This window comes from Franconibacter helveticus LMG 23732 (assembly GCF_000463115.2).
Classification (GTDB): domain Bacteria; phylum Pseudomonadota; class Gammaproteobacteria; order Enterobacterales; family Enterobacteriaceae; genus Franconibacter; species Franconibacter helveticus.
Map to the genome: position 1 here is coordinate 1 of NZ_AWFX01000009.1, position 112,610 is coordinate 112,610.

General features: G+C 55.7%; 114 protein-coding genes (1 of these 114 running past the window's edge). 50 read left to right on the top strand and 64 right to left on the bottom strand.

Features of this window, described 5'->3' with window-relative positions:
- On the top strand, positions 1-1,213 hold a 1,213-nt coding region (locus DW56_RS22285), incomplete at its 5' end, for a hypothetical protein (RefSeq protein WP_235803278.1).
- A gap of 32 nt (positions 1,214-1,245) precedes the next feature.
- On the opposite strand, the gene DW56_RS03075 is transcribed toward DW56_RS22285, so the two are convergent.
- Genes DW56_RS03075 through DW56_RS03090 form a run of 4 tightly spaced genes read right to left on the bottom strand, consistent with a single transcriptional unit; the run spans position 1,246 to position 4,151 of the window.
- The gene (locus DW56_RS03075; protein WP_024552018.1) at positions 1,246-2,451 is read right to left on the bottom strand and encodes a DUF6056 family protein; all 1,206 of its coding nucleotides are present in this window, start codon (positions 2,449-2,451) and stop codon (positions 1,246-1,248) included.
- Positions 2,429-2,872 (bottom strand): hypothetical protein, encoded by a 444-nt coding sequence (locus tag DW56_RS03080; RefSeq protein WP_024552017.1) that lies wholly within the window; start codon positions 2,870-2,872, stop codon positions 2,429-2,431. The genes DW56_RS03075 and DW56_RS03080 overlap by 23 nt, the downstream gene beginning before the upstream one ends.
- Positions 2,872-3,792: a glycosyltransferase family 2 protein gene (locus DW56_RS03085; RefSeq protein WP_024552016.1), complete on the bottom strand. Its 921-nt coding sequence runs from the start codon at positions 3,790-3,792 to the stop codon at positions 2,872-2,874. Before DW56_RS03085 ends, DW56_RS03080 begins: the two co-directional genes overlap by 1 nt.
- Positions 3,789-4,151, bottom strand: coding sequence for a GtrA family protein (locus DW56_RS03090; RefSeq protein WP_024552015.1), 363 nt, complete (start codon positions 4,149-4,151; stop codon positions 3,789-3,791). Before DW56_RS03090 ends, DW56_RS03085 begins: the two co-directional genes overlap by 4 nt.
- A gap of 113 nt (positions 4,152-4,264) precedes the next feature.
- On the opposite strand from DW56_RS03090, the gene DW56_RS22600 reads away from it, so the two are divergent.
- Entirely contained in the window at positions 4,265-4,645 is a 381-nt protein-coding gene (locus DW56_RS22600) for a HumD family translesion DNA polymerase (RefSeq protein ID WP_024552014.1), read from the top strand.
- Positions 4,646-5,031: 386 nt separating this feature from the next.
- A complete protein-coding gene (locus DW56_RS03100; protein ID WP_024552013.1) occupies positions 5,032-5,559 on the top strand; it encodes a tyrosine-type recombinase/integrase in 528 nt (175 codons plus the stop codon).
- 33 nt (positions 5,560-5,592) lie between these two features.
- Here the strand turns inward: DW56_RS03100 and DW56_RS22815 are convergent, their stop codons facing one another.
- From DW56_RS22815 to nhaB, 9 genes are all read right to left on the bottom strand, one after another.
- Positions 5,593-5,682, bottom strand: coding sequence for a hypothetical protein (locus DW56_RS22815; RefSeq protein WP_234409189.1), 90 nt, complete (start codon positions 5,680-5,682; stop codon positions 5,593-5,595).
- 84 nt (positions 5,683-5,766) lie between these two features.
- Entirely contained in the window at positions 5,767-6,378 is a 612-nt protein-coding gene (locus DW56_RS03105) for a KpsF/GutQ family sugar-phosphate isomerase (RefSeq protein ID WP_024552012.1), read from the bottom strand.
- Positions 6,375-8,012 carry an FGGY-family carbohydrate kinase gene (locus tag DW56_RS03110; protein ID WP_029589726.1) on the bottom strand — a complete coding sequence of 546 codons (1,638 nt, stop codon included), beginning with the start codon at positions 8,010-8,012 and terminating at the stop codon, positions 6,375-6,377. Before DW56_RS03110 ends, DW56_RS03105 begins: the two co-directional genes overlap by 4 nt.
- A 16-nt stretch (positions 8,013-8,028) precedes the next feature.
- A complete protein-coding gene (locus DW56_RS03115; RefSeq protein WP_024552010.1) occupies positions 8,029-8,982 on the bottom strand; it encodes an ABC transporter permease in 954 nt (317 codons plus the stop codon).
- A gap of 2 nt (positions 8,983-8,984) precedes the next feature.
- Entirely contained in the window at positions 8,985-9,974 is a 990-nt protein-coding gene (locus tag DW56_RS03120; RefSeq protein WP_024552009.1) for an ABC transporter permease, read from the bottom strand.
- Positions 9,967-11,466, bottom strand: a complete 1,500-nt coding sequence (locus tag DW56_RS03125) for a sugar ABC transporter ATP-binding protein (protein ID WP_024552008.1) — start codon at positions 11,464-11,466, stop codon at positions 9,967-9,969. Before DW56_RS03125 ends, DW56_RS03120 begins: the two co-directional genes overlap by 8 nt.
- Before the next feature lie 106 nt (positions 11,467-11,572).
- Positions 11,573-12,556 (bottom strand): autoinducer 2 ABC transporter substrate-binding protein, encoded by a 984-nt coding sequence (locus DW56_RS03130; protein ID WP_024552007.1) that lies wholly within the window; start codon positions 12,554-12,556, stop codon positions 11,573-11,575.
- 386 nt (positions 12,557-12,942) lie between these two features.
- Positions 12,943-13,476 (bottom strand): disulfide bond formation protein DsbB, encoded by a 534-nt coding sequence (dsbB, locus tag DW56_RS03135; RefSeq protein WP_024552006.1) that lies wholly within the window; start codon positions 13,474-13,476, stop codon positions 12,943-12,945.
- Between the two features lie 131 nt (positions 13,477-13,607).
- Positions 13,608-15,155, bottom strand: coding sequence for a sodium/proton antiporter NhaB (gene nhaB / locus DW56_RS03140; RefSeq protein WP_024552005.1), 1,548 nt, complete (start codon positions 15,153-15,155; stop codon positions 13,608-13,610).
- A gap of 203 nt (positions 15,156-15,358) precedes the next feature.
- Between nhaB and fadR the strand changes: the two genes are divergently transcribed.
- Positions 15,359-16,078 carry a fatty acid metabolism transcriptional regulator FadR gene (gene fadR, locus DW56_RS03145; RefSeq protein ID WP_024552004.1) on the top strand — a complete coding sequence of 240 codons (720 nt, stop codon included), beginning with the start codon at positions 15,359-15,361 and terminating at the stop codon, positions 16,076-16,078.
- Between the two features lie 48 nt (positions 16,079-16,126).
- On the opposite strand, the gene DW56_RS03150 is transcribed toward fadR, so the two are convergent.
- The gene (locus DW56_RS03150; protein ID WP_024552003.1) at positions 16,127-17,662 is read right to left on the bottom strand and encodes a SpoVR family protein; all 1,536 of its coding nucleotides are present in this window, start codon (positions 17,660-17,662) and stop codon (positions 16,127-16,129) included.
- 320 nt (positions 17,663-17,982) lie between these two features.
- Between DW56_RS03150 and DW56_RS03155 the strand changes: the two genes are divergently transcribed.
- Together DW56_RS03155 and dadX are read left to right on the top strand one after the other, a co-directional pair.
- Positions 17,983-19,281 carry a D-amino acid dehydrogenase gene (locus DW56_RS03155; RefSeq protein ID WP_024552002.1) on the top strand — a complete coding sequence of 433 codons (1,299 nt, stop codon included), beginning with the start codon at positions 17,983-17,985 and terminating at the stop codon, positions 19,279-19,281.
- Positions 19,282-19,295: 14 nt separating this feature from the next.
- A complete protein-coding gene (gene dadX, locus DW56_RS03160) occupies positions 19,296-20,366 on the top strand; it encodes a catabolic alanine racemase DadX (RefSeq protein ID WP_024552001.1) in 1,071 nt (356 codons plus the stop codon).
- Positions 20,367-20,427: 61 nt separating this feature from the next.
- Here dadX and DW56_RS03165 read toward each other — a convergent pair whose 3' ends face one another.
- From DW56_RS03165 to ldcA, 3 genes are all read right to left on the bottom strand, one after another.
- Positions 20,428-20,781, bottom strand: coding sequence for a hypothetical protein (locus DW56_RS03165; RefSeq protein ID WP_024552000.1), 354 nt, complete (start codon positions 20,779-20,781; stop codon positions 20,428-20,430).
- Between the two features lie 339 nt (positions 20,782-21,120).
- Positions 21,121-22,854 carry a potassium/proton antiporter gene (locus DW56_RS03170; RefSeq protein WP_024551999.1) on the bottom strand — a complete coding sequence of 578 codons (1,734 nt, stop codon included), beginning with the start codon at positions 22,852-22,854 and terminating at the stop codon, positions 21,121-21,123.
- Positions 22,855-22,927: 73 nt separating this feature from the next.
- Complete coding sequence (gene ldcA, locus DW56_RS03175; RefSeq protein ID WP_024551998.1) at positions 22,928-23,866, bottom strand: muramoyltetrapeptide carboxypeptidase; 939 nt, start codon at positions 23,864-23,866, stop codon at positions 22,928-22,930.
- 117 nt (positions 23,867-23,983) lie between these two features.
- On the opposite strand from ldcA, the gene emtA reads away from it, so the two are divergent.
- Positions 23,984-24,595 carry a membrane-bound lytic murein transglycosylase EmtA gene (emtA, locus tag DW56_RS03180; protein WP_024551997.1) on the top strand — a complete coding sequence of 204 codons (612 nt, stop codon included), beginning with the start codon at positions 23,984-23,986 and terminating at the stop codon, positions 24,593-24,595.
- On the opposite strand, the gene ycgR is transcribed toward emtA, so the two are convergent.
- A complete protein-coding gene (gene ycgR / locus DW56_RS03185; protein WP_024551996.1) occupies positions 24,596-25,327 on the bottom strand; it encodes a flagellar brake protein YcgR in 732 nt (243 codons plus the stop codon).
- A gap of 218 nt (positions 25,328-25,545) precedes the next feature.
- Here ycgR and DW56_RS03190 point away from each other — a divergent pair, with 218 nt between their 5' ends.
- Complete coding sequence (locus tag DW56_RS03190; RefSeq protein ID WP_024551995.1) at positions 25,546-25,800, top strand: GlsB/YeaQ/YmgE family stress response membrane protein; 255 nt, start codon at positions 25,546-25,548, stop codon at positions 25,798-25,800.
- A gap of 58 nt (positions 25,801-25,858) precedes the next feature.
- Here the strand turns inward: DW56_RS03190 and DW56_RS03195 are convergent, their stop codons facing one another.
- The 6 genes from DW56_RS03195 to DW56_RS03220 form a co-directional block, all read right to left on the bottom strand.
- Complete coding sequence (locus DW56_RS03195; protein ID WP_024551994.1) at positions 25,859-27,976, bottom strand: TonB-dependent siderophore receptor; 2,118 nt, start codon at positions 27,974-27,976, stop codon at positions 25,859-25,861.
- 188 nt (positions 27,977-28,164) lie between these two features.
- Positions 28,165-30,090: an alpha,alpha-trehalase TreA gene (gene treA / locus DW56_RS03200; protein ID WP_024562079.1), complete on the bottom strand. Its 1,926-nt coding sequence runs from the start codon at positions 30,088-30,090 to the stop codon at positions 28,165-28,167.
- Between the two features lie 352 nt (positions 30,091-30,442).
- Positions 30,443-31,654, bottom strand: a complete 1,212-nt coding sequence (locus DW56_RS03205) for a diguanylate phosphodiesterase (protein ID WP_024555231.1) — start codon at positions 31,652-31,654, stop codon at positions 30,443-30,445.
- Positions 31,655-32,144: 490 nt separating this feature from the next.
- Positions 32,145-32,822: a hypothetical protein gene (locus DW56_RS03210; protein WP_139152863.1), complete on the bottom strand. Its 678-nt coding sequence runs from the start codon at positions 32,820-32,822 to the stop codon at positions 32,145-32,147.
- Positions 32,719-34,035 (bottom strand): autotransporter outer membrane beta-barrel domain-containing protein, encoded by a 1,317-nt coding sequence (locus tag DW56_RS03215; RefSeq protein ID WP_024555282.1) that lies wholly within the window; start codon positions 34,033-34,035, stop codon positions 32,719-32,721. The genes DW56_RS03210 and DW56_RS03215 overlap by 104 nt, the downstream gene beginning before the upstream one ends.
- A gap of 483 nt (positions 34,036-34,518) precedes the next feature.
- Positions 34,519-35,394, bottom strand: coding sequence for an aldo/keto reductase family oxidoreductase (locus DW56_RS03220; RefSeq protein WP_024562078.1), 876 nt, complete (start codon positions 35,392-35,394; stop codon positions 34,519-34,521).
- Positions 35,395-35,466: 72 nt separating this feature from the next.
- On the opposite strand from DW56_RS03220, the gene DW56_RS03225 reads away from it, so the two are divergent.
- The gene (locus tag DW56_RS03225; RefSeq protein WP_024555111.1) at positions 35,467-36,090 is read left to right on the top strand and encodes a TetR/AcrR family transcriptional regulator; all 624 of its coding nucleotides are present in this window, start codon (positions 35,467-35,469) and stop codon (positions 36,088-36,090) included.
- Between the two features lie 192 nt (positions 36,091-36,282).
- On the opposite strand, the gene DW56_RS03230 is transcribed toward DW56_RS03225, so the two are convergent.
- On the bottom strand, positions 36,283-37,503 hold the full coding sequence (locus DW56_RS03230) for an amino acid deaminase (RefSeq protein ID WP_024562077.1): 1,221 nt from the start codon (positions 37,501-37,503) through the stop codon (positions 36,283-36,285).
- 201 nt (positions 37,504-37,704) lie between these two features.
- Here DW56_RS03230 and DW56_RS03235 point away from each other — a divergent pair, with 201 nt between their 5' ends.
- The 3 genes from DW56_RS03235 (at position 37,705) to DW56_RS03245 (ending at position 41,180) form a co-directional block, all read left to right on the top strand.
- Positions 37,705-39,156 (top strand): N-acyl-D-amino-acid deacylase family protein, encoded by a 1,452-nt coding sequence (locus tag DW56_RS03235; RefSeq protein WP_024562076.1) that lies wholly within the window; start codon positions 37,705-37,707, stop codon positions 39,154-39,156.
- Positions 39,153-39,548 (top strand): RidA family protein, encoded by a 396-nt coding sequence (locus DW56_RS03240; RefSeq protein WP_024555288.1) that lies wholly within the window; start codon positions 39,153-39,155, stop codon positions 39,546-39,548. The genes DW56_RS03235 and DW56_RS03240 overlap by 4 nt, the downstream gene beginning before the upstream one ends.
- Before the next feature lie 144 nt (positions 39,549-39,692).
- Positions 39,693-41,180, top strand: coding sequence for a sodium:solute symporter family protein (locus tag DW56_RS03245; protein ID WP_024555289.1), 1,488 nt, complete (start codon positions 39,693-39,695; stop codon positions 41,178-41,180).
- A gap of 36 nt (positions 41,181-41,216) precedes the next feature.
- On the opposite strand, the gene DW56_RS03250 is transcribed toward DW56_RS03245, so the two are convergent.
- Together DW56_RS03250 and DW56_RS03255 are read right to left on the bottom strand one after the other, a co-directional pair.
- The gene (locus tag DW56_RS03250) at positions 41,217-42,080 is read right to left on the bottom strand and encodes a MurR/RpiR family transcriptional regulator (protein ID WP_024555290.1); all 864 of its coding nucleotides are present in this window, start codon (positions 42,078-42,080) and stop codon (positions 41,217-41,219) included.
- A gap of 139 nt (positions 42,081-42,219) precedes the next feature.
- Entirely contained in the window at positions 42,220-43,422 is a 1,203-nt protein-coding gene (locus tag DW56_RS03255; protein WP_029589727.1) for an MFS transporter, read from the bottom strand.
- Positions 43,423-43,540: 118 nt separating this feature from the next.
- Between DW56_RS03255 and DW56_RS03260 the strand changes: the two genes are divergently transcribed.
- From DW56_RS03260 to DW56_RS03275, 4 genes are all read left to right on the top strand, one after another.
- Entirely contained in the window at positions 43,541-44,419 is an 879-nt protein-coding gene (locus DW56_RS03260; protein ID WP_024553464.1) for a LysR family transcriptional regulator, read from the top strand.
- A gap of 241 nt (positions 44,420-44,660) precedes the next feature.
- Positions 44,661-45,791, top strand: coding sequence for an alpha/beta hydrolase (locus tag DW56_RS03265; protein WP_029697185.1), 1,131 nt, complete (start codon positions 44,661-44,663; stop codon positions 45,789-45,791).
- Between the two features lie 187 nt (positions 45,792-45,978).
- A complete protein-coding gene (mqo, locus tag DW56_RS03270) occupies positions 45,979-47,631 on the top strand; it encodes a malate dehydrogenase (quinone) (protein ID WP_049293216.1) in 1,653 nt (550 codons plus the stop codon).
- A 161-nt stretch (positions 47,632-47,792) separates the two neighbouring features.
- On the top strand, positions 47,793-48,542 hold the full coding sequence (locus DW56_RS03275) for a TraX family protein (RefSeq protein ID WP_024553467.1): 750 nt from the start codon (positions 47,793-47,795) through the stop codon (positions 48,540-48,542).
- A gap of 53 nt (positions 48,543-48,595) precedes the next feature.
- Here DW56_RS03275 and DW56_RS03280 read toward each other — a convergent pair whose 3' ends face one another.
- On the bottom strand, positions 48,596-49,312 hold the full coding sequence (locus DW56_RS03280; protein WP_024553468.1) for an SDR family oxidoreductase: 717 nt from the start codon (positions 49,310-49,312) through the stop codon (positions 48,596-48,598).
- Between the two features lie 191 nt (positions 49,313-49,503).
- Here DW56_RS03280 and DW56_RS03285 point away from each other — a divergent pair, with 191 nt between their 5' ends.
- Positions 49,504-50,394: an AraC family transcriptional regulator gene (locus tag DW56_RS03285; protein WP_024553469.1), complete on the top strand. Its 891-nt coding sequence runs from the start codon at positions 49,504-49,506 to the stop codon at positions 50,392-50,394.
- On the opposite strand, the gene DW56_RS03290 is transcribed toward DW56_RS03285, so the two are convergent.
- The 4 genes from DW56_RS03290 to DW56_RS03305 form a co-directional block, all read right to left on the bottom strand.
- Positions 50,395-50,730, bottom strand: coding sequence for a hypothetical protein (locus tag DW56_RS03290; protein WP_024553470.1), 336 nt, complete (start codon positions 50,728-50,730; stop codon positions 50,395-50,397). It lies immediately after the preceding gene.
- 42 nt (positions 50,731-50,772) lie between these two features.
- Positions 50,773-51,939, bottom strand: coding sequence for an MFS transporter (locus DW56_RS03295; RefSeq protein WP_024553471.1), 1,167 nt, complete (start codon positions 51,937-51,939; stop codon positions 50,773-50,775).
- Between the two features lie 162 nt (positions 51,940-52,101).
- A complete protein-coding gene (locus DW56_RS03300; protein WP_029589729.1) occupies positions 52,102-53,007 on the bottom strand; it encodes a hypothetical protein in 906 nt (301 codons plus the stop codon).
- Positions 53,008-53,025: 18 nt separating this feature from the next.
- On the bottom strand, positions 53,026-53,511 hold the full coding sequence (locus tag DW56_RS03305) for an Hcp family type VI secretion system effector (protein ID WP_024553473.1): 486 nt from the start codon (positions 53,509-53,511) through the stop codon (positions 53,026-53,028).
- A gap of 749 nt (positions 53,512-54,260) precedes the next feature.
- On the opposite strand from DW56_RS03305, the gene DW56_RS03310 reads away from it, so the two are divergent.
- On the top strand, positions 54,261-55,979 hold the full coding sequence (locus DW56_RS03310) for an ABC-F family ATP-binding cassette domain-containing protein (protein WP_024553474.1): 1,719 nt from the start codon (positions 54,261-54,263) through the stop codon (positions 55,977-55,979).
- A 44-nt stretch (positions 55,980-56,023) separates the two neighbouring features.
- Here DW56_RS03310 and DW56_RS03315 read toward each other — a convergent pair whose 3' ends face one another.
- Genes DW56_RS03315 through DW56_RS22605 form a run of 3 tightly spaced genes read right to left on the bottom strand, consistent with a single transcriptional unit; the run spans position 56,024 to position 58,449 of the window.
- Complete coding sequence (locus tag DW56_RS03315) at positions 56,024-57,220, bottom strand: L-dopachrome tautomerase-related protein (protein ID WP_024553475.1); 1,197 nt, start codon at positions 57,218-57,220, stop codon at positions 56,024-56,026.
- A 52-nt stretch (positions 57,221-57,272) separates the two neighbouring features.
- Positions 57,273-58,274 carry a zinc-binding alcohol dehydrogenase family protein gene (locus tag DW56_RS03320; RefSeq protein ID WP_024553476.1) on the bottom strand — a complete coding sequence of 334 codons (1,002 nt, stop codon included), beginning with the start codon at positions 58,272-58,274 and terminating at the stop codon, positions 57,273-57,275.
- Positions 58,275-58,287: 13 nt separating this feature from the next.
- Positions 58,288-58,449, bottom strand: coding sequence for a hypothetical protein (locus tag DW56_RS22605; RefSeq protein ID WP_159102100.1), 162 nt, complete (start codon positions 58,447-58,449; stop codon positions 58,288-58,290).
- Positions 58,450-58,558: 109 nt separating this feature from the next.
- Here DW56_RS22605 and DW56_RS03325 point away from each other — a divergent pair, with 109 nt between their 5' ends.
- Positions 58,559-59,500, top strand: a complete 942-nt coding sequence (locus tag DW56_RS03325; protein WP_024553477.1) for a LysR family transcriptional regulator — start codon at positions 58,559-58,561, stop codon at positions 59,498-59,500.
- A gap of 47 nt (positions 59,501-59,547) precedes the next feature.
- Here DW56_RS03325 and DW56_RS03330 read toward each other — a convergent pair whose 3' ends face one another.
- Positions 59,548-60,555, bottom strand: a complete 1,008-nt coding sequence (locus DW56_RS03330) for an alpha/beta hydrolase (RefSeq protein ID WP_024561918.1) — start codon at positions 60,553-60,555, stop codon at positions 59,548-59,550.
- A 265-nt stretch (positions 60,556-60,820) separates the two neighbouring features.
- Positions 60,821-61,111: a putative quinol monooxygenase gene (locus DW56_RS03335; protein ID WP_024553234.1), complete on the bottom strand. Its 291-nt coding sequence runs from the start codon at positions 61,109-61,111 to the stop codon at positions 60,821-60,823.
- A gap of 556 nt (positions 61,112-61,667) precedes the next feature.
- On the opposite strand from DW56_RS03335, the gene DW56_RS03340 reads away from it, so the two are divergent.
- The gene (locus DW56_RS03340) at positions 61,668-62,021 is read left to right on the top strand and encodes a hypothetical protein (protein WP_024553235.1); all 354 of its coding nucleotides are present in this window, start codon (positions 61,668-61,670) and stop codon (positions 62,019-62,021) included.
- Positions 62,022-62,085: 64 nt separating this feature from the next.
- On the opposite strand, the gene lysC is transcribed toward DW56_RS03340, so the two are convergent.
- Positions 62,086-63,447, bottom strand: coding sequence for a lysine-sensitive aspartokinase 3 (gene lysC / locus DW56_RS03345; protein WP_024553236.1), 1,362 nt, complete (start codon positions 63,445-63,447; stop codon positions 62,086-62,088).
- Between the two features lie 630 nt (positions 63,448-64,077).
- Between lysC and DW56_RS03355 the strand changes: the two genes are divergently transcribed.
- Together DW56_RS03355 and DW56_RS03360 are read left to right on the top strand one after the other, a co-directional pair.
- Entirely contained in the window at positions 64,078-65,463 is a 1,386-nt protein-coding gene (locus tag DW56_RS03355) for a diaminobutyrate--2-oxoglutarate transaminase (RefSeq protein WP_024553238.1), read from the top strand.
- A 17-nt stretch (positions 65,464-65,480) separates the two neighbouring features.
- Entirely contained in the window at positions 65,481-66,944 is a 1,464-nt protein-coding gene (locus tag DW56_RS03360) for a pyridoxal phosphate-dependent decarboxylase family protein (RefSeq protein WP_024553239.1), read from the top strand.
- Between the two features lie 133 nt (positions 66,945-67,077).
- Here the strand turns inward: DW56_RS03360 and DW56_RS03365 are convergent, their stop codons facing one another.
- Positions 67,078-67,545 carry a DUF3237 domain-containing protein gene (locus tag DW56_RS03365; RefSeq protein WP_024553240.1) on the bottom strand — a complete coding sequence of 156 codons (468 nt, stop codon included), beginning with the start codon at positions 67,543-67,545 and terminating at the stop codon, positions 67,078-67,080.
- Between the two features lie 473 nt (positions 67,546-68,018).
- On the opposite strand from DW56_RS03365, the gene DW56_RS03370 reads away from it, so the two are divergent.
- The gene (locus DW56_RS03370) at positions 68,019-68,756 is read left to right on the top strand and encodes a YoaK family protein (protein WP_024553241.1); all 738 of its coding nucleotides are present in this window, start codon (positions 68,019-68,021) and stop codon (positions 68,754-68,756) included.
- 27 nt (positions 68,757-68,783) lie between these two features.
- Here the strand turns inward: DW56_RS03370 and DW56_RS03375 are convergent, their stop codons facing one another.
- Positions 68,784-69,176 carry a winged helix-turn-helix transcriptional regulator gene (locus tag DW56_RS03375; protein WP_024553242.1) on the bottom strand — a complete coding sequence of 131 codons (393 nt, stop codon included), beginning with the start codon at positions 69,174-69,176 and terminating at the stop codon, positions 68,784-68,786.
- Between the two features lie 109 nt (positions 69,177-69,285).
- Between DW56_RS03375 and DW56_RS03380 the strand changes: the two genes are divergently transcribed.
- Positions 69,286-70,335: an NAD(P)-dependent alcohol dehydrogenase gene (locus tag DW56_RS03380; protein WP_024553243.1), complete on the top strand. Its 1,050-nt coding sequence runs from the start codon at positions 69,286-69,288 to the stop codon at positions 70,333-70,335.
- A 52-nt stretch (positions 70,336-70,387) separates the two neighbouring features.
- On the opposite strand, the gene DW56_RS03385 is transcribed toward DW56_RS03380, so the two are convergent.
- Entirely contained in the window at positions 70,388-71,359 is a 972-nt protein-coding gene (locus tag DW56_RS03385; RefSeq protein WP_024553244.1) for a GGDEF domain-containing protein, read from the bottom strand.
- 277 nt (positions 71,360-71,636) lie between these two features.
- Positions 71,637-72,086 carry a winged helix-turn-helix transcriptional regulator gene (locus tag DW56_RS03390; protein ID WP_024553245.1) on the bottom strand — a complete coding sequence of 150 codons (450 nt, stop codon included), beginning with the start codon at positions 72,084-72,086 and terminating at the stop codon, positions 71,637-71,639.
- 140 nt (positions 72,087-72,226) lie between these two features.
- Here DW56_RS03390 and DW56_RS03395 point away from each other — a divergent pair, with 140 nt between their 5' ends.
- On the top strand, positions 72,227-73,426 hold the full coding sequence (locus tag DW56_RS03395; protein ID WP_024553246.1) for an MFS transporter: 1,200 nt from the start codon (positions 72,227-72,229) through the stop codon (positions 73,424-73,426).
- 37 nt (positions 73,427-73,463) lie between these two features.
- Positions 73,464-74,027, top strand: a complete 564-nt coding sequence (locus tag DW56_RS03400) for a hypothetical protein (protein WP_024553247.1) — start codon at positions 73,464-73,466, stop codon at positions 74,025-74,027.
- A gap of 117 nt (positions 74,028-74,144) precedes the next feature.
- On the opposite strand, the gene DW56_RS03405 is transcribed toward DW56_RS03400, so the two are convergent.
- The 3 genes from DW56_RS03405 to ycgZ all read right to left on the bottom strand — a co-directional run bounded on the left by DW56_RS03405 (position 74,145) and on the right by ycgZ (position 75,171).
- The gene (locus DW56_RS03405; RefSeq protein ID WP_024553248.1) at positions 74,145-74,423 is read right to left on the bottom strand and encodes a biofilm development regulator YmgB/AriR family protein; all 279 of its coding nucleotides are present in this window, start codon (positions 74,421-74,423) and stop codon (positions 74,145-74,147) included.
- Between the two features lie 40 nt (positions 74,424-74,463).
- A complete protein-coding gene (locus tag DW56_RS03410; protein ID WP_024553249.1) occupies positions 74,464-74,763 on the bottom strand; it encodes a hypothetical protein in 300 nt (99 codons plus the stop codon).
- Positions 74,764-74,931: 168 nt separating this feature from the next.
- Positions 74,932-75,171 (bottom strand): regulatory protein YcgZ, encoded by a 240-nt coding sequence (gene ycgZ, locus DW56_RS03415; protein ID WP_024553250.1) that lies wholly within the window; start codon positions 75,169-75,171, stop codon positions 74,932-74,934.
- Positions 75,172-75,554: 383 nt separating this feature from the next.
- Here ycgZ and DW56_RS03420 point away from each other — a divergent pair, with 383 nt between their 5' ends.
- The gene (locus DW56_RS03420) at positions 75,555-76,775 is read left to right on the top strand and encodes a diguanylate phosphodiesterase (RefSeq protein ID WP_024553251.1); all 1,221 of its coding nucleotides are present in this window, start codon (positions 75,555-75,557) and stop codon (positions 76,773-76,775) included.
- A gap of 277 nt (positions 76,776-77,052) precedes the next feature.
- On the top strand, positions 77,053-77,784 hold the full coding sequence (locus DW56_RS03425; protein ID WP_024553252.1) for a MerR family transcriptional regulator: 732 nt from the start codon (positions 77,053-77,055) through the stop codon (positions 77,782-77,784).
- Between the two features lie 111 nt (positions 77,785-77,895).
- On the opposite strand, the gene DW56_RS03430 is transcribed toward DW56_RS03425, so the two are convergent.
- From DW56_RS03430 to DW56_RS03445, 4 genes are all read right to left on the bottom strand, one after another.
- Positions 77,896-78,633: an SDR family NAD(P)-dependent oxidoreductase gene (locus tag DW56_RS03430; protein WP_024552252.1), complete on the bottom strand. Its 738-nt coding sequence runs from the start codon at positions 78,631-78,633 to the stop codon at positions 77,896-77,898.
- Between the two features lie 165 nt (positions 78,634-78,798).
- Positions 78,799-79,809, bottom strand: a complete 1,011-nt coding sequence (gene gap / locus DW56_RS03435) for a type I glyceraldehyde-3-phosphate dehydrogenase (RefSeq protein ID WP_024552253.1) — start codon at positions 79,807-79,809, stop codon at positions 78,799-78,801.
- A 78-nt stretch (positions 79,810-79,887) separates the two neighbouring features.
- Positions 79,888-80,868 (bottom strand): GlxA family transcriptional regulator, encoded by a 981-nt coding sequence (locus DW56_RS03440; RefSeq protein WP_024552254.1) that lies wholly within the window; start codon positions 80,866-80,868, stop codon positions 79,888-79,890.
- A 52-nt stretch (positions 80,869-80,920) separates the two neighbouring features.
- Positions 80,921-81,310, bottom strand: coding sequence for a RidA family protein (locus DW56_RS03445; protein WP_029697181.1), 390 nt, complete (start codon positions 81,308-81,310; stop codon positions 80,921-80,923).
- 139 nt (positions 81,311-81,449) lie between these two features.
- Here DW56_RS03445 and DW56_RS03450 point away from each other — a divergent pair, with 139 nt between their 5' ends.
- The 8 genes from DW56_RS03450 (at position 81,450) to DW56_RS23110 (ending at position 86,759) form a co-directional block, all read left to right on the top strand.
- Positions 81,450-82,046 (top strand): TetR/AcrR family transcriptional regulator, encoded by a 597-nt coding sequence (locus tag DW56_RS03450; RefSeq protein ID WP_024552255.1) that lies wholly within the window; start codon positions 81,450-81,452, stop codon positions 82,044-82,046.
- 701 nt (positions 82,047-82,747) lie between these two features.
- Positions 82,748-83,155, top strand: a complete 408-nt coding sequence (locus DW56_RS03455) for a hypothetical protein (RefSeq protein ID WP_024552256.1) — start codon at positions 82,748-82,750, stop codon at positions 83,153-83,155.
- Positions 83,156-83,232: 77 nt separating this feature from the next.
- Entirely contained in the window at positions 83,233-83,514 is a 282-nt protein-coding gene (locus DW56_RS03460) for a hypothetical protein (protein WP_024552257.1), read from the top strand.
- Positions 83,515-83,760: a hypothetical protein gene (locus DW56_RS03465; RefSeq protein ID WP_024552258.1), complete on the top strand. Its 246-nt coding sequence runs from the start codon at positions 83,515-83,517 to the stop codon at positions 83,758-83,760. It begins immediately after the preceding gene.
- 450 nt (positions 83,761-84,210) lie between these two features.
- Entirely contained in the window at positions 84,211-84,570 is a 360-nt protein-coding gene (locus DW56_RS03470; RefSeq protein WP_024552259.1) for a hypothetical protein, read from the top strand.
- Entirely contained in the window at positions 84,571-84,897 is a 327-nt protein-coding gene (locus DW56_RS03475; RefSeq protein ID WP_024552260.1) for a hypothetical protein, read from the top strand. It abuts the gene before it with no gap.
- A 14-nt stretch (positions 84,898-84,911) separates the two neighbouring features.
- Entirely contained in the window at positions 84,912-85,262 is a 351-nt protein-coding gene (locus DW56_RS03480) for a hypothetical protein (RefSeq protein WP_024552261.1), read from the top strand.
- Positions 85,263-85,508: 246 nt separating this feature from the next.
- Positions 85,509-86,759 (top strand): RHS domain-containing protein, encoded by a 1,251-nt coding sequence (locus DW56_RS23110; RefSeq protein ID WP_411431228.1) that lies wholly within the window; start codon positions 85,509-85,511, stop codon positions 86,757-86,759.
- 49 nt (positions 86,760-86,808) lie between these two features.
- Here DW56_RS23110 and DW56_RS03490 read toward each other — a convergent pair whose 3' ends face one another.
- The gene (locus DW56_RS03490; protein WP_024552262.1) at positions 86,809-87,459 is read right to left on the bottom strand and encodes a TetR/AcrR family transcriptional regulator; all 651 of its coding nucleotides are present in this window, start codon (positions 87,457-87,459) and stop codon (positions 86,809-86,811) included.
- A gap of 298 nt (positions 87,460-87,757) precedes the next feature.
- Here DW56_RS03490 and DW56_RS03495 point away from each other — a divergent pair, with 298 nt between their 5' ends.
- Positions 87,758-88,504, top strand: coding sequence for a 3-oxoacyl-ACP reductase family protein (locus DW56_RS03495; protein WP_199899850.1), 747 nt, complete (start codon positions 87,758-87,760; stop codon positions 88,502-88,504).
- Between the two features lie 67 nt (positions 88,505-88,571).
- Here the strand turns inward: DW56_RS03495 and proP are convergent, their stop codons facing one another.
- A complete protein-coding gene (gene proP, locus DW56_RS03500; RefSeq protein WP_024552264.1) occupies positions 88,572-90,056 on the bottom strand; it encodes a glycine betaine/L-proline transporter ProP in 1,485 nt (494 codons plus the stop codon).
- 96 nt (positions 90,057-90,152) lie between these two features.
- On the opposite strand from proP, the gene DW56_RS22295 reads away from it, so the two are divergent.
- The 3 genes from DW56_RS22295 (at position 90,153) to DW56_RS03510 (ending at position 92,401) form a co-directional block, all read left to right on the top strand.
- Entirely contained in the window at positions 90,153-90,494 is a 342-nt protein-coding gene (locus DW56_RS22295) for a hypothetical protein (RefSeq protein ID WP_152976856.1), read from the top strand.
- A 279-nt stretch (positions 90,495-90,773) separates the two neighbouring features.
- Entirely contained in the window at positions 90,774-91,520 is a 747-nt protein-coding gene (locus DW56_RS03505; protein WP_024552265.1) for a phage antirepressor KilAC domain-containing protein, read from the top strand.
- Positions 91,521-91,603: 83 nt separating this feature from the next.
- Positions 91,604-92,401 carry a DUF3750 domain-containing protein gene (locus tag DW56_RS03510; protein WP_029589730.1) on the top strand — a complete coding sequence of 266 codons (798 nt, stop codon included), beginning with the start codon at positions 91,604-91,606 and terminating at the stop codon, positions 92,399-92,401.
- 196 nt (positions 92,402-92,597) lie between these two features.
- On the opposite strand, the gene DW56_RS03515 is transcribed toward DW56_RS03510, so the two are convergent.
- The 8 genes from DW56_RS03515 to pth all read right to left on the bottom strand — a co-directional run bounded on the left by DW56_RS03515 (position 92,598) and on the right by pth (position 98,684).
- The gene (locus tag DW56_RS03515) at positions 92,598-93,644 is read right to left on the bottom strand and encodes a bifunctional transcriptional activator/DNA repair enzyme AdaA (protein ID WP_024553854.1); all 1,047 of its coding nucleotides are present in this window, start codon (positions 93,642-93,644) and stop codon (positions 92,598-92,600) included.
- A complete protein-coding gene (locus tag DW56_RS03520) occupies positions 93,628-94,404 on the bottom strand; it encodes an isocitrate lyase/PEP mutase family protein (RefSeq protein WP_024553855.1) in 777 nt (258 codons plus the stop codon). Before DW56_RS03520 ends, DW56_RS03515 begins: the two co-directional genes overlap by 17 nt.
- A 140-nt stretch (positions 94,405-94,544) precedes the next feature.
- Positions 94,545-94,904, bottom strand: coding sequence for an anti-adapter protein IraM (iraM, locus tag DW56_RS03525; RefSeq protein WP_024553856.1), 360 nt, complete (start codon positions 94,902-94,904; stop codon positions 94,545-94,547).
- A 239-nt stretch (positions 94,905-95,143) separates the two neighbouring features.
- Positions 95,144-95,572 (bottom strand): GNAT family N-acetyltransferase, encoded by a 429-nt coding sequence (locus DW56_RS03530; protein ID WP_024553857.1) that lies wholly within the window; start codon positions 95,570-95,572, stop codon positions 95,144-95,146.
- Positions 95,573-95,575: 3 nt separating this feature from the next.
- Positions 95,576-96,010: a GNAT family N-acetyltransferase gene (locus tag DW56_RS21245; protein ID WP_071789795.1), complete on the bottom strand. Its 435-nt coding sequence runs from the start codon at positions 96,008-96,010 to the stop codon at positions 95,576-95,578.
- A 295-nt stretch (positions 96,011-96,305) separates the two neighbouring features.
- Positions 96,306-96,518, bottom strand: a complete 213-nt coding sequence (locus DW56_RS03535; RefSeq protein WP_024553858.1) for a hypothetical protein — start codon at positions 96,516-96,518, stop codon at positions 96,306-96,308.
- 350 nt (positions 96,519-96,868) lie between these two features.
- Complete coding sequence (gene ychF / locus DW56_RS03540; RefSeq protein WP_024553859.1) at positions 96,869-97,960, bottom strand: redox-regulated ATPase YchF; 1,092 nt, start codon at positions 97,958-97,960, stop codon at positions 96,869-96,871.
- A 139-nt stretch (positions 97,961-98,099) separates the two neighbouring features.
- Positions 98,100-98,684 carry an aminoacyl-tRNA hydrolase gene (pth, locus tag DW56_RS03545; RefSeq protein WP_024553860.1) on the bottom strand — a complete coding sequence of 195 codons (585 nt, stop codon included), beginning with the start codon at positions 98,682-98,684 and terminating at the stop codon, positions 98,100-98,102.
- A gap of 273 nt (positions 98,685-98,957) precedes the next feature.
- Between pth and ychH the strand changes: the two genes are divergently transcribed.
- Together ychH and DW56_RS03555 are read left to right on the top strand one after the other, a co-directional pair.
- Positions 98,958-99,233, top strand: coding sequence for a stress-induced protein YchH (gene ychH, locus DW56_RS03550; RefSeq protein WP_024553861.1), 276 nt, complete (start codon positions 98,958-98,960; stop codon positions 99,231-99,233).
- A gap of 125 nt (positions 99,234-99,358) precedes the next feature.
- Entirely contained in the window at positions 99,359-100,399 is a 1,041-nt protein-coding gene (locus DW56_RS03555) for a MerR family transcriptional regulator (RefSeq protein WP_024553862.1), read from the top strand.
- A gap of 10 nt (positions 100,400-100,409) precedes the next feature.
- Here DW56_RS03555 and dauA read toward each other — a convergent pair whose 3' ends face one another.
- From dauA to lolB, 4 genes are all read right to left on the bottom strand, one after another.
- Positions 100,410-102,089 (bottom strand): C4-dicarboxylic acid transporter DauA, encoded by a 1,680-nt coding sequence (gene dauA, locus DW56_RS03560; RefSeq protein ID WP_024553863.1) that lies wholly within the window; start codon positions 102,087-102,089, stop codon positions 100,410-100,412.
- Between the two features lie 120 nt (positions 102,090-102,209).
- On the bottom strand, positions 102,210-103,157 hold the full coding sequence (gene prs, locus DW56_RS03565) for a ribose-phosphate diphosphokinase (protein WP_024553864.1): 948 nt from the start codon (positions 103,155-103,157) through the stop codon (positions 102,210-102,212).
- A gap of 114 nt (positions 103,158-103,271) precedes the next feature.
- Positions 103,272-104,138, bottom strand: coding sequence for a 4-(cytidine 5'-diphospho)-2-C-methyl-D-erythritol kinase (gene ispE, locus DW56_RS03570; protein ID WP_024553865.1), 867 nt, complete (start codon positions 104,136-104,138; stop codon positions 103,272-103,274).
- Entirely contained in the window at positions 104,138-104,761 is a 624-nt protein-coding gene (gene lolB / locus DW56_RS03575) for a lipoprotein insertase outer membrane protein LolB (RefSeq protein ID WP_024553866.1), read from the bottom strand. Before lolB ends, ispE begins: the two co-directional genes overlap by 1 nt.
- 201 nt (positions 104,762-104,962) lie before the next feature.
- On the opposite strand from lolB, the gene hemA reads away from it, so the two are divergent.
- From hemA to kdsA, 6 genes are read left to right on the top strand one after another with little or no spacing between them, the layout of a single operon-like run.
- Positions 104,963-106,219, top strand: a complete 1,257-nt coding sequence (gene hemA / locus DW56_RS03580; protein ID WP_024562131.1) for a glutamyl-tRNA reductase — start codon at positions 104,963-104,965, stop codon at positions 106,217-106,219.
- Between the two features lie 38 nt (positions 106,220-106,257).
- Complete coding sequence (gene prfA / locus DW56_RS03585) at positions 106,258-107,340, top strand: peptide chain release factor 1 (protein WP_024562132.1); 1,083 nt, start codon at positions 106,258-106,260, stop codon at positions 107,338-107,340.
- On the top strand, positions 107,340-108,170 hold the full coding sequence (gene prmC, locus DW56_RS03590; protein WP_029697434.1) for a peptide chain release factor N(5)-glutamine methyltransferase: 831 nt from the start codon (positions 107,340-107,342) through the stop codon (positions 108,168-108,170). Before prfA ends, prmC begins: the two co-directional genes overlap by 1 nt.
- A gap of 19 nt (positions 108,171-108,189) precedes the next feature.
- Positions 108,190-108,585: a SirB2 family protein gene (locus DW56_RS03595; protein ID WP_024552832.1), complete on the top strand. Its 396-nt coding sequence runs from the start codon at positions 108,190-108,192 to the stop codon at positions 108,583-108,585.
- Positions 108,582-109,391, top strand: a complete 810-nt coding sequence (sirB1, locus tag DW56_RS03600) for an invasion regulator SirB1 (RefSeq protein ID WP_024552831.1) — start codon at positions 108,582-108,584, stop codon at positions 109,389-109,391. The genes DW56_RS03595 and sirB1 overlap by 4 nt, the downstream gene beginning before the upstream one ends.
- 43 nt (positions 109,392-109,434) lie before the next feature.
- Positions 109,435-110,289 (top strand): 3-deoxy-8-phosphooctulonate synthase, encoded by an 855-nt coding sequence (gene kdsA, locus DW56_RS03605; protein WP_024552830.1) that lies wholly within the window; start codon positions 109,435-109,437, stop codon positions 110,287-110,289.
- A gap of 175 nt (positions 110,290-110,464) precedes the next feature.
- Here kdsA and chaA read toward each other — a convergent pair whose 3' ends face one another.
- Positions 110,465-111,568 (bottom strand): sodium-potassium/proton antiporter ChaA, encoded by a 1,104-nt coding sequence (gene chaA, locus DW56_RS03610; RefSeq protein ID WP_024554082.1) that lies wholly within the window; start codon positions 111,566-111,568, stop codon positions 110,465-110,467.
- 273 nt (positions 111,569-111,841) lie between these two features.
- On the opposite strand from chaA, the gene chaB reads away from it, so the two are divergent.
- Positions 111,842-112,072 carry a putative cation transport regulator ChaB gene (gene chaB, locus DW56_RS03615; RefSeq protein WP_024554083.1) on the top strand — a complete coding sequence of 77 codons (231 nt, stop codon included), beginning with the start codon at positions 111,842-111,844 and terminating at the stop codon, positions 112,070-112,072.
- 222 nt (positions 112,073-112,294) lie between these two features.
- On the top strand, positions 112,295-112,610 hold the 5' portion of the coding sequence (locus DW56_RS03620; RefSeq protein WP_024562133.1) for a gamma-glutamylcyclotransferase. It continues 380 nt past the right edge of the window; only the first 316 of its 696 coding nucleotides appear in the window; its start codon is at positions 112,295-112,297; the stop codon falls past the right edge of the window.

A 112,610-nucleotide genomic window follows, 5' to 3' on the forward strand; every position in this document is an offset into this window, starting at 1 on the left:
ATGTCACCGACAGAATATGAAAACCAGTATTATCAACGGCTCGGAAGTGTCTAGATTATCCGTGGCGATTCAAGGAGATGGGATTGCTGTAGATGCATCTTGGAGCCTAATGACCAGTAATAGCCCACAGTTTATTACAGAACGTTTCCGTATATACTCCTCATCCAATGCTAATTTCTGCTGGGAAGGCGCTGTACGTCTTGTAAACTGTAATGGTGTGAGGATGAGTAAAACCCAGTTACACGGGAATCCTCTTGAATCATCACTTGCTGCAGCTGACCCTTATACAATGAAATACGGTTTGCAGTTTGTGAATCAGACAGATGCTCTCGGTCTAATTAGTTTCTTCATTGATAGTTTAACTGTAATGTGTGCTTCACGCGGAATACAGGTATATGGTTGGCACGAGGGCTTTGAGATAGTTAATAGTGAGCTTGTTCAAGTGAATACTGGTATCGAAGTGTATGGTAATGCCACTCACGCAAATCCAGATTTCTTCTATCTTAACTCACATATTGAAGCGCGAGAACGCGCTGTTAACCTGTCTAATGTATTTAAACCTAAGTTTATTGGATGTGACTTATTTAAATCTACATTTGGCACCCCAGTATCTGGTGTTGTTGTCGGCCTTAATCAGTGTAATTTCGCTTCGTTCATAGGTACTACATTTAGTTCTAATGATGCTTCAGTTTCAGAGCAAGGTATTATTACCGATGCTAACAGTTACCATGGAAATGTTACAGGGTGCTCTTTTATCGGATTTGACAATACCTCTGACTCAAGTGGTATCAATTTAGCTGGCGGTGAATGGATCATCAGTAGTAATAACTTCTATCTTTGCAATGCTGGAATTAGAATCTATGGCAGCAATAATGAGATTGGAATAAATCATTATAAAGATTGTACTTCATGGTTATCAGATGCTGGCTTATCTTCTTTAGCACACCTAAGAGAGTATATAAACGATTACACATGGACAGTGACGACCTCCGGTCCTGACCAAGCAATTTTAGTGCCTATTCCTTCAGGGATTTTTAAAGGTGTGCCAGAATATGGAGATATTACACCGGTTACCGCGGGGGGGCCGATGATGTGGGTTTCATATGATAGGGCAGGAAGCACGACCTCCCAGGCAAGATTCCTTGTGAAATCATCAACCAGCATTGCTGCTGGCAACTACATTTTAGGTGTCATATTGAAATCTAAGAACTGATGCGAAAAAGGCGGGCTATGCCCGCCTAATGTCTATTTACTAGAGCGATATTTAAAAGCAAACATGTACAGAACAGAAGTAGTTGTAGCTAAATCGAAAACAAACATAGTCCTTGTTCCCGAGCTAAACACAGTTGGAGAAAGACCCATAGCTACCACCGAAAGCGCACCAATAACTAATGCGGTGGCTGTTAAATAATTATTATCAAAACATTTTGCGGAAATGTATAGAGCCGAAAAGAAAGAAACCAAATCAATAAGAACAAACATGTATGTTTTTACTGAAGTGAATCTCTCTGGAGAGAAACTTAGCATGTTATTTTCAGCGTATTTGTACAGATAGAGCATGACAGCCACTTGCAATGCTACAAGTCCACAGGCAATTAAAGTTAAAGCATCCTTTCTGAAGGATATCAATCCAGTTACCAAGCAAGTAACTAAGAAAATTAAATAAGGAGTATTGGTTACATCAGAAAGATGCGTATGCAGCAGATAAACTCCCAGTGTAGCTTTCTGGAATATATTCAGCGTAAGATAATCTGGGAACGCAAACCAAGCTTCTGTTTGTGCTCTTTCTGTACTTCCAGGCGATAAGTAACAAACCATGAAGTTTACGATAGTTACAATCAGGCTCATTAAGCAAAGGCTTTTATGGCATTCTTTACTGAAAACAAAGATAACTAAAAGTGCCAGTATCGTAGCCAGTGCTATCTGTTCACTGTATGCATATATAAATGGAGCTATCAAAGGTACGATCTTGGCGATGCCAATATATCGACCAGACTTTAAACATATGGCCAATGTAAGCGTGGCGATAGCGGCAGGTAGCAAGTAGTTGTAGAAACCAGTTACCCAAAGCACAGCATCATCGATCACTGATGATTTCATCAATGTAAAAAGAAGCACAGCAAGTATAAGGGCAAAGCCAACATTTACCTTTTCACATGTAATAACAACCATCGAATAGCAAGTAACAAATACACATGCAGGAATAGCAATAATCCAAAAGTAACTGAGTTTTATAGTATGCAGCAGTGCGAACTCAACGCCTAAGCGCCCCGACCAAGTCAAGTATCTAGCCTTTAAAATCCCCCAAACATCATTTGAAGATAATAAATTGATAAAATACTGATCATCACCGTCAGGCCTAATAGTTACATTTCTGGTGAAATGCATGATGGCGAGCGCTGCCACGATGAACAGTATATAATTTATTTTATTTACATTCGTATGTTGCATAGCTCTCATTACCCTGTAAGTCGATAGCTTCGATCATGAATTTCCCTGAGAAGTTGTCATTGCCAATGATTCTCTTGGCAGCAAAGAATCCAGGCAACTCATACTGTGATAAGCCAAGAGATTCATTAACTCCGGGGACATGGAATGACGTTTTATTTAACTTCCGAAAACCACCATCATTATCTTCAGCATAAATATTTATTTTAACCCTACCTAAATTTGGAAGGTATGCCCACCCTTTAAGTGATACATAATCTTTTGATACGTCACACCCTTCTACCGCCCAGCGTAAAGAAGTAGCATGTTTTCCTTGTGTATCAATCACTCTTGATTTGCTCATATTCCATGAAGCAAACATTACCGCAGCAATTAATATGCTCGCAATTAGCGAGAGCACATAAATTATTCTATCCTTGCTCATTATTTTTTATCTCTCTTAATTATGTATTTAGGTCGTTTTTTAGTCTCGATATAGATGCGTCCTATATACTCCCCAAGAACACCAATTCCAATTAGCTGAATGCCACCAAGGAAAAGCACTGAAACAATAAGGGAGGGGTAACCACGAACAGGGTTTCCAAACGCCAAAGTATCAACGATCATCCACGCGCCATACAGAAATGCCATGCTGGCCACAAACAGGCCGATATATGTCCATATTCTAAGTGGGAATGTTGAAAAACTTGTTATGCCCTCAAGAGCAAGGTTCCATAATTTCCAGCCATTAAACTTTGTCGTCCCTGCAACCCTTTCAGCCCTGATATACTCTACGACCTCAACGCTTCCGCCAACCCAACTAAGAACGCCCTTCATAAAGAGATTTCTCTCAGGCATAAGCTTGATGTTTTCAACAACATCGCGCGACATTAGACGAAAATCACCAACGTTTTCTTCGATCTTTGGATTGCTTATCTTATTGTGGAGCTTATAAAACCACTCAGCGGTTTTGCGTTTGAGGCGGCCATCTGTAGTACGGTCAGAGCGCTTTGCCAGAACCATATCTGCACCTGCCTGCCATTTCTCAATAAGATGAGGAATAACCTCTATTGGGTCTTGCAGGTCGACATCAATGGGTATAACTGCTTCACCAGTAGCGTGGTCAAGACCTGCAAACAAGGCAGGCTCTTTTCCAAAATTGCGCGTGAATGACAGTGGCACCACAAGCGGATCGGCAACAGCCAGCGTATTTATGATTGATTCTGTCGCATCTTTACTGCCGTCATTAATGAAGACTATCTCCACTTCATGTTGCTTTATCCCTTCAAATTCGCGCACGGTTTTATAGAAGATAGGAATGGCATCCTCTTCATTAAATACCGGAACCACCAAAGAAATTTTCATTTCGCATCCCTAAAGACAATGAACTTTGAATAAATGAAACCGCAAACCAGACTGATTGCGGAAAATGCGATTAACGTGACGAACGGAGCCATACCAGATTTATCGGCAGCCCAACCAACAGCCGCACTAAGCGTTCCCATGAATCCGACATACAGCATGTAACGCATGGTTGTCGTTGATGATTTGAATGTAAATCTGGCATTAGCAAAGAAGCTAAATGACACAGCTATGACGAACCCTGCGAAGTTCCCAAGGGCTTGCCCTGTGTGGAAAGCATAGATGCATACAGCGAATGCAACCCAGTGAATGAGTGTATTGATCACACCTATCGATGTGTACTTTGCGAATAACTTTAACATTATATAAATCAGTGAATTCTGAAAGGTATGAAGTGTAACACTGCAAAGACTATTGATCGATAGCACCGATCAATACTACTGTGTATATATACAGAAACTATCGGAAGTGCATCATGGGATTCCCGAGCCCTGCTGCTGATTACGTTGAATCGCGCCTGTCACTTGATGAGGCGCTTATCCAGAAACCAGCCGCTACGTACTACATGCGGGCGGGTGAGACTATCTACCGCTGCGGCATCATAAAGGATGCGCTGCTGGTCATCGATATGAGCGTTACCCCATGTGATGGCGCAATCGTTGTATGCGCTTATGAAGGTGAGTTAGTGCTTCGTCGGCTTAAGTTAATATCACGTCGCTGCTTGCAGGATATCGACCACCCAAACTTAACATGGCCGCTGCCCGATGCAGAGGATGAGGTGAGGGTTGTTTATGGCGTGGTGACGTATGTCATTAACGATGCCCGGGGAGGGGAATTTGATGACACTCCGTTTTGATGGGGCATGTATGGGGCAAAAAATTAGCGCAAAACAACTCAAACCCTCTAAAGGTGTTGATTCGTCTTGCGCTAATGCATTGCTTTATGACTGCTTTCTTATCACATCAACTCACATTGAAAATAAACTCCCGCCTGTTTTGAATAAACCCGACTGGGCGAAATAAGCTGTTTGCGCCTGCGCTTTCACGCCTGAGAGCGCGGGAAGTACCATTCCTCTGATAAGCCCTCATCCAAACGCCCGATATCCCCGTTTTCACAGTTTCGCTATTAAAAGAGACAGGCCAGACGGCCTTTTTTTACGCCATCGCTACCTGCCTGGTAGTGGTTTTGTCTCGTCTGAAATGACGCCAGGGCGTCGTTCGGACCAACGCGAGTGATATCAAAATGGCTAAAGCCGAAGCGCTGACTCCGCTTGAGTTCTGGAAGATCCACGAAGCGCTGCTCAGTCACAACACTACCTATTCCGACCTCTGGTATTTTCTCTACCATGCGCCGCTTAAGATTGGCGATGTGCTGACGCTCACCTATGCCGACATTGAAAATGGCCGCATTCGGGCCGATGCGAAACGCGGCACCCGTGCGCTGGCCTTAAATGAAGCGGCGTTAAGCGTTATCACCAAGCGGCGAAAACGCTATCCGCAAGATGTTTATCTCTTCCAGAGCCACTCTAACCGGGTGAAAGCGCAGCCGAAGGCGATAACCATCATCGCGTTCAACGCCGCCTTGCGCCAGGCGGCAGCGAAAGTGACGACGAAAAACGTCAGCAGCCAGAGCGCGCGTAAAACGCGGGCCATGCAGTTGCTGAATCAGGGGGCGGATCTGGAGTTTATTAGCGTGATGCTTAACCATCATGATGCCGCTTATACCCGGGCGTGGCTGGGGGGCGACGAGGAAAAGATTAAGGCGGCGTGAGGTGAAAAAAAGGCCGCCGGAGCGACCTTTCTCTTATTTTTTGGTGGGGGTAGGTTGTTTATCCCCGGATTCCGGTGCGTCGTTTGGGTTATCTTTTTCGACTTTAAGTTCGTAAGCTTGCATCTGTCCTCCTGTCATTATCAAGGTTCACTAAAGTGTAGGACGGCTTAGCCGCTGTAAGCCAGGCGGCAACGGGCACTCCAGGAATCATCCGGCTTTATCATGCCCCGAACGCAGGCTTAACCCCACGTCGCCGCCAGGGTGTACCGCCAGTAGCGTCGCCTTGTCATAGCCGCTCTGCGCCATCAAACAGGCGCAGGCGGCGTCAAAGATCGCCAGCACCAGTACAATCGAGGTGGTGGCCAGCATGTTCAACGGGTCGATTTCACGCTGAATGCCGGTGGTGATGACCAGCTCCGACGCCCTTGCGATGGCGGAATCGGGGTTTTCCGTCACGCTGATAAGGGCGACCCGTTTTGCCGCAAGCGTTGGCAGCAGGCGGGTCAGCTCGTCGGAATTGCCGCCGCGGGAGATAAGAATAAGTAAATCGTCCTCGCGCAAAAACCCCAGGTCGCCATGCGCCGCATCAGTGGGGTTAAGATAGATAGCCGGTCGCTCCACGCAGGCGAGCATATGGGCGATTTTGCGCGCGGCGATGCCGGAGGTGCCAACGCCGGTTACCACGATTTTTCCCCGGCAGCCGGCGAGCTTTGCCAGCAGCGCCGTCCAGCGCGCCTCATCGAGACGAGAGGAAAGCTGCGCCAGCTCTTCGCTGTAAGTCCGCCAGGCGGCGCGCGCCTGGTCCCAGCTTTCGCTCATGCTTCCTCCTGCATTAGCTGGCGGTATTTCATGTGGTCCAGATACATTTCGTGGAACACCTGATATTTGCGGTCGTAATACTGCTTAATGCGGTTGGTCTGCGGCGTGACGGTTTTACCGATGCGACTCATGGCAGCCATCGCTTCCGGAAGGGTTTCAAACACGCCCGCCGCCACGGTGCCCATCATCGCGCTGCCAAGCAGCATCGCTTCGCTCTCTTCCGGCAGCAGCATGGCGCATCCCGTGGCGTTCGCATGCTCCTGAACGAATATCGGGTTTTTGGTGCCGCCGCCGCTCGCCATGATGGTGTCGATGCAATAACCGCTCTGGTTCATGGTTTCGATGATGTGACGGGTGCCAAGGGCGATAGCCTGGATCGTGGCGAGATAGTAAAGCGCCATATCTTCCGGCGTGCGCGATAACTTCAGGCCGGTCATCGCCCCGGTCAGCGTCGGGTTGGCGCGTGGCGAACGGTTGCCGTGGAAGTAGGGGAGAATATGAATGTCCCGCGTGAGGAAGGCGATATTCTCCGGCTCCCCCGCCATACGGCGCAGCAGGCCGTTCAGCACTTCGTAAATCGTCTGTCCCTGACGCTGCCCCTGCGCCCGCAGTTCCGCATAACAAGGGTGAGACTGAATCACATGATCGATAAGCGCGCCGGTGGCGGACTGGCCGCCTTCATTAAGCCAGCTATTGGGCAGAATGGCGGAGTAATAGGGCCCCCAGATGCCGCTGATAAAGCGCGGCGTGGCGGACATCGCCATATGGCCGGTCGAGGTGCCGCCAATCAGCGCGATACGGCGGTCGAAATCCGCCACTTCGCCGGAAACGCCGCAGGCGCCAAGCGTGCCGAGCGTGCCGGCGTGGGCATCGATAATCGAGACGCTGACCGCCGTGCCGGGAATCAACCCCATTTCGCTTGCAGCGCGCTGCGTCAGGCCGTAGCCCAGCGCTTCGCCCATGGTTTTCACCTCGCGACCGATTTTCTGCGCGTCATGCTCCAGTAAATCCTCAAGGCCAATCTCGCGAAAATAGCTGCTGTCCCAGCGGTCTTCATGGCCCATATAGGTCCATTTACAGACGGTGGAGCACAGCGAGCGCGTATCGTCTTTGGTCGCCCGCCAGGTGAGAAAATCGGGCAGATCAAAAAAGTAACCGGCGTTAGCCCAGGTGGTGGGCATGTGCTGCTTGAGCCAGAGCAGCTTCGGTGTCTGCATTTCCGGCGAGATAACGCCGCCCACGTAGTCCAGCACCCGGTGGCGGGTCGCGTTGATCCGCTCCGCCTGCGAAATCGCCCGGTGATCCATCCACACGATGATATTCTGCTCGGTGCGCCCGGAAGGGCTGATGGTCAGCGGGTTGCCTTCTTTATCAAGCACCACCAGCGAGCAGGTGGCGTCAAAGCCTAACCCTTTTACCTGGATCGGGTTGATGTCCGCCTGGTTTACCGCATCGCGCACGGCATTGCACACCGCCTGCCAGATATTGTCGGAAGACTGTTCGACAAAATCCGCTTTCGGCCGGTAAATTTCAATCTCCCGCGAGGCCTGACCCACCATCCTGCCCGTCAGGTCAAACACCCCGGCGCGAGCGCTGCCGGTGCCTACATCCACGCCAATAAAATAACTCGCCATCATGATTCTCCCGAAATCAGGCTTTTCGATTCTGTAATGCGATAAAGAGGATCAGCACGCCGCCCCACAGGGCCATGGTCAGATAACTGCTGACGCCGAGTAAGTTGAGCCCGCTCTCCAGCATTTGCAGCACAATCAGCGCCAGCACCAGGCCCAGGATGCGGCCAAAACCGCCGTCCGGGTTAATGCCGCCAAGCACCGAGGCGAGAATGGTCACCAGCAGATAAGATTCGCCGTAGCCCGCCTTGGCGGAGTTGAACTTCGCCATCATCAGCAGCGCCGCGGCCCAGCCGAGCAGGGCCGACAGCACATAGACTGAAATTTGCACGCGGGCGGTATTCACGCCGCTAAAGCGCGTCGCCTGTTCGTTTGAACCCACCAGATAAAGGCTGCGCCCGAGGGTGGTGTGCTCAAGCAGCACCCACAGCCCGACGGCGACGGCCAGGAACAGCAGCAGCGCCACAGGAATACCGAACACCGAGGCGTTGCCAAGGAACTGAATGGCTGGCGGAAAGCCGGAAATCACGGTGCCGTTAGAGAGCAGAATATTCAGGCCGGTGATAAGCGTCATGGTGCCGAGCGTGGCAAGGATCGGCGAGACGCCCACCCAGGCGATGAGCGCGCCGTTCACCACGCCAATCGCGACGGCTACCAGCAGCCCGGCCAGCAGCGCCAGCACCAGGAAAAGCGGCTCTCCCGGATGGCTGACAATGACCGCCGCCATCACCAGCGAGCAGGCGTTCGCCCCGGCGATAATAGACAAATTAATGCCGCCGGTGAGCATGGTAAGCCCCATGCCGAGCGCCAGCATGCCAAGCACCGGCAACTGCGAAGCGATGGACTGAAAGTTGCCGATGCTGAAAAAGCGCGAGCCGAGCAGCCCGGCGAACAGCAGCGCCACGGCGAGAATAATCAGGCATTGCAGGCGAATAATGGCATCGCCAGGTAACACGCGAGTCAGGGTTTTCATGGTTAAAGCTCCCGGGCCAGCTTACGTTTTTCGTTCCACGCGGTGGCGCTGATGCTGACAAGAATAATTGCGCCGCTAAACACGGTGTGCCAGTAAGAAGAGACGCCAAGCAGGGTGAGACCGTTTTGCAGGAAAGCCAGCAGCACCACGCCGAGCAGCGTACCGGTCAGGCTACCGCGCCCGCCGGTCATGCTGGTGCCGCCAAGCACCACCGCCGCCAGCACCGTCAGTTCAAAGCCCAGCAGCGAGTTCGGCGCCACCGACTGGGTAATTTGCGCCTGCACCACGGCGGCAATGCCCGCCAGCGCGCCCATATAGCCATAGACGTAAAAATGCAGACGCCGCAGGTTCAGGCCGAGGCGAGAGGCGGCGTCGCGGTTGCCGCCCATAGCGTAAATCTGGCGGCCCAGACGGGTGCGGTTCATCAGCACGGCAGTAAAAAGAATGACGCCCGCAAGGCTTAACAGCGGCAGCGTCAGCCCGTAGTCGTAGCCGTCGGCCGCGGTGAAGGTGAACCAGTTAACGCCGTCCATAAACCAGTCCGGAAAGCCATAAAGCCAGGTGCCGTTAGTGGCGTAAACCAGCAGGCCGTAATAGAGATTCAGGGTGGCGATGGTGATGATAATGGCGGGCACGCGCAGCCAGTAAACCAGAAAGCCGTTCACCAGGCCGAGCAGCAGCCCTACCAGCATGGCGAGGGCGAAGGCCAGCGCGAAATTACCGCCGTGGCCGATAACCCAGCTTGCCATGACGTACTGGGCGATAGCGGTCATCGCCGGAAACGAAATATCAATGCCGCCAGCAATCAGCACCACAAACAGCCCGCAGGCCAGGATGCCAAGAATGGCGTAGCTGGTGGCGACATCCGTGAGATTGCCAAGCGACATAAACTCGTCGGTGCTAAGCGTCAGGCCGATCGCCAGCAGCAACACCAGAATGCCCAGATAAAATTCGTGGCGGCCCGTCAGCCGGGCCAGAAGCGCGTTATTCATTCACCACCTCGGCAATATCCTCTTCGGTGCAACGGTGCGGAGAAAATTCCGCCACCAGCTCGCCGCGGCGCATCACCAGCACGCGGTGGCTGTTGTAGTAGGCTTCAGGGATCTCATCGCAGATCATTAATACCGCCATGCCCTGTTCCGCCAGATCGCGGGCAATCTGGTAGATCCCCTCTTTGTTAGCGATATCCACGCCCACGGTAGGAGAGTCGAGGATCAAAATGCGCGGCTGAGTAGCCACCCATTTGGCGATGGCGATACGCTGGGCGTTGCCGCCGGACAGCGTTTTGACCGGCAGCGCGCTGTCGGAAACTTTAATATTCAGGTCGCGGATAAGCTTCTGCACCAGCCCCTGCGCCTTTTGGTGATCGAGCAGGCCGCTGCGGCTGTGCAGCTTGTCAAATACCGTGACGATGGTGTTGTCATAGATGGATTGCTCCATGATAAGCCCCTGCGTCAGGCGGTCTTCCGAGACGTAGCCGATGCCGTGACGGATGGCGTCATGGTTATTGCGAAGGCGAACCGGCGCGCCGTTGAGCACTATCTCGCCGCGCTCCGGCTGGGTCATGCCAAACAGGGTCAGGCAAAGCTCGGTGCGCCCGGAACCGAGCAGCCCCACCACAGAAACGATTTCGCCGCCGCGCAGCGCAAGGTTGATATTTTCATATTTGCCGCGACGGCTCAGACCGCGCAGCTCCAGCAGCGGCGCCTGCTCAACCGGCGGTTTCTCCGGCAGAGGCGCGTAATGGAAGCGCTGGCCGGTCATCAGAAACGCCAGCTCATGGCTGTCGAGTTCCCGGGCAGGCCAGGTGCCGACCAGCTTGCCGTCGCGCATCACGCTAATACGGTCCGCCACTTCCATCACTTCATCCAGGCGATGGCTGACGAACACGACGCAGATGCCAGCGGCTTTAAGTTCGTTCACTACGCGCAGAAGGCCGTTGACCTCCTGGCGGGTAAGCGACGCGGTAGGTTCATCCATTATCACCAGTCGGGCGTCAGCGGCCAGCGCCCGGCAAATCGCCACCAGCTGGCGGTCGGCAATCGACAGCTTCTCGACTTTTTTATCCGGATCGAGCGCCACGCCGATGCGTTTCATCGCCGCCAGCGCCTGCTCGCGCATCGCTTTGCCTTTTACCCAGACGTCGCCGCCAGGCAAATAGCGGTGAAAGGCGATGTTTTCCGCCACGGTAAAGTTGGGGAAAAGCGACAAATCCTGGTAAATAACCTGAATGCCGTAATGCGCGGAAAGCTGCGGCGTGAGGTGATGGAACAGCTTGCCGTCAAGGGCGATGCTGGCGCCTTTTTCCGGCTGGTAAACGCCCGATATCACTTTGATGATGGTGCTTTTGCCGCAGCCGTTCTGGCCTGCGAGACAGTGCACTTCCCCTTTGTTCAGCGTCAGGCTGACCTTATCCAGCGCCCGCACGCCGGGGAACTGCTTGCTGATGTTTTCAAGCGTGATAAATGCGGCGGTGTCTGACATAGACAATACCCCTGCGAACGCCCCGTGGGGCGCTTAATAAATGGCTGAGTGAAAAGGCTGGCCAGGCGACTGGCCAGCGGGTTCCCGGTGTGGCGTTAAAAGGCGATTAAAAGCCGAGCGTTTTGGCGTTGTCTTTGGTGACTTCAAGAATTTTGTTAAAGCGAATCACTTTTTTCTCCATGTCCACATCCGCTTTGCCAAGGCCGTCAATGGTGAGATCCGGCGTCACTTCTTTACCCTGCAACAGCTGGTCGGCTACCGTCACCAGCGCATAGCCAGCATCTTTCGGGTCCCACAGCAGCGCTTTCTTGATGTCGCCGCGCATCAGGTACGGCGCGGCCTGGGCGGGCATCGCGATGCCGACCACCGCCACTTTGTCTTTGGCGCGCTTCTTCTGCACCGCCTGGCCTGCGCCAATCGGGCCGAGGGAGCCAAAGCCAATTACCCCTTTCATCTGCGGGTAGGTTTTCATCAGGTCAAGCGTGGTGGCGTAAGACTTATCGATGCTCTCGGCGACTGGCAGGCGCGAGGTGACTTCCACCATCTCGGGGTATTTTTCTTTTTGGTATTTGATGGCGTAATCGGCCCAGGCGTTATGCAGCGGTACGGTCAACGAGCCGACGTAAATGGCGTAACCGCCTTTCCCGCCCATGCTCTTCGCCAGCTCGTCCACGTTTGCCTGCGCATATTTTTCGCTGTCGATGGTTTCGATATCCCACTGGCCAATCTGCTGGTCCGGGGATTCGTGCGTCAGCACGACGATGCCTTTATCCCGCGCTTTTTTCAGCACCGGCTCCAGCACTTTCGCGTCGTTTGGCACCACGATGATCGCGTTAACGTTTTTAGCGATCAGATCTTCAATAACCTTTACCTGCTGCGCCGGATCGGGGGTGGAAGGGCCGGTCTGGTAAGCGTTAACGTTGAGCTTTTTCGCCGCTTCGGTCACGCCGGTTTCCATGCGGTTGAACCACGGAATACCGGTGACTTTCGCCACCACCGCGATTTCATATTTTTCCGCCGCGAAGGACGGGGCGGACAACATGCACGCAGAAACCAGGGCGGCGCTGAGTAATGCGACTTTGAATTTCATGGTTGTTCCTTTTTTATCGACAGAGGTGGTTCACGGGCAAAGCGTAGCGAGGAAGGGAAGAGGAAGAGAACATCAAGTTAACAAAATGTGACCAAAGCCCATTATTGTAATAATTTAGTTAAAATATGGTAAATTTATGGTTAATTATGACCTCTTTCTGGGTTCTTACCGGCCGTGGGCATGTTAAAAAAGCCTTTAAATTTAACTATAATTTAACAATTATTTATCATTTCGGTTTTGGCGAACGTAAAAAATCTGTTATAACGCGGTGTTTCGCTTAAGGCGCAGACTGGGTTTTGTGACAGCGATCGAGCGGCGGGAAAAAACAACAGACGGGATAGACGAGGGGCTGGCTACGTTCAGGCAACGTAGCCAGCATAAAGCGATCAGAAGCGGCCGAACAGGTCGCGCTTTTTAGGCTTAAAGAACTGGGCGATAACGACCAGCGCCGCCACCAGCAGATAGGCGGCGAAAATCACCATCAGCCACTGCGGCATTTCCAGCGTCAGGAAAGACCACTGGCGCTCGGCGCAGTCGCCGGAAGCGACAAACACCTGCGGCAGCCATTTGTCGAGCGGCAGCCACGTCGGAAAGCGGGCGGCGAAGTCGCAGGTGGCGAACGGGGAAGGGTGCAGTTGAATCATCGTGTGCTCATAGGCGAGCATCAGTCCCTTCACGGCGCTGTAAAGCCAGATGAGGATAGCGACAAAACGCAGCGGCGTTTTCGGCGCTATGGCGCCCACGAGACCCGCGCCCATCACGCCGAACAGCGCGCAGCGCTCATAAATACAGAGCACGCACGGTTTCAGCATCATCACATGCTGGAACCAGAGCGCCACCAGTTCGAGCGCAAAGGCGGTCAATGCTAACAGCAGCCAGGCGCCGCGTCCTCGTGAGCATTGGTTTAAAAATCGCAACATAGTTAATTCCCTGCAAGATGCGTTGAACGGGCAGTGTAAACCAATTCACTTTTCTCGCCACTAGCGCAGCGAAAAAAAGGAGATAAGCGCCTGCCCGTAAGGGAAATTTTGGGCCTTAACGGCCCAAAAAGTTACATCGAGGGGGTAGCGACCCAGTGGTTCGCCAGCAGCCAGTCGGTAAACGGCGTAAGCAGGTAAGCCACACACAGCAGGCCGACTATCGTCATCACGATGGTATAGGGCAGCGCCATCCAGACCATCCGGCCATAAGAAAGACGAATAAGCGGCGCCAGCGCGGAAGTGAGCAGGAACAAAAACGCCGCCTGGCCGTTTGGCGTGGCGACAGAAGGCAGGTTGGTGCCGGTGTTAATCGCCACCGCCAGCAGTTCAAACTGCTTCACATCGATAATGCCTTGTTCCAGCGCGGTTTTCGCCTCGTTAATGTAAACGGTGCCGACAAACACGTTATCGGAAATAGACGACAGCAGGCCGTTAAACAGATAGAACAGCGAAAGCTGCGCATGCGGCGAGGCATCCAGCACGTACTGGATAATCGGCGCGAAAAGATGCTGGTCGATTATCACCGCCACCACGGCGAAAAATACCGTCAGCAGAGCGGTGAAGGGCAGCGCTTCGGTAAAAGCTTTGCCGATGGCATGCTCGTCGGTAACGCCGCACAGCGCGGTGGCGAAGATAATCACCGTAAGGCCGATAAGCCCGACTTCCGCCAGATGCAGCGCCAGCGCGACAATCAACCATACCGCGATAATGCCCTGTACAATCAGGCGCACGCGGTCCTGCGCGGTGCGCTTGCTGGCGCTTTCTTCGTCATAATTGCGAAGAATATTGCGCACCTCTTGCGGAAGCGTCGCGCCGTAACCAAATGTTTTGGTTTTCTCAAGCAAAATGCAGGTAAGCAGGCCGCAGAACAGCACCGGTACGCTCACCGGGGCCATGCGCAGCAGGAAGTCGACAAAATTCCAGCCCGCCGCTTTGGCGATAATCAGGTTTTGCGGTTCGCCCACCATGGTCATTACGCCGCCAAGCGCGGTACCGACGCCCGCGTGCATCATCAGGCTGCGCAGAAACGCGCGGAACTGCTCAAGATCTTCCCGCTGATGCTTGTCGATATCGGAATCATCAAGCAAGTCCTGGTGCTCGTCGCGTGAAGAGGCGACGCGGTGATAAATGCCATAAAAACCCACCGCAACGCTGATCACGACCGCGACGACGGTTAATGCATCCAGGAAAGCGGATAAAAAGGCGGCGGCGAAGCAAAAAGAGAGCGACAGCAGCGCTTTGGAGCGAATGCCAAGCAGCAGTTTGGTAAAAATCAGCAACAGCAGTTGCTTCATGAAGTAAATGCCCGCCACCATAAAAATCAGCAACAGGATCACTTCCAGGTTGTTGGCCAGCTCTTCGCGCACATGACCGGGCGTGGTCATTCCCACCATCACCGCTTCTATGGCCAGCAGGCCGCCTGGCAGCAGCGGGTAGCATTTCAGCGCCATCGCCAGCGTGAAAATAAACTCCGCCACCAGCATCCAGCCGGCGACAAAAGGATTGACCAGGAAAACCAGAGGGTTAAGTATTAAAAACAGAAGCAGCGTCAGCTTATACCAGTTCGGCGACTGGCCGAGGAAGTTGCGGTAAAAGGCGCGGCTGAATGACATTTCCATGCGTAGTCCTTTGCAGTAACAGGATATTTTTTCTGAGCGAAGAAGAGTAACGGCCCGGGGCTGTGCAGGCAACCGCGAAAGCCCGCCGACAATTAGCAAAAAGTAAACCACGATCCCTTTTTTCACCAGTCGCCGCGCTATCTGTGCTAAACCTCCTCTGGTATGATGAGTGAATTTTGCAGAAGTGTAATGGAAATCGCATTATGGTGATAAAGGCGCAGAGCCCGGCGGGTTTCGCGGAAGAGTACATTATTGAAAGCATCTGGAATAACCGTTTCCCCCCTGGTTCTATCCTGCCTGCTGAACGCGAACTCTCTGAACTTATTGGTGTAACGCGCACAACGCTGCGTGAAGTTTTACAGCGCCTCGCCCGTGACGGCTGGCTGACCATTCAGCATGGCAAGCCGACAAAGGTAAACAATTTCTGGGAAACCTCGGGGCTGAATATTCTGGAAACGCTGGCGCGTCTCGATCACGAGAGCGTGCCGCAGCTTATCGATAACCTGTTGTCGGTGCGCACGAACATCTCCACTATTTTTATCCGCACCGCGTTGCGGCTGCATCCTGAGCAGGCCCAGCAGGTGCTGGCGACCGCCCGTGAAGTGGAAGATCATGCGGATGCGTTCGCGGAGCTGGACTACAACATTTTCCGCGGGCTGGCCTTTGCCTCCGGCAACCCTATTTACGGCCTTATCCTTAACGGCATGAAAGGGCTTTATACCCGCATCGGCCGCCACTATTTTTCCAGCCCCGAAGCGCGCAGCCTGGCGCTCGGCTTTTACCATCGTCTGACGAAGCTGTGCGATGAAGGCAACTACAACGAGGTTTATGATGTTGTGCGCGCCTATGGCCGCGACAGCGGGGAAATCTGGCACCGCATGCAGAAAAACCTGCCGGGCGATCTGGCGATGCACAGTCGTTAAGCGCAGGCAGTAAAAAGGCTTCCCCCGGGAAGCCTTTTTTGTTCGTGCTTACAGGCTGTTCAGCCTGGGCGGGCAGCGTTCCAGCAGCTCGATGCTGCCATCTTCGTTCTGCTGCTCCAGCGTCACGTCAAAGCCCCACAGGCGATGCACATGCTTGAGCACTTCCCGGCGGCCCCGGTCGAGCGGCGCGCGGTTATGGGGAATGTAGCGCAGGGTCAGCGAACGGTCGCCGCGCAAGTCTACGTTCCACACCTGGATATTCGGCTCCAGGTTGCTCAGGTTGTACTGCGCGGAAAGCTTATTGCGAATTTCCCGGTAGCCCTCTTCGTTATGGATGGCGGAAATCTCCAGATAATTGTTCCGGTCGTCGTCCAGCACCGTAAAGAGGCGGAAATCACGCATCACTTTCGGCGACAAAAACTGGCTGATAAAGCTCTCGTCTTTGAAATCGCGCATGGCGAAATGCAGCGTGTCGAGCCAGTCTGTGCCAGCGATATCCGGGAACCAGTATTTGTCCTCTTCCGTTGGCGACTGGCAGATGCGCTTAATGTCCTGGAACATCGCAAAGCCCAGCGCATAAGGGTTAATGCCGTTGTACCACGGGCTGTTGTAAGGCGGCTGGAAAACCACATTGGTGTGGCTGTGCAAAAACTCCAGCATAAAGCGCTCGGTCACTTTGCCTTCGTCGTAAAGGTGATTAAGGATGGTGTAGTGCCAGAAGGTGGCCCAGCCTTCGTTCATTACCTGCGTTTGCTTTTGCGGATAAAAATACTGGCTCACTTTCCGCACGATGCGCAGGATCTCGCGCTGCCACGGCTCCAGCAGCGGCGCGTTCTTCTCCATAAAATAGAGCAGGTTCTCCTGCGGCTCGGAAGGGTAGCGGCGCGCCGCTTCCACCGTTTTTTCCTCTTCACGGCGCGGCAGGGTGCGCCAGAGCATATTCACCTGGCTTTGCAGATATTCTTCGCGGCTTTTCTGTCGCGCTTTCTCCTCCTGCAAAGAGATCTTCTGCGGGCGTTTATAGCGGTCGACGCCGTAATTCATCAGCGCATGGCAGGAGTCGAGCAGCTTCTCCACTTCCACCACGCCGTAGCGTTCTTCGCACTCGGTAATGTAATTACGGGCAAAGATGAGGTAATCGATAATCGAGCTGGCGTCGGTCCAGCTGCGAAACAGGTAGTTGTTTTTGAAGAAGGAGTTATGACCGTAGCAGGCGTGCGCCATCACCAGCGCCTGCATAGTAATGGTGTTCTCCTCCATCAGATAGGCGATACAGGGGTTTGAGTTAATCACTATTTCATAGGCCAGCCCCTGCTGCCCGTGCTTGTAGAGCCGCTCCGTTTCAATAAACTTTTTACCAAACGACCAGTGAGGATAGTTAATCGGCATGCCGACGCTGGAATAGGCGTCCATCATCTGTTCGGAGGTAATGATTTCAATCTGATGGGGATAGGTTTCCAGCCGGTAGAGTTTCGCTACGCGGTCAATCTCGGCGAGGTAGGTATCCAGCAGATCGAACGTCCAGTCAGGTCCATCGCTCAGACGTCGGGTATCCTTAGTGGTGGGATCAGTTACGGTAGCCATAGCGCGCCCTCATTGTTAGCGGCCCTCGTCTGGGGAGGACCTCATTTCAAGCATAGAACACAGCGGAAAAATGCACGGCACGCCAAAATTTTTTCTGCGAGATTTTACAAACCTGAGTATCGGAAAAAAGGGTGAGCGCCAGCATTTTATCTTGCCGCTAATCTAACCGAAGCAGGACCTACTGAATCTCAACCTCCTGTAGTGACGGGAAAAGGTGTGAATCAAGTCACCATAAAAAAGCCATATGTTGAATAACATTTTCATCCAGGTTATCAATTTGTAAGCAGTTAATTATTCTTCAAACTGGAATCGGAGTGATTATGCGTGTAGTCGTGCTGGGAAGTGGGGTAGTGGGCGTGACCAGCGCCTGGTATTTGCGCCAGGCGGGCCATGACGTGACGGTAATTGACCGCGAGCCTGGCCCGGCGCTGGAGACCAGCGCGGCCAACGCCGGACAGATTTCTCCCGGCTACGCCGCCCCCTGGGCTGCGCCGGGCGTGCCGCTGAAAGCCGTTAAGTGGATGTTCCAGCGTCACGCGCCGCTGGCTATCAGCCTCGACGGCACCCGTTTTCAGTTACAGTGGATGTGGCAAATGCTGCGCAACTGCGATACCCGCCACTATATGCAGAACAAAGGCCGCATGGTGCGCCTGGCGGAATACAGCCGCGACTGCTTAAAAGCGCTGCGCGAAAGCACCGGCATTCAGTACGAAGGGCGGCAGGGCGGCACGTTACAGCTTTTCCGCACCGCCCAGCAGTATGAAAACGCCTCGCGGGATATCGCCGTACTCCAGAGCGAAGGCGTGCCTTACCGCCTGCTCGAATCAGCCCAGCTGGCCGAGGTGGAGCCTGCGCTGGCAAGCGTCGCCCACAAGCTCACCGGCGGTCTACAGCTGCCTAACGACGAAACCGGCGACTGTCAGCTCTTCACCCAGCGGCTGGCGAAAATGGCCGAAGAGGCGGGCGTCGTGTTCCGCTATAACACGCCGGTCGATCGTCTGCTTTATGAAGGACAGCGTATTTACGGCGTGAAATGCGGTGATGAAGTAGTAAAAGCCGAGGGTTATGTCATGGCTTTTGGCTCTTATTCCACCGCAATGCTCAAGGGCATCGTCGATATTCCGGTCTACCCTTTAAAGGGCTACTCGCTGACCATCCCGGTAGCGGAAGAGAGCGGCGCGCCTGTCTCCACGGTACTTGACGAAACCTACAAAATCGCGATTACCCGTTTTGATAACCGCATCCGCGTGGGCGGCATGGCGGAAATCGTCGGCTTTAATACCGAGTTGCTGCAACCGCGCCGCGAAACGTTAGAAATGGTCGTGCGCGATCTCTACCCCAGAGGCGGCAGGATAGAAGAGGCGCAGTTCTGGACCGGACTGCGGCCGATGACGCCAGACGGCACGCCAGTTGTCGGGCGCACGCCGTTTAAAAATCTCTGGCTGAACACCGGCCACGGCACGCTCGGCTGGACCATGGCCTGCGGCTCCGGGCAGTTGCTGAGCGATTTGATTTCAGGCCGCACCCCGGCTATTCCGTTCGACGATCTCGGCGTGGCGCGCTACAGCGCGGACTTCACGCCATCCACTTCGCATCGCCTGCATGGCGCGCACCAGTAAATTCAGGAGAAAGCATGTCACGTCCCATCGTCGCGAGTCTTGATTTGCAGGCGCTGCGTCAGAACCTGCAAGTGGTGCGCCGGGCGGCGCCCCATTCTCGCGTCTGGTCGGTAGTAAAGGCTAACGCGTACGGCCATGGCCTGGATCGCGTCTGGTCGGCGCTTGGCGCCACCGATGGTTTTGCGATGCTTAACCTCGAAGAGGCCATCCTGCTGCGCGAGCGCGGCTGGAAAGGGCCGATTCTGCTGCTGGAAGGCTTTTTCCACGCCGACGAGCTGGCGCTGTTCGATAAATATCGGCTCACCACCAGTCTGCACAGCAACTGGCAGGTCAAGGCGCTGGCGAACGCCAGGCTCAACGCGCCGCTGGATGTTTATCTGAAAATCAACAGCGGCATGAACCGGCTCGGCTTTGCGCCGGAGCGGGTGCACAGCGTCTGGCAGCAGCTTCGCGCTATTAAGAACGTCGGGCAACTCACGCTGATGGCGCACTTCGCCGACGCCGACAAGCCCGAAGGAATTGCGGAGCCGATGCGGCGCATTGAGCAGGCGGCGGAAGGCATTGACGCCCCGCGCTCGCTTGCAAACTCTGCCGCCACGCTCTGGCATCCGCAGGCGCATTTCGACTGGGTTCGCCCTGGCATTGTGCTTTACGGCGCTTCGCCGAGCGGCCAGTGGCGGGATGTCGCCACCAGCGGTCTGCAACCGGTGATGAGCCTGAAAAGCGAGATAATCGGCATTCAGAACCTGAAAGCGGGGGAAACCGTGGGTTACGGCAGCCGCTATCGCGCAGGCGAGGAGCAGCGCATCGGCATTGTCGCCTGCGGCTACGCCGATGGCTACCCGCGCCACGCGCCAGACGGCGCGCCAGTGCTGGTGGATGGCGTACGCACCGGCATTGTGGGCACCGTGTCGATGGACATGCTGGCGGTGGATTTAACCCCTTGCCCGCAGGCGGGCATCGGCAGCCCGGTGGAGCTGTGGGGCAATACGATTAAAGTCGATGATGTGGCAAGCGCAGCGGGAACGGTAGGTTATGAACTGCTGACGGCGTTAGCGCCGCGCGTGCCGGTTGTGACAGTGTAACTTAACGCTCCTTTAACGTAAGCTCGCTGCACTCACAGGGAAACCCAACGGTTTCCCTTTTTTATGCCCCTGAACGGCCAGCGCGTTCACGCAGCTCCGCCTGTAAAAAACTCTCCAGATCGCACAATGCCGGGATCAGCAGGCTGATGGCATAAAGCGAATGGCCCAGGCGCTGCGTGTTCTGCGCGTTTTGCTCGCGGGCGTCGGGGGCGAGCAGCGTCTCGCCAAGCAATCCAAGACAGTGGCACAGGCCGGCGTGGGTTTCCTGGCAGCAGTGGGCAAGGCGCAAACAGGCTTCCTCGTCCATTTCTGAAAAGCTGATGTTTACCAGCGCGGCGGCCATATCCGAAGCGTGAATATCGCGACCGGCGTTTATTTCCTGATACGGGTTCGTGTTAACATCCGTCGTAGCCATAACATTAGTCCTTGTAATGGTGTGGTCAGAAGCCCGGAGATGCGCCTACATCTCCGGGCTTCGAATTTTCGTTGCTGAACCTTTTTGATGCGGTGTCATTACAACGCACTGGCCTGGTAAAGGGAATGCCCCTGTCGGCTGAAAAAACCAAAACTGCTGGTTGCGGCATATCGCGCCCGCCCCCGGCACAGACGCGCCAGAAGCAGCAATGCGTTAGCGGCCAGGATAAAACAGGCGTGACGTAAAGCATGGCGGGCGAAAGGCAGGGGAACCAAAAGGCTTAACAAAGAAAAAGGGCCCGCAGGCCCTTTTTTACTGGCTTCACAACAGGTTGTGCCGTTACGACTCCGCCTCGTCTTCGGCGATTTTCAGACCGATGCGGCGGATCTGGTTGTTCTCTTTCTCCGCCACCGTCCAGATAACCCCGGCGAAATCGATCTGGTCGCCCACGACGGGCGCGGCGCCAAGCTGGCGCAGCACCATCTCGCCGATGGTCTGCTCGGTATCGATAGCTTCTTCCGGCTCCAGCCCATAGATAAAGGCGACGTCGGCAAGCTTTGCGTCCGCCTCCAGAATAAAGTCGCCAAAGAAGCGCTGGTCGAGCGCTACCGGCGGCGACTGGCTGAAAAGCTTGCCGAGCGCGGGCAAATCGCGCTCGCGGCCAATCACGCACAGCACGTCATCTTCCCGCAGCCGGGTGCTGCCGGTGGGGTGCATCAACTGGTTATCGCGAAACAGCGCCGCGATGCGCGTCTCTTGCGGCATATGCAGGTCGCGCAGCGCCGCGCCCACGCACCACTTATCGGCGCTAAGCTGAAAGATAAACTGTTCCCAGGGATTTTCCGGGTGAATATCCAGCCCGACGCGGGAGACCGGACGACCCGCCTCCGGCACCACCACTTTGGTCTTTTTCGCCGCCCAGCCAAGCGAAGTACCCTGAAACAGCAGTGATACCAGCACCACAAAGAAGGCGATGTTGAAAAAGAGATTGGCGCGGTCAAGGCCCGCCATCATCGGGAAGACGGCGAGGATAATCGGCACCGCGCCGCGTAACCCTACCCAGCTAATGAATACGCGTTCGCGCAGATGAAAACCTTTAAACGGCAGCAGACCGGCAAACACCGAAAGCGGGCGCGCGACGAAAATCATCCACATGGAAAGCAGCAGCGCCGGAATGGCGATAGGCAGCAGATCCGATGGCGTCACCAGCAGGCCAAGCACCAGGAACATGCCGATTTGCGCAAGCCAGGCCAGCCCGTCGAAGGTTTGCAGAATGCCATAGCGGTTGCGTATTGGGCGGTTGCCAAGCAGAAAGCCGCAGAGGTACACCGCAAGGATGCCGCTGCCGTCAAGCGCGGTAGTCAGCGAGAAGATCAGAATGCCGCCGCTTAACGCCAGCAGCGGATAGAGGCCGGAGGGCAGCGGAATGCGGTTGATCATCTGCTGGAGCAGATAGCCGCCGCCAAGGCCAATGACCATCCCCAAACCGAACTGGCGCAGGATATCGACGAGAAACATCCAGCTCAGGCCGGTTTCATGCTTCTGGATCATCTCAATGAGCGTAACGGTGAGAAACACCGCCATCGGGTCGTTACTGCCGGATTCCATCTCAAGCGTTGAGCTTACGCGCTCGTTAAGCCCTTTGCCGCCAAGCAGCGAAAAGACCGCCGCCGCGTCGGTGGAGCCGACAATCGCGCCAATCAGCAAGCCTTCTATCAGATCGAGATGAAACAGCCAGGCGGCGGCTACGCCGGTCAGGCCGGAGGTAATCAACACGCCTACCGTGGCGAGCGAAAGGGCCGGGCCGAGCGCCACGCGCAACGATTTTGACTGGGTACGAATGCCGCCGTCGAGCAGGATCACCGCCAGCGCCAGGTTACTAATAAGATAAGCGAATGGATAGTTATCAAACGGAATGCCGCCTACGCCATCCACCCCCGCCAGCATGCCGATAGCGAGAAAGATAACGAGGATAGGTATGCCAAGACGGGAAGAAAAAGAACTCAATAAAATACTAAAGGTTACTAAAACGGAACCCAAGATAAACAAACTGATAATCGTCCCGGCGTCCAAAGTTGCTGGTCTCCTTCTGAGGTTCGTGATGAATTAAAACGGTAACATAATTATGTAGGGTCAATTTGAATAATTAGTCCGCTGAATGGTTTTTTTCTACATTATTTAGCACGGGATGACCACTCAGGGTCAGATTCGCCCGTTCGCCGTCATGCCTCAGCTCGCCCCAGGCGCCCAGCGGCAGCGTCACGGTCTCCTGTTCATGACCGAACGCCAGACCCGTCACCACCGGTACGCTTACGCGCTCGCGCAGGAAGGCTACCGCCGCGTCAAGATCGTAACCGCAGTCGTAGTCGTTGGGCTTCGCCGCAGTAAAACTGCCGAGAATAATCGCCCGCTGGCGGGAGAGAATACCGGCGTAATGGAGTTGCAGCAGCATGCGCTCCACGCGGAACGGGTGCTCGTTGATATCCTCCACCACCAGAATGCCGTCCTGAATAGCCGGCATCCACGGCGTGCCGATAAGCGACGCCAGCATCGCCAGGTTGCCGCCCCAGACTTTGCCCTGCGCTTCACAGGGCGCCGCGTCGCTTGCCCATTGCAGCGTAAAGCGCGGCTCGGTGAGCGCCTGCCAGAAGTGGCGCCAGGTAAAAGCGTTCATCTCCGGCGCGCCGAAGTTGCCCGCCAGCATTGGGCCGCTGAAGGTGATGACATCGCCTGCGGCCAGTAGCCCAAGCTGAATGGCGGTGAAGTCGCTGTGGCCGCAAATCAGCAGCGGGTTACGCTGCTGGCGCGCCGCCAGCGCGGCGAAATCAACACGCGGCAGCAGGCGGCTTACGCCGTATCCGCCGCGCACGGGCAGCACAATGCGTTCACTTTCAGACAATTCCGCCAGCGCCTGCAAATCCGCCAGACGGGAGGCTTCGTCACCGGCGAAACGCTGAGCGCGACGGCTAACGACCCCCTGATTTTCCACGCGATGGCCCGCCTGTTCGAGCCGGGCGATACCGCGCAGGGCGGCTTCCTGATTAATGCAATAACCCGACGGCGCTATCAAATGAAAAACGGACATGGCAAATCCTTGCTGAATTCAGATGTGAAATCGTTATCATGCCGCTAACCTTGTCGGTTGTCATCCGCAGCGCCTTGCCGCGGCTGGCCTGTTTTTAACATGGAAAGGGAATAACGCGTGAAATTAAGATGGTTGATTATCCTTGTGCTGGTGCTGGCCGGATGCAGCAGCACCTCTGACTATAAAAACCCGCCCTGGAACGCCGAAGCGCCGACGAAGCGCGCCATGCAGTGGCTGCCGATAAGCCAGCAGGCGGGGCAGGCCTGGGGCGTCAGCCCGCGGCTCATCACGGCGATAATCGCCGTAGAGTCGGGCGGCAACCCGACGCTTGTCAGTAAATCTAACGCAGTCGGGCTGATGCAGCTTAAGGCCTCTACCGCCGGGCGGGAGGTTTACCGCTACATGGGCTGGAAAGGGCAACCCTCCACCAGCGAGCTGAAAAACCCGGAGCGCAATATCTCCATGGGCACGGCCTATCTCAGCATCCTGGAGCATGGCGTACTGAAGGGCATTGAGGACCCGGAGGTCATGCAGTACGCGCTGGTGGTCTCTTACGTTAACGGCGCAGGCGCGCTGCTGCGCACCTTCTCTTCAGACCGGAAAGCGGCGATAGACGAGATCAACGACCTCAGCCCGGACGAGTTTATCGAGCATGTCGCTAAACATCATCCGGCGCCGCAGGCCCCGCGCTATTTGTGGAAGATTCAGCAGGCGATGAACGCCATGTGATTAGCGTACCCGGCTCGCTTTTTCGCGGGCCGAACGCTCAAGCGCGAAAATAATTTTCTGCAATTCCCGCTCCACCGCCGGGCTGACGTTGAGAAAACGAAAGCTCAGGCGGGGAGTGGAGACGGTCTCATTTTTACCATCCACCACCGTGCGCTCGGAAACCGAAATCAGCTGGGCGTCAAAGCGAAACTTGCCAAACTCCAGTAAGTCCAGGTCGATTTGCGAGAACATCGCGCCCGCTTCAAGCCCGTCCGGCAGCGGCCCTTCCACCAGCGCGCCCATGCCGCCAAGCGAAAGATCCTGCAAACGAAAGCGCAGCAGCTTGCCGTCCGGCAGCAGCGCGCGGCAAAAGTAGAGCGGCTGCATGGGCGCGCTGATGCGAAAAAATTCCCGCCGCTGTACGAACCACAATGAAGAGGGGAGCGCGGTAACAAACGCGGGCAGCCCCTGGTAATCCTGCACCGAAAGCGGCGGCAGGGCGAACTCCACCTTCGCGCCGTGCGTTTCTGCAACAAAGACAATAGTGCTCGCTTTCTGCACCGCCTGGTTTTCCATGCTCTGGCTGCCGAAGTCGAGCACCAGCTGTTCCTGCGTCACCTCCAGGATGCGGCTGATGAACTGGCCGCTGGCCCAGGAGAGGCGTACCGGCACCTGCGCCTTTTGCAAATCGCGCAGCACGCCCAGCACCGCAAGGGGGTTTTGCTTCAGAAACTGCTCACTGTAATGACTCACGTCCTGTTCTTCCTCGAATTCTGACAGAGTGATATGCACGGTTATCGGCGCGGTGCGAAAAATCTTAATATGCAGGCCCTGTTTTTTTCTTCGCAGCGCGACGCGATACCTTCATCCACCTTTTTTAATTTATTGCCTATACTTGAAGTACTTGCCCGCGGCGCACTGGCTTTGCCGCAGGCGTTTTTCGCAACACAACCTAAGAGGATGGAGAAACTATGGGTATCCTGGCGTGGATTGTATTCGGTCTTATTGCAGGCGTTATCGCTAAACTGATTATGCCTGGCCGCGACGGCGGCGGTTTTATCCTTACCTGCGTGCTGGGTATTGTCGGCGCCGTGGTCGGCGGCTGGCTGGCGACCCTGTTCGGCATCGGCGGCGACGTTACCGGTTTTGACCTGCGAAGCTTCCTGGTCGCAGTGGTAGGCGCCATTGTGGTGCTGGCGATCTTCCGTATGGTGCGTCGCCACTAATCGCGTAATGCTCGCTCAAAAACAAAAAACGGCCCTTTAAAGGGCCGTTTTTTTTGCCTCAGAAGTCGTAGCCTACGGTTGCCACTACCGAGCGCTCCGCTCCCCAGTAGCAGTTAGTGGTGTAGCAGCCGGAAACGTACTCGCGGTCGGTCAGGTTGGTGGCGTTAACCTGCACGAAAGCGCCTTTCAGCGCGCTGTTCCAGGCGCCTAAATCCGCTTTGATCATCGCATCCACCAGCGTGACCGAAGGCACGCGGTTGTTGTTCTGGTCGTCAGCCCACTGTTTGCCGATATAGCGCACGCCTGCGCCTGCGGTGATGCCGTAATCAAACTGGTAATGCGCCCAGAAAGAGGCTATCTGATCCGGCGTCAGCAGCGGCGTGTTGCCGTCTTTGCCGCCGAGCGAGTCTTCAAAGCGCACCCGGTTCCAGCTGTAGCCTGCAATCGTGCTCAGGCGCGGCGTAATCTGGTTGCGCGCTTCAAGCTCCACTCCCTGGGAATGCACGTTGCCTGCCGCCTGATAGGTGGCGGTGGCAATGTTTTCGTCGCGCTGGGAGACATCTTTTTGCTTCAGATCGTACATGGCGACGGTATACATATCTGACGTGCCCGGCGGCTGGTACTTCAGGCCGCCCTCGTATTGCTCAGAGGTGCTTGGTTTAAGCAGCGCGCCGTTCGCATCGTAGAGAATCGACGGGGTGATCGCCTGGCTGTAGCTGATATAAGGCGAAAGACCGTTTTCAAAGGCATACAGCAGCGAAGCGCGACCGCCGACGTGATCGTCGGAGCGACGATAGCCGGTGCCGTAAGCGTTGCTGTACTGGCGCGCCACGATGCGGTCATAGCGGCCTGAAAGCGTCGCGTGCCAGCGGTTCCACTCCAGCTCATCCTGCAAATAAACGCCCGCCTGGTAGTAGCGGCGGTTGAAATCGTCGCTGCTGGTGACGACATGACCCGTTTGCGCGGTATAGCCGGTAAAAGGATTGAGCGGCGCGGCCGTGCCGTATTCACCCAAAATATCGTTGCGGAAGCGGTGATATTCCGCGCCCAGAATAACGTTATGGTTCACCTCGCCGGTGTTGAACTGCGCCTGCAAGCGGTTATCGGTCGACCAGCCGTCCAGCGACTCTTGATAACCCACATAGCCGCGGTTCAGCAGGTCGCTGTCGCCCGCCCAGCCATTCTGGTAAACCTGATCGAGCCCAACGTTGGTGTGGGTGTAGCTGCCGCTGGAGTGTACTGACCAGATCTCGTCGAAGCGATGATCGAACTCATAGCTGTAGATCTGCTCGCGGCGCTGGTAGCCGTCGCCCGGATCGCCTTCGTTGTAATGATTGCTGACTTTGCGGCCGTTGTGCGAATAAAGCGATCCTTCCAGCGGCGAAGAGCCGTGGTAGCCGCCGGAGGGATCTTTTTGCAGGTAAGCGCGCAGCAGCAGGCTGGTGTCGGCGTCGGGCTGCCAGAACAAAGAAGGGGAGATGGCGTAACGCTCTTCGCGCGTGTTGTCATACTGCGTATCGGTGTTGCGGGTAATGCCGGTGATGCGGTAAGCCCACTGGTCGTTGATGGCGTCGGTATAGTCAAACGCGCCGCTTTTCGTTGCCTGGGTTCCGGCGGCGAGGCGGAAATGGCCTTCCGACTGGAACTGCGGGCGTTTAGAGGTGAGGTTCACCAGGCCGCCGGGAATGCTCTGGCCGTAAAGCGCCGAAGAGGGGCCTTTGATGACATCCACACGCTCAATAAACCACGGGTCTATCTGCAAAATGCTGTGGCTGCCGCCGTCGCTCATCAGGCGCATGCCGTCGAGGAAAATATTGTCCACATCGCCGCCATGGAAGCCGCGCAGGGCAATGGCGTCGAAGCGCGTTGCGCCGCCGCCGATATTCGAAAAGACCCCTGGCGTATAGTTCAGCGCTTCGGTAAACGTACTGGCGCCCTGGTCTTCCATTTGCTGGCGGGTGACGACGGAAACCGACTGGCCGGTGGTTATCAACGGCTCATCGGTTTTGGTCGCGCCGCGGGAGGTTTTCACCGTGTAGCCCTGAGTGGGTGAAGTGGCGGTTTCCGCCGGGGCGGCGCTGACGGTAATAGTCTCTTCCGCAAGCGTCGCCTGCGGCGCGATGAGCGCCAGCGCGCAGAGGAAAGCGGGGCGCTTTAACGTTAATGCCAGAGTCATAGTGTTCTTCTCGGTTTTGCCGGGCGGCCATGAGTTAAAAAGAATGCGAATTATTATCGTTATCGAAAAGGGGTTCAAGTATCAAAATTGGCAGGGGGGAAAGCTATAACCGCATGATTAGTGGGCTATTCGTTCACGCTTCAGGCAGGGGGCGATAAAAAAGCCCTCGCTGAGGAGGGCTTGTGGAGTTACTGGGCAGGGGCAGGCTGAACCTGTCCATCTTTCAGCGGCGCGGCCGCTGCGTTGGCACTGTCTGCTGCGTTGGCATTGCCTGCTGCGTTGGTATTGTCTGCTGCGCTCTGCGGCTGGCTGTTGTTGACCGGCTTCGCCGTTTCAGCCGACGCACTGTCGGCGGAAGCGGATGCCGGTTCGCTCTGCGCGGCGTTGCCCGTCAGCGGCTGGCTGGTTTTATCCTGCAAAGGCTTCGCGTCGCCGGCAGCAAGGCTTGCCGCCGGGCGCGTTTCCGGCACGTTGTCGCATGGCGTTTTCTCGCCGCACAGCATATCCAGCATCTTCAGCGTGACGCCGTTGCTCCAGCCAAAGCCATCCTGCAACGGGTATTCACCGCCGCCGCCGCCCGTGCCGGTGGTGGTGACATCATATTTCTCCACCAGCTTCTGTTCGCGGTTGTAGGTGTGCTGCACGTTAGTGAGGAAGCGCCAGGTGACGTCCATCGCCAGATCTTTATGGCCGTAGTTATCAAGCCCCACGGTCGCGACCCATTGCAGCGGCGCCCAGCCGTTGGGCGCGTCCCACTGCTGGCCGGTTTTTTGCGTGGTGGTCAGCACGCCGCCCGCTTTAAGCAGCTGAGACTGGGTGGCGGCAGCGACTTTATCAGCGCGATCCTGCGCGGCCGCCTTCACGTACAGCGGAAAGAGCGCGGCGGCGGTAAGCTGGTCGCGCACGGCGTTGCGGCGCAGATCGTAATCGGCGTACCAGCCGCGCTTGTCGTTCCACAGGTTCGCTTCAATAGCCTGCTGGCGCTTGTTGGCAAGCTCGTCATACTGCGCCGCCCCGGCGTTATCGCCTGCCGCTTTGCTGGCGCGGGCAAGGGTTTTTTCCAGCTGGTACATCAGGGCGTTTAAATCCACCGGCACAATGGAAGTGGTGTGGATCGTGCCAAGTTTTTCCGGGTTATCCATCCAGCGCGAGCTGAAATCCCAGCCGGAAGCCGCGCCAGCGCGCAGATCGCGGTAAATCTCGGTGGCCGGGCGGTCCGGGTTGTTTTTGGCGGTGGTGACGTCGTCAAGCCAGGACTCGGTGCGCGGCGTGTCGCGGTCATCCCAGTAGCGGTTTAGCAGCGAGCCATCTTTGAGTTTCACCACCCGCTTGCTGGCGCTGCCGTTGGCCAGGGCATCGCTGCCTTCCATCCAGTAAGCGTATTCCGCTTTAAGCTGCGGCAGATACGTTTTCAGCGTCTCATCACCCTCTTTGGTCGCCAGCAACTCCACCATAAACGCGAAGAACGGCGGCTGCGAACGGCTCAGGTAGTAGCTGCGGTTGCCGTTCGGGATATGTCCCCAGGCATCAATTTCATGGGCGAAGTTATCGACCATATCCTGCACTTTATCCCAGTGACCGCTCTCGGCGAGCCCCAGCATGGTGAAGTAGCTGTCCCAGTAATAGACTTCGCGAAAGCGTCCGCCCGGCACCACGTAAGGTTTGGGCAGCGGCAGCAGCGAATCCCATTTGCCGGCGGTATCGGTGGTGCGGGTCAGCACTGGCCACAGGTCGTCGATATGCGCCCGCAGGCTCTGGCCGGCAGGCGGCACATATTTTTCTCCAGCGGCAGGCAGGGTGAAGTTCACATCCACGAAGTGGCGCAGGTCAAAGCCGGACTGATTACGCTGCATGCGGTAGTCAGCCAGAATCATCAGCGGATCGCCCTTCGGCACCGCGTCGGCGAAGGTTTTCTGGTCCGGGAAAAGTTTGGCGCTTTGCACATCGGTAAACAGCGGTCCCAGCAGCGCATCGGGGGGCTGCGGGAAGGTGCGGGCCGCAGGCGCCTCTTCTGCGCCAGCGGGCAGCGCGGTGAAGGCCAGCAGCGCGCCGCTAAGGCCAAGCTGTATGGCGAGCAGGAGCGTCCGTGGTCGGCGCAACAGGGGTTTGGTCATCGATTCTTCTCCTTATCGAATGCGCAGCCAGGGACGCTGCGATCAAGCCTATGAAAACCTTAGACGAATATCGACGAGACGAGGACCGCAGGGAGCCCTTTTTGCCGCTTTTCGTTTTTCCGGCACCTATATCGCGCGGAAAATCGCCAGGCGGAAGATGCCTCGTGACGTCGAGAATACGCTCGCTTTACGCCGCGCGTAAACCAGTCAGCCTTGTTTGTCCGGGTTCAGCGGCTGGAAAACTGCGCATAGCATGCCGTCCGGCTGACGCCTGCGCTGTCAGCCGGACGAATGAGCAGAAAAAAGACGGCCAGGCGAAAGGGATGAAGAGAGGAGAGAGGCGGGCGCCGCCTCAGGCGGCGTTATCAGGCCAGGCGACAGGCGGCACGCCGTTGAGAAGCGGACGGGCGAAAAGGTAGCCCTGAAAACGCTGAATACCCGCCGCCTGCAACCAGCACCACTCTTCAACCTTTTCGACCCCTTCGGCGACAATGGTAATTTCCAGCGCCGCGCAGCAGTTGATAATCGCCTGCACGATAGCCTGCTTCGGGCCGTTAATATGGATATCGCTTACCAGCGTGCGGTCGAGCTTGAGCTTTTCCGGCTGAAATTTCGACAGCAGCGAAAGCCCGGCGAAGCCGGAGCCAAAATCGTCTATCGCCAGCGCGATGCCCGCCGAGCGAAGCTGGCGGATGGCAATAACAAACTCGTCGAAGCGGGAGATAACTTCATCTTCGGTAACTTCCACCACCACCTGCTCGGGAATAAGCCCGTTGCGGGCAATCTGATCAAGCAGGATGCCGACGGCGTTCGGCACCATCACCAGCGACATCGGCAGCAAATTCACGGCGATTTTGTGATTGCCGATACCGATGCGTTTCGCCAGCGCGAAAGCATAATTTTTGGAAAGCAGATCCGCCTCATAAACTTTTTCCGGGGCGACAGAGGCGAAATAGTCCGCAGGCGAACCGCCGTCGGTGCCGCGGATGAGAGCTTCCAGCGAGCTTATCTGTCCGCGCAGCGGCTCCACGATAGGCTGCAAAGCGAACTGGCAAGGCTGGCCTGGGATAAGATCCATGGGAAGGGAAAAGGGGTTTTCGCGGGTGGCGAAGCGCCAGTTTCCGCTGTCCGGGCAGGGCAGCAGGTGCGCGCGCCAGTGGCCTTCGACAAAAGAGCGGATAAATTTCAGCGCCCGGTCATCATAGGCGAGGTTATAGCGGGAAGTGCCTTTTTGCAGCACCGCTTCAAGAATGGAGCCCTGGGCATACCGGCGCGTGTCGAACAGTTCCATGCCCAGGTTGCCGAAGCGGCGCAGCGGCGCGTAATCGCGCATTAATTCTACCAGGTTGCAGTGGCGCGGGTCGCGGCGAATACTGCCGTAAACCTGGTTCACCGCGCTTTCCGCGCCTTCGAGCACCTGAAGGAAATAGTCGCCATCGAAAAGCAAAATGCCGGTGATTTCCAGCGCCGCGTTGCGCGCCTGCGCTTTGGTCACAATCTGGTTTAACTCTTTAACACTGCACGCAGGGCTCAGGCGGCTGCGATAAATCAGGGTCGATAACATGCTTTTCATTCCGTTAAGCTCGCTGATAACCCCGAAACGCTTCGCCAGAGGCGGCGCGTTGCAGGTTACTGAGGCATATTTGCGTTAAGTTTCGGATCAGAAAGCGTAATAAAGTCAGACTGTTCCCATAGCAGGCTGGCCCGCATTGTGCGGACGAAAGGATACTAACACTCACTGGCGACAACGTGAACGGCTCTTACTGTAAAAGCGGAAAAAGTTAAGCGATGCTTCAGGATTGCCGTGCGCAGGCCGTGGACGAAAAGGCGGCAGGATCGGCAAAAAAAAGCCCCGCCAGCAGTCGGGGCAAACCAAAAACGCGCCGGAGTCGCAGCCAGCCGGCGCAAAAGGAGAACGAAGCGTAATGCAATGAGCCTGCCCGCAGACAGGCTCGCGTACTCAGAAGCGCATGCTCAGGCCCGCCTGTACGCTGGCGTCGTTATCCACGTCGCCCGTACCGTAATAAACCCCGGCGTTAAGGCTGACGTTTTTATTAACGGTCGCCGTCATAGCTGGCGCTCAGCGCCTCGGTCATGCCGGTAGTCGCGCCGGTCACGTTGTGCGCGGACAGGTTGTAACGCATGTCGCCCCAGGTAACGGCGCCGTCGGCAAACAGGCCCCAGTTGCGCTCGTGCAGCGCCTGCTGCCAGCCGCCGTACAGGCTATAGAAGTTGCCGTAAACGGTGTTTTTAAAGGTATTCGCGCCGCCGCTGTTGCTTTGCGTGCGGTTGCGGGCGTAACCGAGCGCGATGCCGGCGCTGACCGCATCGCCGTTATCAAGCCGGGTGGTCCAGTCCACGCCGCCCTGCATCCCCTGCATTACGCTTTTGTAATCCACGTCGTCGCTGTAGTCGCCGTTCTGGTAGAGAAAATCGCCCCAGACCTGCGCCCCTTCCTGCACGCCGTTATAAAGGTTTGATGCATAAAGCGTATCAAGACGGCTGAACAGGTCGTCCGCCATCGCGCCGCCAGATTGTTTAGCCGCATCGAGTCCGGCAATCATCCCCTGCACATCGCTCGCCAGCGCATGGCGGTTGCTGTTCGGGACGGCGGAATATGTCGTGACGTCAGGCGTCATTTGCTGCGCATCTGCGCCAATCACAATCTCGTTGCTGTAGTTCCACGCGCCGCTGCGGTTGGTGACCTGCTTCTCGCCATTTTGGAAGTTCACGTCCAGCGCCTGCTGTACCGAAGCGGGCACTGACGGCGCGGCTTTCAACAACGTTGCCGGTCATCTGGCTGTTACTGGCCAGCGAAACCGACGCGTTCGTGCTGGCGGTAGTGATATCGCCATTCACGGCGGCGCCGTTTTGCACGGCGATCGAGGTATCGCCAGCCGCATTTTTTCCTTTAATGCTGCCGTTCAGCGTACTGTTGTCGATGACAATCTGCGTGGCGCTGTTGCCTGCCAGCATAATATCGCCGTCCAGCAGGCTGCGGTTAGCCAGGCTGACCGCCGACGCGCCGCCGTCGTTCATCACGGCGACATCGCCAGTCACATGGCTGTTATCCAGCGCGACACGGGTGTTTTGCGTGCCGTAAACGCCCACGGCGATAGTGTTATTCAGCAGCTCCGGATCAATAACAATGTCTTTGCCGGTAACGGCATTAAAAAGGGAGATAATTTTTGTGATGTCGCCGTCTACCGTCTGGGCGGCGCGGTTATTAGTGGCATCCACGGCGCTGTTTGTTAGCGCAACGGAAGCATCGGCCTGATAACTTGCCGCCATAATCGTGCCGGTATTGATCGCGCTGTCTGCCACGCTCACATTATTCGCGCCGCTGCCAGCGGTAAAAATAGAGCCGTTAATCTGGCTGCCGTTAGTAATGGAAATGGCATGGTTGCCGGCGTCGCGGGCGTCAATATAAATAGCCGCCCCCATCATATAATCTTTATCGCTGCTTTTGGCATAAGTGCCATAAGCGGTGCCCTGTTGCTGGCCGTTCAGCGTGGAATGGTCAACCGTAATATTGATATTGGTCGCCTGGTCTTTATCGCCCGCTTCAATCATGTCGGTCGTCGCGCCGTTTTGCAGCGTAATATTCACCGTGCCGCCCATGCCGCCATGAATATAAGTGCCGGACATATTTGTGCCGGAAACCACCAGCGATTCGGTATCTTCTGCGGTTTTACGGTCATACATATAGATGGCGTCGCTGTTCGATTGGTCCGACATGATCGCCGAGCCGTTAGCGCCATCCACAAACAGCGTATCTTTACCCGTTTTATCATCGCTTTCGCGCAGGCCGCAGGTGGTTGTCTGTCCCTCAGCGCATAGGGTGGCGGGGATAACGCTCTTCGCCAGTGCGGAAGAGGAGGAGGCAGCAACCAGCGCCAGGAAAATACATTTTGCCAGTGCAGTTTTCTTTAAGTTCTTATTCATTATTCATCCCTATGAGTCGTTCCTGAGCCAGACGCCCTGTTTAACCGAGAAAAGCGGGGCTGGAAGTAGAGGCGATAACGTCTTTGCGTATCGGGATGGGTTTTTACCGCGTGGGAAAAAGTAAAAAAAGCAGCGGTTATTATTCACTGACATTATGTTTAATAACGGCAACAGAACGCGATAGATTAAGAAATTTTGTTGTATATGGTGTGTATAACAAAACTTTGTTAATTCAATAATGTCCAGTTTTGGATTGTTTTTGGGGCATTTATCTTATGAATATAAAAAGGACTTTTTTGCCGTAAATATGATCGTTAATAAAGTGGGAGTTAATAAAGAAGGCAGTAAACGTTAATAAAATAAAAGTTCGGCCGGCAGCGAAATATTACGCAGGATACATTTTGTCATAGCTTACTTTTAAGCAAGCAGAACGGGTTATCGGCTACGCCGCTCTGCCTGAAAGGAAAATAAACGCCGTGAGGATTATTGCCCTTTCGCGCCAATGGCGTTCAGGGCGTTCAGCGCGTCGTCCGGCAAAACCAGCTGGCTGGCGGCCAGGTTTTCCCGCAGATGGGCAACGGATGAGGTTCCCGGGATCAACAGTATGTTAGGAGAGCGGCGCAGCAGCCAGGCAAGCGCCACCTGCATCGGCGTCGCTTCCAGGCGCGCGGCGACATCCGCGAGCGCTGATGACTGCAACGGCGTAAAACCGCCCAGCGGGAAGAAGGGGACGAAGGCAATACCTTCACGCGCCAGTTCATCAATCAAGGGGTCGTCCTGGCGTTGGGCAATATTGTAAAGGTTTTGCACGCACACAATTTTCGTCACGCTTTGCGCCTCTTTGACCTGCGTTGGGGTAACGTTGCTCAGGCCGATGTGCTTCACCAGCCCCTGCTGTTGCAGCCCGGCAAGCGCCGCCAGCGGCGCTTCGATGGAGCCTTCCGCCGGGCCGTGAACATCAAACATAATGCGCAGGTTCACCACCTCCAGCACCTCAAGCCGCAGGTTGCGCAGGTTGTCATGCACCGCCCGGGTCAGCCCCTCGGGCGAAAGATCAGGCAGCCAGCCGCCTTGCGCATCGCGCCGCGCGCCGATCTTCGTCACGATGGTCAGATTATCAGGATACGGATGCAGCGCCTCGCGGATAATCTGGTTGGTAATGTGCGGGCCATAAAAATCGCTGGTGTCGATGTGGTTTACGCCTCGCTCAACCGCCTCCCGCAGCACCGAAAGCGCGGCATGACGATCTTTTGGCGCGCCGAAAACGCCAGGACCGGCAAGCTGCATCGCGCCATAGCCCATGCGCTTCACGCGGCGGCTGCCAAGGGTAAACGTGTCGGGAGTGTCGGTATGGGTCATGGTGATTGCCTCTTGCTTTATGAGATGCACAGAAGTATATGAAGGATCCTTCAGCTTTAGAATTCGCATTCTATGACGATGATGAACACCACGCTGAAGCCGCGTAAAACGCCGCTTCAGGCGCGCTCGACCGCCACGGTGGAGGCGCTGCACACCGCAACCATTCAGGTTTTAACGCGGGAAGGATTAAGCCGCTGCACCACTACGCGCGTCGCCCGGCGGGCGGGCATGTCGGTCGGCAGCCTTTATCAGTACTACCCCAACCGCGACGCGCTGCTTGCCGCGGTGCTGGAAAACCATCTGGACGGCATCGCCACGGCGGTGGAAACGGTCTGCCGCCAACAGCAGGGCGCGAACACGGCAGAGATGGCCCGCGCGCTGGCGGCCGCGTTTCTCGCCGCGAAGCTTCGCGACCCGCAGGAGTCGCGGGCGCTGTATGCAGTGGCGGCGGAGCGGGGAGGGGCGCAACAAGCGGCGCAGGCCTATGGACGCATGGCGGCCTCGATAACCGCTATGCTGGCGAGCGCCAGCAACAAGACCTTCGCCGACCCGGCGTTAATTGCCACGGTGACGCTAAGCAGCCTTATCGGACCGGTGCGCGCCGTGCTGGAAGGCCACACGCCGCCTGGGTTTGAGGCGGCCCTTGAGACTCAGCTTATCGTATTGCTGAGCGCCTGGTTACAGGCGGCGGAGTAAACCGCAAAGGGTTGAGGGTAAAGCCTGGGTGCAAGGCAGCGGGAACCGACGGGGCGAGTGTGCTCTTCTGCGCGCCAGGCTCAACGGCGCACCGCGCGGCGCTGAACGGTGCGGTAACGCGCTTTTACCGGTAATAGTTACAACATACTAAAAGAGGCTTAAGCCGGCGCCTGTATCAGGGCGCCGGCAACATCAAAACAGCGTATCCAGTTCGTCTGTCACGTTGTAATCGTCATCCACCAGCAGCAGCGTTTTCCATTTGTCGAACGTCAGGCAGGGGTGCGAGGTGCCGAACACCAGAATATCGCCCACCTCAACCTGCGCGTCGGCGCTGAGTTCCACCATGCAGTGCTGGTCCATGATCCCGACGCTGGTAACCGAATGCGGCGCCAGCGCCAGCGGCTCTCCATCGCGATAATGGGCGACGGGCTGCGGCAGTCCCGCATCAAAGGCGCAGTCGCGCTTGCCGAAATTCACCACTGCGCGGCCCGCTTCCGGCACCGACTGCACTATCGCCACCAGTTCAAGCGCGGAAGTCAGGTCGCCGCCGAGATCGCAGGCGATGCTGTCGCGAGCCATCAGTGCCTGCTGCGCCCCGGCATAAATGCCCCGATCGTGAGTGATATAACAGCCGGGGCGAATAACAATGCGGCATTGCGAAGGTTTTTCAACGCTCAGCCAGACGTTGCACACCACGTCATACCAGACGGTGCCTGCGCCGGTAAGAATAAACTCGCCATCAACAAACTTTTCCATGGCGCAGGCGAGCTGCGCGGCTTCGCGTAATAGCGCTTCCACCTGCGGCTGCGGGTTATCGCCGTGCAGAACGCCTTCATATAACTCCAGCCCGCGCAGGCGCAGCCCTGGCATCTGCGCTATTTTTTGCGCCAGCGTCAGCGCCGCCTCGCTGCTGCGACAACCGCAGCGCCCGCCCGCCACGCCCAGCTCCACCATGACATCCAGCGTCTGGTTTTGCGCGCTGAAAAAATCAGAAAGCTGGCGGGCGTTAGCCAGGCTATCCACGCAGCAAAGGTAATCCGCCTGGTGATAGTGCTGTTTTAGCTGAGAAACCACCGCCATATTCGCTTTGCCGACAAGCTGGTTCACCATCAGCACCCGCGTTATACCGCTCGCCATCGCCACACTCGCCTGCCAGGCGGTGCCGACGCCAATCGCCCATGCGCCCGCCGCCTGCTGCGCCTGGAAGATCCATGGCGTCATGGTGGTTTTGCCATGCGGCGCCAGGGAGACGCCGCGCGCATCCGCATAACGCTGCATCCAGTCAATATTGTTAAGCAGGGCCGATTTTTTAATGACAGCGGCAGGTAAACAGACCTCTTCTTTGAGCACGTTAGCCGGGGCGCGCATGCACGCCGCTTTGTGGGGTATCAACGTATCGGAGTGATATTTCATAACATATCCTGTACAGGTTTTGCATGCATTTACATGAGGGTAACATTATTAATTTATTGATATTTAAATATAAAATATGAATATATTGTTGTTCTTGAATAAAAGTATCAGAAAATCCTCTTACTTTTGCGTAGTCTTCCACTGTTTTTTCGGCTTGTAAATGCTTAACTTGTGGTCAGAGCAAAAAGGGAGCGAAAGGCTATGAAGGTGGACTGGCTATTTAAAAACGTCACTGTCATCGACGGCAGCGGCGGCCCGCAATACCGCGCAGATGTGGCGGTGAGCGGCGACAAAATTGTGGAGATAGCGCCCGGCATTACCGCGCAGGCGGCGCAGGTGACGCAAGGGGAAGGACGCGTGCTGGCGCCCGGTTTTATCGACGTGCATACGCATGATGATATCAACGTCATCCGCATGCCCGATTATCTGCCGAAAATCAGCCAGGGGATCACCACGGTTATCGTCGGCAACTGCGGCATCAGCGCGGCGACAGCCACTATCCGCAGTGACGTGCCGGACCCGATGAATCTGCTCGGCGAAAAAGCGCAGTTTGTCTACCCGACGGTAGACGCTTACGCCCACGCGCTGGAGGCGGCGCGCCCGGCTATCAATGTCGGGACGCTTATCGGCCACACCACGCTTCGCAACAACCATATGGACGATCTGTTTCGCGCCGCCGCGCCGCAGGAGATCGCCGCTATGCGCGCAGAGCTTCGCCATGCGCTGCAACAGGGCGCGCTTGGCATGAGCACCGGGCTTGCCTACGCCACGGCGTTTCAGGCGCCCACGCAGGAGGTGATGGCGCTGGCGCAAGAGCTGGCGGCGGAAAACGGCATTTACACCACCCATTTGCGCTCGGAGTTCGAACCCATTCTTGAGGCGCTGGATGAGGCGTTTCGTATTGGTCGCCACGGCAACGTGCCGGTTGTGGTCTCTCACCATAAGTGCGCCGGCGCCAAAAACTGGGGCCGCACGCGGGAAACGCTCGCGTTCTTCGATGAAATGCGCAAGCGCCAGGAGATAGCCTGCGACTGTTATCCCTATTCCGCCAGCTCCTCCACGCTGGATTTAAAACAGGTCACAGATGAATTCGACATTGTCATCACCTGGTCGCAGCCGCAGCCTGAACAGGCGGGCAAAACGTTGCAGCACATCGCCGCCGAATGGAACGTCAGCCTGCTGGAGGCGGCGAAGCGGCTGATGCCTGCGGGCGCCATTTACTACAACATGGACGAGCAGGATGTGCGCCGGGTGCTGCAATACCCGGTAACGATGATTGGCTCCGACGGCCTGCCCAATGACCCGATGCCGCACCCGCGGCTGTGGGGCGCTTTCCCGCGCGTGCTGGGCCACTACTGCCGTGACGAGCAGCTTTTTCCGTTAACCACGGCTATTCATAAAATGACCGGGCTTTCGGCGGCGCGTTTCCAGTTGCCCCGGCGCGGGCTTATCAAAACCGGCTATTTTGCCGATCTGGTGCTCTTCAACCCGGAAACGGTGCGCGACGTCGCGAGTTTCTCTGACCCTAAACAGCCTGCCGCGGGCATCGAGGCGGTTATGGTTAATGGCGTGATGAGCTACGGCCAGGATAAAAAGGTTATCGGACGGGCAGGGCGTTTCCTGCGCCGTCAACACGCTAAGGAGCAAGTATGAGCATTAAACGTTATGGAACGGAAGGCGGCACGGGCACCGGCGGGCAGCATCTGCCGTTCGCCCGCGCGGTTGAGGCGGGCGGCTGGCTCTATGTTTCCGGGCAAACGCCGATGAAAAACGGCGAGGTGGTGGAGGGCGGCATCGTCGACCAGTCCCGGCTGGCGATCCAGAACTGCGTGGAGATCATGACCGAGGCGGGCTATACGCTTGCCGACGTCGTGCACGTGAAGGTGATTTTAACCGACGCGCGCTATTTCCAGTCCTTTAATAAGGTGTTCAGAGAGTTTTTCGGCGACCATCCGCCCGCCCGTATTTGCTGCGTGGCGGATCTGGTGGTGGACTGCAAAGTGGAAGTTGACGTGACCTGCTATAACGCAGCGCGCGCGAAATAAAAGAAGACTGACTAAAAAGCAAAGCGTAACAGGCGAAAGCGATTTCGCCTGTATGCGGTTCCCTGCGCCTTTTTCAGGGCCACCGCTTCCATCAACTTATACTCTTCGCGCGGGCGAAAGTATTCACGAGTCTGGATGTGAGCAATGAATAATATGTCATTTCTGGTTTGGTTTACCCTTTACGCCTGCGCCATGATAGCCCTTGGCTGGTATGTTTCGCGGCATCAGAAAAATGGCGACGATTTCCTGCTTGGCGGGCGCTCCCTGCCGATGATATTAACGCTCGGCTCGACGGTCGGCACCATGGTGGGCACGGGTTCCAGCGTTGGCGCCGTAGGCTTCGGCTACACCAACGGCTGGGCGGGCATGCTTTATGGGCTGGGCGGCGCGGCGGGCATTTTGCTGGTGGCGTGGCTTTTCGCGCCGGTGCGTAAATTACGTTTTATGACCATGAGCGAAGAGCTCGCTTATTACACCGGCGGCAGCAAATTAATTAAAAATCTGGTGGCGGTATTAATATTTATCGCCTCGATTGGCTGGCTTGGCGCGCATATTCTGGGCGGCGGTTTATATCTTGCCTGGGCAAGCGGAATAGACATTAACGTCGCCAAAATAATTATCGCGCTGGCGTTTGTGGTGTATGTCGGCATTGGCGGTTACTCCGCCGTGGTCTGGATAGATACTATTCAGTCGGTGGTGCTGTTTGTCGGCTTTATTTTAATGGCGGTGCTGGCGGTGCAGCATGTCGGCGGCTGGGCGCACATTCAGCAGGCGGTCGACCCAGCGGCGCAAAGTCTGTTTGCGGTCGACAAGCTTGGCGTGCTGCCGGCGTTTTCGCTCGCCATGGTGATTGGCGTGGGCGTGCTGGCAACGCCCTCCTACCGCCAGCGTATCTATTCCGCTAAAACGGTCTCTTCGGTGCGCCAGTCCTTTACCATTACCGGGTTGCTTTACCTGCTCTTCTCATTTCTGCCAGCCATTATCGGCATGGCGGTCTGGACAATGAACGATCATCTGGATAACAGCGGTTTCGCCTTCCTGTTCGCCACCCAGGTGCTGCCGCCCGCGCTGGCAATGGCGGTGCTGATTGCCGGGATGTCCGCCAATATGTCCTCCGGCAGTTCAGACGCCATCGCCGGGGTGTCGATTATCCTGCGCGATCTCTACACCATGATAACGGGCCATATGCCCGCGCCGGAAAAAGCGATTCGCCTGTCGCGTATTTTCCTCGTGCTGGTTATCGCTCTGGCGCTGCTTTTTGCAATGACCTCTAACGACATCATCAGCTACATCACGAAGATGATTTCAATGATCATGTCCGGCATGTTTATCTGCTCGATTCTGGGGCGTTTCTGGACGCGCTTTAACTGGCAGGGCGCGCTGGCGGCGCTGGCAGGCGGGGCAGGCGCCTCGGCGGTGGTGCTGATGAACGACGCCTGGCTCGCCTTCTGGGGCAACCCATGCCTGCCTTCGGTGCTGACCAGCCTGGCCTGCGGCGTGGTGGTGACGCTGGTCACGCCTGCCAGCGCCCGCAGCCGCGAAGAGGCGCTTGAGATGATCACGCGCGAGCGTGAAAGCCAGCCGGAAGCGCCGCCGCTGCCCATTGGCAAGCGTAAGGCCTCTGAAGGCTAACCACAGAAAACCACTGGCGGGCAGGGCTCGCCAGTGTTAATCCCCCAGCGGCTGGCGGTCCGCGCCGCCGCGATGGCTGTCGAGCGCAAGCTTAATGCGGCGCAGCCGGTCTTTGGTCTGCGCTTTGTTCGCCATCGCCAGCTCTGTCGCCAGCACATCCACCATCGCCAGCATCGCGTAGCGCGAGGTGCTCGGCTTAAAGATGTAATCGTTCTCCCGCACCAGCAGCGGCAACACCAGGTCCGCCTGCTGCGCAAGCGGCGTGTCGGGCGGCGTGACGGCGATAATCCTGGCGCCATATTGCCGGGCGATGGCGGCGCTTTCGGTGATTTCCGGCGTATAGCCGCCAATCGAGAGCGCCACTATCACATCCTGCGGCGTCACGGCGGAACACATCATGCGCACCAGCAGCCCGTCGTTCTGGCTGACCACCGGCAATCCCAGGCGGAAAAAGCGGTGCTGCAACTCCTGCGAGCAAATCGTTGAGCCGCCGCCCATGCCGATGGCGAGGATTTGCCGCGCCTGGCTTAGCCAGCTCACAGCGGTGTTAAGCGACTCGCTGTTAAGCGCCCGCCGGTTGGTCTCCAGCACGCTGATAATCGATTCATAAATGCCCTGCACCCCTTCCAGGTCAGGCACGTCAAGAATAAAGCGCTGCCCGACGGCAAGCGACTGCGCCAGTTTCATTTTCAGCTCCCGCACATCCTTGCAGCCCAGCGCGCGGGCGAAGCGGGTGACAGACGCCTGGCTGGTGCCGGTAAGACGCGCCAGCTCGGCGATAGGCAGGTCCGCGGCGGCGGCGATATCATCAAGAATAAACTGGGCGATGCGCTTCTCCGTGGCGGTCAGTTCCACAAAGCGGTCGGTGATGCAGGAGATAATGTCAATCGAATAGGCCATGCGCAGTATCAGTCAGCGTGTCAGGGAAGGGTACTTTGTACCATATTTCGCCGGGAAAGGCTGAAGGGTTCGCTGCTGCGCGACATCAACGGCGCCGCTGGCAGTCTGCCGACTTTGCCAGCGGCGAAGCGCAGGCCCGTCAGCCGCGCTGCGTGACGCGCACCCCCTCGCTTTCTTTATACGCAGCAAAGGCGCAAAGCGCGGAGCCGACCAGCAGCGTCAGGCCGAAGGCGAACGGGCTCCACCAGCCGATGGCGTCAAACAGCAGCCCGCCTATACCCGCCCCAAGCGTAATCGCAAGCTGGATCACGGCGACCATCAGTCCGCCGCCCGCTTCGGCGTCGTCAGGCAGGGCGCGGCTCAGCCATAACCCCCACGTTACCGGCGCAGGCGTCGCAATCAGCCCCCACAGCGCCAGCAGGGTCGCCACCGCCGCAAACGAGGCGCCGAACTCAATGAGTAAGCCCGCCAGCACCGCCATCGACAGCGGGATAGCCATCAGCCAGGCATACAGCCGTTTCTCAAGCAGATGGCCGATGGCCCAGGTGCCGATAAGACCGAACCCGCCGAGCGCCAGCAGCGTAAGCGAAAGCTGGGTCACGGAGAGTTTTGTCACCTCTTCAAGAAAGGGGCGAAGGTAGGTGAAAATCGCAAACTGTCCCATAAACAGGAACATGATCCCGGCCATGCCCAGCGCCACCTGGGAAATGCGCAGCAGTGCAAAGGGGTTAACCGCGCCTTTCTTTTGCGGATAGCCAGGCAGCAGCGGGAGGCTGCGCCACTGCCAGAGAAAGGCCGCCACCGCGAGCGGAACCACGATAAAAAATGCGCCGCGCCAGCCGATGTACTGCCCGAGAAAGCTTCCCAGCGGCGCGGCGACGGTGGCGGCCAGCGCATTGCCGCCGTTTATCAGCGCAAGACCCCGCGCAACGGCATGCGACGGCACCAGCCGCATTACCGTTGCGGTGGACATAGACCAGAAGCCGCCGATGGCGACGCCAAGCAGCGCCCGGCCAGCCATAAACATCAGGCCGTTTACGGCAAAGGTCACCGCCAGGCCGGAGAACGTCAGCAGCAGCGTAAAAGTCAGCAACACCTTTTTCCTGTCGAGGCAGCCGGTCAGCGGCGTATTCAGCAGGCTGGTTATCACCGCGAACAAGCCTGAAACGGAAATCGCCTGGCCCGCCTGTCCCTGGCTGATGGCGAGATCCTGTGCGATGGGCGTCAGCAGGCTCACCGGCATAAACTCTGAAGCGATAAGCACGACAACGCCCAGCGCCATTGAAAAAACAGCGCCCCAGGCTGCCCGGGCCCCTGCCTGGCGAGGTTGAGAATAGGTCATTTTTATTTCCTGCGGTTAAAAGGGGATAACGATCTTAAAGCCGCTGGAGTGATTTGATTAGGTGGGGTAATTTGTACGTACTTATGAATTTAATTCAGCAATAAGGCGAGGGATGACGATGAACGATTTGTTGGCCTTTCTGGCGGTAGCCCGTGAGCAAAGTTTTACCCGTGCGGCGGCGCGGCTTGGCGTTAGCCCTTCGGCGCTCAGCCATACCATGCGTAACCTGGAACAGCGACTCGGGGTTCGGCTGCTGGCGCGCACCACCCGCAACGTGGCGCCCACCGAGGCGGGCGAGCGCCTGATGGCATCGATCGGTCCGCTGTTTGAGCAAATCAACACCGAGCTTGAAAAAATTGGCGAGCTGCGCGACAAGCCTGCCGGCACGATCAAAATCACCTGTTCCGACGATGCCGCAGAACAGCTTCTTCGCCCCGTGTTGCCCGCTTTCTTCAGAGAATATCCTGAAGTTAACGTCGAAATTGTCATCGACTACGGATTCACGAACATCGTGGAGCAACGCTTTGATGCCGGCATTCGCCTGGGGGAATCGGTCAGCCGGGACATGATAGCCGTGCGCCTTGGCCCCGACTGGCGGCTTGCCGTTGTCGCTGCGCCGGCTTATTTCGAAGAACATCCCGTGCCTCAACATCCACAAGAACTCACCGCCCATCAGTGCATCAACATCCGTCATTCCGTGGGCGGCAGCGTTTATGCCTGGGAGTTTGAAAAAGCAGGCCGCAGCCTGACGGTTAAAGTGAGCGGCCAGCTGACGGCGAACAGCAATATTCACATCCTTAACGCCACGCTCGACGGGGTGGGGCTGGCTTATATTCCTGACTTTATGGCCAGGCCGTATCTTGAAAGCGGGCAACTCAAAGAGGTGCTGGCAGACTGGTGTCCTTACTTTCCGGGCTTTCATCTTTACTACCCTAACCGCCGCAATACCTCGCCCGCTTTTACCGCGTTCGTGAATGCCGTGCGGTATAAGGGTTAAAACCGGCAGGCGGAAAAGGGCCGTTCCGCTTGCGTAGCCGGCTGATAAGCACGCCGCTCTGATTTGTGAATTTTATTCAGTAAGGCTTAAACCTGGCGGCGATTTATCTTCATAATCCTTCCCGCTACTCTTCTCCCGCAGTCATCGTTGTGCCGCCTGTGCCTCTTTTTATCTGGTTGATTATTCAAAAATAATCAAAGGCCCTGGCGGCATTATTAATGCTAAACGCTTTCGGGAGTGAATGATGAATACATCGCGCAGAACGTTTTTACAGGCTTCCATGGTTGCTGGCGCTGCGGGGGCATTCACGCTTCCCGCCGCCTTTGCGCAAAGCCGTGCTTCAGGCGAAGCGGCTTTGCCTGCCAGGCTTACTCAGGAGTGGGACAAAACCTTCCCCAAAAGCGAAAACGTTGACCATGAAAAAGTGACGTTCGGCAATCGCTACGGCATTACGCTTGCAGCGGATCTTTATCAGCCGAAAAATCGTGGCGAAGCCCGGTTGCCCGCGATTGTGTTAAGCGGCCCGTTTGGCGCGGTAAAAGAGCAGTCTTCCGGTCTCTACGCCCAGACGCTGGCTGAACGCGGCTTTGTGACGCTCGCCTTCGACCCTTCTTTTACCGGTGAAAGCGGCGGGGCGGTGAGGGATACCGCGTCGCCGGAAATTTTCACCGAAGATTTCAGCGCGGCGGTGGATTTTATCGGCCTGCTGCCCTCGGTGGATCGTAACCGCATCGGCGTGATGGCGGTCTGCGGCCTGAGCGGCATGGCTATTACCGCCGCCTCCAGCGATTCCCGTATTAAAGCCGTCGCCACGGCGTCCATGTACGATATGTCGCGCAGCATGAGCCGGGGTTATAAAGACAGCTACACGCTGGAGCAGCGCCACAAGGTTATCGACTACCTCAGCCAGCAGCGCTGGGTGGATGCGCAAAACGGCGCTTTCGCCCGCGGATATCATGAGGTGCCGTTTGACGAACAAGGCAATATTGTGAAAAGCAGCCGCCTGTTTCCCGATACGCTTGCGCCAGACGCCGACCCGGTGGTGGTGAGCTTTTACAACTACTATTGCAAACCGCGCGGTTTTCACCCGCGTTCCATCAACTCCACAAGAGCATGGACCGCCACGACGCCGATGCCGTTCTTCAGCTTCCCGATGATGGCGAATATCGGCATGGTTTCGCCGCGCCCTCTAATGCTGGTGGCGGGTGAAAAGGCCCATTCGCTTTATTACTCGCAGGATGTGTACAAAGCGGCGAGCAATCCGAAAGAGCTGGTTATTGTGCCTGGCGCCGATCATGTCGATCTCTATGACAGGGCGGACAAAATTCCGTTTGATCGTCTGGACGCTTTCTTCAAAGCGAATCTGAAATAACCAGCGGAGCGGGGACGGGGCGGATCGGCAGGCCCCGCTTCGTTATCCGCCGCGACGCTGCCTGCGGGGATAATGTCCCACAAAAGATAAGGTTGTTAACCTTTTGTTGAAAATGGCTTTCAATTGTTAATATTCCTGTTAAAATAATCACCTAATTTTTCAAATGTAGTTGATGATTTTTACGCAAATGCCACAACATAAAAAGTTTGTTCCCGCTTTATCTCTTCTTGCAGTTCTTGTCGCTTCAAATGCTTACGCAGAAACCACCACGGAAAAAACCGATGTGCTGCTGATTGGCGGCGGTATCATGAGCGCCTCGCTGGGCACCGTGCTACAGGAAATTCAGCCGGACTGGAAACAGATCATGGTTGAGAAACTCGACGGCGTTGCGCTGGAGTCCTCCAACGGCTGGAACAACGCCGGCACCGGCCACTCCGCCAACATGGAGCTGAACTATACGCCTGAGCGTAAAGACGGCACCATTGACGTGAGCAAAGCGCTGGAGATCAACGAAGCGTTTATGATCTCTCGCCAGTTCTGGTCTACCCAGGTTAAACGCGGCGTGCTGCACGACCCGCACTCGTTCATTAACTCCACGCCGCACATGAGCTTTGTCTGGGGCGACAATGTGGATTACCTGGCTAAGCGCTACAAAGCGTTGCAGCAGACCACGCTGTTCCAGGGGATGGAGTTCTCTACCGATCAAAACCAGATCAAAAAATGGGCGCCGCTGATTATTGAAGGCCGCGATCCAAACCAGAAAGTCGCCGCGACCTGGACGCCGGTCGGCACCGACGTGAACTATGGCGAAATCACCCGCCAGCTGGTGGGCAGCCTGAAGAAGCAGAACAACTTCAAGCTGGAAACTTCTTCTGAAGTGACCGATTTCAAACGCAACGACGACAACTCCTGGCATGTCACCATCACCGACGTGAAAAGCGGCGATGAGCGTGCGGTAGACGCGAAGTATGTGTTTATCGGCGCAGGCGGCGGCGCGCTGAAGCTGCTGCAAAAAACCGGCATTCCGGAAGCGGACAACTATGCAGGCTTCCCGGTAGGCGGCTCTTTCCTGGTGAGCGAAAACCCGGAAATCGCCCGTCAGCACGGCGAGAAAGTCTATGGCCAGGCCTCTGTCGGGGCGCCGCCGATGTCGGTACCGCACCTGGACGCCCGTTTCCTGGACGGCAAGCGCGTCGTGCTGTTTGGACCGTTCGCGACCTTCTCCACCAAATTCCTGAAAAACGGCTCGTTCTTTGACCTGCTGAGCACCACCACCACGAAAAACGTTATCCCGATGACCGATGTCGGCCTCGATAACTTCGATCTGGTGAAATACCTGGTCGGTCAGGTCATGCTGAGCGATGAAGACCGCTTCGAAGCGCTGAAAGAGTACTACCCGTCCGCGCGTAAAGAGGACTGGAAACTTATTCAGGCCGGTCAGCGCGTGCAGATCATCAAGAAAGATGCTGAGAAAGGCGGCGTGCTGAAGCTTGGCACCGAGATCGTGACCGATGAGCAGAAAACCGTGGCGGCGCTGCTTGGCGCCTCTCCGGGCGCCTCTACCGCTGCGCCTATCTCACTGAACGTGATTAAACAGCTCTTCCCGGAGCAGTACAAATCCGCTGAGTGGCAGAGCAAGCTGCGCGAAATCGTTCCGACCTACGGTCAGAAGCTCAACGGCAACGTAGCGCTCACCCAGCAGGTGTGGGATGAAACCGCCGCGACGCTGCAACTGACCAAACCGCCGGTTATCCAGATGAAAGAAGCGGCGCAGACCATGCCGCAGGCGAAACCGGCGGAAGCCGAAAAAGCGCCTGCCCAGCACGATATGGCGCTGTAAGTTTTACGCTTAACCGAAACCCCCGACGCCAGGCGCCGGGGGTTTTTTTATGGGCGAAGAAAAGAGCCGCCGGGCGCGCCGCACGATGCGCTACACTGAGAAGCTGCAACCCTCTGTTAACGAAAGAACTTCCCTAACGGCCCTCTGGAAAGAGAAACGCGATGATCTCATCCCCGCTGTCAGTAAGGCTCAGCCCCGGCGCTGTTGATATGGTCAAGCTGCTGGCGCTGTTCGCCATGATGGTTGATCACGCCAACACCCTTTTTCTTGCGCCTTCCTGGCCTGCGCTTTTTGCCTTCGGACGCATGGCTTTTCCTCTGTTCGCGCTGATCTGGGCGCTGAATATCAACCGTCAGCCAGAACGCCTGCAAGCGCGGGCGAACCGTCTGTGGATCTGGTCGCTCATCACCCAGCCCGTTTTCTGGCTGGCGTTTCGCGACATTTATTCCTGGTATGCGCTGAATATTCTGTTTGTGTTTGCCGGCGTAACGCAGCTCCTCGCCTGGGCCTGGCGTTATCAGGAGCGGGGCGTGGCGGCCGGAACGCTGCTGCTGTGCCTGCTGGTCTGGCCCCTGAACTTCGCCAGCTATGGCCCGCAGGGGATTATGCTGACGCTGTCGCTTGCGACGCTCTTCTCGCCGCAGCTCGGCCAGTGGCGCGCATGGTCGCTTGCGCTGGCAGGCGCGGCGCTGCTGATGCTAAACGGCATGTACCGCATTGCGGAGCAGCCGCTGGACACGCTTACTTATTATGTTCTGCCGACCGTGCTGTTCCCGGTCGCCGGGCTGTACCTGGCCGCCCGGCTAAAACCGGACGATTCGCCGCGCTTTATGCCCCGGCAGTTTTTCTACTATGCCTACGCCGGGCATCTGCTGGTTTATGGCGTGATCCTGTGGCTGCGAACGGCCTGAAGGGCAGCCATGGCGGGCCTCAATGCGCCGCCACGGCAAGCCTGCGCCCGCAATCAGTAAGGGCTGGCGGTAGGGCGCACCACGATTTCGCTCACGTCCACGCCGTCGGGCTGTGCGATAGCCCAGCCGATAGCGCGGGCGATGGCGTCGGCAGGCAGCGCCACGCGGCGAAAATCGACCATCGCTTCCCGTGCGGACGCATCAGTAATGTGGTCCGCCAGCTCAGATTCCACCACCCCCGGGCTGACGACAGTGACGCGAACCGCGTCCGTCTCCTGGCGAAGGCCATCCATAATGGCGCGCACGGCGAACTTACTGGCGCAATAAACCGCGCAGGAAGGCCAGACCAGGTGGGCGCCAATGGAGGCGACGCTGATAATCTGCCCCTGCTTTTGCTGCTCCATGATGGGAAGCACGGCGGCAATGCCGTGCAGCACGCCGCGAACGTTCACATCCAGCGTCTGGTTCCATTCGTCGAGTTTCAGGGCTGACATCGGCGCAAGCGGCATAACGCCAGCGTTGTTAATCAGCACGTCGATACGGCCATGCGCATCAAGCGCGTGCTGCGCCATCTTTTGCAGATCCTCAGGCCGGGTCACGTCCACCGCCAGGTAGTCAATATTGCTGAACGCTTCGCTGAGCGCCTGCAAACGTTCCGTACGGCGGGCGCCGATAACCAGCTTGTGGCCTTCCCGGGCGAGCAGACGGGCCGTGGCTTCGCCAATACCGCTGCTGGCGCCGGTGAGCAGAATAACTTTTGAATTTTGCATCGGGTGTACTCCATAAACAGGGTGGTGACTTCAGGAACGATGTTACGGCGGGCAAAGTGAGCAAAAAAGCGCCATTCTTATCGTATGATTGCCCAATCCTGTCCGGGGGCTTTCGCTTTTGCAGGTTAAGCGGCAAAGTTATTGCACATTCATAACGCATCCATAACGCATCGCGCTGAGGAGACCGCCTGATGGAGGAGATGATCGCTCTGCTGAAAAAACTTGCGCCGCAGGAGGGGTACACGCGCTCGCGGCTGGCGTGCGTGCGCTTTATGCGCTCCGACAGGCCGCTTGGCCGCACGCCTGTGGTGTATGAGCCGAGCATCGTGATTATTTGTCAGGGGGCGAAGCGGGGTTATCTGGCGGACAAGGTCTATCACTACGATAAACAGCATTATCTGGTGCTTTCCGTGCCGCTGCCGTTTTCCACGGAGACAGAAGGCTCGCCGCAGGAGCCGCTGCTCGGCCTCGCCGTTTCGCTGGATATGACGGTGCTTTCAGAGCTGGTGATGACCATTGGCAGCGCCCGGGCGCCGTATCACGAGGCGCCGGAAGGGATTATTTCCACGCCGCTGGATGAGAGGCTCACGGATACCACTTTGCGCCTGCTGCGGGCGCTTTCCTCAGAACAGGAGGCGGCGGTGCTTGGCCCGCAGGTGGTCCGCGAGCTTTACTATCGCGTGCTGGTGGGCGAGCGCGGCGGGGCGATAAAAGCGGCGCTGGCAAGCCAGGGGCATTTCGCTTCTATCTCGCAGGTGCTGCTGCGCATTCACGATGACTACTCGCAGCCCTTTAACATCAGCACGCTGGCGAGCGAAGTGGGGCTGAGCGTGCCGGTTTTTCACCGTCAGTTCAAAGCCGTTACGCGCACCACGCCGCTGCAATACATCAAATCCGTGCGCCTGAACCAGGCGCGGCTGTTGATGATCCGCGACGACCTCTCCGCCGCTTCCGCCGCGTTTAAAGTTGGGTATGAAAGCCCGTCGCAGTTTAACCGCGAGTTTCGCCGTCTGTTCGGGCGAAGCCCCGGGGAGGAGGCGAAGGAGATGAAAGCGTCGCTGGCGCTGCTGCCGCCGGTCTAGCTAGCGGCGCATGGCGGCACCCAGCAGGGCGGAGCAGGCGGCAGGGTCGCGGGCGCGCTGTTTTTCTTCGCCGCTCAGCTGTTCCCAGCGGCGGATAACCGCTTTGGCAAGCGAAGGCGAAAATGTCGTTTTGTGCAGCGCATAATCGCTGTTGCCGCCTTCAATCACCTGTTGCATTTGCGAAAGCCGCGTGCTGGCGTCTGCGTGGTTAACCGAACAGAACACCGCCGCGTATCTGGCTTTGTCCTCGTTGCTGTAGTGCGGGCGCAACCACCAGACCAGCAGCAGGGCGACAGCCACCAGCGGAATAATAAAGCGAAGCGACAAACGTTTCATGTTGTAAACCTGTTATGCAATCAGCCCGCCATTATAAAGCCGTTACTTAAACGCCGCGTCCACAACGTCGCCTTTCTGCGTCCGGGCGACGGGCAACAGCATAGCCAGCAAAGCGACGGCGCTAAAAATCAGCAGCGCGATAACCGCGCCTGCGCTGTCGAGCAGCAATCCAAACGCCGCCGCGCCCGCCACCTGGCCGATAGCCAGCATCAAAAATACCGCGCCTAATCCTGCGGCGGGCTTGTCAGCCGTCGCGTTCACGCCGCTCACCAGCAGCACGCCGGAAAGGGTGATATAAGCGAACCCGTAGAGCGCCGCCACCAGATAAACCACCAGCGGGCTGCGCGAGGCGAAAATAAACAGTACAAAGGCCGCTACCGTCAGCGCCTGCATCATGCGGTGCACCGCGTTTACGCCGAAGCGGTTAGTTAAGTAGCCAGTGACAAGACCGAAGCAACCCGCCACGCCGGTAATCAGCCAGAGCAGCGTGATGGTTCGCTCGTTTGCCCCCGCCTGCGAGGTAAACATCACCGGGCCGAAAGACCAGTAGGCGGCGCTGGCGATCCCGCTCAGAAACGCCACCACCAGCGGCGGACGAAGCGCCGGGGCAAGGAAGGCGGCGAACTGCGTTTTGAGTGAAAAGGTCTCTCCCGAGGCGCCCGCCGGAAGGGTTTTCAGCGCCAGCAGGGTGGGAATGAGGGAGACGCAGGCAAAGAACAGATAAGTGGCGCGCCAGTTGTCCGTCAGCGCCAGCACCGCAAGCGCGGAGAAGATAACGCCGCCGCCCGTCCCGGCATTGATAATCGTGTTAACCACCGGCTGCTCGCCGCTCGCCACGTTGCGGTTTACCGCTTCCGCCATCGGCGGCGAAACCAGCCCGGCGCTCAGCCCGGCGCAGATAACACCCGCCATCAGCCCTGCCGCGCTATGAGAAAAGGCGATGAGCGCCGTACCCGCCACCGCGCAAAGCCCGGCAAGCAGGGAAGGGAAGCGGGGGCCGGTTTTCGCGGTGCAGACAGACGCGAAAATCACAGCCACGCAGTAAGCGGCGAAAGAGGCGGAGGCGAGCGTGCCCGCCACCGAAAGAGAGAGGGGAATATCCTGCCTGATGCCCGGCAGCAACAGCCCCCAGGAAAAGCGCGCCAGGCCGTAGGCGGCGGCGATGAGCAAGAAACCGGTCAGAGCGAGACGTTTATTTCCGGCAGGCAAAATACCCCTCCTGAATAAGGCGCAGACTAAGCAAAGAGTGTAGTGCGGGTTTTCGCGCTTGCCTGGTCACAGGAGGGAGAAAAGAACGCGGGCGGAGCGGCGAGAGAGAACGCGGCGCCGCCGCTCATGTCCGCTGTCGCGGGTTGGCAAAGCAAAGCGACATTACAGACGACTCGCCACGTTTTGCAATACCTCGAGGTCCATCTGGCTTAGCTCCCTGGGTTCGCTGCGCAGGGTTTCCAGCCGGATAAACCACGGGTCGCCGTTGCGGATAATCAGTTTGCTTTTGATGTTGTAATGCTGGCTGACGAAATCTTCCTGTAGCAGTTTTTCCACTGCGGAGAGGTTCTGGTAAACCGTTGTGTTATTCGGCCCGCGGGTAAAGCGGCTGGGGTGGGAGCTAAGCCCGGCCTGTAGCTGCGTGGCGGCTTTGGCAGGATCCTTCACCACTTTGTTATTGGTATCCTCAAAAAACTTATTCACCTTGTTGCGCGCCTTTACGATCTTTTTGACCGTTTCTATAAACCGCTTATTGCTGGCCATCTGGCTATCGGCAAGGCTGTTGCGCAGCACTACCAGCGCGCCGCCTGCCAGCGACGCTGCGCCGCCGGTGGCGGTTAACACCGCGCGAACCGTGCTGGTGGTGGTAGCGGCCACCGCCGCCGCTATCCCGCCGCCCATGGTCGCCAGGCCGCCGACGGCGGACAATATTTTGCCGGCGTAATCGTACTTAATTTTCGTGGCGTCTTCGTAAACGTTACCGCCATACCCGCGGCCATAAGGAACCGACGTATTATAACGCTCAAAGAAAGCGCGGTTATTTTGTATGGCGGTATTAGCAGGGCGGTTGAGCAATTGCATTTCATGATCGTCAGTGCGATTACGCCTGTCGGGAAAGACCAGTTGCTCATAGGCAAACATAATTGTGCGGTCATCAGAGTTTTTGAACTGATAAAGCGTTTCTTCATCAAGTTCATTCACAAACTCAATCATGCTGTGCAACTGCTGGGTCGTAAAATAAGAGCGGTCGGCGAGCAGGGCGTTGATCATTGCGTTAATTTCTGCCATGAAAGCGACTCCTTAACGTTAAATTTCTTTATTTTGTTTAATATCCCATCCTGACTTCGTTTCCGCCGCTTTCGTGCCCTGGCTGGATTGTTCCCAGTAATGGAAATTCACTTTCGACGCCTGGAAATGGTAATTCACCAGCAGCGCGTCGGTATGGCCAACGCCGGTAAATTCGGTACGGGTAACCAGCACATCTTCAAGCACCACGCGGGAATATTCCACCTGCTGGCCGCCCGCTTTACAGACGGAAAGCTCAACTTTCGTCACGTGTTTGCCGCTGGCGCAGAATTTCAGAATAGCGGGCGTGCCTTTATCCACCAGCGACTGCACGGTTAAATCATGAAAGTTGACTTTCCCCGCGCCGCCGCCGCCGCCGCCGACCGCCATATTGCCTGGCTGAGAGGCGCCCCAGTTAAATGACAGCACATCAATCCAGTTATTGTGATTAGCATCTTTTGATTCGCCGGTCACACCGTCGACTTTCAGGAACATATCAATAGCCATTTACGACTCCTTGTTAACAGGAAGCTAAAAATGAATAAGAGGCGTTAATAATAAACAGGTCGAAATCACTCTAAATTTATTAATTCTGCTAAACAAGATGGAGAGGGAAATTAAGATAAATCGCAGCGGCGGGCCTTTTTATAAACCAGAAAGATGAAATATTTATTACCGGTGCGGCTTTTTTTGCATGAGAATAAGTTATGAATAACCTGAAAGGTTGATTTGCATTGTTATAGTTTTTGCCTGTTATCACTTATTTTGTGCGGCAATAAAACAGCTGGCGTTAATTATTTAACGCCAGGTTCGTTTATTACCGTTAGGTTTATTTCATAAGAAAATGTGTTGGCAAACCTGATCGTTTTGCAAAACAGACGCGGCCGTATGGGCATGAAGTGCAGGCAACGGCCTGCACATTTTTACTTCAGTACATTTTTACTTCAGCACATTTTTACTTCAGAACACTGGCTGCGATCTGGGCTGCGATCTGGTGTTTCACTGGTTAACGCTCTATAGTCAGCTCATTCATTCACTTAACAAATACAAGGAGGAATGCTATGCCGATGTGTGAATTGTTTGTTCACTCACACCTCTATGGTGATTGGTCTCGCTCAGGCATTACCGGTATCGTGCTGCGATAATCCAGCCTGAGCGAAGCTAACGCCGCTTTTTTCTTCCCTCCGGCTTACCGGATTGTCGTCAGCGAATATTGACGACAGGCATTCTCATGCCTGCAAATCACGGGTAAGCACATGAGCACACTGCTTTCTGTTCATTCTGTCGGCTATGACAACGCCTTCGGAACACTCCTGCACGACATCTCCTTCGCCATTAAAAAGGGCGATCGCATCGGCCTTATCGGCCACAACGGCAGCGGCAAAAGCACCCTGCTGAAAATCCTCAGCGGCGAGCTTGCCGCCAGCCGCGGCAGCGTAACGGCTTCCCGGGCCAGCCTGCTTGCGCGGGTGGAACAATCTTTGCCGGATGCGCTTTACCGCTGTTCGCTGCTGGAGGCCCTGCTGGCGCGCCTGCCGCCATCGCAGCGCGAAGCGGGGCGCTGGCGCTGCGAAGCGTTGCTGGCGAGCCTCGGCTTTAGCGCTGAACAAGGGGCGCACACCGCCGGGACGCTGAGCGGCGGGCAGCATACGCGTTTATTACTGGCGCGGGCGCTGATAATGCAGCCCGACCTGCTGCTGCTGGACGAGCCGAGCAACCATCTTGATCTGCCCACCTTGCTGTGGCTGGAAAACTTTCTGAACCGTTGGGGCGGCAGCGTCGTGCTGGTTTCTCACGACAGCCGTCTGCTGGACAGCGTCACCAACGGCACGCTCATTCTGCGCGATAAAACGCTGCAATTTTTCCGCCTGCCCTGTACCGCCGCCAGGCGAACGCTGGCAGCGCAGGACGAAGCTGACGCGCAGCGCCATCAGGCGGAGCAAAAGGAGATCGAGCGTATTGAAAAAAGCGCCCGGCGCATGGCTCTCTGGGGACGCGACTACGATAACGAAGGCCTGGCGAGAAAAGCCCAGCAGATGGAAAAACGCGCCGACTGGCTGAAAGAAACGCAAACCCGGCTTACCGAAGGCAGCCGCTGGCGGTTGCAGTTGCAGGGTGAAACGCTGGAGGCGGACCGGCTGCTCGCTTTGTCGCGCCTTGAGGTGCGTCCGGCCGCGGATGCGCCTGCGCTTTTCTCTCTTGAGCAATTGCAGGTAAAAAGCGGCGACCGTGTCGCTATTGTCGGGCGCAACGGCGCGGGCAAATCTTCACTGCTTCAGCACCTGTGGCGGGCCTGGCAAGCGCAGGAACAAGGGCTGTTTCATCCCCGGCTGCGTATCGGCTATTACGATCAGAGCCAGCGGCAGTTGCGCGATGACGAAACCCTGACTGAAGCGCTGGCGCGTTTCTCGACGGCGGATGATGAACAGCGCAAACGCGCGTTGATTAGCGCCGGTTTTCCCTATGCGCGCCACCAGCAGCGGGTGAGCGTCCTGAGCGGCGGCGAACGTTCGCGCCTGCTGTTTGTCGGGCTGACGCTTGGGCGCTATTCGCTGCTGCTGCTGGATGAACCGACCAACCATCTGGATATGGAGGGCAAAGAGGAACTTGAGGCGACGCTTCGCGGCTTCAGCGGCGCGGTGCTGCTGGTCACGCACGATCGCAGCCTGATCGAGCAAAGCTGCAACCGCTTCTGGCTTATCGACGATCGCAGGCTCAGCGAGTGGCACGATCTTGCGGCGGTTTATGAGCGGCTGGCCGGGGAGCAGGGCGTGGCAGCGGCGCTAACGGCCGGGGCGGATGTTCGCCCGGCGGCGATGCCCGAAGACGAGGAGTCGCTGCTTGCCGCGCTGCTCTCGCTTGAGCAAAAGCTTCAGGAAGACAAAGCGCGCAAGCCAAAGCACCAGAAACCGGCGCTTCAGGCCCACTGGCAGGCGCAAATTGAAGCGCTCAGCGCCCGGCTTAATCTCAGCTAGCCGTTATGGCCGCCCACGGGCGGCCTTTTTTATGCTGCCAGCGCTTAATGCGTCGGCGCAGGCGCTGCGTTAATGCGCACGCGCAGCAGGGCGTAAGGCTTCTGGCGCAAATCTTTGCCGCCGTGGAAACCCGGCTGGCGATTAAGCTGGTTCACCGTGAAATAGAGATAGCCGTCCGGCCCCACCGAGAGGGTATCGGGCCATAAGATCTGCGGCCCGTGGGCGAGGGTGCGCCATTCGCCGTTCGGCTCGCGCTTGCGGATGCTGTTGCGTTCGTAATCGCCTGCGTAAACCGCGCCGTTGGCGTCCGCTTCCAGGCCGTCGGAGGCGCCTTTCTCGCCTGCATCTTTTACGGCGGCGGCAAGCTGCGCTTCGCTGACCCCAGGGTCGCGCAGCAATTCAGTGGAAACGGCGTAAAGGTGGCGGCCGGAGAGCGGGCTGTAGTAGAGCGTTTTGCCGTCCGGCGACAGGGCGATGCCATCGGAAGCGACGCTGAACGGCGCGGTGGAGCCATCTTCATGGCGCTGCAACAGCGTTTCGCCTTCCACTACCGGGACGAAACCGGGTTCCGGCGAAGTGGAACGGTCGCCGGTCAGGCGGCGGGTCGCCTTGCCGGTAGCGAGATCCATCACGATAATGCCGCCAGTGCCGGACAATGACGAATCCGTTACGTAAGCCACGCCTGCTTTACCGACGCGAAAATCAAAACGCATGTCGTTAACGTAGGTGGCATCAAGGATAACGTCCGGCGGGAAGACCAGCGTTTTCACCACGTTGTTCGTTTTGAGATCGATGGCGACAAGCTTCGCGCCGCCCGTTACCGGTTTTGAAAAGCCGGGTGCGGCGGTATCAAGCACCCACAGGCGGCCCAGGCCGTCGGCCACCACGCTCTGCACGCTTAAAAAGCGCTCGCCCGGTCTGGCGTTATCCGCTTTGTTGATTTCCGGGTTGGGATAAGCCACAAGCTGGTTGCCTTTGACTTCGGCCACGGTAAAAGGCACGTCGTCTCCCCAGCGCGGGAAGTTAACAAAAATGCGGCCCGCTTCGGTCACCGTAACGCCGGTGGGCATGGCGCCGTTAAAGGTAGCGACCACCTCAGGCTGGCCGATAACGCGATCGCTGGCTAATTCCGCGAGCGTTAAGGGCTGCGCCTCGGCCGCCGCGCCGGTAAAGAGAGTGCCTGCGAAAGCCAGGGCAACGGCCAGCGCCAGCGCGCTACGGGAAGAGCGAATGTTACGCATGGGAATTCCTTATTGTTGTTATGCACAGGCGCCGCAGCGCCCGGCGTGGGTGTCAGAAGCCTTCCAGTACGATTTTGCCGCGCGCTTTGCCGCTTTCGATAAAAGCGTGGGCGCGGCGCAGGTTTTCGGCGGTGATTTTGCCGTAGTGCTCGCCGGTGGTGGTTTTCAGCGTGCCGTCTTCAATCAGGCGGCGGATGTTCTCCAGGATCGCGTTCTGGCGGCTGAGATCCGGCGTATTGAACAGCGAGCGGGTAAACATCAGCTCCCAGTGCAGCGAAACGGCTTTGCGCTTGAGCGGCACGGCGTCCAGGCTTTCCGGGTCGTCAATCAGCGCCAGTTTGCCCTGCGGGGCCAGCGCGTCGACAATCTGCCCGTAGTGTTTATCGGTGTGCGTCAGGCTTGCCACATAACGCACCTGGGGAATGCCGATATCACGCAGCCCTTCGGTCAGCGGGCGGGTGTGGTCGATAACATAATGCGCGCCAAGAGATTTCACCCACTCCGCCGTTTCCGGGCGGGAAGCGGTGCCGATAACCGTCAGGCCGGTGAGCTTGCTGGCAAGCTGCGTAAGAACAGAGCCCACGCCGCCTGCGGCGCCGATGATAAGCAGCGCGTCGCCTTCGCCATCGGTGACCTCCAGGCGGTCAAACAGCAGTTCCCACGCGGTAAGCGAAGTGAGCGGCAGCGCGGCGGCGTCCGCGTCGCTTAAGCTTGCGGGTTTATGCCCGGCGATGCGTTCATCCACCAGGCCATACTCGGCGTTAGCGCCCGGTCGGGTAATGGAGCCTGCGTAATAAACCTCATCGCCTGGCTTAAACAGGGTGACGTTTTCGCCCGTCGCCTCGACGGTGCCGACCGCGTCCCAGCCCAGGATGCGCGGTTTATCGGTGGGCGAACCGGCGCGCACTTTGGTGTCGACCGGGTTGACGGATACGGCGCGGATTTTCACCAGCAGGTCATGGGCGCCTGGCTGCGGCTTCGGCAGCTCCATTTCATAAAGGGATTTCGCGTCGCTGAGGGGTAAACCGTTCTGGCTGTATACGATAGCTTTCATGGCATTTCTCTTGTTATTCAGGGTGAAGGCGGTGGCCGCCCGGTGAAAAGCAGAGTAATGCCGGCAGGCTGGCGGAAAAACCGGGCAAACCGGGCAGCACTTTCTCTTTTGCAGTGAAAATCCTGCCGCTGGGCGCGTTGTCATTCGCATTGAGCCGCTTGCCAGAAAGCGCCATAATCCTTTCAAATAATTACCGAAAAACGCGCAAATAAGGTCAGGCCCGCCGGGCTGACAGAGTATGTTGTTCAGGGGACGGCCTGCGATTGACAGGCCCGGGAGACAAGATGATTCGGCTGGAAGATGTCATGCTGTTTGTCAGGGCCGCCGCGCTTGGCAGCTTTTCTAACGCCGCCCGCGAGGCGGATTTACTGCCAGGGCAGGTCAGCGCCGCCGTACACCGGCTGGAGCGCGACCTCGACAGGCGGCTCTTTGCCCGCTCCACGCGCAGCCTGCGCCTGACCGCCGAAGGGGAAAAATATTTGCCCTATGCCCAGGAGCTGCTGGCGGTAATGCAGGCAGGCGAGGAGAGTCTGCACAATAGTGAAGATGAGTTGCAGGGCGAGCTGAAAGTGGCGGTGCCGTCCGATATCGGGCGCAACGTTTTGCTGCCGCTCATTACGCAGTTTTGCGAGCAACACCCAAAAATTTCGCTGCGCTTGTTTCTCTCGGACCAGCGAAGCGATGTCTTTCGCGACCCGGTGGATGTGGCCATTCGCTATGGCGTGCTGGATAACAGCAGTTATGTGGCGCTGCCGCTGGCGGAAGATAACCGTCGGGTTATGGCCGCGTCACCCGATTATCTGGCGAAACACGGACGTCCGGCGACGCTTGACGAGGTGGCGCAGCACCACTGCCTGCTCTTTACCATGAACGGCCACGTTTACGATAAATGGAGCTTTCCGGAAAACGGCATGCGTCGCCAGCTGCATGTCAAAAGCCGCCTGCTTTGCGACGACGCCGACGTGGCCCGCCGCTGGGCGGTGGAAGGGATGGGTATCGTTTACAAATCGTGGATTGATCTCAGCGCCGATGTGCTGGCGGGCAGGCTGGAAGTGGTGTTGCCGCACTGCCCGGGCGAAGCCGCGCCGCTAAGCCTGATCTGTCCGCACCGCAAACAGTTTTCGCCCGCCATTCGCAAGCTTCACGGCGCCTTTCGCGAGCATCTGAAGGCGATCACCGGCCTGCTGCGCACGCATCCTGCTTTTCGCACGGGCGCTGAAAAATAAACAAGCCCGGCGCGTTACCTTCGCGCCGGGCGGTAAAAAAGCGCCGGTTATTTCAGGTGCGTTTTCAGCGCCGTGGAGGCCTGAAGAATGGCGGTGCGCACCGCAGGCACTGTGCTCAGGGCGTTCAGCAGCCCGTAGTCATGGATGAGTCCGTTATAGCGGGTGACTGTCACCTCCACGCCCGCCGCGTCGAGCTTGCGGCCAAAGGCTTCGCCTTCATCGCGCAGCACGTCCAGCTCCGCCGTCTGGATAAGCGTAGGCGGCAGCCCTTTCAGTTGTTCCGGCGTTGCGCGCAGCGGCGAGGCCAGAATGTTATTGCGATCGCTTTCTTTGGTGGTGTAAGCGTCCCAGAACCACTTCATCATGTTGCGGGTCAGGAAGTAGCCGTTTTCAAACTGGTTATAGGAGCCAGTGTTGAAATTCGCATCGGTCACAGGCCAGAACATCACCTCATAGCGGATAGCCGGGGTATGGTTTTGCTTCGCCTGAAGAGCGACCGCCGCCACCATGTTGCCGCCGACGCTGTTGCCCGCCAGCGCCAGGCGGGAACCGTCCACCCCTATCTCTGCGCCATGCTCGGCAACCCAGCGGGTGGCGGCATAAGCCTGGTTAATCGCCACCGGGAAGTGCGCTTCCGGCGACGGCGTATAGTTCACGAAGACTGCCGCTGCGCCGGATCCCACCACCAGGTCGCGTACAAGTCGCTCATGGGTCGGGAAATCGCCCAGGATCCAGCCGCCGCCGTGGAAGAACATAAAGACCGGCAGGGTGCCCTTTGCGCCTTTCGGCTTCACGATGTTCAGGCGGACAGGCTGACCGTTAACCTGAATGGTTTTTTCGCTGACATCGGCAGGCGGCAATTCCGCCCCTTTTTGCGCATCGACCAGCACCTGGCGGGCCGCCTGCGGCGAGAGCTGCTCCATCGGTTTGCCGCCGCTGCTGTTCAGCGCGTCAAGAAACGCCTGCACACGGTGGTCGGCATACGGCTGGGCGGCAACGCTGCTGGCGGAGACGGCGGCTAAGGTTGCGGCAAGCATAGTCTGTTTCAGTTTCATGGTGTAACCCTCTTAATTGTTAGCTATTTAATCGTGCACTATTTAAATGGTCAGGCGATGTCTGTGTCGTTTAGTTCATGATTGGGAATATAAGTAGTGCGCGATTTTATTGCAAGTTAAGTTTTTGTGTTTTTTCGTGGTGCAATGTATATATTTGAAAATTAATGGTTTATTTATGGAAAAAAGGAAGCGCGCTGGCTTCCTTTTCTCGTTATGCCGTTTTTTTACGCCGTGCGTCGGGTTAACGCATGGGCAACACGGCCGATTACGAGACCTTCGTCAGGGTGGTGACGCTAAGGTCCGCCAGGCCATCAATCGCTTTCATAAAGCGCAGGAAAGGTTCGCCTTTGCCATGCTCGTCCAGCGCCGCCTGGGAAGCCCAGCGTTCAAGCATCACAAACTGGTTCGGTTTTTCATTGCTGCGATAAAGCGCGTACTGAAGGCAACCCGGCTCGCCCTGGACTTCTCTTTCCACGTCAATAAGCGCGGCTTCGACAAGGTGTGCTGAACTGGCGTTGGCGTTAACAGTGGCGACTACAGTGATTTCCTGTTCCATATGATTTCCTCTTTTTGCTGTCAGTGTGTGTCGATACTAAGCGTAGCAGGAGAGGAGAAATAGCTGCGTTTCAGGGCAGGAGTTTCACTCGGCGAGTGAAAGTATCGTAGGTGGTATTGAGCGTTATCTGAAAGTGACATATACAGATAAATTTTCTGAAAAGCGTACTCGATTCTATCGCTCTGAGCCGTTCGGGACCTCTGCACCGATAAGCGAAGAAGAAAATATTTTATTATCGCAGTACGAACGGTTAGCCGGGGAAAGCGGGAAATATGTGGAGTACGGATAGGCCATGACAGCCGATCTCATGACACTCTGGCAAAGCAACGCTTTAAATTAAAACCTGCCAAACCGCTTTAATCTTCATGAACTCAGCCTGAGCAGGGACCGCAATGCTCCCGGCCATTCTCGTACCCGTTTCAGCCTCATTCACGCTCCCGCAGGGCATGCAGTTAAAGAACGCGGCATAAGCCGTGACAATTTCTATACTTTATCTTTCATGTTCACGGCGAATGGCGAGTCGGCAGCGCCAGAAAACCGCTAAGAGGAGAGAACCATGGTGCAAACCAGCAAACAGGACCGTATGCCCTACCTTATTTATCTGTGCGAAGGGCGTATCCTTGCGCAAAATATCGACGGGCACGTGATTGATATCGGCGGGTTTAGTGAGGAAGAGGGCGCATTCTCCTGGCTTCTGGATGGGAATAATGAGAAAGGCGAGGGGTTACGTTCAGCAAACGAGGCGCTGGAAGACATTGCCGCTAACGTGACCTTTTATTTCCTTGATGGCCAGTTCACCAGCCTGCCCGATTTATCAGAGCAATATCAGGATAAATTGCCGTCGGCCCCGTCGCGAGAGATCCTGCTGAATGAGCTTAGCGACCCGGCGCCCGGCGCCAGTGCTGACTAAAAAGAGCGGGTTTGCTTAACGCAACGCGCCCCGGCCGGTAACCGAAGCCGGGGCGCGTTTGTCGTTATTCTAACAGGCTACGGTGCAAGGCGTTGACCGCGCCGTCTGCGGATTGCGCCGGCAGCAGGACGCAAAGCGCATGGCGGGAGGCGCCGTGGCAAATCACGCGCACAGGAAAGGCGTCCAGTTCAGCAAACACGGCTTTGCACACCGACTCGGTCTGGGGAAGCGCGTTGCCGATGAGCGAAACGAGCGCCAGCCCGGTCTCCACTTCAATATGACAATGCGACGACAGCTCGGTGAGCAGCGCGCTGGTGAGCATATCGGCTTCGCCCGAGGTGGCGCTGGTGGCGTTAAGGATAAGGGCAACGCTTGTTTCCGAGGTGGTTACCAGGTCGATTGCCAGCTCATGACGCGACAAAATCCCAAATATGTCCGCTAAAAAGCGGTGCGGGGGCTGAGCCTCAAGGCTTGTTAAGGTTAACAGCGTCTGCTGGCGGCGCACGGCCAGGGCGCGATAACGCGCGGGCGCTGGTACGTCGCGGCAAACCAGCGTGCCGCCCGCGCTGGCGTTGTTGCTGGCGCCTACGAATACCGGAATGTTTTTGCGCATGGCGGGCAGCAGCGTGGCCGGATGCAGCACCTTAGCGCCAAGCGTCGCCATTTCACTGGCTTCGGCGAAAGAGAGCGTGTCTATACGTTTCGCCCGGGCGACGATACGGGGATCGGTGGTATAGATCCCGGCAACATCGGTCCAGATATCCACCCGCGAGGCCGACAGCGCCTCTGCCAGCAGGGACGCGGTGTAATCGCTGCCGCCGCGGCCAAGGGTCGTGGTGTGTCCCGCCGCGTCGCTGCCGATAAAGCCCTGCGTCACCACCAGCGCCTGTTCCATACGCGGGCGTAAGGTGTTTTCCGCAAGCGCCGCGATGGCGCTGACCGCGGGCACCGCGCAACCATAAGTATCATCAGTACGGATCACTTTGCGGGCGTCAAACCACTGCGCTTCCACCTGCTGTTCACGCAACACTTCTACAAACAGCAGAGAGGAGATCAACTCGCCGTGGCTGACCAGCTCGTCGCAGAGCGCAGCCGAACGCGATTCGGCCGCTTTTGCAGCCAGGCGAGCCACGTTGTCGAGCAGACGTTCGATCTCCCGGCCCACGGTTTCTGGCTGTTTCAGGCGTGAAATAATACGCTGTTGCAACGCGCGCAGGGTGTCGATTTTATCCTGCCGAACGCGGCTTTCGGGGCCGGATGCGAGTTCGACCAGCAGGTTGGTGACGCCTGCCGAGGCAGACAGGACAACCAGTCGGACGTTTTTATCAGCAAGGACGAGGGTGGCGCTGCGGCTCATCGCATCATAATCAGCGACGCTGGTGCCGCCAAATTTGGCAACGATGAAGGGGGGATAATTGTGAGTCATAACAATCTCATATCTGGGCGCCATACGGATATGGCATGAAAATTTTTCATTCCTGGCGTAAGGGAAGCAGGCTTCGCCTTACGAAATGTCCGCCCGCGAACATTTTGTTTAAGCCCCGGTTTTTGCGCCCGTTATTGAGAAAACGCATTGCTTCTCAGGGGACCGGGTGTAGTGCACGTTAAGCGTTAATAATGGCTTCCTTTTTTATGGCGAATTTTTTAAGGCGGGCAATAGTAAGTGAATACCTGTGTTGATGCGATATTTTCTTTAACATTTATTCTAAGCCCATAGAAAAATTCATTATTTACAAACGGGTATTAAGCGAAATTTATTTAAAATAACATTTTTCTAACATTTAACCGGCGCGAAATAAAATGCAGCGCTTTTTCAGCGGGTTGTATAAAAACCCGCCGATAATAATCCTGCAACAGGCGTGGATTACCTTTCAGGCGGCGGCTGCTCTGCGCTGCGTTATTTTTGTTATTGTTTTTACATTAAATGCTGCAAATACCCACACAAAATCTAAGATTGTGTACGCAGTTGAAAACACCTATATTAGCCGCGTTTTTTCACCCCCCCATAAACCCTTATTCAACCCGGTGTTAAAAAGGCCCAGGTTGTAGGAGAGATATGATGACGGATAAAGTCCGTATTAATTCTTTGAATGCTAATTCATTATCGCAAAGCAATGAGACCTTTCTGGCCAGACAGGCTGAGTTTGAATCTAACGTCAGAAGCTATCCGCGTAAATTGCCATTAGCGATTGCTAAAGCGCAGGGCGCCTGGATAACCGACGTTGAAAATAAACAGTATCTTGACTGCCTTGCGGGCGCCGGAACGCTGGCGCTGGGCCATAACCATCCTGATGTTATCCAGAGCATCCAAAGTGTCATTACCAGCGGCTTACCGTTACATACTCTTGACCTGACCACTCCCTTGAAAGATGAGTTCTCCGCTTATCTGCTCTCCCTTTTGCCTGACCAGGGGAAAGAATATTGCCTGCAATTCACCGGGCCTTCCGGCGCCGACGCCGTTGAAGCGGCGCTGAAGCTGGCGAAAAAGGTGACCGGGCGCTCCGGCGTAATCAGCTTCTCCGGCGGTTATCACGGTATGACGCATGGCGCGCTCTCCGTAACCGGCAACCTGTCGCCGAAAGAAGCGGTTAACGGCATGATGCCGGAAGTGCAGTTTATGCCTTATCCGCACCAGTACCGCTGCCCGCTCGGCATCGGCGGCGAAGCTGGCGTAAAAGCGCTGACTTATTATTTTGAAAATCTGATCAACGACGTAGAAAGCGGCGTGCGTAAACCTGCGGCGGTGATCCTGGAAGCCGTACAGGGTGAAGGCGGCGTGAACCCGGCGCCGGCGGAGTGGTTACAGCGCATCCGTAAAGTGACGCAGGAACACGGCATTCTGCTTATCCTTGACGAAGTGCAGGCGGGCTTTGCCCGTACCGGCAAGTTCTTTGCCTTTGAGCACGCGGGCATTGAGCCGGACATTATCGTGATGTCGAAAGCGGTAGGCGGCGGTTTGCCGCTGGCCGTGCTGGGCATCAAAAAACAGTTCGACGCCTGGTCGCCTGGCCATCATACCGGCACATTCCGTGGCAACCAGATGGCGATGGCGACCGGCCTCACCACGCTTAAGATCCTTAAAGAAGAGCGCATTGCCGATAAAGTCGCCGAACAGGGCGAATGGCTGAAAGGCAAACTGGCAGAGATGCAAAAGCGTTTCCCGGTTATCGGTCACGTACGCGGTCTGGGCTTAATGATTGGCATCGAGATTGTTAAACCTCACGAAGCACAGGATCACATGGGATGCTACCCGGCAGACGGCGAGCTGTCCGCGCTGCTGCAAAAAACCTGCTTCGAAGCGGGACTCATTCTTGAGCGCGGCGGCCGCGGCGGTTGCGTGCTGCGTCTGCTGCCTTCGCTGCTTATCAGCAACGCCGAGCTGGAGATTTTCCTCGAGAAATTCGAACAGGCGCTGCTTAATGCTGGCGTGAAGCCGGTTTGATCGGAGCACATAATCCTATGTCTGATGTAAATCCGATTCTGTCGGGGTCCGCGCAGAGTATTGCCGCCTACCAGGAAGCGATCGAGCAGAGCACAAAAGCCGTTGTGCAATGGCTTAAGCAACCTGAAATGTATCAGGGCAAAAGCGTCGCGGAATTACGCGAGCGCATTCAGCTTGAGTTCAATGCTGAAGGCCTCGGCAACCAGGCCGCCATTGAACGCGCCGTTGAGTATTTCCTTAAAGACAGTTTGTCCGTCCACCACCCGCAGTGCGTGGCGCATCTGCATTGCCCGAGCCTGGTCATTAGCCAGGCGGCGGAAGTGCTGATTAACGCCACTAACCAGAGTATGGACTCCTGGGACCAGAGCCCGTCGGCGACCATTATCGAAATGAAGCTGATTGCCTGGCTGCGCGAGCAGACAGGTTATCCGGCGGGCGACGCCGGGGTCTTTACCAGCGGCGGTACGCAAAGCAACCTGATGGGCCTGATGCTGGCGCGCGACGCCTTTTTCGCCCGCCAGGGCCACTCCGTCCAGCTTCACGGGCTGACCGGCAACCTCAGTAAAATTAAGGTGTTTTGCTCTGAAAGCGCGCACTTCTCGGTGCAAAAGAACATGGCGCTGATGGGGCTTGGCTACCAGTCTGTTACGCAGGTCAAAACCGATAAGTTCTCGCGGATGGATCTTAACGATCTGCAAGCGAAGCTGGCGCAGGCCAAAGCCAACGGCGAGCAGGTAATGGCCATTGTCGCCACGGCAGGCACTACCGATGCGGGCGCCATCGATCCGTTAGCGGAAATCGCGGCGCTGGCGGCGCAAGAGCAGATTTGGGTGCATGTGGATGCGGCCTGGGGCGGCGCGCTGCTGCTCTCTGAAAAGTATCGCCACTTGCTCAATGGCCTTGAGCTTGCGGACTCGGTGACGCTGGATTTCCACAAGCAGTTCTTCCAGACCATCAGCTGCGGCGCTTTTCTGCTCAAGGATGCGCGTCATTATCAGCTGATGCGCTACCAGGCGGCCTACCTTAACTCTGACTTTGACGAAGAGCAGGGCGTGCCGAACCTGGTGTCGAAATCGCTGCAAACCACGCGCCGTTTCGACGCCTTGAAATTGTGGATGGGCCTGGAAGCGCTGGGTAAAAAGCAGTACGCCGAAATTATTGATAACGGCGTAACGCTGGCGCAGGAGGTGGCGCGCTTTGTGGCGACGCAACCGCAGCTGGAGCTGGTGATGGAGCCGCAACTGGCCAGCGTGCTGTTCCGCTTCCGCCCGCAAAGCGGCGAAGCCGCAGACGTGGCGCTGCTGAACCAGCGTATCGGCGACGCGCTGCTGGCCTCCGGCAGCGCCAACGTCGGCGTAACGGAAGCGGACGGCATAACCTGCCTGAAGCTGACGCTGCTTAACCCGACCGTGAGCCTGGAAGATGTAAAAGTGCTGCTGGCGAGCGTGATCGCCTGTGGGCAACAGCTTCACAACGCCTGATAGCGGCAAAAAATGAAAAAGCCGACCCCGGAAATGGGTCGGCTTTTTTTTGCGCAAAAAAACGACGCATCTATCGGGCCAGTCTTTGGAAACGCAAGGGGCTTTACGCCTCAAAAGCAGGCCGGGCGGGCCATCAGACGACCCGGTAAAACGCGAGCTTAACGCCGCTTGCGGTGCGGTTGGCGGAGCAGACAAATAAGGAGTTTGTCAGCCAGTCCAGTTCAGGGGCGCTGACTTCAAAAACAGGCGCCGTGCGAAAATAGATATCCTCGGCGGAAAGTTGATTAAAAAAGCGCATATCATCGCCGAACAAGTGCCCCTTCCAGGCCTCGGGAACCCGGCGGATGCCGTTGTTTTCAACATAGACCGTGCCTTCGTTAACCCGCAGCGCATAGCGCGCAGAGAGCCGGCAAACACCGTCAGGTTCGATTATCTGGCTGTCCACGCCGCCTGGCAAAACCTCACCTTCCAGCGCGCCAGAGACGCTGCCGCCGAGAATAGGGATAAGCTGACGTTTGCCGCGAGAGGGTGAGTTTGAGACAACAATGGGTGAATCAACCCTGATGTCGATGCTAAAGCTATATTCAAGTTCCGGTATCACAGAAACCTCCTCAATCTGTTTTTAGTATAAGCCCGTCGCGAGGTAATAAAACCGCATTTATTAGATGGGTATCTTCAGGTTTTTAAATCATTCGCTCCTGCCGCGCTTTACTGGCGAAGCCCTGTTTAAGCGACGCTTACCGCTTATTTCCTTGTTATCTGGAGGGGGAATTTCAGGACGTCATCTGGCGCATGCATAATATATATTCATTGCTGTGAAACGCGCGCTATAAGAAAAAGCTATGCATAAAGGGCAGGGCGCCACTGGCAATACGTTTCTTTATTCTAAAATTATTGATTAAGCCTCGCGGCGGGTAAAATATCGTCATCGCCCATTGCAAAGAATCTTCAGGATATAAAAAGTAAAGTTAACTAACAGGATATATTTCGGGTTTTAAGCAATATCTTAACGGGCAATGCAGCGCGTTTTGTTAGCCTTTAAGCCCGGCGCAAGCCACTAATCGGAGGTTGTCAGTGCTGATTAAACTTAAACGAATGCGGTCTCATCTTGAGGACAGGAAGCTGGCGCTGTGGCTGGCGACAACCGCGGGGCTGCTTAATGCCATCGCGCTTGGCGCTTTCGGTTTTTTTCCGTCACATATGACGGGGAATACCTCACAGCTGTCGAGTGAAGTATCCACCACGGATTTCAGGGATATCTTTTTTTTCGGCACGCTTATTCTGACTTTTGTCTGCGGCGCGATAATTGCCCGCGCAATTGTCATCTGGGGCATTGTCACCAATAACCGGCTTATTTTTTGCCATATATTACTGACCGAGGGCATTATTTTAACGGCCATTTCTCTTTATGAAACGTATTACCATAGTTTTTCGTCAAACCGCGAGGTGATAACCGCGCTTTGCGGCCTGATGGGCTTGCATAATTCAACCTCAACGCAGCTTTCTAACGGCCGGGTGCGGTCGACGCATATTACCGGCACATTAACCGACGCGGGTATTTCGTTTGCTTCCGTGATAGTCGCTATGCTGCGCCGCGATTTTTCAAAAGATACGCAGGCGCAAAAAAGCCAGCTGACAACCCATCTCACCACCATCTTCTCCTTTTTAACCGGCGGCGTGGTGGGGCTTTCGTTATTTGATTATTTCGGCTTTGCCTCTATGACCGCAGTCGGCCTGGTGCTGACCACCGTCGCGGTGCTGTCTATCTTCACAATCAGTCGTCGCGTGAATAAATGGCGCCGGGCTTATTAACTCACCGCCGGCGCCGCTGGCGCCGGATCACGCCTCAGCCGTTTTCGACGCCCGATAGCACGCCTGCATCTCATCCAGCGCCGCCTGGTTCTCCAGACCCCACTGGTACATCTGCTCTATCGGCTCAGCAAAGGTTTTGCCAAGCGGGGTAAGCCGGTAATCGACCTTTGGCGGGACAACATCGTACACATGGCGGGCGATCAATCCGCGCTGCTCAAGCTCCTTTAGCGTCTGGAAGAGCATCTTTTTTGAAATGCCCTGCAAGCTGCGCTGCAACTCGCCGGTGCGCGCGCGGCCTTGCGGCCAGTGATAGAGCGCGTGAAGCACCATGGTGCTCCATTTCACCGCGAAAAGATCCATTAGCCGACGCGGCGGCGAATCGGCGTAGAAGAAGAGTTTGCCGTCTACCCAGGCTGGCATGGGAGTATCCTCGTTTATGGTAACCAAATGGTAACTACTATCAATAAAAGACCTGTTCAGATAAAGTCTGCCGCCTTCTTTGAGTTAAAGCCAGTTCATTCGAGGCGCTATGAAAATCAACGCTCTGGTCGCACAAGACGCGACGCAGCCTTTATCCAGCAGCCATGTTTCCCTGCGTCCGCTGCAAAAGCAGGATGTTAAAATTGAGATCCTCTACTGCGGCGTCTGTCACTCTGACCTGCATATGGCGCGCAACGAGTGGGGCGTGAGCCGCTATCCGCTGGTGCCAGGGCATGAAATCGTTGGCCGCGTGGCGCAAACCGGCGCAGGCGTTACCCGTTTTAAAGCGGGCGATATTGTCGGCGTGGGGGTGATGGTCGACGCCTGCCGCGAATGCCATTTTTGCCGCCAGCAGGAAGAGCAATATTGCGAAGCGGGTTTTACCGCCACCTATAACGGCATTGATAAATACACCGGTGAAAGCACCTGGGGCGGCTACGCGCAGGCGGTGATTGTCGATGAGGATTTTGTGGTTTCCGTGCCGCAGCACTTGCCGCTGGCGGGGGTGGCGCCGATGCTTTGCGCAGGCGTCACCGTCTGGTCGCCGCTTCGTCATTACGCTGTGAAAGCCGGGGATCGCGTTGGCGTGGTGGGCCTTGGCGGGTTAGGGCATATGGCGGTCAAGCTCGCCAGCGCGCTGGGCGCTGAGGTGACGCTGTTTACCACCTCCCCGGAAAAAGGCGCCGATGCGCAGCGCCTTGGGGCGAAACAGGTTGTGGTTTCACGCGATGCGGCGCAAATGGCGGCCTGCCAGACCACGCTTGATATCATTATCGACTGCGTGGCCGCGCCGCACGATCTCAACCCTTACCTGGCGACGCTTAAGACCAATGGCCGCCTGGTGCTGGTGGGCATTCCTGACAGCCCGCATCTTTCGCCGGACGTCACGCCCATGGTGTTCCGCCGTTTAAGCATCAGCGGTTCCTCCATCGGCAGCATTAAAGAGACGCAGGAGATGCTCGATTTCTGCGGCCAGCACCACATCACGGCAGATATTGAGCTGATTGCGGGAGAGGAGATCGAAAACGCCTATGCGCGCATGCTGAAAGGCGACGTGCGCTACCGTTTCGTTATCGATATGCAGGCTACGCGCTGGTAATTGAAAAAAGCGCCTGTCGATACAGGCGCGTTATTATTAACACCGATCTCGCTTAGCCAATTTTGCTGCTCAATTTTCGGTTCTCAGAGTGCATGACTAAATCGCCTTCGGTGACCATCTCAAGCAGGGTTTTAAAATCATGCTGCGATTTATCGATGACGCCGAAGGAATAATTAATATTAAACGGCTTCTCTGAGTGAAGATTATAATCGTCCAGCCGCGCCTGGAAATCACATAAAAATTTATCGGCATCGGCTTTGCTTTTATTTTCAAGCAGGATGGCGAACTGATTGCCGTCTAACCGTCCGGCGGTGTTACCCGGCGGCAGACTTTTTTTCAGGCTGCTGGCGAAAATTTTAATGGCCCGATCGCCTTCGGCATGCCCCCAGAATTCATTAACAGAAGCAAGATTATTCATGGTGATATAAAGCAGGGAGTAGTCTTTCTTCTGCTCTTTTATTGCAGCGAACTGTTTTTCGCCCGCCTGAAAAAAACCGCGGCGGTTCGGTAAGCCCGTCAGGCTGTCCGTCATTGCCATGCTGATAATATACAACTCGTCTTCAACAATGGCGGCGAGATCTAACAGCGTATTAACGTTTGTGGGTGAAAAGTCGCGGGGCAGGGTGTCGATAATACAGATCGTGCCGGCAATGGCGCCGCCGGGTAAACGCACCGGACAGCCTGCGTAGAAACGTATTTTCGGCTCGCCGGTAACGAGTGGGTTATCAAAAAAACGCGGGTCGGTGCTGGCATCCGTCACCACGAATACCCCTTCCTGCAAAATGGCGTGGGCGCAAAAAGAGACATCCCGCCGCGTTTCGCGCAGCTGGAAACCATTGGTAGAGATCATCCACTGTCTGTCGCGGTCAAGAATAGTGATAAGGGCGGTGGGCACGCCAAAAACCGTGCTGGCAAGACGCGTCAGGCGATCCAGCCTTTCCATGTCTTTTTTATCGAGCAGGTCGGCCATATATAGCGCCTGTAGACGCTCTTTTTCATTCGCGGGTTTTTGTGGGAAAAGCATATAACCCCCTCATCATGAAAATAAATCTAAAATATATTTTGCCAGCGTGGTTGGGATAACAACGTTGCCTGTTAATAGTTTAGCATTTCTTATTGATAGCGTGGCGTCGCGGTTTTAAACAAGGCTTTTTTGCGGGCGCGCTATTTTTACTATAGCGGTAAAAAAGCGACCCGCCATAACCCTCTGTCTTTCAGCCTGGCGGGCGTTAAGATGAGAAGAAAACGAGTCGGAGCAGGCGTTATCATTAGAAAGCTAACAATTTTATAGGCTGGGCAACTTATTTGATTACCCGTTTTCGTCGGCTTCGTTCCGGCCCAATTATCTCTCCCTGGTGGTTGCGCACGACAATTTTCGCAACTGGCGCGTCGGTTTCGTTATCCACCAGAATCGAGTGCGTTTCGCCTGGATGAAATAAGTTCTCTTCTCCCCACTGGCGTAAACAGACGATAAGCGGAAATAAAGCGCGCCCTTTTTCCGTCAGCACATATTGCTGGTAAGCGCTACCGTCTGAGGCGGGTCTGAGAGCGAAAATATCTTCATCAACCAACTTTTTTAGCCGGCTGGTCAGGATGTTTTTCGCCGCCAGGGTGCTTTTTTGAAAATCTGAAAAGCGGGTAACACCGTCAAATGCGTCCCGCACCAGCATCAACGCCCATTTATCGCCCAGTATGGCGCTGGCGCGGGCGACAGGGCATTCCGTATTAATAAATGTCGCTTCGTAATTCATCTCTCTTCTCCGGCGTTGGTCTGGCGCTGCGGGTATCCGTTATATCGGGCAGGCAGCAGTATCATAAATAATCTTGTTGCATTTTGAAACCGGTCAGGCTAAAACCATCTTGTTTCAATTTGAAACCACAGGAGCCGTTTATGTCTGTTACCTCGCACAGCGCCTGCGCTTTGCCTTACCGCGCGCCGGGCTGGCTGATCCTGCTTTTCTCCGTTGCCAGCGGCCTTGCCGTGGCGAATGTCTATTTTGCGCAGCCGTTGCTGGCCTCGATGGCGGCGGATCTGCATGTTTCGACGCAGGCTATCGGCTCGGTCGTGACCGTAACGCAGGCCGGGTATGCCGTTGGGCTGCTTTTACTGGTGCCGCTCGGCGATCTTATCGACCGACGCTGGCTTATCAGCGCAATGATGTTCGCCGCTTCGCTTGCCTTAACGGTCGTGGGTTTCTCCGGCGCGTTTTCCGCGCTGCTGGTCGGCATGCTGGCGACAGGGCTGATGGCGGTCGTTGTACAGGTTTTTGTCGCCAGCGCATCGGCGCTCTCGCCGCCGGGTGAAAGGGGAAAAGCGGTAGGCGCCGTCACGGGCGGCATTGTGCTCGGGATTTTACTGGCCCGCCTCGCCGCAGGCGCGCTGGCGGACCTCGCTGGCTGGCGGGCCATTTATCGGCTTTCGGCCGCGCTTATTTTCATCATGGCGGTGGTTTTATGGCGCGTTTTACCGTCGCAGAAAGCCCATGCGCAGAAGCGCGGTTATCGCCAGATACTCCTTTCTGTTATGCAATTATGGATAACTGTGCGGGTGCTCCGTGTGCGGGCGGTACTGGCCATGCTTATTTTCATGAGCTTCAGCCTGTTATGGACCGGGCTGGTATTGCCGCTTAGCGCTGCGCCCTGGTTTTTCAGCCATACGCAGATTGGCTTGTTTGGCCTTGCGGGAGTGGCCGGGGCGCTGGCCGCCCTGAAAGCCGGGCGCTGGGCCGACAGGGGATATGGCGAGCGAACATCGGGCCTGGCGCTCTTTATACTCGTTGTCTCATGGCTACCAGTAAGTATGGCGGGGTCGTCCATGTTGCTGCTTATTGTCGGCATTGTGCTGCTCGACTTTGCCGTCCAGGCGGTGCATGTCACTAATCAAAGCCTGATTTTTGCCGCCCGACCAGAGGCCGCCAGCCGGCTGGTTGGCGCCTATATGGTGTTTTATTCCGCCGGCAGCGGCGCGGGCGCGTTGCTGGCAACAATGACCTATGACCGCTGGGGATGGGCGGGAGTCTGCCTGACTGGCGCGTTGGTCAGCCTGTCGGCATTTATCTTTTGGCTTCTTACCCGTTATAGTGGCAAGTAACCTTTTCATTTTAAAAAGAAATGCAGGAAGCGATGTTATGAACCTGAACGCCCGTTTTTTAGATGACGCAGAGCAAACAGACCCTTCGGTGCCCGAACACACCGTTAATCCTTTTGCCGAACGCGGCATATTGCGGGCGCGGGTATTGATAGAAAAGGATAACGAGCCGGTGCGCGTGCTGCGTATTTTTGTGGGTACGGATGAGCAAGGTTTTCTGCTTGAGCAATGCTTCAGCAAGCTTTTAATGAACCAGGAAACGCTGGCTATTCTTTACGGCCAGCACGTGCATCTGTTTGACATGGCGTCGCATCGGGTTGTAAGCCATTTTCTGGGTGATTATGTCTGCAATATTTATCCGGTTCCCGATCCCTTTTCGCCGCTATTGAGCGAATCATTTCTGGCGGCCACATTTTGCTATACGTTTTTAATCAGCATCCGGCAGGGCGTTGTATGGCGTTCTGGGCAGTGCGCCATAGACGGCGTGATTATCGACGAGATTGCAGGAAACGTTATTCATGGTTCAGGCGAATGGGACCCGCCAGGCGGCTGGCGGCCCTTTATGCTGTCGCTGGACACCGGGAAAGCAATAAAAGAAGCGTGAAACAGGCGCGTCGGGAGAGCATTCAGCCCGGCTGAGAACACGACCACCCCAAAACCCGTTAATAAAAAAGGGCTTTCTGGATAACGTTCTCAACCGGGATAAAGCAGGGAGGGGGCGTCAGATATCGTCCATGGTATGGTCAACGACAATTTCCAGCGTTTTACGCAGAACATCGCCTTTAATAACATCACGGGTAGATTCAATTTCGCTAATCAGGCGCAAAATTATCGCTTTATGAGTAAGCGGTTCTTCTGCGGCAAGTATAGTGCGGATTACAGCGCCAAGAATAGTGGCTTCCTCGGCCAGCATATCGCCGGCATTACGGAAGTAATCCGTTAGCGCCCTATCAGGCAGCTCTGCGTAAACTTCTGATTTCTCAAGCATAACCTGGCTCATGTGCTCATACCATCATTCAATCAATTGTAATAAGATGCGGTCAGTGTTTTTTACCGGCATCCGACTTTTGGCTTTTCTCAAAGAGGGAATGCACATTGTCATGCGTCCACTCTTTGTTTTCCCGAAGGTTATTACGCTGCCCGGCCAGCATGCGCGCGCCAATCTCAGCAATAACGCTGCTAATGGCTTTGCGCCTCTGGCTGTCTGCTTCTTTTGCTTCCATCGCCCGCAGTCTTGAGATCAGGGCCTTGAAGTTTATCGGGCCTTTTTCCTTTAAAAGGGATAAAACCGCCTCGCCAATAATCTCATCTGTCAGTTGTTCTGTTTCACTTCTGTTCATAAATGCGTCTCTGATTGCCACACTTTCCCGCCCAGGAAAGTGGATAAAATCAGTTTTCAGGTGGACCAGTCCACTGAAAATTGCCAGACTTTTTCGTCGTCGGCAATATTATCCCCGCCAGGATTGACTTGAATAACCCGAAAATCTGTTACTGATAACCTTCTTAAATTAGCGGTCGAATAACAAGCCAATAAGCGTGTTGTAATGCGCTTCTTCTTCCTGATCTGCTGCAAGTTCCAGTCGGCTAAGCAGTTTGGTGCAAATCGCTTTGCGGTTCAGGCTGCGGCCGTCGCTAAGAATTTCCACAACAATTTGACCTAACGTTTCCTGCTGAGTAGGGAGGGTCGCCTTGTTAAAATAGCGGGCAATGGCATTCGCTGTATCCGGAATATAACCGTTCTGCTGCATTTGTCCTTCCTCCAGGTAAACATTAACAAGCTAACTAATGTGTAGAAGTATACAAATCTGCGTTAACTTGTACATCAAAATTGTACAAAAATTTGCGTTACTCTTAGCCTTTTATTAATTAAATGTTTACATTCAGCCCGTTACGATGAAAAAAAATTGTAAACGCATGGGTTGTACAACCCGTTTTCGCCCCTTACCCCTGTACAGGTAAGAAGAAAGTAGTATTTGCTGGCTGTGCAAAAAAGAAAATCATCCCTTCGGTTTTCAATCTATCCGGCCGCCATGACAAAACGACGAACGGGGCTTCTGTGCTAATCACTACAAGACCTTAAGAAAGGCTTCTGTTATGGTGGCGTCTCATACACCTATTCACTGGAGCAATCATGCTCACCACTATCATTTACCGAAGCCATATTTGCGACGACGTTCCGGTTAAAAAACTGGAGGAGATGGTAGCCACAGCTAATCTGAAAAATGGCGAAACCGGCGTTACGGGCATTCTGCTTTTCAACGGCACGCACTTTTTTCAGCTGCTTGAAGGCCCGGAAGAGGGTGTTCTGGAGATTTATAACCACATCTGCGAAGACGCCCGTCATTACAATATCGTTGAGCTGTTGCGCGACTACGCGCCTTCGCGGCGTTTCGGTAAAGCGGGCATGGAGCTGTTTGATCTGCGCGAGTACGACAGCGATGAAGTACTGCAACATGTGCTTGATAAAGGCACCTCGAAGTACCAGTTAACCTATGACGATCGCGCGTTGCAGTTTTTCCGCACCTTCGTTGAGGCACGAGAAAAAGAAAACTATTTCGAGATCCCGCCTGGCTACGCCTGGGATTTTATTCCCGACGGCAAGGCCATCAAGCCTGAAAATCTGATTATCGATAACGCCGCCGATTGCAGCTTTGCTTTTCAGCCGATAATCGACCCGCTGGCGCAGGAGATCGTCTCGCTGGAAGCGTTGATCCGCACCCCGTCCGGCGACGCGCCGCGCGCTTATTTTGAGAATCTCTCAGAACTGGCCATTTATGAGGCTGATCTGCAAAGCAAAAAAGTGGCTTTCGCTATGGCCCGCGCGCTGAACCTCGGCGAGCAAATGCTTTCCGTCAACCTGTTGCCGATGACGCTGGTTAAAGTGCCGGGCGCCGTCAGCTTCCTGCTTGATGCTATCGAAGCTAACGGGCTGGTGCCCGATCAGATAATCGTTGAGTTCACCGAAAGCGAGGTCATTTCGCGTCTCGATGACTTCACCGACGCGGTAAAATTACTGAAAGCCGCCGGCATTCAGGTTGCTATCGACCACTTTGGCGCAGGCTTCGCCGGGCTGTCGCTGCTGGCGCAGTTCCAGCCGGATCGCATTAAAATCAACCGCGCTTTGATTAAAGATGTACACAAAAGCGGCCCCCGGCAGGCCATTATCCAGGGGATTATTAAAAGCTGCGCTTCGCTGGAAATTTCCGTTTGCGCCGTCGGCGTGGAAAAGGCGGAAGAGTGGATGTGGCTTGAATCGGCTGGCATCGCGTTGTTCCAGGGACACCTGTTCGCACGCCCTGAAGTTGGCGGCATTCCCGCCGTCGCCTGGCCGGAAAAACGCTCCGGCTTCTGAACCTCTTTAACATCTCTGATGTATGTCACAGGCTGCTGATGAAAAAATCAGCAGCTTTTCATAACCCCCGTTACACTCATTGAGGCTATAGTTGTATCGCTGCGGCGAAAGGCTGTACATATTCACGCCAGCCTGTGCTTTTCCGCTCGCGGCAAGTTCAAAAAATGAGCTGAATAATGAAAGATTTACAGTTGTACAAGAAAAAATGATTTGTACAAGAAGTACAGATTGGTTAGGTTGAGACATGGACGTATCAGGTTTGATTATGAGTGAGTTAATGGCCTTTTACAGTATTGGCGAAGTCGCCGAACGATGCGGAATAAATCCAGTGACGCTGCGCGCATGGCAGCGGCGCTATGGATTGCTTAAACCTCAGCGTAGCGAAGGCGGTCATCGTCAGTTTGATGAGGCTGATATTCAGCGTATCGAAGAGATAAAACGCTGGGTGGAGAGCGGCGTGCCGGTTGGCAAAGTCAGGGCGCTGCTGGAAAAAAATACCTTAGTTGTACAAGACGACTGGGTCGCGCAGCAGGAGGAGATGATGGCGGTGCTGCGTCATGTCCGGCCAGCCAAATTACGCACCGCAATCATTGCGCTGGGGCGGGAACATTCAGCAGATGCGCTTATCGATCATATCCTCGTGCCTGTCCGCCAGCGGCTGAACCTCGATCAGAACACTGCTCGCACCATGTCCAGCATGCTTGACGGCGTGCTTATCGATTATGCGGCCTCCTGTCTTGCTGAAGCGCGCAGGAAAGCCGGTAAAGAAGCGCTGCTGATTGGCTGGGATAGCGAAGACCGCACCCGGCTGTGGCTGGAAGCCTGGCGGCTTTCGCAAAAAGGGTGGCACATCGACGTCATGGCGGAACCGCTGGATTCGCCTCGCCCTGAACTGTTTCCCGGCCAGCAGCTTTTCCTCTGGACAGGCAAAGCGCTTTCTCGCCGCCAGCAGGAGCAACTTACCCACTGGCAGGAGCAAGGCTACACCGTCGCTTTCCACGGCGCATAATCTGAAAAAGGATGCCCGGGCATCCTTTTACCGTTCCCTGATTTTCAGTCTCGCTGCGTCGTCAGCACCTTCTCACCCTGAACAGCCTCTGGATGCGCGCCGCGATCGCGTTCAGCTCTGCGGCAAGGTAATGCCCGTTATCTGCGCCAGGTTTTCGATAAGCGCGTTCTGAAAGGCTTCATCGTGCGCGGCGGCGTGGGGCGTGCGCCGTTTTTGATGATGCCAGTAGCCGCCGCTGTTCAGCGCTTCAGCGTCATCGCTTACCGCCAGCCATTCCTGAGTCAGGTGACCCAGCCGCAAATCGTCGGGCGCGCCCGCGCCGCCCATTTTTGTCGGCACCCAGCCTGGATCAACGGCGTTGCAGATAACGTCCGGCCAGCGCCGGGCGAGCGCCATTGTCAGCGCGGTGATAAACAGCTTGCTGTCGGAATAGGATGCAGACTCCCGCGCGCCTGTCCAGTCCACGTTTTCCAGGCGCGGCTGGCCGTTCAGGTGCATGCCGCTGCTGAGATAAATCAGGCGGTCGGGTCTGGCTATCAGCGCCGTCAGCACGTAAGGCGCCACCACGTTTACCGGTACAATCTGCGGCCCGGAATATACTCCCGCGTTATGAATAACGGCGTTCATCTGCCCCGTGCGGTTTACCTGCTCAGCCACTTCCTGGGTGGCGTTCAGGTCACTTAAGTCGCCCACCACCACCTGCGCGCCCTGGTCCACCAGCGATTGAACCGCCTCAAGACGCTGAGGACTTCGCACATGCACCACCACATCGTGACCGGCGGCCAGCAAGTTTTCCGCTGCGCCGTAGCCCAGGCCGTCGGCCGAGCCGGTAATAAAAATTCGCGCCATTTCACCCTCTGCGTTATTCAGTTAATGCTCATGGGTAGTATAGAGCGGGCTGTGATGGGGGATGTGGCCATGCGAGCACTCAGCGATATAGCGCTTTTTGCCAGGCGGCGCAAAAGCTAAAAAGAGTACGCCGCCCGAAGGCGGCGGTTTTATTTATCTGCGCTGTTATAAACCGCGCTGCGCCATCAGCCGCGCCAGGTCCACCAGCCGGTTGGAAAAACCCCACTCGTTATCATACCAGGCGAGGATCTTCACAAGGTTGCCGCCAATGACCAGGGTAGAAAGCCCGTCGATAATAGATGAGCGCGGGTCGCCCTGGTAATCGCTGGAAACCAGCGGCTCGTCGCTGTAGCCGAGGATATTTTTCAGCGGGCCGCTTTCCGCCGCCTGGCGAAAAGCGTGGTTAACTTCCTCGACGGTGACGTCGCGCTTAAGCGTCACGGTAAGGTCGACAATGGAAACCACCGGCACCGGCACACGCAGCGAGTAGCCCGTCAGGCGACCGTCCAGCTCCGGGATCACTCTCCCCAGCGCTTTCGCCGCGCCGCTGGAATAGGGCACAATCGACAGCGCGGCGGCGCGCGCGCCACGCAGATCTTTTTCCGGCTGGTCGTGCAGCGCCTGGCTGTTGGTGTAAGCGTGGGTGGTGTTCATCAGCCCGTGCTCAATACCGAAACTCTGGTGCAGCACCTGGGCGGCAGGGGCCAGACCGTTCGTGGTGCAACTGCCGTTGCTGACCACGAAATGGCGCTCAGGATCGTACTGCTGATCGTTAACGCCGATAACTATCGTCAGATCGTCATTTTTACCCGGCGCGGAGATAATCACCCGTTTCGCGCCGCCGCTGCTGATATGCACCGCCGCTTTCTCGCGCTCGGTAAAGAACCCGGTGGCCTCAATAACCAGCTCCACGCCCGCTTCGCGCCACGGAATATTCGCCGGGTCGCGCTCGCTAAAAACGCGCACAGGTTTGCCATCGACGCGCAACTCGCCAGCGCCCGCTTCCACCGGCACCGGAAGCGTGCCCAGCAGCGAGTCATGTTTCAACAGATGCGCGAGAGTTTTGCTGTCGGTGAGATCGTTAATCGCCACAATCTCTACCTCAGTGTTGCCAAGCGCTGCGCGCAGCACGTTGCGCCCGATCCTGCCAAAACCGTTAATACCGACCTTAACCATGATTAACTCCTTCTCGGGGATGTCTGTGTTCAGGGTAGGCCGGTGAGGCAGTGGCGTAAACGACAAAAAAGGATCACTTTACGCCATTTTGCTGGAATGAAAACGCTGGCGGTATTCGCCCGGAGTAAGGTGAAGCTGACGTTCAAACAGGCGGCGCAGGTTAATGCTGCTGCCAAAACCGGTGGCGGCGGCGATGCGCTCCAGCGTTTCGCTGCTCTGTTCAAGGCGGGAACGGGCGGCGGCAAGGCGCGCTTCCGCCACATAACGCGCCGGGGGAGCGCCCGCTTCGCGTGTGAAGACGCGGGTAAAATTGCGTGGGCTCATGGCTACCCGTTCCGCCAGTTTTTCCACCGACAGATCTTCCGCCAGGTTGTCCAGGATCCAGTTTTGCAGCTCGCTTATCGGGCCAGTGCTGCTGGCGGGCTTAAGCTGATAGCGGGAAAATTGCAGCTGTCCTCCCGGGCGGCGAAGGTACATCACCAGATCCTGCGCTACGTCGCGGGCGAGGGTGAAGCCGTAATCGTCCTCCACCAGGGCCAGCGTTAAATCAAAACCGGAAGTCACGCCGCCGGAGGTCCAGCACGGGCCATCCTGGATATAGAGCGGGCCGCCTTCCACTTTTACCTGCGGAAACTGGTTTTGCAGGGTTTCCAGCAGGCGCCAGTGCGTGGTGGCGCGCCGCCCGTCAAGCAGGCCGGTTTGCGCCAGCAGCAGCGCGCCGCCGCATACCGAAACTACCCGCCGCGCATGCGGCGCGGCAAGGCGCACCCAGTCCACTACCGCGCTGCCTTCTTCTTCGCTCAGGCCGCGGCCGGTAATCATAATGGTGTCATAAGGAACGCGCGGATCGAGCTCCGCCAGACGGTGATCCGCCAGCAGGTTCAGACCGGACTGGCCATGAATAACCTGATGAGGCTGGGTGGTGGCCATGCTGATGCGGTAGCGCGGCGGCGCGCCATCCGCCGCTGGGTAACGGTTAGCCTGCATCAGGATATCGGCGATGCCGGCGGCTTCGAACAGCATGCCGCCGTCGGGAACAATAATCAGGAAGCTTTTCATGTCCTGAAAAGTACGCTTATTACAAAATAAGTCAATAAGGTTAAGCCGCGATTCAGGGGATGCGGGCAATCACCTTAATCTCAAAATCAAACCCTGCGAGCCAGTTCACCCCCACGGCGGTCCAGTTAGGGTAGGGCGGCGCCGGAAAAAACGCCTGTTTCACGGCCATGATCGCCTCGAACTGGTTTTGCGGATCGGTATGAAACGTCGTGACGTCCACCAGGTCCTCCAGCGTGCAGCCCGCTGCCGCAAGCGTAGCCTGAAGGTTTTTAAAGGCGAGCCGGACCTGTTCTGTGAAATCAGGCTCTGGCGAGCCGTCGGCCCGGCTGCCCACCTGGCCTGAAACAAACAGCAGGTCGCCGGAGCGAATGGCGGCAGAATAACCATGCTGCTGATAAAGCGCGTGGCGATCAGCAGGAAAGACAGGTTCGCGTGGGATCATAGTGCACCTCATGGTGAGCGGTAAGCGAAAGCGTATACGCGAGCAGGGTTAATTTCATATACTCAACGTATGTGAAATAATTACACATACGCCGCATATGTCAAATGAAATACGCCGCGTATGTGAAAAGGAGGGCCTGATGGCTGCGAAACGCCGTGCAGAAACACGGGAAGAGAACCGGGAAAAACTTATCGCCGCCGCGCGCAAGGCGTTTGCGGAAAAAGGCTTTGCCGACGCCTCTATGGATGAGTTGACCGCAAGCGTCGGGTTGACCCGCGGCGCGCTTTATCACAATTTCGGCGATAAAAAGGGCCTTCTGGCTGCGGTTGTCGCCCGGGTGGATGAAGAGATCGCGCAGCGAGCCAGAGCGCAGGCGAGTGCGCAGCCGGACGAATGGCATAAATTGCTGGAGGAAGGGGTGGCTTATATAGAGATGGCGCTGGAGCAGGAAGTGCAGCGCATCGTTTTGCTGGATGGCCCCGCGTTTCTGGGCGACCCTTCGCGCTGGCCGAGCCAGAATGCGTGCCTTGAGGCGACGAGACAAGCGCTGACGGGAATGATCGAACAAAATATTGTCAAGCCGGTGGATGTGGAAGCGGCAGCACGGCTGCTCAATGGCGCCGCTTTCAATGCAGCCTTGTGGGTAGCCGCGAGCGAAGCGCCGCAACTGACGCTTCGCAAGGCGACCGAGGCGTTTAAACTGCTCGCAAGCGGCCTGCTGAACGGGCCTCGCTAACCAACGCCGCGCTGGCGGGCGTCGTTATCGCCAGCGCGGCGGCCAGTGAAAGCGTTACAGGCGCGCTGATAACGCCTCCTTTAAACCTCAACGAAAAACCTCAACGACAGCCCTTCATACCCGTTCTCCACAGCCCCAGAAGCGCCATAGCGCAAGTAGATAGTTTAGTGTTGCTTAAATTCACGTAAGTGAAATTTATGCGGCGCTGCCTGTTTAAGCTCTTTTCCAGTAGGTAACCCGAGCCTGTTTTTACGGGCTGATACGCCCGCCATACCCGCTTTATCTTTATGGTCAAAGGGTGTCAGGGCAGATGCAATCAGGCTTTGATAATGGGGCAGAGATGACGGCGCCGTTTATTTTAAGAATATATTCTTTCAGCTGAGAGAAGCGGCGAGGCAGGGGAAAAACAGCCCGCCAGATATATAATAAAAAAATTAGGTTATATTATATCTTGAAGCTAATTTGGAAGATAAAAACTGCTATCGAAATTGTTGAACGTTAATTAGTCCATATACATCATGGACAGATAATCCTGATGTGGCTAGAAATTTTGCAGGTCCAGATGGAGTAATATTAAGAGTTAAAGTTGGAACTCCTGAGCCCTGAAACACTTGGTCATGGGAGTATTCTTTTGATGTATAAATGGAAAGGAAAATTATACTTATAGGTATTCGGAGTGGCGACGTTGAGGTGTTCTTACCATGATAAGTGATAAACTTTTCAGATATGCTGAAAAAGTAATCCCAGATGTATTTAAATCTTTTGTAAAGGAAAATAAAGATTGTCAAAGTGCAGCATATATAAGTAATGCGCAATATGAATTGCGAATAATGAAGGCGCATAGAGAAAATGCAAAAATTACAGGGTTAAAAGCGCAAGGGCTCGATGAATTGATTTCGGCGCTTGAGGTATTCAATAAAGAAAACGTATGTGCTATCAATATTCGTAATAAATTAAACTCCTTTAAGATTTATTCCGATGAAAAAAACACAGAGTTATTAGGTGTTATAGTTCTTAAGTTAAGGAAGAAAACAGACGAAGAAATTCGTCATGGACAAGAGGTTCTTGGTATTAAAAGTGCTCCTCCTGACCCAAGTAATGAAAATTGAATATTAGCATTGATCACCAACAGAGCCACTTTAACCTTCCTTACTTCGATAAAGGGAAGTGAGGCTGGGGGGTATCGATGAGGCATACTTGTAATTTCAATCCGCAACCCACCATCTATGATGGTAACGAGGAAGGTTTTTATAATTTTGAATGCGAATTAAATCTTTATGAAATAAATAAGACTTTACATTTTAAAAACTTATCCGCACGTCCTGTATGGGAGAGCCGCACCAGTGCCATTGCTGGATCTATCAATATTATCAAAGGGGTAAGTAAAATTGAGTATCCTCAGGAGCCATTCCCTTCCTATAAAATGGTGGCGTGGATATTTATTTTTAAGAATTTGCCGGAAGAGTGAATGGATTATAGCTCATATAATGAAGTCCTGGATTTTCTCAAGTCTTTTTTCTCCGGCAGGGTTAAGTCATTGGCTTACCGAGAGGAATTAGATAGGCTTATAGAAGGCTCTCGCTCAAAGAAAACAGTAACGATAAGAGCTATTCATCAACTATATATGAAGTACATAACTGAAAATCGAGGCGATGTTAAAGAAATTCCGGGTGAGAAAAAGCTTTGGATAAACCTCTTGGATCATTGGCAGTAACAATAAAAGAATTAAATTCTACAGTTTATATTTAGTGATATTCAACGAATGACTATATATAAAGTAGATGAGTTTCCAAATGAAAAGCATTCGATTTCGAGTTTTGATTTGGTAGGAGAGGAATGTGAGAAAAAATATCAGAACGTAATACTTAGTACTTATGATCATCTTTTCGATATCTTAGGTAAATATGAGGTGAAGTATCTTTGAGCATAGTGGTTAGATAACTTTATATCATACTAACTTCTAATCAAATTATCTGGTTGAGGAGAAATGACACCTTCAGCTGGTGCCGCTGGTAATATGACAACGCAGGACGCCACGCTGCCGGGCCAGGAATAGTGGCAGTGGGTCGCGGCGTGCAATCCGCTTTAACTGCGTGACACAACTGAACGGTATTCAGAGGCGTTACGACATGCACCGAAAACCCCTGATATCAACGAGAGAAATATGATTGAAAATTTTAGAGTGGATAAGACTAATCTTTACTGGACTCTTGATGCGAAGGAAGTGAGTTTACATATAGAAAACCTTGATCAGGCTATGCTTGATGATCATCGCCAGAAAGTTATTATGTTATGTAAAGCTCAACCTCTTCCTGATAAGTTATTGATCCTGAATGAAGAGGGCAACGAAGTTTTTTCTTTTTCTCCTCCGGATGGGGCTGCATTTTATTATTTAACTAAGAGTGAAATTCACGAAGTTTTGGTGGTATGTGTTTTCCATGAAAAACTTGAAGGGTGGCATGATTGGCATTTTTCTATAGATATAAAAAATAAGAAGCTTATCAAAACTTCACCTGCTTATTAAATGGCATATAGTGATGTATGTAAAGGCTCGCCCCAGGCATGCAATACAGAATTGTCAAGCGACGATAACGATCAAATCAGACAAGCTAAAATGAGTGGTGGCAAAGTTCATAAAGCTGTATTTGATATGTCTGATGCGTCAGCCGAAAAAGCTATTGAGTTTCAGAAATCGCACTCAGGAAAAAATCCTGGACCTCACGATATTCGCACCCGCAATTGCCTCACGTATGTTATGGAAGTCCTTGCGGCGGGCGAGGTAGATGTTCCTGATAGTGCGATGCGTCAGTATGGGTTTATTCAAAAGAAACTGGGCCTGAGTAAATGTTAGCAAAGGGGGGATTGATGCTAGGATTATGCCCAATACACAATGAGCCTGAATACACTAACGTATCGAGAAAGGTCAGAGAAATACTGCATGAAAACAAGCGGTTATCCCAGTGTTCTTTTTGCCGGCTGACCGTGCATAAATGGGAGGGCGGGGTTGAGACCGCTGCCCATGATTATTTTCTTGAAAAAGAGGATGTACTTACATTAGGGCTTCCGTTTGACACGGTTATCCATCTGAACGACAGAGATATAGAGAAGAAATCGTTAAACGACCGCTTTGTCATTCAAAAAATGCGGCTGCTTTTATCAACCGTTTGCATGCAGTGTATTGCACCGTTAAAGCATTTAAATTTGTGGGGTGATTAAAATCAGCCGTTGAAATGTGCTGCATTATTATTTTATATCAGCGCGCCGCTTAATATTCCTGAGCACATAAAAATCTTCAGCGGCGCACCATCCCGGGAAAATACAGGGTCATGATGGGAATAAAGAAAACCACTGCTGCCATCGCATGCGAATAAGCTCTTTCTGCTATTAATAAACACTTATTGATGCAAAGGAAATGCGTTTACCTATAGAGAGCCTTAATCAGGCCATGGTACGCCCGCCACCATGGCTTTCGGTATTGGGCTGATAGCCGGGCTGTTTGTTTCCGATATTGCCGAACAGACAGGCGATCTTGTCGGCGGCGCCGTCGACAGCGTGCTGGGCGCGTTTGGCTTGCTCGGCCCGCCGGACGCCATTATCACCAGCGGTTCAGATAACGTACATATCATGGGCAAACCGGCCGCCCGGGCGGCGGGCGTGGTCGATCACGATTACCTCAACACGCCGCAGCCGGAGGCGCCGTGGTATAAGCAGGCGCTGCATAGCACGATGTACTTAGCAGGCCAGCTTCTCTCGCTGGTGGAGCTGGGGCTGCACCCTGTCGATAACGCCATGGCGGCCGGGCGAGCGGTGCAGGAGCACGGTTCAGAGAGCGTAAAAAGCTTTGGCAAAAGCGTCTGGGAAAACTTTAGCCAGCCGGTAGTGGAAGGCGCCACGCCCGGTGAAAAATACAGCCAGCACCTGTATGGCTACGACGCCGCAGGGCAGGTGACGAAGGCGCTACATCCGCAGCAGGAGGAGCGCTTCTGGTACGACCCGGCGGGCAACCGCACGGATGAGCGCCGCAGCCCGGTGTGGCACAACCTGCTGCTGCGCCTGAACGGGCTGAAGCTGGACTACGACGGATTCGGGCGGCTGACACACCGCCGTGACAAAAACGGCGTGGCGCAGCAGTTCCGCTATGACGATGAGCAGCGGGTGAGCGAGATTCTCTTCACCGGCCACGCGGAATTTACCCGCGCCGAATACCGCTACGACCCGCTCGGCCGTCGCACGCATAAGCTCGTCTGGCGGCATAACGACGCGCAGCCGGAAACGGTCCGCTTCGACTGGCAGGGGCTACGGCTGGCGGGCGAGCAGAGCGAGCGGCAGCCGGACCGTTACGTTCAGTATCTTTATACCGAAGGCAGTTACGAGCCGCTGGCGCGGGTTGACAGCGCAGGCGACGACGGGGAGTTGTACTGGTACCACACGGAGCTGAACGGCCTGCCGGAGCGGGTGACGGATGCGCAGGGGCAGACCGTCTGGTACGGGCAGTTCAGCACCTGGGGCGAAACCGAACGCGAGACCAGCGTACCGCAGTGGCATGTGCCGCGAACCTGCGTTTTCAGGGGTAGTACCTGGACTGCGACAAATCTGTCAGCAACAAATTTGAATACGCGTAGCGTAACCCCGCCGGGGCGAGCCAAAGGGAAGTGGCGAGTAATGCGCCCTGAAAAAGAATGTTTAGATTCAAAAACAAAAATGGGCTTGTAGGTTAATGCCGCATGCCCAGTCGCTGCACTTAACACCTTTCCCGGATCCCTCAGCCCACCCGCGCATCCCATCCTGCCATTGCCGTCTCTACCATTGCTTCCAGTTCTGAACCGCTGACGCCGTCTCGCGCCAGTATCGACATGCCGTTTTGCAATGTCTGCACAAAGCGGGCAAGGGCAGGGATGTCGGTTGATGGGGAAATTTCGCCTGCCTGAACCGCCTGCGCCAGCCTCGTTTGCAGACGTTCAAAGGTGATGGCACGAGCGTTACGTACCGTTTCGCCAAGGGTGGGGTGCCCCTCGCAGCTCACCACAGAGAGCGTAACCATGCAGCCATTCGGAATATCGCAAACGCAGCCCGTCAGCACCCGGGCGGAATCGGCAAGCAGCGCCTTTATTGCCTCGCGTGCGGTATCAGCGGCAAAAAAGCGAGACCAGATCAGCGCTTCGTAACTTTGCTGATAATAGCTGAGCGCCTCGGCGTACAGCGCTTCTTTCGAACCGAAAGCCGCGTACAGGCTTGGCGCGCCGATACCCAGCGCTTTGGTGAGGTCTGCAATGGAGGTGGCTTCATACCCTTTTTGCCAGAACAAACGGGTGGCCTGCGCCAGCGCCGCCTGCCGGTCGAATGCCCGAGGGCGCCCGCGCGCGCCTGAAGTCTCTTGTTTGTCGGCCTGAGCCGTTTTATCTGATTTCTGCATCGATCGTTATATAAATCGATTGACAGTTTACTGCAAGGATTTTAGTTTCTGTAACGAGCGCTACAGAAATGCTTTTAGGTTGCCCGATGCCCTGCTTACTGCCGGTATGGGGGCGCAAAAAAGCTAACCGAAACCCGCAGGCGACGTAAGTGACAGTAAACAGGCCAGAGCGCTTATCGACAGATTTGAAAACATCCGGAACGTTTTTGTACAGCAGTCAGAAGGCCGCAACCGCGGCAAGCCGATCGTCAAAGTAAACCTGGGCGCGTCAGCGCTCTTCATACAAAACGAGGTAAAGCTGATGAACGAACTGAAAGGTAAACGCGCGCTGGTGACAGGCGCTTCCCGCGGCATTGGCGCAGCCATCGCGCTGTCGCTTGCGCAAAAAGGGGCTGACGTTGTGATTACGTATGAACGTTCCGCCGAAAAAGCGCAGGAAGTCGTGCAGGCAATTGAGAAAACCGGCCAGCGTGGTTTCGCCATTCAGGCGAACAGCGCGGATGCGCAGGCCGTGGAGCGCTCGGTAAAGGAAGCGGCAGAGCAGCTCGGCGGGCTGGATATTCTGGTCAATAATGTCGGCATTGCCCGCGTGGGTTCGCTGGTTGAGATGAGCCTGGAGGATATCGACGCGCACCTTGATATTAATATTCGCTCCGCCGTACTGGCTTCCCGGGCGGCGATCCCCCATCTGGGGCAGGGAGGGCGCATTATTACTATTGGCTCCAACGTGGCTAACCGCGTGCCGCAGCCAGGGCTTACGCTCTATGCGCTGACCAAATCGGCGCTTATTTCGTTTACCAAAGGGCTGGCGCGGGATTTAGGCCCGCAGGGCATTACCGTCAACCTGGTGCAGCCGGGGCCGGTAGATACTGACATGAACCCGGCAAACTCCGGCGACTTCGCCGACCAGAACCGCCAGTTTACCGCGCTTGGCCGTTACGGCGAGCCAGCGGAGATAGGCGCGGCGGTGGCGTTCCTGGCAAGCCCTGCTGCGGCATTTATTACCGGCTCTGCGCTGACGGTCGATGGCGGCTTTAACGCCTGAATCTTTCCTCACGGCGTCGCCAGAACACAAAAAAGGCCGGAATGTTCCGGCCTTTTTCTCATTACGCTTAACCTGAGACGGTCTGCGGCGTTTGCTGCTGTTGCTTGCGCCCGTGCTGGCGGCGCAGTTTATCGATCAGGCGGTGCGCTTCCGCGCGCGACGCCACAGCAGGCGAAGAACCGCTCAGCGGCTTACGCGCCGTTTCACGAAGCGTCAGCACCGTAATAAGGCCGATTACGCCCGCGCCCATCATATAGTAAGCAGGCATCATCACATTATGCGTGGTGTCGACAAGCCAGGCGGTAACCAGCGGCGTAGTGCCGCCAAACAACGATACAGACAGATTAAAGCCAATCGCCAGCGCGCTGTAGCGGATATCCGTTACGAACAGCGCCGGCAGGGTGGCGGGCATGGTGCCGCTAAAGCAGGTGTGCAGGAAACCGAGCACCACCAGACCGGCGAAAACCGCCCACATGTTGCCGGAGCCAATCAGCATAAAGCAGGGCACCGCGAGCACGATTAACCCCACCGCGCCAAGACCAATCACCGGACGACGGCCGATGCGGTCAGTCCAGTGGCCCCACATCAGCGTCAGCGGCATCATCACGAACATCACCACCATTACCAGCAGCAGCCCTGTCAGTTCGCTCAGGCCCAACACGCCTGTCAGGTAGCTTGGCATGTAAGAGGTCAGCATGTAGTTGGAAACGTTAAAAATCAGCACCAGGCCGATGCATTTCAGCATCTGCTTTTTGTACTTATTCAGCATCTGCCACAGGCTCAGGCGCGGCTTGCTGTGCTCAAGCGCCTCCTGTTTGTCCATGTGTTCTTTAAACGCCGGCGTCTCTTCAAGCTTCAGGCGAATATAAAGCCCGAACAGCCCCAGGGGTGCGGCCAGGAAGAACGGCACGCGCCAGCCCCAGTCCAGCATCGCCTGCGCCGGAATGGTGGCGATCATCACCGTAACCAGCGTCGCGCCCAGCAGGTAACCGCCCAGGGTGCCGAACTCAAGAAAGCTGCCCATAAAACCGCGGCGTTTATCGGTGGAGTATTCAGCAATGAAGGTCGCCGCGCCGCCATATTCGCCGCCGGTGGAAAAGCCCTGAACCAGACGGGCAATTAACAGCAGTACCGGCGCCATGATGCCGATGCTGCCGTAGTCCGGGATAAGACCGATGCAGAAAGTGCCCACTGACATCATTATCATCGTCAGGGCAAGGATCTTCTGGCGACCGAAGCGGTCGCCGAGCGGGCCAAAGACCAACCCGCCGATGGGACGCACCAGGAACGCGGCGGCGAAGGTGCCGAAAGAGGCGATAAGCTGCGCGGTGGCGCTGGCGTCCGGAAAAAAGACTTTGCCGATAATCACGGCCAGATAGCTGTATACGCCGAAGTCGAACCACTCCATTGCGTTGCCAAGCGCAGCGGCGCCGACGGCGCGTTTGAGCAATTTGCTGTCGATTACGGTGATATCGTCTACAGTTAATTCGCCTGGTTTTGCCGTGGCGGTTGTGTGAGTTTGTTGATTGGTCGAGATCGTTCTGGTGCTCATAGACTCCCCATGAATACGAATGAAGCGATCTTATAGCTTTCGCAGCCGTAACGTTCGTATCAAAGAGGAAAAGAAAGCTATAAGAGGCTAAAAATTGTGACCGGTCGCACAAAGGCGCCGGGCAATACCTTAAATAAAATGCCATCCCTGTGCAACTTTGCAGTGTTAAAAACTACCTTTTCATTGTTTTTGTCCATAAAAAACTATCCGGCCTGGCAGGCCGCCTGCAAAATATCTGCCTGCTTAACGGGAGCCTCACCGAATAATTGTCAATTATTTGTCAATAAGCGCTGGAAATCAGGTAAATCCACTGTTGCCGGGAATGAGACGCGGGCAGTCGCTGCGGCCCGCTTTTTTTGTACAAAAGTGTTTCGCCGCGCTGTTTTTGGCCGCGAAATCGTAGCTGAAAGCGACACCCTGGAAGCCTGCCTGCGTTAACCACGCACCCTCCTGCTTGCTTCAATAAACGCAGCGGCGCGGCAGGTTTTGCGCAGCGCGATGAAATCCTCTGCCGCCTCGCTTTTTCAGCACGATACAGGCCAAACAAAAATTATTTATTAAAATTCAGTGAGATAACGAAAAGTTTCATCCAATAACCATTCGCGCAAAAAATAGATCACAGGTGATTAAAAAATCTACTGGATATTTAAACAGGGATTGTTTACTATTTCTTCAGTTTAACTGGTATTAGTGTCAGTGAAGTGAGTGGTGAAAGCTATGGTTATTGCTTTAGAGAATCTCAATCCTCAGGATCAGTCGGCGACGATGAGCAGCCGCGAAATCGCTAAGCTGATGGGGGTAACCCACGGCGAAGTGAAGCGTATGGTCAAAAGTCTGGAAACGGCGCAGCGCCTTTCGCAGCCGGTCACGACCAGCCTTTATGAGCGCGAAGGGGAGATGCTGCAAGAGTTTTTGCTGAATAAACGAGACTCGCTGCTGACCGTTGCGCGCATATCGCCAGGCTATACCGCAGAAATGCTTGACCGCTGGCAGGAGCGCGAAAAGCAAATCGTTCTGCCGGACTTCACAAACCCGGCAGCGGCGGCGCGCGCCTGGGCGGAAGAGTATGAAAAACGCAAACAGGCGGAAGAGCAGCTGGCCCTTGCCGCCCCAAAGGCGGAGTTTTTTGACTCCTACATTCAGGTTGATGAGTCGTTGGGCTTTCGCCAGCTATGCAAAATGCTGAAGGCGAAAGAGCCGGAGTTCCGCCAGTTCCTGCTGGAGCGCAACATTATGCAGCGGGCGAATGGCGCGCTGATGCCCGCCCAGCATCACATTCAGGCAGGTTATTTTACCGTGCACGGCGGCATGGGCGAAAACCGCCACACTTACTCGCAGGCGCGCTTCACGGCACGCGGCGTTAAGTGGATTGCCGGTCTCTGGGCGGGGCACTTGTCATCCCGTCCCGCAGAGCCCAGAATGCCAGAGCGTAAAGAGCTGGCGCAGGGGCCAGGCTGGTTTTAACCCATCCGTAAACCCTTCTGCGGTATCGCCACAAAAGAAATCCACGCCACGGCGTGGATTTTCGCTTCTTAACACAGGCTGTTATGACCTCAATAAAAATTGTTTGTCTGAGCTTTTTTTGCATCATTTTGCTTTCCCTGGCAGCGAGCCTCGCCCAGGCGATGCACCAGCGGGATTCAACCGAGCAGGGCGGATGGTGGTCTGCCCGGCGCGATTCCGCAGGCCTTGCGCCGGACGCCCGGAAAAACAGCCGCCTCGCCATCGTGCAGGTTTATGCTGCACCGACCTGGGGCTGGAAGGGGGTGGTGGCGGTGCATCCGTGGATCATCTTTAAACGCGCGGGCGAGACAGACTATAACCGCTACGAGGTGATTAGCTGGGGAGCGGGCGAAAAAGTGCGCCGCAACCGCAATACGCCGGATGGCTACTGGTACGGCGCTAAACCTCGCCTGCTGGTGGAACACCGCGGGCCGGCAGCGCAGGCGATGATCCCGCAGATTGAGGCGGCCATCGCCTCGTATCCGTGGCCTGACAGCTATCGCGCCTGGCCTGGCCCAAACAGCAACACGTTTATTGCGCATATTGGGCGCGAGGTGCCCGCGCTGAAGCTCGACATGCCAGCTAACGCGGTGGGGAAAGATTTCCGCTCGCTGCTGAACCCGGTTGGCCTGCCGCCATCCGGGCGCGGCGTGCAGGTTTCGGTGCTCGGCGTGGCTGGCGTGACGCTGGGCGCGGAAGAGGGCGTGGAAGTTAACCTGCTGGGGCTGAACGTGGGGCTCGATTTCACGCCGCTGCGTTTGCGCCTGCCGTTTATCGGCGGCCTGGGACGCGACAACCTGCAAAAGAACAATCCGCCCGGTCCGGGCGATGAAATTAGCTGAATCAGAGAAAACAAAAATCCACGCGCTTGCGTGGATTTTTTTCGCCTGAACCCTCGCCACGCACGGATGACATCTACCTGCGCGTGCGTCTGCATGGCGGGTTTATCCGGTCGGGTTTGCCTGTTGTGTCACCGCGCTTACCGGCTGAGCCGCTAACCTGGCTCTTCGCTGCCCGCCGCCGTTTTGCAACGCGCGTTCAGCGCTGTTTGCGTTCGTGTTCAATTAGCCATTCTTTACGCGCAATGCCGCCGCCATAACCGGTCATCGCGCCATCTTTGCCGATGATCCTGTGACAGGGGATCACAATAGCGATTCGGTTTGCACCATTGGCTGCGGCTACCGCGCGTACCGCACCGGGCTTCCCAAGCTGCGCGGCAAGGGCCTGATAATGCGACGTGCGGCCATAAGGGACATCCCGCAGCGCTTGCCAGACGGCGCGTTGAAATTCACTGCCCGGGGTATCAAGCATGAGCTCAAACTCCCGGCGCGTGCCGCAAAAATATTCGTTAATTTCTTTTTCCGCCTGCCGGGTATGGCTATTTTCCCCTGACATGATCCGGGCATTGAGTAAGCGCTGGAGGTCACGAAATTCAGTCTCGAGCATACGTCGGTCGGTAAATTCCAGCAGGCAGACGCCACGTTCCGTCGCGCAGACAAACATTGGCCCGAGCGTGGTGGTAAAGCGGTGAATGACAATAACCTGCGTCTGTTCCGTTGGCGCGACGCCCGTGAGCTGCTTAAAAGCGTAACCAAAACCGCTGAGCGATTCATAGCCATTATCGAAAGCGACATCGGTGGCGGTTCGTCCGCCTTTCAACGCCTGAAGGGCAATATTCACCCGCTGCATACGCTGATAAGCCTGGAAGGTAATCCCGTGATGTTGCAAAAACCACCGGCGCACCCGTTCGGGGCTGATGTCCTGCTTTCGCAGCGCTGCATCGCTTATTCGTGTTTCAGGATGCGCCCGCACCAGTTCAAGCGCCTGTTCAACAAATAACGGCGCGCTGTGCGCATTTTCAGTGGGCCTGCATACCTTGCAGGCGCGAAAACCCGCATCCAGAGCAGCTTTAACATCTCTGTAGAACTCCACGTTTTCACGCTTCGGCTTTCGCGCCCGACAAACCGAAATACAAAATACGCCGGTCGTTTTGACCCCAACAAAAAACACGCCCGTATAGTCTGAAGCGCGTTCAAGCAAGGCCTGATACCAGATGTTGCACAGGTCATTATCGAGAACTTTCATCAACAAAAACTCCTGCAAATGACTGTTGCGACTGAATAGCGAACATGAGCGCTTCAAGCTTCGATTGCATCGCCGAATGAACGAAGTTCCCCATTGAAATACGGCTGACGCCCGCGTTTTTTAGTTTTCCGAAAGCCGCAAGGCCAGGCATACACATGACGTTCAGCGGCAGGGCTATTTCTCTGGCGATCACCGCCATCTCTTGTTCTGACGTGAGGCAGGGAACAAAAAGCCCATCAGCGCCAGCTGCCTGATAAAGCCGACCGCGTAACAGCGTTTCCTGCAATGCCTGCTCATGGTTTAGCAGGTAAGTATCGGTACGGATGTTAAAGAATAAGCAATAGCCCGCTTCGTCCAGCGCACGGCGAACCGCTTTTAATGTCGAGGCAAATTCGTGCGCATCAGCAAGCTGCCTGACGCCGTTAATCACTTTGCTGTCTTCCAGGTTTATGCCAGCAACACCAAGCCGGGCAAGAGATGTCAGATGTGCGGCGATTTGCGCGGGCGTTCTGCCAAATCCGGCTTCCACATCAACGCTTAATGGCAGGTTACTGACAGCTTTAATGCGGGTAACGATATAAAGCAACTCCTCAAAAGCGAGGGCTTCGCCATCTTCGTAACCTAACATTGCGGCAATCGCCGCACTTGACGTGCCTGCGGCCTGGTAACCCGCTTTGCGCGCCGCGACAGCGCTTGCCGCATCCCAGACGTTGGCAATAAGCAGGGGGGGTGTTTGATGGTGAAGCTCAGCGAAGTGCATGGTCATCTCCTTGAAAGGGCTTGAGGACGAATCTAGAGCATTCGACAAAAGCCCGACAACCGAAAATCGGACGACCATTTTTTTACTCTGTTGCCAGCGCAGGTTGCCTCAGCACTGAGCGAAACGGGCGCACGCTCCCGCTAAACCTCAACACTTTCAGGTGTATAGAGCTTCATACCATAGGGGCAGAGTTTAAAAAGACATCCCCTTTTGTTCGCGCAGGGTTGATGAAACGCTTTGATATTTCCCGGGCAGTCGGTTTTATGCAGGATTGACGTCCACAGCTGGGAGTCATAAGGAAAAGCATGAATAATTTTAAGATCCCGCGGCTTACCATTAATCAGCATTTCCGGGTTTTGTGTGGATATTATATTGCCTGGCCTTAAGAAGTAGCTGTCTTTATACCAAAGTATAAGTTTGATATCTTTCGAAGAAGTAGCAATTGAAAATGCAGTGCCGGTTGAGGGGCAGGCCAGTGAATCAATAATCTTCCATTCCATATTCTTTCCTTGCGTATTGCTCGCCAGACGCGCGCGTCTTGGCTTTTTCCTAAAATTCATCCATTGTGGATAAAAAATAGCATTAGGGGTTGCCATATGCAAGATAAGCAAAAAAAGCTTTTATTACTTTTATAAAACCTAATATTTGTTTGGAAGCGGTAAGTAATTTATGAAAAATGTAAAAGGGCTTTAGTTATTTGTTGATCAATATGTCAGGGCGTCGCCCGGTACGTAAAAAATTATTCAACAATTAATTTCTTCACGAAGCGCTTTCTTACTTCCTGATAACCATTTTTTTGATAGAACTGATGGGCTCGCTCTCTGCGCTCGCTGCTTGAAAGCTCTATCTGGCTACAGCCCATGCTCCCGGCCTGCTGCTCGGCTTGCGCAAGCAATCTCTCGCCGACCCCTGCGCCGCGAGCTGATCCATCAACAACCAGAGCGGATATTACGCACCAGGCGTTATCTTCATGAATGGGTAAAACAAAATGAAACACAATAACGCCATTAATTTTACCTTCAGCTTCGGCAACAAGCGTCTTTCTGAAAGCGTCATTATCTTTAAGCAGGGTAGCCAGTTTTATCGCGCTGGTGGAGTACCCAAGCTGCAAAAATAAATTAACCAACTGCGGGGCATCTTTTTCTTCAGCTATACGTGTTGTAATCATTATTTAATTCCTGCTTAACGTTTTCACGAAATATATTTGTGATTCAGTATATCCCTGCCTGGAATAAAAACGATGGGCGTCTGTCCGGCGGGAATGGCAATGTACTTCAAGACGGTCGCACCCTTTTTCTTTCGCAAGGCGGGCGGCATATTTCTTAAGTAATTTTCCGGTGCCTTTTCCGCGTTGCTGTGAATCAACGCAAAAATAGTTTATTCGGCAGAAATCACCGCGTAGCGCAAGTTGGGGGATAAAATGCAGCGAGATGACGCCGATAACGGTCTGCTCTTCTGCACAAACGAGTAAATGCTCATCAGGGTGGCAAGTAAGTTGAAGAATTTTGTCATGGATAAAATCTTTCGTACCTGGATAACCCAGCGCATCAAAAAGCGTGGCAATAACAGGCGCGTCTGCAACGGTAGCTTTAGGTATGAGGGACATTTATTAGCTGGCTTATCCGGTTCATTTTCAGGCTAAAGCATCCTTGCAGCGATGGAGCAGGAGCGTGCTTACCCGCGATCCCCTGCCCACACTATAGACAAGCGTATGAAATGAAACAGCTACGAATATTGATAGTTTTATTACATACGCCATAGCGGTGATTATCAGATGATAATTGCCGACATCAGGCTTTTCACCTGAAAGCGCAGGGCCATAGATATAAGCAGGCTTCAGTCCAGCCCGCCGCGCGTTTTTTGCAAACGGCGCTAAGAATGCGCGCCTGTTAAATCACCGCTTAACCCGCGAGGGCGGGCAGGCTGGCGGCGACGATTTGAATGGCCGATGCGTAAACCGCCTTCATGCCATCGACTGCCATTTTTTCAGACTGCTTAAGCTGCTCCAGTATGTTGCCTGCGTCCACAGACTTTCCTGATGCAATTAAAGATGACACCGCCCGTCCTATAACAACATTAATTTCATCCGCAGCGTGCGGAAAAACGATATCCATTCTGGTTCCTCCGGCGATCGAATCTGCTGTTTGCTGTCTGGCCGGCGGCGTAAATAAACGCGTTAGCCCGGTCTAATCTGACAGGTTAAAAGAAGCATAGCGGGTGGGAAACGAAGCGTTAATGGGTTTTATCTGAAGTCGATATCAGCAATAAGCAGGCATAGCGGCCCAGGGTTAAAAAATCTTCGGCTCCTGGATTATTGATTAACCCTCTTCATGGCTTAGATTCAGGGGCAGGAGAAGGCCTGTTAGGACAGGATAAAAAGAAAAATCCACGCAAAAGCGTGGATTTTATAAGCTTTTATGGCATCTCTGAGATTATTTAAACCTCATGAGACAACACGTTTTATTTAGACGTTGAACAGGAAGTTCATCACATCGCCATCTTTAACGATGTAATCTTTGCCTTCCGCACGCATTTTGCCTGCTTCTTTCGCGCCTTGCTCGCCTTTGTAGGCGATGAAATCTTCATAGGCGATAGTCTGGGCGCGGATAAAGCCTTTTTCGAAGTCGGTATGGATTTTACCAGCCGCCTGCGGCGCAGTGGCGCCGACCGGGATGGTCCATGCGCGAACTTCTTTCACGCCCGCGGTGAAGTAGGTTTGCAGGTTCAGCAAGGCATAGCCTGCGCGAATGACGCGGTTCAGGCCCGGCTCTTCCAGACCCAGCTCCTGCATAAACTCGTCGCGCTCTTCGTCGTCCAGTTCAGCGATATCGGCTTCAACGGCTGCGCATACCGGCACGACCACAGAGCCTTCCGCTTGCGCGATTTCGCGCACTTTGTCCAGGTAAGGGTTGTTCTCGAAACCGTCTTCGTTGACGTTCGCGATATACATGGTCGGCTTCAGCGTGAGGAAGCTCAGGTAACGCACCAGCTCTTTCTCTTCTTTGCTGAGATTCAGCGCGCGCAGCATGCCGGCGTTCTCAAGCTGCGGCAGACATTTTTCCAGTACCGCCAGCTCTGCTTTCGCGTCTTTATCGCCGCCTTTCGCTTTTTTAGAAATGCGGTGAATGGCGCGCTCGCAGGTATCAAGGTCCGCCAGCGCCAGCTCGGTATTGATGGTGTCAATATCTTCCGCCGGGTCCACTTTGCCGGAAACGTGGATAATATTGTCATTTTCAAAGCAGCGCACCACGTGACCGATAGCTTCGGTTTCACGGATGTTGGTGAGGAACTGGTTGCCAAGGCCTTCGCCTTTAGAAGCGCCTTTTACCAGGCCTGCGATATCCACAAATTCCATGGTAGTCGGCAGGATGCGCTGAGGCTTAACGATTTCCGCGAGCTTGTCCAGACGCGGATCGGGCATAGGAACGACGCCGGTGTTCGGCTCAATGGTACAGAACGGGAAGTTAGCTGCCTCGATTCCCGCTTTGGTCAGCGCATTGAACAGGGTGGATTTACCGACGTTCGGCAAGCCGACGATACCGCATTTGAATCCCATGGTTTAAATCACCTTAATATCTTGATAATCAGGGGGTTGCTAATAACCCAATGATGAAACAGAACGAACTTCGCCTATTATACACGTAACAGCGCGCCAACGGGCGGAGAAATCAGCCCACAGCGCGGTAAAATGCCTTTTATTGCGCTTTAAAAGTGTGCAGACGGTTAGTGGCTTTGGTTAACCCATCCTGAAGCCAGACCTCGGTGCAACGCGCCGCTTCGTCGATGGCGTCATCAATCAGCTTCTGCTCGCTAACGGGCGGTTTGCCCAGTACAAAGCCCACAACTTTGTTTTTATCGCCCGGATGGCCAATTCCGATGCGTAAGCGGTGAAAGCCAGGGTTATTGCCCAGCTTGCTGATAATATCTTTAAGCCCGTTATGGCCGCCGTGACCGCCGCCCAGCTTGAACTTCGCTACGCCCGGCGGCAGGTCGAGTTCATCATGCGCCACCAGGATTTCATCCGGCGCAATGCGATAAAAGGTGGCCATTGCCGCCACCGCTTTGCCGCTCAGGTTCATAAAAGTCGTCGGTACCAGCAGGCGGACATCATTGCCCGCCAGAGTCAGACGCGAGGTATAGCCGAAAAATTTGGCTTCTTCTTTCAAAGGCGCGCGGTGGCGCTCCGCCAGCAAATCTGTATACCAGGCTCCGGCGTTATGGCGCGTTGCCGCATACTCGGCGCCCGGGTTCGCCAGGCCGACAATCAGTTTAATCGTCACGTTATTGTTCCTGAAAAGCGCTAAATTCGCGCCGTAGTGTACTGTGACGCCTGTAAAATCACAAAGCGCAACAGGCCATACGACTGAAACTGAATAATTCCGTGTTGTAATAATTAGAATTTCAATTTGATCAGTACCTTATTTGTAAAGTTTTGTGGCAAATATATCCGGAATTGTGACCTGTCCCGCAACGGCAATCTATAAGCGTTACCTATACTTTACACACAAGGAGAGGGGGCATTCCCCATCAACCCATTTACCCGGAGGTGACTTATGAGACGCAAAAACGCTTCATTGCTCGGTAATTTTCTGATGGGGTTGGGGCTCGTGGTAATGGTTGTCGGCGTGGCCTATTCCATTCTTAACCAGCTCCCGCAGTTGCAACTGCCGCAGTTTTTCGCCCATGGCGCGGTACTGAGCATTTTCGTTGGCGCTGTATTGTGGCTTGCGGGCGCGCGCGTAGGCGGGCATGAACAGGTTTGCGACCGCTACTGGTGGGTAAGGCATTTCGATAAACGTTGCCAGCGTAACCAGCACCGCCAGAATTAACCTTCAGGCATGAGAGAAAACGGCTTCTGCAAAGAGGCCGTTTTTTTTATGCTTGCAGCTTGACCCTCACGTTACGTAAGACATCACACTTCGCCATGAAGCAGCAAAACAGGAGATGCGACAGGATGTTAATTCAGGTAGGCGAACTGGCCCGACGGGCCGGGATCACCGTTCGCACGCTACACCACTACGAGTCGCAGGGTCTGTTATTGCCTTCGGCCCGCACCGAAGCAGGTTACCGGCTTTATAACGCCCGGGACGTTGAACGCTTGCACACCATCCAGGCGTTGACTCAGATGGGGTTAAGCCTTGCTGAAGTGCGGGTCTGTATAGAGAGCCATTCGGTCGGCCTGAGCGACATTATCGGGCAGCAAATCGCTATGCTGGACAGCCAGATTTCGCGCATGACGACGCTGCGTGAAAGGTTGCAGGCATTACGAAACGATATTCATGCGGGCCGGGAACCGAATCTCTCTGAATGGCTAATTACACTGGAGTTGATGAAAATGTACGATCGTTGGTTCAGCAAAGCAGAACTGGAAGCGCTGCCCTTCGCCAGAAAAGATCCGGCGCGGGAAAGCGAATGGGCGGGAATGGTTTGCGAGGTTAAGCGGTTGATGGATCAAAATATCCCTGCCGAAGCGCAGCAGGCGCAGGAGCTGGCGGTCCGCTGGATGACATTGCTGGAGCGCGACACCGCCGGCAAGCCCGATTTCCTGACGCGTCTGAATGAAATGCATGCGAAAGAGCCGCAGATGCAGGCGCAAACCGGCATCACGCCCGATATAGTGGATTATGTAACGCGGGCTTTTGCCGAATCAAAACTCGCGATTTACCAGCGCTACCTGAACCCGCAAGAGTACGCTTACACTCGCGCCCACTATTTTGACCGTATGACAGAGTGGCCGCCCCTGGTGGCAAAACTGCACGCGGCGCAGGCGCAAGGGGTAGCGCCTTCAGGCGACGAAGGGAAACGCCTTGCGGCGAACTGGCTTGAGCTTTTCACCTCTTTTGCCGGAAATAATCCGCAAACCCATAGCAAATTTCGCGAAGCGATGAGCAAAGAGCCTGCGCTTTCCGTCGGCACATGGATGACCCCGGAGGTACTCGGCTGGTTGCAGCAGGCGATAGCGGCGCTGATGCAGAGCAATGCATCAGCTCGCTAACAAAGGGCAATTAAAGATCAGCTAACGCGCTGGCCTGATCCGGGAAAAAAGCAAGGCGCCCAGGGATGGGCTTCATGCCCGCACGCGCCAGGGTGCGTAAAGGCTGAAACTCCAGATTGCAGATACGCAGCTCGCAGCCCGACGGCAGACGTTCGATAAAACGTTGCAGAGCATCCAGCCCGCCAGCATCCAGCACCGGCACTGCGTCCCACTGCATTACCACTGCCCGTTTTCCTTCAGCCTGTTGCAATAGCGGGCTGAAAACCCCTTCCGCCGCGGCGAAAAAGAGCGGCCCGGTCACCCGCACAGCCAGGATGTCATCCGCTACAGCAACAGGTAATGGCGCTGCACGCGTCATGCGCGCCACGCGGCGCATAAACAGCAGCGAGGCCAGCACAATGCCAACGCTAATCGCGATGACCATATCAAACAGCACCGTCAGCGACATGCAAATGAGCATAACGATAATATCGTCATGCGGCGCGTGTCGGAGCAGGTTGACCACTTTATGCGCTTCGCTCATGTTCCACGCCACCATCAGCAGCAGCGCCGCCATGGCGGAAAGCGGCAGCCAGGAGAGCAGTGGCGCCAGCGCCAGCAGAGCCAGAATAACCAGCAGCGAGTGAATAACCGCAGAAACGGGGGATGTTGCCCCGGCGCGCACGTTAGCAGCAGAGCGGGCAATGGCCGCGGTGGCGGTAATGCCGCCAAAGAAAGGCGCGACGAGGTTGCCGAACCCCTGGCCTATCAACTCGCTGTTAGCGTTATGTTTGGTGCCGGTCATGCCATCAAGCACCACGGCGCAAAGCAGGGATTCAATCGCTCCCAGCATCGCCATCGAAAAGGCGGCGGGCAGCAGCGCCTGCAAGGAATCCCAGCTTAGCGTGAAGGTTAAGCCAGGCAGGTTCCACGGCAGAACCAGTTGCGGCAGAAGCGGCGGAATGCCGTTGCCCTGGGCGCCGTCGGCCAGCACATAATGGAAGCGCGAGCCGATAGTCGCGACCTCCGCGCCCAGCAGGTTTGCCACGCCCATGACCGCGCAGCCAGCCAGCAGGGCAGGAAGGTGTCCCGGCAGACGAATACCCAGGCGGGGCCACAGGATCAGCACCGCCAGCGTCACAATGCCGATTGCCGCGTCGCCGACATTCAGCGTTGGCAGCGCCATCGCCAGCGCGCCCACCTTTTGCAGGTAATGTTCCGGTACGTGCGCCATTTCCAGACCAAGGAAATCCTTAATCTGCATGGTAGCGATGGTAATGCCAATACCGGAGGTGAAACCCAGCGTAACGGAAAGCGGAATGTACTCAATCAGCCTGCCGAACCGCGCCAGACCAAAAAGCACCAGAAACAGGCCGGAAAGCAGCGTCGCCATTAACAACCCCGCCAGGCCGAACTGCTGGGCGACGGGGTAGAGAATGACCACAAAAGCCGCGGTCGGGCCGGAAACGCTGAAACGCGAGCCGCCGCTTAGCGCAATCACCATGCCGGCAATCGCCGAGGTATAGAGGCCATACTGCGGGGGCACGCCGCTGCCGATGGCCAGCGCCATGGCAAGCGGAATGGCAATGATCCCGACCGTTACGCCCGCAATCAGATCGCGGGAGAAACGCGAAAGGGTATATTTTTCGCGCCAGCAGGCATCCACCAGCGCGCGGAAAGGCATTATCTGTGAAGAGAACAGGGTTTTCACAATCTTCATCCGGGAGCACATCATTTTTCACGGTTATGAAAAATGAAGGAGGCATAAGTCATACAAATGGTTTACAAAAACAAAAAAACCCGCCGCAGCGGGTTTTTCAGCCTTGTCCGATTAATGCTCGAACATAGCAGAGATAGATTCTTCGTTGCTGATACGACGAATCGCTTCGGCCAGCATGCCAGAGAGGGTCAGCGTACGTACGTTCGGCAGCGCTTTGATCTCTTCAGCCAGCGGAATGGTATCGCAAACCACAACTTCGTCGATAACGGAGTTGCGCAGGTTGCTAACCGCGTTGCCGGAGAAGATAGGGTGCGTTGCATAGGCGAAAACGCGTTTCGCGCCGCGCTCTTTCAGCGCTTCCGCTGCTTTGCACAGGGTGCCGCCGGTGTCGATCATGTCGTCTACCAGCACGCAATCACGGCCTGCGACGTCACCGATGATATGCATCACCTGAGAAACGTTCGCACGCGGGCGACGTTTGTCGATGATAGCCATGTCGGTGTCGTTAAGCAGTTTAGCGATAGCGCGGGCGCGAACCACGCCGCCGATATCCGGGGAAACCACAATCGGGTTGTCCAGATTCTGTTGCAGCATGTCTTCCAGCAGAATCGGGCTGCCGAAAACGTTGTCTACCGGCACGTCGAAGAAGCCCTGAATTTGTTCTGCGTGCAGATCCACGGTAAGTACGCGGTCAACCCCAACGCTCGACAGGAAATCCGCCACCACTTTTGCGGTGATCGGCACGCGGGCGGAACGCACGCGACGGTCCTGACGGGCATAGCCAAAGTAGGGGATAACAGCGGTGATGCGGCCTGCGGAAGCACGGCGCAGCGCATCAACCATTACAACGAGTTCCATCAGGTTGTCGTTGGTAGGGGCACAGGTGGACTGGATGATGAAAATATCACCACCGCGTACATTTTCATTAATTTGTACGCTGACTTCACCGTCGCTAAAGCGACCGACGGCAGCGTCGCCGAGGGAAGTGTACAGGCGGTTGGCAATACGTTGTGCTAGTTCCGGGGTGGCGTTACCAGCAAAAAGCTTCATATCAGGCACGAGAAGAACCTCAGGCATGCGTCCAGTGGTGGATGGCGACTACGCGGCGATAAACGCCATCCAGGCGGTGTATTTAAAGAGCGTGGCGCAACGTCTGGAACGAAGGTGACGTTGTCACCATGGCTCAGCTTGCCCGGAAATGGTTTGCTGTAGCGGCGAAATATTGACGCCTTGCGCAACGAAACCGCGCAGCCACTCCGGGGCTTGCTCAAGCACCTTACGGGCAGCGGACTCGGTGTTAAATTCAGCAAACACGCAAGCGCCAGTGCCTGTCAGGCGCGACGGCGCGTATTCTAACAGCCAGGAAAGCGCGGCATCAACCTCGCGAAAACGTTTTCTTGCGATAAGCTCGCAATCATTGCTGAATTCACAATTTAGTAACGTTTCAATTGACCTGACGGGCGTGTTGCGTGGCAAATCAGGATCTTTAAAGATAACCGGCGTGGGAATGCTTACCCCCGGGTGTGCGACCAGGTACCACTTTTCCGGCGGCGAAACGGGCGTTAAGACTTCGCCCACCCCTTCGGCGAAGGCGGCGTGACCACGTACAAAGACCGGCACGTCCGCGCCTAACCGAACGCCCAGTTCAGCCAGTTCATCTTCACTTAATCCGGTTTGCCACAGATGATTCAGCGCGACTAATACCGTCGCCGCATTGGAAGAGCCGCCGCCCAACCCGCCACCCATGGGCAACCGTTTTTCTACCCCTAAATCGGCCCCGGCGCCTGCCGGCAGACGGTTCGTTTCACGGGCGCGCTGCGCCAGCAGACGCGCTGCGCGCACGATAAGGTTATCTTCATCAGGCACGCCGGCAATGGGCGTCGTCAGCCGCAGTTCGCCGTCATTACGCGGAGTAATAAGCACGGTGTCGCCGTAATTAACGAACTGAAACAGCGTTTGCAGGTTATGGTAGCCGTCGTCGCGACGGCCAGTGATATAAAGAAAAAGGTTCAGCTTTGCCGGCGAAGGCCAACGGGTCATCATTTAACGATCCAGTTATCCATTTTCAACTTGATGCGCTGGTCGCCCTGCGTCAGTTCCAGATTCGAAGGCAAAGCAGGTTGCGTTTTACTGTCGTAGCCGCCGTAAACCACATGCCAGGTTTTGCCGTTTTGCGTGTAGTTCACTTCGCTCAGGCGGTACTGGTTATCCAGTTTATAGTCGGTGGCGTCGCCCGGCAGGCCGAGGATCCACTGGCGCAGGCTGTTGATGGGAATGGGCATGCCGGTCAGTTTGGCAATCATCTCTTCGGCATCGGTGGCGGTGTAGCGCTGGCCTTTGTTATCCACCAGTTGCACGGCGCCCGGCTGGGCATTCAGCTCCATTTCCGTGCTGCCGAGCGGGTTGGTTAACAACAGGCGGTAGCGATCCTGGCCGGTCTGCTGCCAGAAAAAGCGCGCATAAACCTTCTGCTCGTCAGACAAATAAGCAAACGCGCCGCGAGTCTGGTACTGGCTTAAACCGCGCACTTGCTGCTGGTGCTGCTGCCATTGAGGAGAGTCGGGGCTTTTGCCCGGGCCTTTCGGCGCGTTAACGGCGCAGGCGGTAAGAACGAGGCTTGCCAGCGGCAAAAGACGCAAAAAGCGCAGAGATGAAATAGGCATATCGACGTCAAATCCTTGATGCGTGTTGGGGTTATAACCTTTCATGCTAGCGTCCGCGTGCAATAGCGTCTACGTTCAAGTTGTCTTAAATCATGAAATTAACTATTACTCCAAAAGAGGCGGTTCTCTTTTATTGACCTTACGCATCCTGTATGATGCGCGAAGTCAAACCTTATCAACGCTGGTACTATTCCCGCTCACATGACCCTTTTAGCACTCGGCATCAACCACAAAACGGCTCCGGTTTCGCTGCGAGAACGCGTTACGTTTTCGCCGGATACGCTCGACCAGGCGCTGGAAAGCCTGCTCGCGCAGCCAATGGTGCAGGGAGGCGTAGTGCTCTCAACGTGCAACCGCACGGAGCTCTATCTGAGCGTGGAAGAGCAAGAGAATCTTCACGACCGTCTGGTGCGCTGGCTGTGCGACTATCACAACCTTAACGAAGAGGAAGTGCGCAACAGCCTCTACTGGCATCATGATAACGCTGCTGTCAGCCACTTAATGCGCGTTGCCAGCGGGCTGGATTCATTAGTTCTCGGCGAACCGCAAATCCTTGGGCAGGTGAAAAAGGCGTTTGCTGATTCTCAGCGCGGCCATGCAAAAGCCAGCGAACTGGAACGTATGTTCCAGAAATCATTCTCGGTGGCCAAACGCGTGCGTACCGAAACCGATATCGGCGCCAGCGCCGTTTCCGTCGCTTTCGCCGCCTGTACGCTGGCGCGCCAGATTTTCGAATCCCTGTCGAGCGTGACCGTGTTGCTGGTGGGCGCGGGAGAAACCATTGAACTGGTAGCCCGTCATCTTCGCGAGCATGGCGTGAAGAAGATGATTATCGCAAACCGCACCCGCGAGCGCGCCCAGCGCCTGGCGGATGAAGTTGATGCGGAAGTGATCAACCTTGCGGATATCGATGAGCGCCTGAAAGAGGCCGATATTATCATCAGTTCTACCGCCAGCCCGCTGCCTGTTATCGGCAAAGGCATGGTGGAGCGCGCCCTCAAAGCCCGCCGCAATCAGCCGATGCTGCTGGTGGATATCGCCGTACCGCGCGATGTTGAGCCGGAAGTAGGCAAACTCGCCAACGCCTACCTGTACAGCGTTGACGACCTGCAATCTATCATTCAGCACAACCTTGCGCAGCGCAAAGCCGCCGCGGTTGAGGCAGAGTCCATAGTCGAACAGGAAGCGCACGAATTTATGGCCTGGCTGCGCGCGCAAAGCGCCAGCGCGACCATTCGTGAATACCGTAGCCAGGCGGAGCAGGTGAGGGAAGAACTCACCGCGAAAGCCCTGGCCGCGCTGCAACAGGGCGGCGACGCCGAATCTATCATGCAGGATTTAGCGAGAAAACTGACCAACCGCCTTATCCACGCGCCAACCAAATCTCTTCAGCAGGCCGCCCGTGACGGGGACGACGAACGCCTGCATATTCTGCGCAACAGCCTCGGGCTGGAGTAGCGCCACACATATTTATTACAAAAGGTGAACTACCGCCTATGAAGCCTTCTATCGTTGCCAAACTGGAAGCCTTGCAGGAGCGCCATGAAGAAGTTCAGGCGCTTCTGGGTGACGCGAGCACTATCGCCGACCAGGATCGCTTTCGCGCGCTTTCCCGTGAATATGCCCAGTTGAGCGATGTTTCTCGCTGTTTTTTACAGTGGCAACAGGTTCAGGACGATCTGCAAACTGCGGAAAGCCTGCTTGAAGACCCGGAAATGCGCGACATGGCGCAGGAAGAGCTGCGTGAAGCCAAAAGCCGCAGCGAAGAGCTGGAGCAGCAGCTTCAGGTCCTGCTGCTGCCTAAAGATCCGGATGATGAGCGCAACGCCTTTGTTGAAGTTCGCGCCGGCACCGGCGGCGACGAAGCGGCGCTTTTCGCAGGCGATCTGTTCCGTATGTACAGCCGTTATGCAGAAGCGCGCCGCTGGCGCGTGGAGATCATGAGCGCTAACGAAGGCGAACATGGCGGCTATAAAGAAGTGATCGCGAAAATCAGCGGCGAGGGCGTTTACGGACGGCTGAAGTTTGAATCGGGCGGGCATCGCGTACAGCGCGTACCGGCGACGGAATCCCAGGGGCGTATTCATACTTCCGCCTGCACCGTGGCAGTGATGCCGGAGTTACCGGAAGCGGAACTGCCGGACATCAACCCGGCGGACCTGCGCATCGATACCTTCCGCTCCTCCGGCGCGGGCGGCCAGCACGTTAACACCACCGACTCCGCCATCCGTATTACCCACTTGCCGACCGGCATTGTGGTGGAATGCCAGGACGAGCGCTCGCAGCATAAAAACAAAGCCAAAGCGCTGGCGGTGCTGGGCGCGCGCATTCATGCCGCAGAAATGGCGAAGCGCCAGCAGGCGGAAGCCTCCACCCGCCGCAACCTGCTTGGCAGCGGCGACCGCTCCGATCGCAACCGTACCTATAACTTCCCGCAGGGGCGCGTGACCGATCACCGCATCAACCTCACGCTTTATCGTCTTGATGAAGTGATGGAAGGCAAGCTGGACGCGCTCATCGAGCCTATTATTCAGGAACACCAGGCGGACCAGCTGGCTGCGCTGGCCGAGCAGGAATAATGGACTATCAGCACTGGCTTAAGCAGGCCATTGCGCGCTTATCGCAAAGCGAATCTCCGCGCCGGGACGCGGAGATCCTGCTTGGTCTGGTGACCGGCAAACCCCGCACTTTCATTCTCGCCTTTGGCGAAACGATGCTCAGCGATGAAGAAACGCAAAAGCTGGAAACCTTGCTTGCGCGCCGTTCGCAGGGCGAGCCGGTAGCGCACCTGACTGGCGTGCGCGAGTTCTGGTCGCTGCCGCTTTATGTCTCTCCCGCTACGCTAATCCCCCGGCCGGACACGGAATGCCTTGTAGAACAGGCGCTGGCGCGCCTTCCTGCCGGGGCAGGGCAAATTCTTGATTTAGGCACAGGCACCGGCGCCATTGCGCTGGCGCTCGCAAGCGAACGGCCAGATTGCCATGTCACGGCGCTGGACGTGGTGCCGCAAGCCGTTGAACTGGCGCGCCGCAATGCGCAAAATCTCGCCATTCGCAATGTTACTGTGTTGCAAAGCGACTGGTTTAGCGCCTTAAAAGAAGAGCGCTTTACGCTTATTGTCAGCAACCCGCCTTATATTGACGAGGACGATCCGCATCTTGCCCAGGGGGACGTGCGGTTTGAGCCTCGCAGCGCGCTGGTGGCTGACGAAAAGGGGCTGGCGGATCTCAGAACGTTAATTTTCGAGGCGCGCCGCTTTCTTGCGCCGCAAGGCTGGCTATTGTTAGAGCACGGCTGGCGTCAGGGTGAAGCGGTACGGGAGCTTTTTAACGAAGCGGGTTATCATGCGGTGGAAACCTGCCGGGATTATGGCGGCAACGAGCGCCTGACTCTGGGACAATTTCGATAAAAACAGGAGTAATACAGCCATGGCGGCTTATTTTGCACTGAAGCATCTTCATATCCTGACGGTGGTTATCTCCATCAGCCTGTTTGTTTTACGCTACGTCTGGCAATATCGTGGCTCAGCCATGTCGACGAAGCGCTGGGTGCGTATCGTTCCGCATGTTAATGACACTGTTTTGCTGGCGAGCGGTGTTGCGTTAGTGCTCATAACGCACTTTTATCCCTTCACGCCGCAAGGCGCATGGCTGACGGAAAAGCTCTTTGGCGTTATCATCTACATCGCTTTAGGGTTTATCGCGCTGGGTCGACGCCCGCGAAGCCAGCAAACGCGCTGGATTGCGTTTCTGCTGGGGCTGGTGGTGCTTTACATCATCATTAGACTTGCCACCACGAAAATACCGTTATTGGGGTTGATATGAAGTCGTTGGCCGATTTCGAATTTAACAAAGCACCGCTGTGCGACGGCATGGTGCTGGTATCACAACTGATCCGTGATGATTTCCCGGATCAGGAAGTTTATCAACAGCTTGACGCGCTGGTTAGCCTGGCGCGGGAAGAGATTTGCGAAGGGCTCCATCAGGATACGCAGCTTGAGCGTTTGCTTGAGCTGTTTTACGGCGAATGGGGGTTTTCCGACGCGCGCGGCGTTTACCGCCTCTCCGACGCGCTCTGGCTGGATAAAGTGCTGAAAAACCGTCAGGGCAGCGCGGTGTCGCTGGGGGCTATTTTACTCTGGATAGCCGACCGGCTGGAGATCCCGCTGACGCCGGTGATTTTTCCGACGCAGCTGATTTTACGCGCCGACTGGATGGATGGCGAAATGTGGCTGATTAACCCCTTCAACGGGGAAACGCTGGATGAGCACACGCTTGAGGTGTGGCTCAAGGGTAATGTGAATCCGGTGGCCGAACTTTACGTCGACGATTTAGAGGAATCAGAAAACGCCGAGGTCATCCGCAAGCTGCTGGACACACTGAAATCCGCGCTGATGGAAGAGAGCCAGATGGAGCTTGCCCTGCGCACCAGCGAGGCGCTGCTGCAATTTAATCCGGAAGATCCGTATGAGATCCGCGATCGCGGGCTTATCTACGCGCAGCTGGATTGCGAACATGTCGCGCTTAACGACCTGAGCTATTTTGTTGAGCAGTGCCCGGAAGACCCGATTAGCGAAATGATCCGCGCGCAAATCAACTCGATTTCGCATAAGCAGATCACGCTGCACTGATAAGCAAACCGTTTACCGATTTACCGCTGACAAGGGCGAACTTATGAAGCAAAAAGTGGTTAGTATTGGCAATATCAACGTGGCGAACGACCTGCCGTTCGTACTCTTTGGCGGCATGAACGTGCTTGAGTCGCGCGATCTCGCGATGCAAATTTGCGAGCACTACGTCAAAGTGACCGAAAAACTCGGCATCCCTTACGTTTTCAAAGCCTCTTTTGATAAAGCCAACCGCTCCTCCATTCACTCCTATCGCGGTCCGGGCCTGGAAGAAGGGATGAAAATCTTCCAGGAGCTGAAGCAAACCTTCGGCGTGAAAATCATTACTGACGTGCATACCGCTGAGCAGGCGCAGCCGGTTTCCGAAGTGGTGGACGTTATCCAGCTGCCGGCATTTCTGGCGCGCCAGACCGATCTGGTGGAGGCGATGGCGAAAACCGGCGCGGTTATCAACATCAAAAAGCCGCAGTTCATCAGCCCGGGGCAGGTAGGCAACATCGTGGATAAATTCCATGAAGGCGGCAACGACAAGGTGATCCTCTGCGATCGCGGCACTAACTTCGGTTACGACAACCTGGTCGTTGATATGCTCGGCTTTAGCGTGATGAAGAAAGTGTCTGGCAACGCGCCGGTGATTTTCGACGTGACGCACGCGCTGCAATGCCGCGACCCGTTCGGCGCCGCTTCCAGCGGTCGTCGCGCTCAGGTTGCCGAACTGGCGCGCGCTGGCATGGCGACAGGTATTGCGGGGCTGTTTATCGAAGCGCATCCGGACCCGGAACACGCCAAATGCGACGGCCCGTCCGCGCTGCCGCTGGCGAAACTGGAGCCGTTCCTCAAGCAGATCAAAGCCATCGACGATCTGGTGAAAAGCTTCGACGACCTCGATACCAGCAACTAAGGTTCTGGTTAAAGAAAACCCCGCCGCGGCGGGGTTTTTTTTTGCCCGGTGCAAAGCGTTTGGAATAAATTTACACCATGATGAGGTTAGCCGGCAGAATTGCGCATTGCTTAAAAGCAGTAAGCCAGGCAAAGGCGGGTAAAGAAAAACGTTGCCCGCCTGAAGAGAGGAACAATCAAGCAAATATCGTCATCAGATAGGCGGCAAAAAGCGCCAGGTGCGCCGAGCCGTTGAGTACGTTAGTGCGGCCCGTTGAAAAGGAGATTTGGCACAGCACCAGCGAGGCCAGCATTACCACCATCTCCGGCGCGCCCAGCCCAAACACCAGGTCGTTGCCCGTGAGGATCGCAATCAGCGTTACCGTCGGCACAGTAAGGGAAATCGTCGCCAGCACCGAGCCGAAAAACAGGTTCATGGCGCGCTGCACCTGATTATTCAGCACCGCTTTTAACGCCCCCAGCCCTTCAGGCGAGAGGATAAGCAGCGCCACCAGGAAACCGGTAAAAGAGACCGGCGCGTTGAGGTGCGTCAGGAGGGCTTCCAGCGGGTTAGCGTTCATCTTGGTGACCGCGATAACCGCGATTAAATGCACAACCAGCCAGACGGCATGCCACAGGTTGCTGTGCGCCGAAGGTTTACCATGATGCGGATCATCGTCGTCGCCTTCATCTTCATGCTCATAGACAAACAGACTCTGATGCGTTTTGGTCTGGATCAGCAAAAATACCCCATACATGGCGGCGGAAATCAGCGCCACCAGCAGCGACTGGGCCGTCGTAAAATTACCGCCAGGCAACGCCATCGGGAAAACCAGCACAATCACTGCCAGCGGGAAAAGCGCGATCAAGTACTGTTTAATGCCAAACAGGTTTACATATTGGGTAGCGAATTTGCGCCCGCCCAGCAGCAGCGCGAAGCCTACCAGCCCGCCGGTCACAATCATGATGATGGAATAAAGCGTATCGCGCATAAGCGTCGGCGCGGCGTCGCCTGTCGCCATCAGGGCGGAAATCAGGCTGACTTCAAGAATAACCACCGAAAGGCTGAGGATCAGCGACCCGTACGGCTCGCCCAGGCGATGCGCCAGTACGTCGGCGTGGCGCACCACGCTAAACGCGCTGCAAAGAATGGCTATCAGGGAAAGGATATTGATGCCCACTATCGCTGGCAGCGACTGGCTCCCGCCCCACAGGGCCAGGACCGCCAGCGCCAGTACCGGAAAAATGAGCGTGGTCTCCTTGTGGCGGGTTTTTACCGCCTCATGTGTTGTTTTGGTCATTAACGTTCTCCAGAGTGGCGGATCTTTATCATTATAGTGAGCAAATTTGCTGCGCATAAAATAGCAAACATGCGCTTTTCCCGTGAGATATTTACGTACTTTTACGGCTTTCGCCCCGTTTTTCACTGAAAGCCTGGAAAATAACGTCTTTGTTTAGATTACGTTTATTTGCCAGCGGCATGGAGATGAACGCGCTCAAGCTTTTCCCGGCGCTGGCGCAGGCGCGGATCCTGTTCCACACTTAGCGTTATTGCAAAAACAGGAGAAAAACCGATGCCATACGATTCCCGCAGCGATTTACCGGACAATGTCACTAACGTATTGCCCGCTCACGCCCAGGATATCTATAAAGAGGCTTTTAACAGCGCCTGGGATCAGTACAAAGATAAAGAAGACCGTCGCGGTGACGACAGCCGCGAAGAGACCGCGCATAAGGTCGCCTGGGCTGCGGTAAAAAAAGAGTATGAAAAAGGCGACGATGACAAATGGCATAAGAAAAAATAAGGGTTATTTAATGCGTTGATTCGCCGATACCTTTACCGCCCGATCGCCTATTCTGGCAGCAAATGATGACGGTTATGTGTTTTTGTGATGACCGTCACCCTTGCCAGCGCCACGCTAATTGCATATCGTCAGCAGTATTGCTTTCTAAATGAACAGCAATAATGCCTGGAAAGCGCTTAAAAATGGCAGGGACGAAAGCAGTAGCAGTGGCGGAGGTAGATTGTGTTAACGCGTGATTTCTTAATGAAAGCGGACTGTAAAACGGCGTTTGGCGCTATTGAGGAATCCTTACTCTGGTCGCCGGAGCAGCGCGCCGCGTCGCTGGCTGCAACCCTTGCCTGCCGGCCAGACGACGGCCCGGTGTGGATTTTCGGCTACGGTTCGCTGATGTGGAACCCGGCGCTGGAGTTCGAAGAGTGCGCGCCGGGTACGCTGCCGGGGTGGCATCGCGCTTTTTGCCTGCGCCTGACAGCCGGGCGCGGCACCGCCTGCCAGCCAGGCCGCATGCTGGCGCTAAAAGAGGGCGGGCGCACAACCG

Excerpts from the sequence above, each read along its gene's own strand:
- DW56_RS03075 (WP_024552018.1), bottom strand. The coding sequence starts at position 2,451 with ATGCAACATACGAATGTAAATAAAATAAATTATATACTGTTCATCGTG.
- DW56_RS03080 (WP_024552017.1), bottom strand. The coding sequence starts at position 2,872 with ATGAGCAAGGATAGAATAATTTATGTGCTCTCGCTAATTGCGAGCATA.
- DW56_RS03085 (WP_024552016.1), bottom strand. The coding sequence starts at position 3,792 with ATGAAAATTTCTTTGGTGGTTCCGGTATTTAATGAAGAGGATGCCATT.
- DW56_RS03090 (WP_024552015.1), bottom strand. The coding sequence starts at position 4,151 with ATGTTAAAGTTATTCGCAAAGTACACATCGATAGGTGTGATCAATACA.
- DW56_RS22600 (WP_024552014.1), top strand. The coding sequence starts at position 4,265 with ATGGGATTCCCGAGCCCTGCTGCTGATTACGTTGAATCGCGCCTGTCA.
- DW56_RS03100 (WP_024552013.1), top strand. The coding sequence starts at position 5,032 with ATGGCTAAAGCCGAAGCGCTGACTCCGCTTGAGTTCTGGAAGATCCAC.
- DW56_RS22815 (WP_234409189.1), bottom strand. The coding sequence starts at position 5,682 with ATGCAAGCTTACGAACTTAAAGTCGAAAAAGATAACCCAAACGACGCA.
- DW56_RS03105 (WP_024552012.1), bottom strand. The coding sequence starts at position 6,378 with ATGAGCGAAAGCTGGGACCAGGCGCGCGCCGCCTGGCGGACTTACAGC.
- DW56_RS03110 (WP_029589726.1), bottom strand. The coding sequence starts at position 8,012 with ATGGCGAGTTATTTTATTGGCGTGGATGTAGGCACCGGCAGCGCTCGC.
- DW56_RS03115 (WP_024552010.1), bottom strand. The coding sequence starts at position 8,982 with ATGAAAACCCTGACTCGCGTGTTACCTGGCGATGCCATTATTCGCCTG.
- DW56_RS03120 (WP_024552009.1), bottom strand. The coding sequence starts at position 9,974 with ATGAATAACGCGCTTCTGGCCCGGCTGACGGGCCGCCACGAATTTTAT.
- DW56_RS03125 (WP_024552008.1), bottom strand. The coding sequence starts at position 11,466 with ATGTCAGACACCGCCGCATTTATCACGCTTGAAAACATCAGCAAGCAG.
- DW56_RS03130 (WP_024552007.1), bottom strand. The coding sequence starts at position 12,556 with ATGAAATTCAAAGTCGCATTACTCAGCGCCGCCCTGGTTTCTGCGTGC.
- dsbB (WP_024552006.1), bottom strand. The coding sequence starts at position 13,476 with ATGTTGCGATTTTTAAACCAATGCTCACGAGGACGCGGCGCCTGGCTG.
- nhaB (WP_024552005.1), bottom strand. The coding sequence starts at position 15,155 with ATGGAAATGTCATTCAGCCGCGCCTTTTACCGCAACTTCCTCGGCCAG.
- fadR (WP_024552004.1), top strand. The coding sequence starts at position 15,359 with ATGGTGATAAAGGCGCAGAGCCCGGCGGGTTTCGCGGAAGAGTACATT.
- DW56_RS03150 (WP_024552003.1), bottom strand. The coding sequence starts at position 17,662 with ATGGCTACCGTAACTGATCCCACCACTAAGGATACCCGACGTCTGAGC.
- DW56_RS03155 (WP_024552002.1), top strand. The coding sequence starts at position 17,983 with ATGCGTGTAGTCGTGCTGGGAAGTGGGGTAGTGGGCGTGACCAGCGCC.
- dadX (WP_024552001.1), top strand. The coding sequence starts at position 19,296 with ATGTCACGTCCCATCGTCGCGAGTCTTGATTTGCAGGCGCTGCGTCAG.
- DW56_RS03165 (WP_024552000.1), bottom strand. The coding sequence starts at position 20,781 with ATGGCTACGACGGATGTTAACACGAACCCGTATCAGGAAATAAACGCC.
- ldcA (WP_024551998.1), bottom strand. The coding sequence starts at position 23,866 with ATGTCCGTTTTTCATTTGATAGCGCCGTCGGGTTATTGCATTAATCAG.
- DW56_RS03190 (WP_024551995.1), top strand. The coding sequence starts at position 25,546 with ATGGGTATCCTGGCGTGGATTGTATTCGGTCTTATTGCAGGCGTTATC.
- DW56_RS03195 (WP_024551994.1), bottom strand. The coding sequence starts at position 27,976 with ATGACTCTGGCATTAACGTTAAAGCGCCCCGCTTTCCTCTGCGCGCTG.
- treA (WP_024562079.1), bottom strand. The coding sequence starts at position 30,090 with ATGACCAAACCCCTGTTGCGCCGACCACGGACGCTCCTGCTCGCCATA.
- DW56_RS03205 (WP_024555231.1), bottom strand. The coding sequence starts at position 31,654 with ATGTTATCGACCCTGATTTATCGCAGCCGCCTGAGCCCTGCGTGCAGT.
- DW56_RS03215 (WP_024555282.1), bottom strand. The coding sequence starts at position 34,035 with ATGAATAAGAACTTAAAGAAAACTGCACTGGCAAAATGTATTTTCCTG.
- DW56_RS03220 (WP_024562078.1), bottom strand. The coding sequence starts at position 35,394 with ATGACCCATACCGACACTCCCGACACGTTTACCCTTGGCAGCCGCCGC.
- DW56_RS03225 (WP_024555111.1), top strand. The coding sequence starts at position 35,467 with ATGACGATGATGAACACCACGCTGAAGCCGCGTAAAACGCCGCTTCAG.
- DW56_RS03230 (WP_024562077.1), bottom strand. The coding sequence starts at position 37,503 with ATGAAATATCACTCCGATACGTTGATACCCCACAAAGCGGCGTGCATG.
- DW56_RS03235 (WP_024562076.1), top strand. The coding sequence starts at position 37,705 with ATGAAGGTGGACTGGCTATTTAAAAACGTCACTGTCATCGACGGCAGC.
- DW56_RS03240 (WP_024555288.1), top strand. The coding sequence starts at position 39,153 with ATGAGCATTAAACGTTATGGAACGGAAGGCGGCACGGGCACCGGCGGG.
- DW56_RS03245 (WP_024555289.1), top strand. The coding sequence starts at position 39,693 with ATGAATAATATGTCATTTCTGGTTTGGTTTACCCTTTACGCCTGCGCC.
- DW56_RS03250 (WP_024555290.1), bottom strand. The coding sequence starts at position 42,080 with ATGGCCTATTCGATTGACATTATCTCCTGCATCACCGACCGCTTTGTG.
- DW56_RS03255 (WP_029589727.1), bottom strand. The coding sequence starts at position 43,422 with ATGACCTATTCTCAACCTCGCCAGGCAGGGGCCCGGGCAGCCTGGGGC.
- DW56_RS03260 (WP_024553464.1), top strand. The coding sequence starts at position 43,541 with ATGAACGATTTGTTGGCCTTTCTGGCGGTAGCCCGTGAGCAAAGTTTT.
- DW56_RS03265 (WP_029697185.1), top strand. The coding sequence starts at position 44,661 with ATGATGAATACATCGCGCAGAACGTTTTTACAGGCTTCCATGGTTGCT.
- mqo (WP_049293216.1), top strand. The coding sequence starts at position 45,979 with ATGCCACAACATAAAAAGTTTGTTCCCGCTTTATCTCTTCTTGCAGTT.
- DW56_RS03275 (WP_024553467.1), top strand. The coding sequence starts at position 47,793 with ATGATCTCATCCCCGCTGTCAGTAAGGCTCAGCCCCGGCGCTGTTGAT.
- DW56_RS03280 (WP_024553468.1), bottom strand. The coding sequence starts at position 49,312 with ATGCAAAATTCAAAAGTTATTCTGCTCACCGGCGCCAGCAGCGGTATT.
- DW56_RS03285 (WP_024553469.1), top strand. The coding sequence starts at position 49,504 with ATGGAGGAGATGATCGCTCTGCTGAAAAAACTTGCGCCGCAGGAGGGG.
- DW56_RS03290 (WP_024553470.1), bottom strand. The coding sequence starts at position 50,730 with ATGAAACGTTTGTCGCTTCGCTTTATTATTCCGCTGGTGGCTGTCGCC.
- DW56_RS03300 (WP_029589729.1), bottom strand. The coding sequence starts at position 53,007 with ATGGCAGAAATTAACGCAATGATCAACGCCCTGCTCGCCGACCGCTCT.
- DW56_RS03305 (WP_024553473.1), bottom strand. The coding sequence starts at position 53,511 with ATGGCTATTGATATGTTCCTGAAAGTCGACGGTGTGACCGGCGAATCA.
- DW56_RS03310 (WP_024553474.1), top strand. The coding sequence starts at position 54,261 with ATGAGCACACTGCTTTCTGTTCATTCTGTCGGCTATGACAACGCCTTC.
- DW56_RS03315 (WP_024553475.1), bottom strand. The coding sequence starts at position 57,220 with ATGCGTAACATTCGCTCTTCCCGTAGCGCGCTGGCGCTGGCCGTTGCC.
- DW56_RS03320 (WP_024553476.1), bottom strand. The coding sequence starts at position 58,274 with ATGAAAGCTATCGTATACAGCCAGAACGGTTTACCCCTCAGCGACGCG.
- DW56_RS22605 (WP_159102100.1), bottom strand. The coding sequence starts at position 58,449 with ATGGCGCTTTCTGGCAAGCGGCTCAATGCGAATGACAACGCGCCCAGC.
- DW56_RS03325 (WP_024553477.1), top strand. The coding sequence starts at position 58,559 with ATGATTCGGCTGGAAGATGTCATGCTGTTTGTCAGGGCCGCCGCGCTT.
- DW56_RS03330 (WP_024561918.1), bottom strand. The coding sequence starts at position 60,555 with ATGAAACTGAAACAGACTATGCTTGCCGCAACCTTAGCCGCCGTCTCC.
- DW56_RS03335 (WP_024553234.1), bottom strand. The coding sequence starts at position 61,111 with ATGGAACAGGAAATCACTGTAGTCGCCACTGTTAACGCCAACGCCAGT.
- DW56_RS03340 (WP_024553235.1), top strand. The coding sequence starts at position 61,668 with ATGGTGCAAACCAGCAAACAGGACCGTATGCCCTACCTTATTTATCTG.
- lysC (WP_024553236.1), bottom strand. The coding sequence starts at position 63,447 with ATGACTCACAATTATCCCCCCTTCATCGTTGCCAAATTTGGCGGCACC.
- DW56_RS03355 (WP_024553238.1), top strand. The coding sequence starts at position 64,078 with ATGATGACGGATAAAGTCCGTATTAATTCTTTGAATGCTAATTCATTA.
- DW56_RS03360 (WP_024553239.1), top strand. The coding sequence starts at position 65,481 with ATGTCTGATGTAAATCCGATTCTGTCGGGGTCCGCGCAGAGTATTGCC.
- DW56_RS03375 (WP_024553242.1), bottom strand. The coding sequence starts at position 69,176 with ATGCCAGCCTGGGTAGACGGCAAACTCTTCTTCTACGCCGATTCGCCG.
- DW56_RS03380 (WP_024553243.1), top strand. The coding sequence starts at position 69,286 with ATGAAAATCAACGCTCTGGTCGCACAAGACGCGACGCAGCCTTTATCC.
- DW56_RS03385 (WP_024553244.1), bottom strand. The coding sequence starts at position 71,359 with ATGCTTTTCCCACAAAAACCCGCGAATGAAAAAGAGCGTCTACAGGCG.
- DW56_RS03390 (WP_024553245.1), bottom strand. The coding sequence starts at position 72,086 with ATGAATTACGAAGCGACATTTATTAATACGGAATGCCCTGTCGCCCGC.
- DW56_RS03395 (WP_024553246.1), top strand. The coding sequence starts at position 72,227 with ATGTCTGTTACCTCGCACAGCGCCTGCGCTTTGCCTTACCGCGCGCCG.
- DW56_RS03400 (WP_024553247.1), top strand. The coding sequence starts at position 73,464 with ATGAACCTGAACGCCCGTTTTTTAGATGACGCAGAGCAAACAGACCCT.
- DW56_RS03405 (WP_024553248.1), bottom strand. The coding sequence starts at position 74,423 with ATGAGCCAGGTTATGCTTGAGAAATCAGAAGTTTACGCAGAGCTGCCT.
- DW56_RS03410 (WP_024553249.1), bottom strand. The coding sequence starts at position 74,763 with ATGAACAGAAGTGAAACAGAACAACTGACAGATGAGATTATTGGCGAG.
- ycgZ (WP_024553250.1), bottom strand. The coding sequence starts at position 75,171 with ATGCAGCAGAACGGTTATATTCCGGATACAGCGAATGCCATTGCCCGC.
- DW56_RS03420 (WP_024553251.1), top strand. The coding sequence starts at position 75,555 with ATGCTCACCACTATCATTTACCGAAGCCATATTTGCGACGACGTTCCG.
- DW56_RS03425 (WP_024553252.1), top strand. The coding sequence starts at position 77,053 with ATGGCCTTTTACAGTATTGGCGAAGTCGCCGAACGATGCGGAATAAAT.
- DW56_RS03430 (WP_024552252.1), bottom strand. The coding sequence starts at position 78,633 with ATGGCGCGAATTTTTATTACCGGCTCGGCCGACGGCCTGGGCTACGGC.
- gap (WP_024552253.1), bottom strand. The coding sequence starts at position 79,809 with ATGGTTAAGGTCGGTATTAACGGTTTTGGCAGGATCGGGCGCAACGTG.
- DW56_RS03440 (WP_024552254.1), bottom strand. The coding sequence starts at position 80,868 with ATGAAAAGCTTCCTGATTATTGTTCCCGACGGCGGCATGCTGTTCGAA.
- DW56_RS03445 (WP_029697181.1), bottom strand. The coding sequence starts at position 81,310 with ATGATCCCACGCGAACCTGTCTTTCCTGCTGATCGCCACGCGCTTTAT.
- DW56_RS03450 (WP_024552255.1), top strand. The coding sequence starts at position 81,450 with ATGGCTGCGAAACGCCGTGCAGAAACACGGGAAGAGAACCGGGAAAAA.
- DW56_RS03455 (WP_024552256.1), top strand. The coding sequence starts at position 82,748 with ATGATAAGTGATAAACTTTTCAGATATGCTGAAAAAGTAATCCCAGAT.
- DW56_RS03460 (WP_024552257.1), top strand. The coding sequence starts at position 83,233 with ATGAGGCATACTTGTAATTTCAATCCGCAACCCACCATCTATGATGGT.
- DW56_RS03465 (WP_024552258.1), top strand. The coding sequence starts at position 83,515 with ATGGATTATAGCTCATATAATGAAGTCCTGGATTTTCTCAAGTCTTTT.
- DW56_RS03470 (WP_024552259.1), top strand. The coding sequence starts at position 84,211 with ATGATTGAAAATTTTAGAGTGGATAAGACTAATCTTTACTGGACTCTT.
- DW56_RS03475 (WP_024552260.1), top strand. The coding sequence starts at position 84,571 with ATGGCATATAGTGATGTATGTAAAGGCTCGCCCCAGGCATGCAATACA.
- DW56_RS03480 (WP_024552261.1), top strand. The coding sequence starts at position 84,912 with ATGCTAGGATTATGCCCAATACACAATGAGCCTGAATACACTAACGTA.
- DW56_RS23110 (WP_411431228.1), top strand. The coding sequence starts at position 85,509 with ATGGCTTTCGGTATTGGGCTGATAGCCGGGCTGTTTGTTTCCGATATT.
- DW56_RS03490 (WP_024552262.1), bottom strand. The coding sequence starts at position 87,459 with ATGCAGAAATCAGATAAAACGGCTCAGGCCGACAAACAAGAGACTTCA.
- proP (WP_024552264.1), bottom strand. The coding sequence starts at position 90,056 with ATGAGCACCAGAACGATCTCGACCAATCAACAAACTCACACAACCGCC.
- DW56_RS03505 (WP_024552265.1), top strand. The coding sequence starts at position 90,774 with ATGGTTATTGCTTTAGAGAATCTCAATCCTCAGGATCAGTCGGCGACG.
- DW56_RS03510 (WP_029589730.1), top strand. The coding sequence starts at position 91,604 with ATGACCTCAATAAAAATTGTTTGTCTGAGCTTTTTTTGCATCATTTTG.
- DW56_RS03515 (WP_024553854.1), bottom strand. The coding sequence starts at position 93,644 with ATGAAAGTTCTCGATAATGACCTGTGCAACATCTGGTATCAGGCCTTG.
- DW56_RS03520 (WP_024553855.1), bottom strand. The coding sequence starts at position 94,404 with ATGCACTTCGCTGAGCTTCACCATCAAACACCCCCCCTGCTTATTGCC.
- iraM (WP_024553856.1), bottom strand. The coding sequence starts at position 94,904 with ATGGAATGGAAGATTATTGATTCACTGGCCTGCCCCTCAACCGGCACT.
- DW56_RS03530 (WP_024553857.1), bottom strand. The coding sequence starts at position 95,572 with ATGATTACAACACGTATAGCTGAAGAAAAAGATGCCCCGCAGTTGGTT.
- DW56_RS21245 (WP_071789795.1), bottom strand. The coding sequence starts at position 96,010 with ATGTCCCTCATACCTAAAGCTACCGTTGCAGACGCGCCTGTTATTGCC.
- DW56_RS03535 (WP_024553858.1), bottom strand. The coding sequence starts at position 96,518 with ATGGATATCGTTTTTCCGCACGCTGCGGATGAAATTAATGTTGTTATA.
- ychF (WP_024553859.1), bottom strand. The coding sequence starts at position 97,960 with ATGGGATTCAAATGCGGTATCGTCGGCTTGCCGAACGTCGGTAAATCC.
- ychH (WP_024553861.1), top strand. The coding sequence starts at position 98,958 with ATGAGACGCAAAAACGCTTCATTGCTCGGTAATTTTCTGATGGGGTTG.
- DW56_RS03555 (WP_024553862.1), top strand. The coding sequence starts at position 99,359 with ATGTTAATTCAGGTAGGCGAACTGGCCCGACGGGCCGGGATCACCGTT.
- ispE (WP_024553865.1), bottom strand. The coding sequence starts at position 104,138 with ATGACCCGTTGGCCTTCGCCGGCAAAGCTGAACCTTTTTCTTTATATC.
- lolB (WP_024553866.1), bottom strand. The coding sequence starts at position 104,761 with ATGCCTATTTCATCTCTGCGCTTTTTGCGTCTTTTGCCGCTGGCAAGC.
- hemA (WP_024562131.1), top strand. The coding sequence starts at position 104,963 with ATGACCCTTTTAGCACTCGGCATCAACCACAAAACGGCTCCGGTTTCG.
- prfA (WP_024562132.1), top strand. The coding sequence starts at position 106,258 with ATGAAGCCTTCTATCGTTGCCAAACTGGAAGCCTTGCAGGAGCGCCAT.
- prmC (WP_029697434.1), top strand. The coding sequence starts at position 107,340 with ATGGACTATCAGCACTGGCTTAAGCAGGCCATTGCGCGCTTATCGCAA.
- DW56_RS03595 (WP_024552832.1), top strand. The coding sequence starts at position 108,190 with ATGGCGGCTTATTTTGCACTGAAGCATCTTCATATCCTGACGGTGGTT.
- sirB1 (WP_024552831.1), top strand. The coding sequence starts at position 108,582 with ATGAAGTCGTTGGCCGATTTCGAATTTAACAAAGCACCGCTGTGCGAC.
- kdsA (WP_024552830.1), top strand. The coding sequence starts at position 109,435 with ATGAAGCAAAAAGTGGTTAGTATTGGCAATATCAACGTGGCGAACGAC.
- chaA (WP_024554082.1), bottom strand. The coding sequence starts at position 111,568 with ATGACCAAAACAACACATGAGGCGGTAAAAACCCGCCACAAGGAGACC.
- chaB (WP_024554083.1), top strand. The coding sequence starts at position 111,842 with ATGCCATACGATTCCCGCAGCGATTTACCGGACAATGTCACTAACGTA.